At 51.7% G+C, this 113428-nt stretch carries 118 protein-coding genes, 1 pseudogene and 2 riboswitches (2 of these 121 only partly in view); of the genes and pseudogenes, 60 read left to right on the forward strand and 59 right to left on the reverse strand.

From position 1 onward, the window contains the following. The 8 genes from aprA to QJT81_03325 form a co-directional block, all read left to right on the forward strand. Positions 1-1602: the 3' portion of an adenylyl-sulfate reductase subunit alpha gene (gene aprA / locus QJT81_03290; GenBank protein ID WGZ95024.1), read on the forward strand. It extends 426 nt beyond the left edge of the window; the window shows 1602 of its 2028 coding nt (coding positions 427-2028); its start codon lies beyond the left edge, outside the window; its stop codon occupies positions 1600-1602. Between the two features lie 117 nt (positions 1603-1719). Further along, complete coding sequence (gene adk / locus QJT81_03295; GenBank protein WGZ95025.1) at positions 1720-2373, forward strand: adenylate kinase; 654 nt, start codon at positions 1720-1722, stop codon at positions 2371-2373. A 95-nt stretch (positions 2374-2468) separates the two neighbouring features. Beyond that, positions 2469-2981 carry a hypothetical protein gene (locus tag QJT81_03300; GenBank protein ID WGZ95026.1) on the forward strand — a complete coding sequence of 171 codons (513 nt, stop codon included), beginning with the start codon at positions 2469-2471 and terminating at the stop codon, positions 2979-2981. Between the two features lie 18 nt (positions 2982-2999). After that, the gene (locus QJT81_03305; GenBank protein ID WGZ95027.1) at positions 3000-3353 is read left to right on the forward strand and encodes a hypothetical protein; all 354 of its coding nucleotides are present in this window, start codon (positions 3000-3002) and stop codon (positions 3351-3353) included. Between the two features lie 46 nt (positions 3354-3399). Further along, the gene (locus QJT81_03310; GenBank protein WGZ95028.1) at positions 3400-4659 is read left to right on the forward strand and encodes a 6-phosphofructokinase; all 1260 of its coding nucleotides are present in this window, start codon (positions 3400-3402) and stop codon (positions 4657-4659) included. A gap of 99 nt (positions 4660-4758) precedes the next feature. Beyond that, positions 4759-5676, forward strand: coding sequence for a YkgJ family cysteine cluster protein (locus tag QJT81_03315; GenBank protein ID WGZ95029.1), 918 nt, complete (start codon positions 4759-4761; stop codon positions 5674-5676). Positions 5677-5855: 179 nt separating this feature from the next. After that, positions 5856-6182 carry an RNA-binding protein gene (locus QJT81_03320; GenBank protein WGZ95030.1) on the forward strand — a complete coding sequence of 109 codons (327 nt, stop codon included), beginning with the start codon at positions 5856-5858 and terminating at the stop codon, positions 6180-6182. A 101-nt stretch (positions 6183-6283) separates the two neighbouring features. After that, positions 6284-6775, forward strand: coding sequence for a metallophosphoesterase family protein (locus tag QJT81_03325; GenBank protein WGZ95031.1), 492 nt, complete (start codon positions 6284-6286; stop codon positions 6773-6775). On the opposite strand, the gene QJT81_03330 is transcribed toward QJT81_03325, so the two are convergent. From QJT81_03330 to QJT81_03350, 5 genes are all read right to left on the reverse strand, one after another. Then, on the reverse strand, positions 6772-7248 hold the full coding sequence (locus QJT81_03330; GenBank protein ID WGZ95032.1) for an FKBP-type peptidyl-prolyl cis-trans isomerase: 477 nt from the start codon (positions 7246-7248) through the stop codon (positions 6772-6774). The two genes, QJT81_03325 and QJT81_03330, sit on opposite strands and share 4 nt — an antisense overlap. 79 nt (positions 7249-7327) lie before the next feature. After that, entirely contained in the window at positions 7328-8227 is a 900-nt protein-coding gene (locus tag QJT81_03335; GenBank protein ID WGZ95033.1) for a CoB--CoM heterodisulfide reductase iron-sulfur subunit B family protein, read from the reverse strand. 16 nt (positions 8228-8243) lie between these two features. Next, positions 8244-8879: a 4Fe-4S dicluster domain-containing protein gene (locus QJT81_03340; GenBank protein ID WGZ95034.1), complete on the reverse strand. Its 636-nt coding sequence runs from the start codon at positions 8877-8879 to the stop codon at positions 8244-8246. Positions 8880-8892: 13 nt separating this feature from the next. Further along, positions 8893-11109, reverse strand: a complete 2217-nt coding sequence (locus tag QJT81_03345) for a hydrogenase iron-sulfur subunit (protein ID WGZ95035.1) — start codon at positions 11107-11109, stop codon at positions 8893-8895. 1 nt (position 11110) lies between these two features. After that, the gene (locus tag QJT81_03350) at positions 11111-12391 is read right to left on the reverse strand and encodes an FAD-dependent oxidoreductase (protein ID WGZ95036.1); all 1281 of its coding nucleotides are present in this window, start codon (positions 12389-12391) and stop codon (positions 11111-11113) included. 633 nt (positions 12392-13024) lie between these two features. Here QJT81_03350 and QJT81_03355 point away from each other — a divergent pair. Together QJT81_03355 and QJT81_03360 are read left to right on the forward strand one after the other, a co-directional pair. Continuing rightward, the gene (locus QJT81_03355; GenBank protein WGZ95037.1) at positions 13025-14746 is read left to right on the forward strand and encodes a hypothetical protein; all 1722 of its coding nucleotides are present in this window, start codon (positions 13025-13027) and stop codon (positions 14744-14746) included. A gap of 302 nt (positions 14747-15048) precedes the next feature. Further along, on the forward strand, positions 15049-16299 hold the full coding sequence (locus QJT81_03360) for a trypsin-like serine protease (GenBank protein ID WGZ95038.1): 1251 nt from the start codon (positions 15049-15051) through the stop codon (positions 16297-16299). Positions 16300-16302: 3 nt separating this feature from the next. On the opposite strand, the gene QJT81_03365 is transcribed toward QJT81_03360, so the two are convergent. Then, positions 16303-17232 (reverse strand): histone deacetylase family protein, encoded by a 930-nt coding sequence (locus tag QJT81_03365; protein WGZ95039.1) that lies wholly within the window; start codon positions 17230-17232, stop codon positions 16303-16305. Positions 17233-17326: 94 nt separating this feature from the next. Between QJT81_03365 and QJT81_03370 the strand changes: the two genes are divergently transcribed. Together QJT81_03370 and QJT81_03375 are read left to right on the forward strand one after the other, a co-directional pair. After that, positions 17327-20038: a bifunctional acetate--CoA ligase family protein/GNAT family N-acetyltransferase gene (locus QJT81_03370; GenBank protein WGZ95040.1), complete on the forward strand. Its 2712-nt coding sequence runs from the start codon at positions 17327-17329 to the stop codon at positions 20036-20038. Further along, entirely contained in the window at positions 20032-20838 is an 807-nt protein-coding gene (locus tag QJT81_03375) for a hydroxymethylpyrimidine/phosphomethylpyrimidine kinase (GenBank protein WGZ95041.1), read from the forward strand. Before QJT81_03370 ends, QJT81_03375 begins: the two co-directional genes overlap by 7 nt. Here QJT81_03375 and QJT81_03380 read toward each other — a convergent pair. Continuing rightward, the gene (locus QJT81_03380) at positions 20835-21353 is read right to left on the reverse strand and encodes a DUF4143 domain-containing protein (GenBank protein ID WGZ95042.1); all 519 of its coding nucleotides are present in this window, start codon (positions 21351-21353) and stop codon (positions 20835-20837) included. The genes QJT81_03375 and QJT81_03380 overlap by 4 nt on opposite strands. A 194-nt stretch (positions 21354-21547) precedes the next feature. Between QJT81_03380 and QJT81_03385 the strand changes: the two genes are divergently transcribed. Genes QJT81_03385 through thiE form a run of 3 tightly spaced genes read left to right on the forward strand, consistent with a single transcriptional unit; the run spans position 21548 to position 22756 of the window. Then, complete coding sequence (locus QJT81_03385; protein WGZ95043.1) at positions 21548-21796, forward strand: type II toxin-antitoxin system ParD family antitoxin; 249 nt, start codon at positions 21548-21550, stop codon at positions 21794-21796. Then, on the forward strand, positions 21796-22098 hold the full coding sequence (locus tag QJT81_03390; protein ID WGZ95044.1) for a type II toxin-antitoxin system RelE/ParE family toxin: 303 nt from the start codon (positions 21796-21798) through the stop codon (positions 22096-22098). The genes QJT81_03385 and QJT81_03390 overlap by 1 nt, the downstream gene beginning before the upstream one ends. Positions 22099-22126: 28 nt before the next feature. Beyond that, entirely contained in the window at positions 22127-22756 is a 630-nt protein-coding gene (gene thiE, locus QJT81_03395; protein ID WGZ95045.1) for a thiamine phosphate synthase, read from the forward strand. Here the strand turns inward: thiE and QJT81_03400 are convergent. Then, positions 22677-24176 (reverse strand): hypothetical protein, encoded by a 1500-nt coding sequence (locus QJT81_03400; GenBank protein ID WGZ95046.1) that lies wholly within the window; start codon positions 24174-24176, stop codon positions 22677-22679. The genes thiE and QJT81_03400 overlap by 80 nt on opposite strands. 67 nt (positions 24177-24243) lie before the next feature. Here QJT81_03400 and hemL point away from each other — a divergent pair, with 67 nt between their 5' ends. The 3 genes from hemL to QJT81_03415 are packed head-to-tail and all read left to right on the forward strand — an operon-like array spanning position 24244 to position 27755. After that, a complete protein-coding gene (gene hemL / locus QJT81_03405) occupies positions 24244-25524 on the forward strand; it encodes a glutamate-1-semialdehyde 2,1-aminomutase (protein ID WGZ95047.1) in 1281 nt (426 codons plus the stop codon). 18 nt (positions 25525-25542) lie between these two features. Continuing rightward, on the forward strand, positions 25543-26808 hold the full coding sequence (locus QJT81_03410) for a serine protease (protein WGZ95048.1): 1266 nt from the start codon (positions 25543-25545) through the stop codon (positions 26806-26808). Then, complete coding sequence (locus tag QJT81_03415; GenBank protein ID WGZ95049.1) at positions 26796-27755, forward strand: FHA domain-containing protein; 960 nt, start codon at positions 26796-26798, stop codon at positions 27753-27755. The genes QJT81_03410 and QJT81_03415 overlap by 13 nt, the downstream gene beginning before the upstream one ends. Position 27756: 1 nt before the next feature. On the opposite strand, the gene QJT81_03420 is transcribed toward QJT81_03415, so the two are convergent. The 5 genes from QJT81_03420 to metK form a co-directional block, all read right to left on the reverse strand. Then, positions 27757-28488 carry a 16S rRNA (uracil(1498)-N(3))-methyltransferase gene (locus QJT81_03420; GenBank protein WGZ95050.1) on the reverse strand — a complete coding sequence of 244 codons (732 nt, stop codon included), beginning with the start codon at positions 28486-28488 and terminating at the stop codon, positions 27757-27759. Continuing rightward, the gene (gene metF, locus QJT81_03425; GenBank protein ID WGZ95051.1) at positions 28488-29360 is read right to left on the reverse strand and encodes a methylenetetrahydrofolate reductase [NAD(P)H]; all 873 of its coding nucleotides are present in this window, start codon (positions 29358-29360) and stop codon (positions 28488-28490) included. Before metF ends, QJT81_03420 begins: the two co-directional genes overlap by 1 nt. After that, positions 29353-30783, reverse strand: coding sequence for a class I SAM-dependent methyltransferase (locus tag QJT81_03430; protein WGZ95052.1), 1431 nt, complete (start codon positions 30781-30783; stop codon positions 29353-29355). The genes metF and QJT81_03430 overlap by 8 nt, the downstream gene beginning before the upstream one ends. 66 nt (positions 30784-30849) lie before the next feature. After that, complete coding sequence (gene ahcY, locus QJT81_03435) at positions 30850-32256, reverse strand: adenosylhomocysteinase (GenBank protein WGZ95053.1); 1407 nt, start codon at positions 32254-32256, stop codon at positions 30850-30852. Between the two features lie 20 nt (positions 32257-32276). After that, positions 32277-33440: a methionine adenosyltransferase gene (gene metK / locus QJT81_03440; protein ID WGZ95054.1), complete on the reverse strand. Its 1164-nt coding sequence runs from the start codon at positions 33438-33440 to the stop codon at positions 32277-32279. Between the two features lie 26 nt (positions 33441-33466). Further along, a riboswitch (S-adenosyl-L-homocysteine riboswitch) is annotated at positions 33467-33550 on the reverse strand. A 361-nt stretch (positions 33551-33911) separates the two neighbouring features. On the opposite strand from metK, the gene tkt reads away from it, so the two are divergent. The 7 genes from tkt to QJT81_03475 all read left to right on the forward strand — a co-directional run bounded on the left by tkt (position 33912) and on the right by QJT81_03475 (position 42802). Continuing rightward, on the forward strand, positions 33912-35906 hold the full coding sequence (gene tkt, locus QJT81_03445) for a transketolase (GenBank protein ID WGZ95055.1): 1995 nt from the start codon (positions 33912-33914) through the stop codon (positions 35904-35906). Between the two features lie 78 nt (positions 35907-35984). Beyond that, positions 35985-36989 carry a type I glyceraldehyde-3-phosphate dehydrogenase gene (gene gap / locus QJT81_03450; GenBank protein ID WGZ95056.1) on the forward strand — a complete coding sequence of 335 codons (1005 nt, stop codon included), beginning with the start codon at positions 35985-35987 and terminating at the stop codon, positions 36987-36989. A 188-nt stretch (positions 36990-37177) separates the two neighbouring features. Further along, positions 37178-38359, forward strand: coding sequence for a phosphoglycerate kinase (locus QJT81_03455; GenBank protein ID WGZ95057.1), 1182 nt, complete (start codon positions 37178-37180; stop codon positions 38357-38359). A gap of 108 nt (positions 38360-38467) precedes the next feature. Beyond that, complete coding sequence (gene pyk / locus QJT81_03460; GenBank protein WGZ95058.1) at positions 38468-39910, forward strand: pyruvate kinase; 1443 nt, start codon at positions 38468-38470, stop codon at positions 39908-39910. Positions 39911-39955: 45 nt separating this feature from the next. After that, positions 39956-41020, forward strand: a complete 1065-nt coding sequence (fba, locus tag QJT81_03465; protein ID WGZ95059.1) for a fructose-bisphosphate aldolase class II — start codon at positions 39956-39958, stop codon at positions 41018-41020. A gap of 217 nt (positions 41021-41237) precedes the next feature. Then, the gene (locus QJT81_03470) at positions 41238-41552 is read left to right on the forward strand and encodes a hypothetical protein (GenBank protein ID WGZ95060.1); all 315 of its coding nucleotides are present in this window, start codon (positions 41238-41240) and stop codon (positions 41550-41552) included. Beyond that, positions 41549-42802 (forward strand): type II toxin-antitoxin system HipA family toxin, encoded by a 1254-nt coding sequence (locus tag QJT81_03475; GenBank protein ID WGZ95061.1) that lies wholly within the window; start codon positions 41549-41551, stop codon positions 42800-42802. Before QJT81_03470 ends, QJT81_03475 begins: the two co-directional genes overlap by 4 nt. 30 nt (positions 42803-42832) lie before the next feature. Here QJT81_03475 and QJT81_03480 read toward each other — a convergent pair whose 3' ends face one another. The 3 genes from QJT81_03480 to QJT81_03490 are packed head-to-tail and all read right to left on the reverse strand — an operon-like array spanning position 42833 to position 43571. Next, entirely contained in the window at positions 42833-43075 is a 243-nt protein-coding gene (locus tag QJT81_03480) for a hypothetical protein (GenBank protein WGZ95062.1), read from the reverse strand. 2 nt (positions 43076-43077) lie between these two features. Continuing rightward, entirely contained in the window at positions 43078-43287 is a 210-nt protein-coding gene (locus QJT81_03485) for a DUF2281 domain-containing protein (GenBank protein WGZ95063.1), read from the reverse strand. 44 nt (positions 43288-43331) lie between these two features. Beyond that, positions 43332-43571 (reverse strand): BrnA antitoxin family protein, encoded by a 240-nt coding sequence (locus QJT81_03490; GenBank protein ID WGZ95064.1) that lies wholly within the window; start codon positions 43569-43571, stop codon positions 43332-43334. A gap of 334 nt (positions 43572-43905) precedes the next feature. On the opposite strand from QJT81_03490, the gene QJT81_03495 reads away from it, so the two are divergent. The 7 genes from QJT81_03495 (at position 43906) to cobS (ending at position 49705) form a co-directional block, all read left to right on the forward strand. Continuing rightward, positions 43906-44724 (forward strand): GTPase domain-containing protein, encoded by an 819-nt coding sequence (locus QJT81_03495; protein WGZ95065.1) that lies wholly within the window; start codon positions 43906-43908, stop codon positions 44722-44724. Positions 44725-45001: 277 nt separating this feature from the next. Then, on the forward strand, positions 45002-45583 hold the full coding sequence (locus QJT81_03500) for an NUDIX domain-containing protein (protein WGZ95066.1): 582 nt from the start codon (positions 45002-45004) through the stop codon (positions 45581-45583). A 66-nt stretch (positions 45584-45649) separates the two neighbouring features. Further along, on the forward strand, positions 45650-46852 hold the full coding sequence (locus QJT81_03505) for an ATP-binding protein (GenBank protein ID WGZ95067.1): 1203 nt from the start codon (positions 45650-45652) through the stop codon (positions 46850-46852). Beyond that, entirely contained in the window at positions 46849-47385 is a 537-nt protein-coding gene (locus QJT81_03510) for a gamma carbonic anhydrase family protein (GenBank protein ID WGZ95068.1), read from the forward strand. The genes QJT81_03505 and QJT81_03510 overlap by 4 nt, the downstream gene beginning before the upstream one ends. A gap of 7 nt (positions 47386-47392) precedes the next feature. Then, positions 47393-47926, forward strand: coding sequence for a bifunctional adenosylcobinamide kinase/adenosylcobinamide-phosphate guanylyltransferase (cobU, locus tag QJT81_03515; GenBank protein WGZ95069.1), 534 nt, complete (start codon positions 47393-47395; stop codon positions 47924-47926). After that, positions 47910-48965 (forward strand): nicotinate-nucleotide--dimethylbenzimidazole phosphoribosyltransferase, encoded by a 1056-nt coding sequence (cobT, locus tag QJT81_03520; protein WGZ95070.1) that lies wholly within the window; start codon positions 47910-47912, stop codon positions 48963-48965. The genes cobU and cobT overlap by 17 nt, the downstream gene beginning before the upstream one ends. Further along, on the forward strand, positions 48965-49705 hold the full coding sequence (gene cobS / locus QJT81_03525) for an adenosylcobinamide-GDP ribazoletransferase (GenBank protein ID WGZ95071.1): 741 nt from the start codon (positions 48965-48967) through the stop codon (positions 49703-49705). The genes cobT and cobS overlap by 1 nt, the downstream gene beginning before the upstream one ends. A gap of 7 nt (positions 49706-49712) precedes the next feature. Here cobS and QJT81_03530 read toward each other — a convergent pair whose 3' ends face one another. From QJT81_03530 to QJT81_03560, 7 genes are all read right to left on the reverse strand, one after another. Beyond that, positions 49713-51194, reverse strand: coding sequence for a cobyric acid synthase (locus tag QJT81_03530; GenBank protein WGZ95072.1), 1482 nt, complete (start codon positions 51192-51194; stop codon positions 49713-49715). After that, positions 51182-52189 carry a threonine-phosphate decarboxylase CobD gene (gene cobD, locus QJT81_03535; protein WGZ95073.1) on the reverse strand — a complete coding sequence of 336 codons (1008 nt, stop codon included), beginning with the start codon at positions 52187-52189 and terminating at the stop codon, positions 51182-51184. The genes QJT81_03530 and cobD overlap by 13 nt, the downstream gene beginning before the upstream one ends. Beyond that, positions 52173-53081, reverse strand: coding sequence for an adenosylcobinamide-phosphate synthase CbiB (gene cbiB / locus QJT81_03540; GenBank protein WGZ95074.1), 909 nt, complete (start codon positions 53079-53081; stop codon positions 52173-52175). Before cbiB ends, cobD begins: the two co-directional genes overlap by 17 nt. Next, positions 53078-53728, reverse strand: a complete 651-nt coding sequence (locus QJT81_03545) for a diphthine--ammonia ligase (GenBank protein WGZ95075.1) — start codon at positions 53726-53728, stop codon at positions 53078-53080. The genes cbiB and QJT81_03545 overlap by 4 nt, the downstream gene beginning before the upstream one ends. 1 nt (position 53729) lies before the next feature. Continuing rightward, entirely contained in the window at positions 53730-54293 is a 564-nt protein-coding gene (locus QJT81_03550) for a hypothetical protein (GenBank protein WGZ95076.1), read from the reverse strand. Between the two features lie 18 nt (positions 54294-54311). Then, positions 54312-56138, reverse strand: coding sequence for a TonB-dependent vitamin B12 receptor (btuB, locus tag QJT81_03555; protein ID WGZ95077.1), 1827 nt, complete (start codon positions 56136-56138; stop codon positions 54312-54314). Between the two features lie 57 nt (positions 56139-56195). Next, positions 56196-56341: riboswitch (cobalamin riboswitch) on the reverse strand. 35 nt (positions 56342-56376) lie between these two features. After that, a complete protein-coding gene (locus tag QJT81_03560) occupies positions 56377-58350 on the reverse strand; it encodes a beta-propeller domain-containing protein (GenBank protein ID WGZ95078.1) in 1974 nt (657 codons plus the stop codon). Positions 58351-58430: 80 nt separating this feature from the next. Here QJT81_03560 and QJT81_03565 point away from each other — a divergent pair, with 80 nt between their 5' ends. After that, positions 58431-59267, forward strand: coding sequence for a methyltransferase domain-containing protein (locus QJT81_03565; protein WGZ95079.1), 837 nt, complete (start codon positions 58431-58433; stop codon positions 59265-59267). Positions 59268-59280: 13 nt separating this feature from the next. Next, positions 59281-60618, forward strand: coding sequence for an NADP-specific glutamate dehydrogenase (gene gdhA, locus QJT81_03570; GenBank protein ID WGZ95080.1), 1338 nt, complete (start codon positions 59281-59283; stop codon positions 60616-60618). On the opposite strand, the gene QJT81_03575 is transcribed toward gdhA, so the two are convergent. From QJT81_03575 to QJT81_03585, 3 genes are read right to left on the reverse strand one after another with little or no spacing between them, the layout of a single operon-like run. Next, positions 60611-60988 carry a diacylglycerol kinase gene (locus QJT81_03575; GenBank protein ID WGZ95081.1) on the reverse strand — a complete coding sequence of 126 codons (378 nt, stop codon included), beginning with the start codon at positions 60986-60988 and terminating at the stop codon, positions 60611-60613. The genes gdhA and QJT81_03575 overlap by 8 nt on opposite strands. Then, positions 60985-61524: a phosphatase PAP2 family protein gene (locus tag QJT81_03580; protein WGZ95082.1), complete on the reverse strand. Its 540-nt coding sequence runs from the start codon at positions 61522-61524 to the stop codon at positions 60985-60987. The genes QJT81_03575 and QJT81_03580 overlap by 4 nt, the downstream gene beginning before the upstream one ends. 1 nt (position 61525) lies before the next feature. Continuing rightward, entirely contained in the window at positions 61526-62341 is an 816-nt protein-coding gene (locus QJT81_03585; GenBank protein WGZ95083.1) for a DUF2189 domain-containing protein, read from the reverse strand. Between the two features lie 121 nt (positions 62342-62462). Here QJT81_03585 and QJT81_03590 point away from each other — a divergent pair, with 121 nt between their 5' ends. After that, entirely contained in the window at positions 62463-63269 is an 807-nt protein-coding gene (locus QJT81_03590) for a TatD family hydrolase (protein ID WGZ95084.1), read from the forward strand. Here QJT81_03590 and QJT81_03595 read toward each other — a convergent pair. Together QJT81_03595 and QJT81_03600 are read right to left on the reverse strand one after the other, a co-directional pair. Further along, positions 63266-63424 carry a hypothetical protein gene (locus QJT81_03595; protein ID WGZ95085.1) on the reverse strand — a complete coding sequence of 53 codons (159 nt, stop codon included), beginning with the start codon at positions 63422-63424 and terminating at the stop codon, positions 63266-63268. The genes QJT81_03590 and QJT81_03595 overlap by 4 nt on opposite strands. A gap of 95 nt (positions 63425-63519) precedes the next feature. Further along, positions 63520-64992 (reverse strand): trypsin-like peptidase domain-containing protein, encoded by a 1473-nt coding sequence (locus QJT81_03600; protein ID WGZ95086.1) that lies wholly within the window; start codon positions 64990-64992, stop codon positions 63520-63522. A gap of 178 nt (positions 64993-65170) precedes the next feature. Here QJT81_03600 and QJT81_03605 point away from each other — a divergent pair, with 178 nt between their 5' ends. Continuing rightward, positions 65171-65566 carry an SseB family protein gene (locus QJT81_03605; GenBank protein WGZ95087.1) on the forward strand — a complete coding sequence of 132 codons (396 nt, stop codon included), beginning with the start codon at positions 65171-65173 and terminating at the stop codon, positions 65564-65566. Here the strand turns inward: QJT81_03605 and cysQ are convergent. Then, complete coding sequence (gene cysQ, locus QJT81_03610; protein WGZ95088.1) at positions 65558-66391, reverse strand: 3'(2'),5'-bisphosphate nucleotidase CysQ; 834 nt, start codon at positions 66389-66391, stop codon at positions 65558-65560. The two genes, QJT81_03605 and cysQ, sit on opposite strands and share 9 nt — an antisense overlap. A gap of 79 nt (positions 66392-66470) precedes the next feature. On the opposite strand from cysQ, the pseudogene dcm reads away from it, so the two are divergent. Further along, positions 66471-67420 (forward strand): annotated as a pseudogene (dcm, locus tag QJT81_03615) (DNA (cytosine-5-)-methyltransferase). Here the strand turns inward: dcm and nudE are convergent. Further along, positions 67350-67904: an ADP compounds hydrolase NudE gene (nudE, locus tag QJT81_03620; protein ID WGZ95089.1), complete on the reverse strand. Its 555-nt coding sequence runs from the start codon at positions 67902-67904 to the stop codon at positions 67350-67352. The pseudogene dcm and the gene nudE overlap by 71 nt on opposite strands. Positions 67905-67918: 14 nt before the next feature. Then, positions 67919-69934 carry a beta-propeller domain-containing protein gene (locus QJT81_03625; GenBank protein ID WGZ95090.1) on the reverse strand — a complete coding sequence of 672 codons (2016 nt, stop codon included), beginning with the start codon at positions 69932-69934 and terminating at the stop codon, positions 67919-67921. A gap of 50 nt (positions 69935-69984) precedes the next feature. Here QJT81_03625 and yrfG point away from each other — a divergent pair, with 50 nt between their 5' ends. Next, positions 69985-70662 (forward strand): GMP/IMP nucleotidase, encoded by a 678-nt coding sequence (yrfG, locus tag QJT81_03630; GenBank protein WGZ95091.1) that lies wholly within the window; start codon positions 69985-69987, stop codon positions 70660-70662. Here yrfG and QJT81_03635 read toward each other — a convergent pair. The 4 genes from QJT81_03635 to QJT81_03650 all read right to left on the reverse strand — a co-directional run bounded on the left by QJT81_03635 (position 70648) and on the right by QJT81_03650 (position 74920). Beyond that, positions 70648-71775, reverse strand: a complete 1128-nt coding sequence (locus tag QJT81_03635) for an aminotransferase class V-fold PLP-dependent enzyme (GenBank protein WGZ95092.1) — start codon at positions 71773-71775, stop codon at positions 70648-70650. The two genes, yrfG and QJT81_03635, sit on opposite strands and share 15 nt — an antisense overlap. 7 nt (positions 71776-71782) lie before the next feature. Further along, entirely contained in the window at positions 71783-72754 is a 972-nt protein-coding gene (gene egtD, locus QJT81_03640) for an L-histidine N(alpha)-methyltransferase (GenBank protein ID WGZ95093.1), read from the reverse strand. Beyond that, on the reverse strand, positions 72751-73977 hold the full coding sequence (egtB, locus tag QJT81_03645) for an ergothioneine biosynthesis protein EgtB (protein ID WGZ95094.1): 1227 nt from the start codon (positions 73975-73977) through the stop codon (positions 72751-72753). Before egtB ends, egtD begins: the two co-directional genes overlap by 4 nt. 94 nt (positions 73978-74071) lie before the next feature. Then, positions 74072-74920 (reverse strand): hypothetical protein, encoded by an 849-nt coding sequence (locus tag QJT81_03650; protein WGZ95095.1) that lies wholly within the window; start codon positions 74918-74920, stop codon positions 74072-74074. A 146-nt stretch (positions 74921-75066) separates the two neighbouring features. Here QJT81_03650 and crcB point away from each other — a divergent pair, with 146 nt between their 5' ends. Then, positions 75067-75447 (forward strand): fluoride efflux transporter CrcB, encoded by a 381-nt coding sequence (gene crcB, locus QJT81_03655; protein ID WGZ95096.1) that lies wholly within the window; start codon positions 75067-75069, stop codon positions 75445-75447. A gap of 17 nt (positions 75448-75464) precedes the next feature. Continuing rightward, a complete protein-coding gene (gene recQ / locus QJT81_03660; protein ID WGZ95097.1) occupies positions 75465-77360 on the forward strand; it encodes a DNA helicase RecQ in 1896 nt (631 codons plus the stop codon). Here recQ and QJT81_03665 read toward each other — a convergent pair. Genes QJT81_03665 through QJT81_03675 form a run of 3 tightly spaced genes read right to left on the reverse strand, consistent with a single transcriptional unit; the run spans position 77299 to position 79386 of the window. Then, positions 77299-77577, reverse strand: a complete 279-nt coding sequence (locus tag QJT81_03665) for a helix-turn-helix domain-containing protein (GenBank protein ID WGZ95098.1) — start codon at positions 77575-77577, stop codon at positions 77299-77301. The two genes, recQ and QJT81_03665, sit on opposite strands and share 62 nt — an antisense overlap. Beyond that, positions 77577-78869 carry a HipA domain-containing protein gene (locus tag QJT81_03670; protein WGZ95099.1) on the reverse strand — a complete coding sequence of 431 codons (1293 nt, stop codon included), beginning with the start codon at positions 78867-78869 and terminating at the stop codon, positions 77577-77579. Before QJT81_03670 ends, QJT81_03665 begins: the two co-directional genes overlap by 1 nt. A gap of 31 nt (positions 78870-78900) precedes the next feature. Continuing rightward, positions 78901-79386 carry a hypothetical protein gene (locus QJT81_03675; protein WGZ95100.1) on the reverse strand — a complete coding sequence of 162 codons (486 nt, stop codon included), beginning with the start codon at positions 79384-79386 and terminating at the stop codon, positions 78901-78903. A gap of 459 nt (positions 79387-79845) precedes the next feature. Between QJT81_03675 and speA the strand changes: the two genes are divergently transcribed. From speA to QJT81_03700, 5 genes are all read left to right on the forward strand, one after another. Continuing rightward, entirely contained in the window at positions 79846-81747 is a 1902-nt protein-coding gene (speA, locus tag QJT81_03680; GenBank protein WGZ95101.1) for a biosynthetic arginine decarboxylase, read from the forward strand. A gap of 21 nt (positions 81748-81768) precedes the next feature. Further along, the gene (locus QJT81_03685; GenBank protein WGZ95102.1) at positions 81769-82488 is read left to right on the forward strand and encodes a hypothetical protein; all 720 of its coding nucleotides are present in this window, start codon (positions 81769-81771) and stop codon (positions 82486-82488) included. Between the two features lie 4 nt (positions 82489-82492). After that, on the forward strand, positions 82493-82741 hold the full coding sequence (locus tag QJT81_03690; GenBank protein ID WGZ95103.1) for a YcgL domain-containing protein: 249 nt from the start codon (positions 82493-82495) through the stop codon (positions 82739-82741). A 63-nt stretch (positions 82742-82804) separates the two neighbouring features. Further along, entirely contained in the window at positions 82805-84223 is a 1419-nt protein-coding gene (locus QJT81_03695; protein ID WGZ95104.1) for a glutamate--cysteine ligase, read from the forward strand. A 12-nt stretch (positions 84224-84235) separates the two neighbouring features. Continuing rightward, positions 84236-85243 (forward strand): M14 family metallopeptidase, encoded by a 1008-nt coding sequence (locus QJT81_03700; GenBank protein ID WGZ95105.1) that lies wholly within the window; start codon positions 84236-84238, stop codon positions 85241-85243. Positions 85244-85248: 5 nt separating this feature from the next. Here QJT81_03700 and purU read toward each other — a convergent pair whose 3' ends face one another. From purU to thiS, 5 genes are all read right to left on the reverse strand, one after another. Then, on the reverse strand, positions 85249-86142 hold the full coding sequence (purU, locus tag QJT81_03705; GenBank protein ID WGZ95106.1) for a formyltetrahydrofolate deformylase: 894 nt from the start codon (positions 86140-86142) through the stop codon (positions 85249-85251). Between the two features lie 95 nt (positions 86143-86237). Next, the gene (locus QJT81_03710; GenBank protein ID WGZ95107.1) at positions 86238-86969 is read right to left on the reverse strand and encodes a hypothetical protein; all 732 of its coding nucleotides are present in this window, start codon (positions 86967-86969) and stop codon (positions 86238-86240) included. 123 nt (positions 86970-87092) lie between these two features. Beyond that, positions 87093-87797, reverse strand: a complete 705-nt coding sequence (gene trmB / locus QJT81_03715) for a tRNA (guanosine(46)-N7)-methyltransferase TrmB (protein WGZ95108.1) — start codon at positions 87795-87797, stop codon at positions 87093-87095. A 14-nt stretch (positions 87798-87811) separates the two neighbouring features. Beyond that, positions 87812-88609 (reverse strand): thiazole synthase, encoded by a 798-nt coding sequence (locus QJT81_03720; protein ID WGZ95109.1) that lies wholly within the window; start codon positions 88607-88609, stop codon positions 87812-87814. Positions 88610-88625: 16 nt separating this feature from the next. After that, the gene (gene thiS, locus QJT81_03725) at positions 88626-88826 is read right to left on the reverse strand and encodes a sulfur carrier protein ThiS (protein WGZ95110.1); all 201 of its coding nucleotides are present in this window, start codon (positions 88824-88826) and stop codon (positions 88626-88628) included. A 21-nt stretch (positions 88827-88847) separates the two neighbouring features. On the opposite strand from thiS, the gene QJT81_03730 reads away from it, so the two are divergent. After that, the gene (locus tag QJT81_03730; protein ID WGZ95111.1) at positions 88848-89072 is read left to right on the forward strand and encodes a hypothetical protein; all 225 of its coding nucleotides are present in this window, start codon (positions 88848-88850) and stop codon (positions 89070-89072) included. A gap of 117 nt (positions 89073-89189) precedes the next feature. Here the strand turns inward: QJT81_03730 and QJT81_03735 are convergent, their stop codons facing one another. Continuing rightward, entirely contained in the window at positions 89190-90245 is a 1056-nt protein-coding gene (locus QJT81_03735; protein WGZ95112.1) for a transposase, read from the reverse strand. 135 nt (positions 90246-90380) lie between these two features. Between QJT81_03735 and QJT81_03740 the strand changes: the two genes are divergently transcribed. The 3 genes from QJT81_03740 (at position 90381) to QJT81_03750 (ending at position 92840) form a co-directional block, all read left to right on the forward strand. Next, positions 90381-91040, forward strand: coding sequence for a hypothetical protein (locus QJT81_03740; protein WGZ95113.1), 660 nt, complete (start codon positions 90381-90383; stop codon positions 91038-91040). Continuing rightward, a complete protein-coding gene (locus QJT81_03745) occupies positions 90985-92040 on the forward strand; it encodes a transposase (GenBank protein ID WGZ95114.1) in 1056 nt (351 codons plus the stop codon). Before QJT81_03740 ends, QJT81_03745 begins: the two co-directional genes overlap by 56 nt. Before the next feature lie 194 nt (positions 92041-92234). Further along, positions 92235-92840 carry a hypothetical protein gene (locus QJT81_03750; GenBank protein WGZ95115.1) on the forward strand — a complete coding sequence of 202 codons (606 nt, stop codon included), beginning with the start codon at positions 92235-92237 and terminating at the stop codon, positions 92838-92840. Here QJT81_03750 and QJT81_03755 read toward each other — a convergent pair. Further along, positions 92795-94204, reverse strand: coding sequence for an IS66 family transposase (locus tag QJT81_03755; GenBank protein ID WGZ95116.1), 1410 nt, complete (start codon positions 94202-94204; stop codon positions 92795-92797). The genes QJT81_03750 and QJT81_03755 overlap by 46 nt on opposite strands. Positions 94205-94294: 90 nt before the next feature. Between QJT81_03755 and QJT81_03760 the strand changes: the two genes are divergently transcribed. Next, positions 94295-94576 carry a hypothetical protein gene (locus tag QJT81_03760; GenBank protein WGZ95117.1) on the forward strand — a complete coding sequence of 94 codons (282 nt, stop codon included), beginning with the start codon at positions 94295-94297 and terminating at the stop codon, positions 94574-94576. Between the two features lie 56 nt (positions 94577-94632). Here QJT81_03760 and gpmI read toward each other — a convergent pair whose 3' ends face one another. From gpmI to hisF, 7 genes are all read right to left on the reverse strand, one after another. Next, positions 94633-96180 (reverse strand): 2,3-bisphosphoglycerate-independent phosphoglycerate mutase, encoded by a 1548-nt coding sequence (gpmI, locus tag QJT81_03765; protein ID WGZ95118.1) that lies wholly within the window; start codon positions 96178-96180, stop codon positions 94633-94635. Between the two features lie 221 nt (positions 96181-96401). Then, positions 96402-97439 carry a twin-arginine translocase subunit TatC gene (gene tatC / locus QJT81_03770; protein WGZ95119.1) on the reverse strand — a complete coding sequence of 346 codons (1038 nt, stop codon included), beginning with the start codon at positions 97437-97439 and terminating at the stop codon, positions 96402-96404. Continuing rightward, positions 97423-97722, reverse strand: a complete 300-nt coding sequence (tatB, locus tag QJT81_03775; protein ID WGZ95120.1) for a Sec-independent protein translocase protein TatB — start codon at positions 97720-97722, stop codon at positions 97423-97425. Before tatB ends, tatC begins: the two co-directional genes overlap by 17 nt. A 27-nt stretch (positions 97723-97749) precedes the next feature. Next, on the reverse strand, positions 97750-97992 hold the full coding sequence (gene tatA, locus QJT81_03780; GenBank protein WGZ95121.1) for a twin-arginine translocase TatA/TatE family subunit: 243 nt from the start codon (positions 97990-97992) through the stop codon (positions 97750-97752). Positions 97993-98008: 16 nt separating this feature from the next. Then, positions 98009-98329 (reverse strand): phosphoribosyl-ATP diphosphatase, encoded by a 321-nt coding sequence (locus QJT81_03785; GenBank protein ID WGZ96445.1) that lies wholly within the window; start codon positions 98327-98329, stop codon positions 98009-98011. Between the two features lie 18 nt (positions 98330-98347). Beyond that, complete coding sequence (locus QJT81_03790) at positions 98348-98872, reverse strand: hypothetical protein (protein ID WGZ95122.1); 525 nt, start codon at positions 98870-98872, stop codon at positions 98348-98350. A gap of 5 nt (positions 98873-98877) precedes the next feature. Further along, a complete protein-coding gene (gene hisF, locus QJT81_03795; protein WGZ95123.1) occupies positions 98878-99651 on the reverse strand; it encodes an imidazole glycerol phosphate synthase subunit HisF in 774 nt (257 codons plus the stop codon). Between the two features lie 196 nt (positions 99652-99847). Here hisF and QJT81_03800 point away from each other — a divergent pair, with 196 nt between their 5' ends. Beyond that, a complete protein-coding gene (locus QJT81_03800; protein ID WGZ95124.1) occupies positions 99848-100237 on the forward strand; it encodes a hypothetical protein in 390 nt (129 codons plus the stop codon). Between the two features lie 62 nt (positions 100238-100299). Beyond that, the gene (locus QJT81_03805; protein WGZ95125.1) at positions 100300-101448 is read left to right on the forward strand and encodes an aminoglycoside phosphotransferase family protein; all 1149 of its coding nucleotides are present in this window, start codon (positions 100300-100302) and stop codon (positions 101446-101448) included. A gap of 84 nt (positions 101449-101532) precedes the next feature. On the opposite strand, the gene hisA is transcribed toward QJT81_03805, so the two are convergent. Further along, complete coding sequence (gene hisA, locus QJT81_03810; GenBank protein WGZ95126.1) at positions 101533-102267, reverse strand: 1-(5-phosphoribosyl)-5-[(5-phosphoribosylamino)methylideneamino]imidazole-4-carboxamide isomerase; 735 nt, start codon at positions 102265-102267, stop codon at positions 101533-101535. 86 nt (positions 102268-102353) lie between these two features. Here hisA and msrA point away from each other — a divergent pair, with 86 nt between their 5' ends. The 7 genes from msrA to QJT81_03845 all read left to right on the forward strand — a co-directional run bounded on the left by msrA (position 102354) and on the right by QJT81_03845 (position 107057). Continuing rightward, positions 102354-102854: a peptide-methionine (S)-S-oxide reductase MsrA gene (gene msrA / locus QJT81_03815; GenBank protein WGZ95127.1), complete on the forward strand. Its 501-nt coding sequence runs from the start codon at positions 102354-102356 to the stop codon at positions 102852-102854. Continuing rightward, complete coding sequence (gene queG / locus QJT81_03820; GenBank protein WGZ95128.1) at positions 102855-103901, forward strand: tRNA epoxyqueuosine(34) reductase QueG; 1047 nt, start codon at positions 102855-102857, stop codon at positions 103899-103901. A gap of 205 nt (positions 103902-104106) precedes the next feature. Further along, positions 104107-104307 (forward strand): hypothetical protein, encoded by a 201-nt coding sequence (locus tag QJT81_03825; protein ID WGZ95129.1) that lies wholly within the window; start codon positions 104107-104109, stop codon positions 104305-104307. Positions 104308-104487: 180 nt separating this feature from the next. Beyond that, positions 104488-105123, forward strand: coding sequence for a pyridoxamine 5'-phosphate oxidase (gene pdxH / locus QJT81_03830; GenBank protein ID WGZ95130.1), 636 nt, complete (start codon positions 104488-104490; stop codon positions 105121-105123). Then, on the forward strand, positions 105120-105584 hold the full coding sequence (locus QJT81_03835) for an isoprenylcysteine carboxylmethyltransferase family protein (GenBank protein WGZ95131.1): 465 nt from the start codon (positions 105120-105122) through the stop codon (positions 105582-105584). Before pdxH ends, QJT81_03835 begins: the two co-directional genes overlap by 4 nt. 10 nt (positions 105585-105594) lie before the next feature. Then, a complete protein-coding gene (locus QJT81_03840; protein ID WGZ95132.1) occupies positions 105595-106422 on the forward strand; it encodes a DUF3298 domain-containing protein in 828 nt (275 codons plus the stop codon). Further along, on the forward strand, positions 106422-107057 hold the full coding sequence (locus QJT81_03845; protein WGZ95133.1) for a precorrin-8X methylmutase: 636 nt from the start codon (positions 106422-106424) through the stop codon (positions 107055-107057). Before QJT81_03840 ends, QJT81_03845 begins: the two co-directional genes overlap by 1 nt. Before the next feature lie 14 nt (positions 107058-107071). Here QJT81_03845 and uvrD read toward each other — a convergent pair whose 3' ends face one another. The 5 genes from uvrD to QJT81_03870 are packed head-to-tail and all read right to left on the reverse strand — an operon-like array spanning position 107072 to position 112848. Continuing rightward, positions 107072-109282: a DNA helicase II gene (uvrD, locus tag QJT81_03850; GenBank protein ID WGZ95134.1), complete on the reverse strand. Its 2211-nt coding sequence runs from the start codon at positions 109280-109282 to the stop codon at positions 107072-107074. Next, positions 109279-110235: an AvaI/BsoBI family type II restriction endonuclease gene (locus QJT81_03855; protein WGZ95135.1), complete on the reverse strand. Its 957-nt coding sequence runs from the start codon at positions 110233-110235 to the stop codon at positions 109279-109281. Before QJT81_03855 ends, uvrD begins: the two co-directional genes overlap by 4 nt. Then, complete coding sequence (locus QJT81_03860) at positions 110228-110632, reverse strand: DNA cytosine methyltransferase (GenBank protein ID WGZ95136.1); 405 nt, start codon at positions 110630-110632, stop codon at positions 110228-110230. The genes QJT81_03855 and QJT81_03860 overlap by 8 nt, the downstream gene beginning before the upstream one ends. After that, positions 110622-111365 carry a DNA cytosine methyltransferase gene (locus QJT81_03865; GenBank protein WGZ95137.1) on the reverse strand — a complete coding sequence of 248 codons (744 nt, stop codon included), beginning with the start codon at positions 111363-111365 and terminating at the stop codon, positions 110622-110624. The genes QJT81_03860 and QJT81_03865 overlap by 11 nt, the downstream gene beginning before the upstream one ends. Positions 111366-111411: 46 nt before the next feature. Next, positions 111412-112848: an ATP-binding protein gene (locus QJT81_03870; GenBank protein ID WGZ95138.1), complete on the reverse strand. Its 1437-nt coding sequence runs from the start codon at positions 112846-112848 to the stop codon at positions 111412-111414. Between the two features lie 104 nt (positions 112849-112952). On the opposite strand from QJT81_03870, the gene QJT81_03875 reads away from it, so the two are divergent. Then, complete coding sequence (locus QJT81_03875; protein ID WGZ95139.1) at positions 112953-113411, forward strand: YaiI/YqxD family protein; 459 nt, start codon at positions 112953-112955, stop codon at positions 113409-113411. On the opposite strand, the gene purT is transcribed toward QJT81_03875, so the two are convergent. Continuing rightward, positions 113408-113428: the final stretch of a formate-dependent phosphoribosylglycinamide formyltransferase gene (gene purT / locus QJT81_03880; GenBank protein ID WGZ95140.1), read on the reverse strand. Its footprint extends 1176 nt past the window's final position; the window shows 21 of its 1197 coding nt (coding positions 1177-1197); its start codon lies off the right edge, out of view; the stop codon is at positions 113408-113410. The genes QJT81_03875 and purT overlap by 4 nt on opposite strands.

Raw genomic sequence — 113428 nt, forward strand, 5'->3', positions numbered from 1 at the left:
TTGAAAGACGGCGGCGAGCCAGTCCGTTCCGGTAAATGGCAGATCATGATCAACGGCGAATCCTACAAGTGGATCGTTGCTGAAGCGGCGAAAAAAGCACTGGGTTCTGACAACATTCAGGAACGTGTTTTCATCGTTAAGCTAGTCAATGATGCTAACGACAAAAACCGCGTTGCCGGTGCTGTTGGCTTCTCTACTCGTGAAGACAAAGTATACGTTTACAAATTCAAGGCTTGCCTGCTGGTAGCCGGTGGTTGCGTAAACATCTTCCGTCCACGTTCCGTTGGTGAAGGCCAAGGCCGTGCATGGTATCCAGTATGGAACGCAGGTTCTACCTACACCATGGCTGCTGAAGCCGGTGCAGAACTGACCATGATGGAAAACCGTTTCGTTCCAGCACGTTTCAAAGACGGCTACGGTCCGGTTGGCGCATGGTTCTTGCTGTTCAAAGCCCAAGCTACCAACGCTTACGGCGAAGTGTATATGCAGAAGAACAAAGAACTGTTGAATGACTATCCTCCGTATGGTCAGGCAGCGGTTCCAGCATCTTGCTTGCGTAACCACTTGATGCTCAAGGAAATGAAAGAAGGTCGCGGCCCTATCTACATGGATACCGTTACCGCTTTGGGCAAACTGCGCGAAACCCTGTCTCCACGTGAAGTAAAGCACTTGGAAGCAGAAGCGTGGGAAGACTTCCTCGACATGTGTATCGGTCAGTGCGGTATCTGGGTTGGTGAAAACATCGAACCAGAAAAGAAAAACTCCGAACTGATGCCTACCGAACCGTACCTGCTGGGTTCACACTCAGGTTGCTGCGGTATTTGGGCTTCTGGTCCTGAAGACGTTGGTGCTCCGACCACTGAAGAACATCCTGACAAGGACAAGATCCCTGCTCATCTGCCACAAGGTTGGAACTGGGGCTATCGTGGTATGACCACAGTACGCGGCCTGTTCACTGCGGGTGACGGCGTTGGTGCTTCTGGTCACAAGTTCTCTTCCGGTTCACACACTGAAGGCCGTATGGCTGCACAGTCTATGGTTAAGTTCGTTATGGACAACAAAGACTGGACACCAACACTGGATACCCCGGTTGAAGCATTGGTTGAAGAAATCTACCGTCCAGTCCGTACTTTCCTGGAACACAAAGACTACACCACTGCGATTGATGTAAACCCACACTACATCACGCCACGTATGTTGCAGTTCCGTCTCCAGAAAATCATGGACGAGTACGTTGCAGGTGTTGCGACTTACTACACTACCAACGGTCACATGTTGGCAGTAGCGGAAGAAAAACTGGGTATGTTGAAAGAAGATGCGATGAAAATGCGTGCAAAAGACCTGCACGAATTGCTCCGCGCATGGGAAAACTATCACCGTATCCTGACGGCGGAAGCGCACATGAAGCACATCCAGTTCCGTCAAGAAAGCCGTTACCCTGGTTTCTACTACCGTATGGATCACAACTATGTGGACGAAGAAAACTGGCATTGCTTCGTAAACTCTGTTTACGACAAAGAAACTAAGCAGTGGACTGTGTTCAAACGCGCTCACAAAGACTTGGTTGATAAGTCCAAGCTGTTCAAGCCTGCTGCCCACTAATCGGGTTGCCTGACGACAGCACTAAGCCTTAGTTAACTAGGGTTTAGACCAACATCAGGGCATCTCAGGATGCCCTGGTTGTTATCTACGGTAGTAAATTCTGGAGGAGTTCACCGCATGAAAATTATCTTATTAGGCGGCCCCGGTGCTGGCAAAGGCACACAAGCCAATTTCATCAAAGAAAAATACAATATCCCTCAAATTTCCACGGGCGACATGCTGCGTGCTGCGGTTAAAGCAGGCACGGAAATGGGCATTGCTGCCAAAAAAGTCATGGACGCAGGCGGTCTGGTTTCTGACGAAATCATCCTCGGTCTGGTCAAAGAGCGCACGGCTGAAGCCGATTGTGCCAATGGTTTCTTATTCGACGGTTTCCCACGCACGTTGGCGCAAGCCGAATCGCTGAAAACCCAAGGTGTTGATATTGATGCGGTCGTTGAAATCGCGGTTGACGATGCCGAAATCGTGCGCCGCATGAGTGGTCGTCGCGTTCACGTGGCATCCGGTCGCACTTATCACGTCGTATTCAATCCACCAAAAGTGGAAGGCAAAGACGACGAAACCGGCGAAGACTTGATCCAACGTGCTGATGATGCGGAAGAAACCGTATTGAAGCGTCTGGAAGTGTATCACGCGCAAACTGCGCCACTGATCGGCTACTATTCCGCGTGGGCAGCCTCTGGTGAAGCCAATGCCCCGCGTTACATCCGTATCGAAGGTGTAGGTTCGGTTGACTCGATTCGCGACAATATTTTTGCGGCATTGGGTTAAGCGGCTGTAGGGACAGACCTGCGTGTCTGTCCTTTTCATCAGCAAAAGAGGGCGCACACGTAGGTGGGCCCCTACGAATAATATCAGGAGCAACAATGACTGCATCTCCCGAAAAAGTGGCTGCTGGCAAGGTAGTCCAGTTCACTTACCGCATCGCTGACCGTCATGGCGAGATTATGGAGCAAGTGGATTTGCCCTTGAGCATGGTATTCATGCGCCATAACCGCTTGTATGACGTGGTGGAAAAAGCCTTGGTGGGTTGCCGCGTGGGTGATGAAATATCCGTTGATGTTCCGGCGGTTGATGGCGCATGGGGCGAAGCCGATGCTGACCTGATTTTGGTGCAGGACATTGAGCATGTGCCGCCGCCTTACCGCAAAATCGGTGCGGAAGCGCAGTTCCAAGCCGAAAATGGCGAAATCAAAACCTTCCGCGTGACCGGTGTCACTGAAGAATCCGTGACTTTGGATGGCAATCACCCGTTTGCTGGGCAAACCATGACCTTCCACGTCAAAGTGATTGCGATCCGTGATGCCAGCAAGGATGAGTTATTGCACGGCATTGAATCCGGCGCACCGACCGATTTTGGCAGCACAACCATTCACTAACAACAGAGGCAGCATGTTATGGCAGTTCCTGATCTGACCGACCTCGAAAAATCCATTACCCAGCAAAGCATTAATGAACGTTGGCGCAACGGCGGCATCGTGGCAGAGGAAGTCGAAGTCGAACTGCGGCTTTCTAAAGCAGATCGTGACGTCACCGCTTGTCCCGCCATGTATTGGGAACATAACGGTTGCACTTTCCTCGTCGCCAAAACCGGCGAGAGCCGCTACCGTTCACAATTTTTCTATTCTGCCAAAGAACAATTCAACACCGGTATAGAGGAATACACCGATTTAGGCGACTGCGTTCTCTTCCTGCTGCGTTTGCAGGCAGACCACGAGAGCGAGCGCAATAAGAATTTTCCCACAGCTTGAAGAATCCACACGTTAGTTTGAGAGATCGCATAGAGGAGTTTGTGTTATGACCGTTAAGAATGCTTTTTACGCACAGTCCGGTGGTGTTACCGCCGTCATCAACGCTTCAGCCTGCGGCGTGATTGAAACCGCCCGCCAGCACAGTGACAAGATCGGCACGGTATACGCGGGGCAAAACGGCATTATCGGCGCATTGCTGGAAAACCTGATTGATACCAGCAAGATTTCCGATGCAGATGTCGCAGCCTTGCGCCACACCCCATCCGGCGCATTCGGCTCTTGCCGCTACAAGATGAAAAGTCTGGAAAAGAACAAGCGTGAATACGATCGTCTGATCGAAGTGTTCAAAGCGCATAACATCGGTTACTTCTTCTACAACGGCGGCGGTGACTCTGCGGATACCTGTTTGAAAGTTTCCCAATTGGCGGATGCTATGGGCTTCCCGATCCAAGCAATCCATGTCCCCAAAACAGTGGATAACGATTTACCTGTTACTGACAACTGCCCTGGTTTTGGTTCGGTTGCTAAGTACATCGCGGTGTCTACCCGTGAAGCGAGCTACGATGTGGCTTCCATGTGTGCCACTTCCACCAAGATTTTCGTGCTGGAAGTCATGGGGCGTCACGCGGGCTGGATTGCAGCGGCAGGCGGTTTGGCAGCCGATGCTAACAACGATATTCCGGTTGTTATCCTGTTCCCTGAAGTTGAGTTCAATCAGGAAAAATTCCTGGCGACCGTTGACGCGAAAGTGAAACAGTACGGCTATTGCAGCATCGTGGTCTCCGAAGGTTGCCATTATCCAGACGGCAAATTCTTGGCGGAGCAGGGCACTCGCGACTCGTTCGGTCATGCGCAATTGGGCGGTGCGGCTCCTGTCGTTGCGAATATGATCAAAGATGCGCTGGGGTATAAATTCCACTGGGCGGTTGCGGATTACCTGCAACGTGCGGCGCGTCACTTGTCGTCCAAGTCTGACGTGGAACAAGCTTACGCACTGGGCAAGGCTGCGGTTGAACTGGCACTGGAAGGCAAAAACTCGGTCATGCCAGCGGTTATCCGTGACTCCAATAATCCGTACACTTGGCACATTGGTTCAGGCGAGTTGAAAGACATTGCCAACGTCGAAAAAATGATGCCGCTGGAATACATCAGTGCAGATGGCTACGGCATTACCGACGCTTGCCGCGAATACCTGCAACCGTTGATCGAAGGCGAAGACTATCCGCCATACGAAAACGGGATGCCGAAATACGTGACGTTGAAGCATGTATTGCTGGATAAAAAGCTGCCAGCGTTCGAGCTGTAAACCTTAACTTCCCCACAAGTAACGCCCCTGTTTGCACAACAGGGGCGTTCTTTTTATACTGATCGTTTCATACAGTACATACCCCGGTAACTAAAGATCATGGCTGAAAAACTCGACATTCCTGAGGAATTCCAAAGCTCCCTCATTCCTGAACTGCTGACGGATGACACCACTATCCAGTTTAACTGCCACCCTGGTGTTTCCTGTTTCAATATTTGCTGTAAGGCTGCGGATGTAACCCTCGCACCGTATGACATCCTGCGCCTGAAAAAACGCTTGGGCATGACTTCCAGCGAATTCCTCGACAAGCATACCGTGCCGTTTGAGACGGATGGTCACGGCACTCCCGGCATCAAATTGCGTACTGACGACAACAAAACCTGTTTGTTCGTGCGTGAAGAAGGTTGCAGCGTATATGAAGATCGCCCTGCCGCTTGCCGTTATTACGGGCTGGGGCTGTTATCACACCGTGCGGCAGATACTTACCAAGACGTGCAATATTATTTTCGTAATAAGGAAGAGCATTGCCAAGGTTGGAATACTGACAAGGTGATGACCGTCCGCGATTACCGTGCAGCACAGGGCGTGCCAGAATACGACGAAATCAACCGCGAGTGGATGCAGTTGATGCTGAAGAAGAAATCAGCAGGCCCTGCGATTGGCAAGCCCGATCCGCTGAGTTTCCAGTTGTATTTCATGGCGAGCTTCGATATTGACCGCTTCCGTCGCTTTGTGGAAAGCCCCGCGTTTGCTAAGGCTTACATGATCAGTGATGAAGACCGTGCGTCTTTCCAAGATGACGTGATCTTGCAAAAGTTTGCCTTCCGCTTGCTGCGCCAAGTGTTGTTTGATGAGCAAACCATTCCGACGCACGAAAATGTTCTTGAAAAACGTTGGGAAGAGCGTAAGGATATTATTGAATTGCGCCACAAAGCTGCTGTTGAATTGCATTTGAAACGTGCCGAAGAAGAACGCCAAGCAGCTTTGAACAGTGGCTTAGAACCCGGTGCGGTTTAGTGAGCACAAAGCTGCTCGTATAAATTTCTGGGTTATTTCGGTTTTATCCGACTGGCGGGCTATCTACCCGCCGGAAAACCTGTATACTTAGCACTTCATTTTACATCGTTTCTTTCGAGTCTGCGGGCATCCTGTCTACATCCTCTTGAACGGTTTACGAAAACCTTAAGGAGGTTCTCATGGCTACTAAACTTTACGTTGGCAATTTGCCTTATTCCGTCACTCAACAAGGTTTGCAAGAAAAGTTCTCTGCATACGGCGAAGTGACATCTGTTAGCGTTATCACTGACCGTGATACCGGGCAAAACAAAGGCTTTGCATTCGTAGAAATGTCCAGCAGCAGCGAAGCTCAAAAAGCTATCGATGGCCTGAATGGTGCTGATATGGGCGGTCGCGGTATGAAAGTTAACGAAGCGAAACCACAAGCACCACGCGATAACAATCGCAGTGGTGGCGGTGGTTTTGGCGGTGGTCGTAGCGGTGGCGGCGGCGGCGGTCGCTGGTAATAAGCCCTCGGCTTAACCAAGCATTCCAAAAACCCGGCCTTGTGCCGGGTTTTTGCTTTTGCGACAATGACAACCAAATTAAGAGTTTTAGGGTAAAAATAATGACTGTTTCTGTCGCTATTATTTCCGATACGCACGGACATCTTGACCCGCGCATTATCGAAATCATCCGTGAGTGTGATTACGCCATTCATGCAGGGGATATTTGCGGGGAAAATGTACTCGCAGCGATGCAACCCAAAAGTGCAATGGTGATTGCGGTAGCGGGCAACAATGAACCACGTTGCATGATTGATTTTCCGCTGCCATCCATTAGTGAATTGGAATTGCCGGGCGGTAAGATTTGCATTGAGCATGGGCATGAACACGGGCATCACACCCCTTGCCACGATTCTTTACGTGCGCAACACCCTGATGCTCGCGTGATTGTTTACGGACATACCCATAAGATGGTGCAAGATAAAAGCGCGTTGCCGTGGGTGGTGAATCCCGGTGCGGCAGGGCTGACCCGCAATCATGGCGGGCCATCCTGTTTGGTGTTGAGTGCGAATGACCAGACTTGGGATATTCGCGAAATCCGTTTTGCGGATTAATTTACGCCGAGCAATTCAACGTCAAATACCAGCGTGGCGTTTGGTGGAATCACGCCGCCCGCGCCACGCGCACCGTAGCCCATTTCCGCAGGGATAATCAGGGTGCGTTGCCCGCCGATTTTCATGCCTTGTACGCCTTCATCCCAGCCTTTGATCACTTGCCCACCAGCCAGTGGGAATTGGAAAGGCTGTCCGCGATCACGGGAGCTGTCAAACTTCTTGCCGTGTTTGTCAGCAGCGGCTTCGTCATACAACCAGCCTGTGTAATGCACAGAAACCATCTTGCCAGCGGTAGCTTCTGCGCCGTCGCCTACTTTTACATCCGTTTTAACTAAATCGACCATTTTAATATCCGTTGCTTGTGGGGAAGAAGTGCCAGTGGTACTCGTTGTGGCGGTTTTATCCGAACACGCGCTCATAAAAACGCTGCCGGAGAGTGCCACTGCCAGTGCTAATAATGTGGTTGTTTTCATGTTTATCAATTCCTTGGCAAGAAAAAAGGGGCATTATGCCCCCTTTTCCCTAAACGTGCGATAAACGGTTAGTTATCGTTTATTTGTCAGCAATTTCACGCAATTTTTTGGATTGGATAATGTTGCCATTCAACGCTGCATCCAATGCGGAACGCCCAAATGCCACATCCATCAACTGGCTGTAGTACATGACCGGCATGTCGAAATTGGTCTTGTAACGCGCATTGATGTCATCTTGGTAGATTTCAACGTTGGCTTGGCACAGTGGGCATGGGGTGACGATCATGTTCGCGCCGCTGTCGTAAGCGGATTCGATGATGTCCTTGACCAATGCCTGACCTTTTTCCGGTTCAGAGAACATCAGCGCACCGCTACAGCAAGCAACTTTTTTGTCGTACTTGGTGAGGGCTTCCGCACCGAGGGTTTCGACCATCTTATCCAGATACATCGGGTTCTCGAACGATTCACCGGCAATTCCGAATGGGCGGTTGGTTTGGCAACCGACGTAACCGGCGATTTTCAGCCCTTCCAACGGCTTTTTAACCTTGGAACCCAACACGTCGTAGCCGATGTCTTCGATCAACACTTCCACCATGTGGCGGACTTTTTTGTTGCCCTTGTATTCCAGCTTCACCGATTGCAGCGCAATATTGGTTTCGGCTTTCAGGGTCGGGTTGTGGTTCAAGCGTTCCTGCACTTCGCGGGTGTTGAGCCAGCAAGCGGCGCAAGTGGCTACCACGTCCTGATCCGGGTGATGCTTTTCGGACAACGCCAAATTACGTGCGGAAAGCGTCATGCGCGGCAGTTCGCCACCGCCCGCATAACCGATGGAAGCACCGCAGCAGTTCCAATCCGGGATTGGATTCAGCTTGATGTCCAGCTCTTCGCACAGGGTTTCCACCGACTTTTCCAAGTTGGAAGACGATGCTCCCTTCTGGGAAGAACAGCCGGGGTAGTAAGAATATTCATGCTTTGCCATTGTTACCTCATCCTCCTCATTTCGCGTCAGTGTTGGTGCCGACACGTGCTGCTTCCAGCTCTTCGGCTTTTTTCAGCATGGCGTGGAAGCCAGAAAGATCGCTAACGCCATGCCCACCGAGCATTTCCATCGGTGACATACGCTTGGCTTTCATCATGTTTAACCCTAGCTTTTGTTTGCCCATCGACACTTTCACGCCTTCGGCGAAACCGTCTTTGAAGTACAAGCCCAGACCCAGTTTCAGCTCGTTGACACGACCTTTCTTGATCAGGTTATCCCAGAACATTTGCCCGAACTTTTCCGTTGGTTGGTTCTTGGGTTTCATGCCCATGCGCTTACCGTAGTGCGCCAAGCCGTGCATGATGTGCGTAATCGGCAGACCACGCGGGCAACGCGCCACGCAGTTGTAGCACGAGGTACACATCCACATCGAGGTGGATGACAGCACTTCGTCACGCTTGTTGGCGCGGATCATCATGAATAATTCTTGCGGCGGGTGATCCCAGTGCGGCCCCAGCGGGCACGAACCGGAACACACGCCACATTGCATACACATTTTGACCCAGTTGCCTTCCTCGACGTTATCCGTCACTTCTTTGAGGAAGTTGCCTTTGTATTTTTCAACCATCGCTTGATTGACAGCAGTAGTCATTCCAGCATCCTCCTTAGAACTTGAACGGGCTGAGGCCGACACGGTTAATCACTTCAACCATCTCATCCAGCAGTTTGGGTGCGCGGTCGATGTCGGTAATGGCGACTTCATGCACCGCGACGCGATCGGATTCGAGGTTCATGGTCGACAGGGTGTCACCGATTTTCGCCATCCTAACATGCGCCATTTCCGAGCCTTTGACAAAATGGCACTGATAATCTGCGCCTTTTTTGCAGCCCATCATCACCACGCCGTCATAGCCGCTACCCAATGCATCCTTAATCCAGATGGTGTTGGTCGAGCCGAGGCAACGCACTGGAATCACGCGGATAAACGCGCTGGATTCGTTGCGTTTCATGGCTGCCATGTCGAGGGCAGGGTAGGCATCGTTTTCGCACGCTAGTACCAGAATACGCGGCTTTTCCTGGAACTCATCCGGCACATCGACGGCTTTCAATTGCGCCCCGATGGTTTCGATGGAGTAGTTCTTGAAGGAAATAACCTGTACCGGGCAAGCACCCATGCACGTCCCGCAACGGCGGCAACGCGCTTCGTTGTATTGCGGGTAGCCTTTTTCATCTTCGTCAATCGCACCGAACGGGCATTCCACGGTGCAGCGTTTGCACTGGGTGCAACCTTCCTTACGGAATGACGGGAAGCTCAAGTCGCCGGAACGGGGGTGTGCTGCGCGACCAATCGCGGAGTTTTCAATCGCCTGAATCGCTTTCATCACCGCGCCCATTGCGTCGGTTTGCGCTTGCGCGGCATCCATTGGGCGGCGTACCGGGCCTGCACTGTAGATACCCGTGCGGCGGGTTTCATACGGGAAGCAGATGAAATGCGAATCGGTGAAACCATTCACCAATTGCGGCATATCCGGGCCTTGGCGGTAGTTCAGGTTGAGGATGGATTCGACGGAGACTTTCACTTCGCCGCTTTCGTCCTTGTCCTTCATGGTGTCGATGTCAGTACCGGAGTTGGGTAACATGCCCGTCGCCAATACCACCAGATCAGCACCCATCTGCGCGTCTTCGTCAAGGATCAAATCCTTGAAATTGACTTGCAAATCATTGCCTTTAACGTCAACTGTGGAGACTTTGCCTTTACGGAAAGTCACAAATTTGTCTTGCGCACTGCGGTAGAAGTTTTCGCCGCCAGCACCCGGTGTACGGATGTCGTCAAACAATACGGTGGTTTCAATGTCAGGGTTACTGTCTTTGAAATACATCGCTTGCTTGATGCTGGTAGCGCAGCAATGACCGGAACAGTAGGACAAATGCCCTTCCTTGGTACTGCGTTGACCCGCGCATTGCACGAATACCACGTTTTCGACCACTTTGCCGTCAGCACGTTTGATTGGGCCATCGCCTGCGGCGCGAGCCAGTGCTTCCAGTTCCAGTTGAGTCACAACGTTCGGTGATTTGCCGTAGCTGAATTCTGGCAGGTTATTGGCATCGTAAGGGGTGAAGCCAGTGGCTTGCACAATTGCGCCGAATTCAGCGTGCGTGCCTGCGCCTACGGTAGAGGCAATATCCACCTCGAAACGCCCTGGCGCACCCGCAGTTTTCGCAATGCTGGAATTCAGGTAAACCGTGATTTTGTCATCGGCTTCCACCGCTGCGATCAGGGCTGCAACGCCGGTATCTTGCGGGTTTTGGAACGGGGAATGTTCCGGCTGGCGTTGCTTGAGTTGCCCCATCACGCCGCCCAAACGGTCGGACTTTTCGATAATGCTGGCGTAGTAACCGGCTTTGGAGGCTTCGAGTGCCGCCGTCATGCCGGTAATGCCGCCGCCGACCACCATAATGTGGTTGTTTTTGCCTTGCTCACCGCTGGCATCGGCTTGTTGCATCGCTTTGACTTCGGCGCAACCCATGCGGATGTAGTCGGCTGCCATTTCCTGCGTGGTTTCGTCGTGTTCGCTGCCTTCAGGACGAATCCAGATGACACCTTCACGCAAGTTGACGCGCGCGGTTGGCACTGCCCCGAAGTTGAAACTTTCGGTTTTGGCACGGCGCGAACACGCCATAATGACCGCTTTGGTTACTTTGTCGTCGCCTTCCGCTGCCATGTCGGCTTTGATCATGTCCACGCCTGCCTGACTGCACAGGAAGTCGTGGGTCTTGCAGAAGCCAATCCGACCTTCGCGCACGGCTACTGATTCGAGGGATTTAGTGTCAAGACGGTCGCCAATGCCGCAACCCGTACACAGATAACCACCAATTTTCATCTTATGCTCCTGCTACCTGATTGACGACTTGCACCGCACGCAAGGCCGCAGCCGTGGCGTGTTGCACTGCGCGGTTTACGTCCAGCGCGTCGGAGGCAACCCCAGCCGCAAAAATGCCGCCGTTGCTGTCGTCATGTTCGATGAAGCCTTCATCGTTGACCAGAATCTTGATCGGGAAACCTTTGAAATCCACGCTGGGTTCCATGCCCGTTGCCAATACCACGAGATCGTGTTGGTTGGCGTAACGGTGGTAGCCTTCGGTGTTCACGCCGTGCAGGACAGGGTTGCCGGTCGCTTTGTCTTCCTCAATCTTGGCGACTTTGGACTTGATGAAGCTGACGTTCGGGTTGGCTTGCACGTTTTGGTAGAAATCGTCAAAACGGTCAATCGCCCGCATGTCGATGTAGTAAATCGTGGATTTGCCGTCGTCACCAAACTTTTCCTGCACGTAGTTGGTTTGCTTGAGGGAAGCCATGCAACAAATGCGTGAACAATGCGCTAGATGGTTTTTATCCCGCGAACCCGCGCACTGAATGAAGGCGATGTTTTTCGCTTCTTTACCGTCGGAAGGGCGCAGCAATTTGCCGTTGGTGGGGCCATGCGGATCCATCAAGCGTTCAAATTCGACGTTGGTAATGACGTTGGCAAAACGGCCGTAGCCGTAAGGCTGAATCTTGTTCGCGTCGTAAGGCTTCCAACCTGTGGCAAACACCACCGCACCGGCTTTCAGGTCGAGGGTTTCGACTTGCTGATCCAGCTCGATTGCGCCGTATTTGCAGGCCGCTTTGGCAGCGTCGGCTTCGACGGTGCCAATGATGCGCTGGTCAATCACGTATTGCTGGGGGAATGCCATTGCGTTGGGCAGGTAAACGCTCTTGCGCTTGCCGAGGTTGTAGTTGAATTCATCGTCAAATTCAGTCGTGGCAGCCTTGGCGCAGTCGCCGCAAGCGGTGCAATTGCTGTTGACGTAACGCGGGGTAATGGTCACGGAAACCGTGTAATCGCCCTTTTCTCCGCTGATGTTGGAAACTTCCGCCTGCGTAATCACCGTGAGATTTTTGTTCATCTTAATGCGGCGTTGATTGATTTCTTGACCGCAGGTCGGGTGACACATTTTAGGGAAGTATTTGTAAAGCTGGGAAACACGTCCCCCTAAGTAAGGGCGTTTTTCTAGCAAAATGACCTGCTTACCCGTTTCGGCTGCTTCGAGTGCAGTGGTCATGCCACTGATACCGCCGCCGACGACGATAATGGTCTGGTTGGTTGCAACGACATCCGTCATTGAGGCTCCTCCGTCAAAGACATTTTGGAATCCTATGAGATGCACCGTTGTTTAGCCCAATGTGTACGAATTGGACGGTGGTGCACTCCTGAAGTGGCAAGCAGCATACTATATTTTATGCGCCTGATTCCAGCGTGTACCCTGATAGGGATACGCGCTTTTATTGATTTGCAAATCAAATAAATTTATGAGTTAACGAAAGTGTGATAAATATCAATTATTCGTTATATTCTAATGTATGAATACTGCAAATGACCAAAAAATAACCAAAACAAGAAATATCAAGGTGTGCATAATTATTTTTTATTTGCCATAAAAATAAACTAACTAAAATTTACAAAGATGCCGATAAGAAATATTGAATAAAATGAAACTATGCTGAATAATATAAACATAAACTATAGTATCTGGATATTGATCTATGAAGCTGTAATCATGCTAAAAGCTCAGAATGGTTCGCTGCTTGTCCGTAGGTGCGAGTTCTAGGCTTTTAAATTATTAACGTATTATCGGTAAGTACTTATGCAAAAGTTTTTCGGAAAAACCACCCCTTGCAAATCAATAGGTTACGATTGCAAGGTTCCGAGTAACTTATGCCTAAGTACTTACAATAAAGCTGATGCATCTATCTATATGAGTACGAACAGTGGGGCGACGTGGATAAAGCAAGCAAGTGGATTATCAAAAATCAGAATTCAAAAGTTAGTTGTGCACCCGACTAAAGCTAATGAACTTTATGCTATATCAGCACCTGATCGTTTTGTACCTAAAAGTGCAGCTAACCAGAAGATTTATAAGAGCACAAACTCAGGGAAAACATGGCAGGAGTTTGCACCTACAATCAAAAAAACAGTTTTTGATTTTGGGCTGATTAAAGCTAATCCTAATGAGATGTATCTGTCCACTGATGTGGGCGTTCTGTACTCTACTAATGCAGGTGTTAGCTGGAGTAATACAGGATTGCCACCTGAATATGATTATTTTGGTAAAAATATCGGTTATTCTTTATGGTTACCAACGACTGCAAGTGGTCAAGTAAAAGTTATTAGTAATGCATTGACCGTATGGGGTACAAAAAACGGTGTGTGGCTGGCGAATAAATCTGGTGCTCAATTTACATGGACGTCAGCCACCCCTGTTACCAATAGCATTGGTGCTAAATCCACGTGGGAAATACCAGATTATTGGCACTATGCAGAACGCGGGGACGCTGATTTATTGACAAGTTTTTATCATAACGGTGAAAGTTTACGAACAATTGCTACTGACCCACGTAATGCTAACCGAATAGTTATGGTGAATGATCAATGGGCATTGCAAAGTAATGATAATGGTAAAAGCTTTAATAACCTATTCACCAAAGCCGTTGGAACAGCCTGGGCATCACGCGGTTTAGAGAATATCAATGTTTATACTGTGGCGGCTAGTCGTTGGACTGCTAACAATATTCTATTTGCGGGGTATGCCGATATTGGTTGTTGGCGGAGTTTGAATAGTGGCACTAGCTGGGAAAGCTGCCAAGCACCCGGAAAGGGCTGGGATGGCGATTACGGCGGTAATACCTCGACCATCATCACTGACCCATCCCGTCAAGGCGTGGTGTGGGCTGCGATGGGGAAAGCGGTGGAGGGGGTTATGAGCTTAATGCGTAGCAATCAATCCGGCAAATTTGATTCATGGAGCACCAGTATGAATGGGATACCGAATGCTGATGCTACCTTAATGTTTGGCTTGTCTGTTGACCGCAATAGCCCCGTTAACCAGAGAACGCTATTTGTCACAGCTAACGGTAATGTGTATCGCAGTCAAGACGATGGCAAAAATTGGAAAAAGGTATTGGATTGCCGTAGCCGCACTCAACAACAGAATGGGGTACAGGCGTATTGTACTTCAACAGCCGTTGATTATTTTAATCGTAACCTAGTGTATGCGGCAGGTAGTGCCGGTGTATTTACCTCACAAGATGGTGGGAATACGTGGAGTTTAACGAATACAGAGCGAATGACAGCCGCCGTGTCGCTTGCAGATTTGTTTGTGCCTCATGGTGCTGGGCGCTATTTTGTATCCGATATCGTTGCTGACCCTCTTACCCCGAATCAGGTTTATATTGCAGTATTTGACCAGAAAAACTCTACTAATTTAGGTGGTATTTGGATGGGAACCAAGGGTAGTAGTTGGTCTAGGCTTTATAAAAACCCTTATCTACGCAGTGTTGCCGCGTCGCCATATAAGAAAGGTGAGTTATTGGCACTTTCATCTTATGCGTATAAGTACTTATGCAAAAGTTTTTCGGAAAAACCACCCCTTACAAATCAATCGGTTACGATTGCAAAGTTCCGAGTAACTTATGCCTAAGTACTTACTGATGGTGGTTATTCATCACAATCAGCCGGTGTATTGCAATTTAATCCTACTAATAAAACTTGGGATATTTTAAATCAAGGTTTGGCTTTCAATAATTTATCATCCATTGCCTATACAGCTAATATTGGGCGTGTAATTGTTGGAACAATGGGGCAAGGGCTTATGAAAAACTGGTAGCAGTTATCTGCATGGCGGAGGTGGTTTTTAAATAGTTGGAAATTTTTAAAACTAGGTATAACCTATTTTTTAAATAAATACATTGCTGATAATTTATCAATGGAGAGTATTTTATTATGAACATGAAAATAACTAAATTGTTAACACTTTCATTAATGCCTGTTTTGGCAATTGCTAATGCTTCATTTGCGGCAGGGCAAGCAGTTACTGATCGAGATATGGCGATTGAAAACATCTATGATGATAAAGCTACTGTATCTAAAGCAGGAGGGGCAGTTACACAGGCAAAACCTTATGTTAATCCTTTGATCAAACCAGACACATCTTCAGTATCGCCACTGTTTGGCAATAATGCGGCTGGAGTAGCAGGTGTTATGGGTGATAACCAAGTAACGGCGAAGAGTGGCGATATTACTGGGCGGGCATTTGGGTCTTTTGGGGTTCCGTATACTTCGGCTAGGGTGTCTCACAAACCTACAACAGTTGTAGCACACTCAACTGCTAATTATTTAAGTGCAACTTATCCTTATAGTGCGATTGGTAAATTAACATTTACCAATCCTTCTTCTGGGCTGATGCATCAATGTTCTGCCAGCCTTATTCGTAGCGGTGTTATTGTTACGGCTGCTCATTGTATTCAAAACTTTGGTTCAGGTAATAATACCTTCACCAATTTCCGTTTTACACCAGCAACGTACAATGGTTCTGTGCCTTATGGTACATGGGATATAGGTAGTTATGTTCGACCAGCTAGTTGGGCAAATGGTACGGATGTAGGTACTGGTGCTGCGCGTGATAATGATCTGGCTGTGTTGATTGTTAAGAAAAATACATCGAATCAGTTTATTAAAGATGTCGTGGGCGGGGCATTAGCGTATGGCTGGAATAATTATTCATTTGTCAGTAGCTCAAGAACGGGTAATCTCAGTACCGCAGCGATTTCTACGTTAGGATACCCCGCTTTGTTAGACTCAGGCAGAATAATGCAACGTACTGATGGCCCTGCCTATTTAACAACGCTATCGGGTGCGGGACAAATTTACTCCGGTAGTGATTTGACCGGTGGTTCCAGTGGTGGGCCGTGGATTGCTAACTTTGGTTATCAAGATCCTGCAAGAGGCACGGGAGCCGTGGCAGGTACAGCAGCCCTCAGAAATGTTGTCGTTGGTGTTACCTCATGGGGATCCGCTGACCCTAATACTCCAAAGGATAACTATGCGTCACAATTCCGCCAAAACACACGTTACCCCAACCTTACCTACGGGACATATGGAGCAGGCAACATCGGCTCGTTATTGCAAACGTTATGTACCGCCAAACCATCCGGTAGTACTAAAACTTATGCACAATTGGGTTATTGCAGTTAATAGTTAGTGAAATTCTGCCAATTCTTTGATATGCGCTGTCACCGCCCGACCCAGCGGTGATAGCTCATACCCTCCCTCCAAACACGACACCACTCTTCCCTCGGCAAATTCCTTGGCAATCTGGCACAGTTCTTTGGTGATCCAAATATAATCGCGTTCCACCAGATTAAAGCCACCCATATCGTCTTCCAAATGCGAATCAAATCCGGCAGAAATCATCACCAATTCCGGTTTAAATTCACGTAGGGCAGGTAGCCAACTGGCTTCCACCGCTTCACGCCACGCCGCCCCACCGGTTCCGGCAGGCAGTGGTAAGTTGCGAATATTGGGAACATCAGTATCCGCCCCGCTAAACGGGTAAAACGGATGCTGGAAAGATGAACAGAACATTACCTTGTTATTGCCGCTGAAAATCTCTTCTGTGCCATCACCGTGGTGTACGTCGAAGTCAATAATCGCCACCCGTTCAATGCCATACACCTCAATGGCATGAGCCGCTCCAACCGCCACATTGTTGAAAATGCAAAAACCCGCCGCACGGTTGCGCCCGGCATGATGACCGGGCGGGCGAATCGCGCAAAACGTGTGTTTGTGTGAACCTGCCATTACCAAATCGACTGCCATTACCACCGCACCAGCGGCGTGTAAAGCCGCATCCAACGAATGCGGATTCATGCCGGTATCACCGTCCAGCATGGTGTGACCTTCGGTAGGCGCGGTGGCATACACCCGTTCCACGTACTCTGCATCATGCACCCGCAACAGGTGTTCGCGCTCGGCACAATGCGAATCGTAATGGCGTGAAATCCAGTCCACACCCGACATAATCATGCGGTTATTAATGGCATCCAGACGTTCCGCACATTCGGGATGGTGAGGTGAGCCATTATCGTGCAAATGGCAATGGGAATGGGTAATTACAGCGACGGTCATATTCTTTTCACACAAATCAGAGTAAGATATGTTGCAATGCAACAAAAGCCGATTTCCGCGCTTTTGCAACTGTTTATCATAGAGGTTTTTGGCCATGAGCCACCATTACTTAAATCAATTATTTGCCCCGCAAAGCGTCGCGGTATTCGGTGCGAGTGAGCGGGAAAAAGCCGTGGGAACCGTGGTGTTCCAGAATTTATTGTCCGCAGGGTTTAAAGGGGCGTTATACCCCATCAATCCCAAACACACGGAGATTCAAGGTCAAGCAGCTTATCCGACTTTGATGGCGTTGAACAAGCCGGTTGACCTAGCAGTGGTAGCAACGCCTGCTGCGACTGTCCCTAGTATTATTCGCCAATGTGGTGAACACGGGGCCAAGGGTGTGGTGGTGCTGTCCGCTGGGTTTGCCGAAGCGGGTAATCGTGGGCAGCGTTTGCAAAAAGACATTACCGATATTGCCCGCCAATACGCGATGCACATCATTGGCCCGAATTGTTTGGGGATTATGCGCCCCTCGGTCGGTTTGAATGCCACGTTTAGCCGTAATCAAGCGCAAGCCGGTAATCTGGCGCTGGTGTCACAATCCGGTGCGATGTGTACCGCGATTTTGGACTGGGCAGCCACGCAAGGTATCGGTTTTTCGACCGTGATTACCTTGGGCGATACGGCGGATGTGGATTTCGGCGATACGCTCGATTACCTAGCGCTTGACCCCAAAACCGATAGCATTTTGCTGTATGTGGAAGGGATTCACGATGCACGCGGCTTCATGAGCGGTTTGCGCACCGCTTCGCGCATGAAGCCGGTGATTGTGTTGAAAGCAGGGCGTTACGAAGAAGGTTCGCGCGCGGTAATGTCGCACACGGGCGCAATTGTAGGCGGCGATGATGCCTTTGATGCCGCGCTGGAACGTGCCGGTGTGGTACGTGCTAATACCATTGCGCAACTGTTTTCGGCGGCACAAATCCTTTCATCCGGCATTCGGGTGCAGCAAGACCGCTTGCTGATTATCACCAACGGCGGCGGCCCCGGCGTGATGGCAACGGATCGGGCGGTGGAAATGGGCTTGCGCATGGCAGAGATTTCCCCGACTACGTTGGCAGAGTTGAATAAAGTATTGCCATTCACTTGGTCGCACGGCAATCCGGTGGATATTCTCGGTGATGCTGACCCGGAACGTTACGCGGCGGCGCTGAAAATTTGTATGCAGGATGACAACCTCGACGGCATTCTGGTGATGTTGACCCCGCAGGCGATGACCGATCCCGCTGGTGTGGCTACTACGGTGATCGGCACATGCGATGCCAGCAAAAAAGCCAAGCATTGCAAGCCGATTCTCACGTGTTGGATGGGCGAACAACAAGTAGCTGCCGGACGCCAACTATTGACCGAAGCCGGTGTGCCGCATTTTCGCACCCCCGAAGCAGCGGTCGAAGCGTTTGCTTACCTCACCCAATACCGCAGTAATCAGAAATTGCTGATGCAAGTCCCGCCGTCGGTGCAGGAGCAAAAAACCGAGCCGGATGTGGACGGGGCGCGGTTAATCATTGAAAGCGTGCTGGCAGAAGGGCGGCGGGCGCTGTCTACTACCGAATCGCGGGCAATTTTGTCGGCGTTTCGCATTCCCGCATTGCCGACTATTTTGGTGCGCAGTCCAGCGGAAGCGTTGGTGGCGGCGGAATCCCTGGGGTATCCGGTGGTGCTGAAAATCAGTTCCCCCGATATTCACCACAAGTCGGACGTGGATGGGGTGCGCCTCAACGTTGCCAGCGCCCATGCGGTGCGCAGTGTTTACCAAGAATTGTTGGAAACTACACGCCGTAATTTGCCGGAAGCGCGGATTGATGGCGTGACCGTGGAGTGCATGTACCACAGCAATTCATCGCGTGAACTGATGATCGGTGTGGTACGCGACCCGGTATTCGGTCCGGTGATCAGCTTTGGTATGGGCGGCACCTCGGTGGAAATCCACCGTGACCGTGCCGTGGCATTGCCGCCGTTGAACGATTACATGATCAAGAAAACTGTGTGCCGTACCCGTGTGGCGCGTTTGCTGGGTAAATTCCGCAATATGCCGCCGATCCATTTCGATTCCTTGTGGAAAGTGATGCAGCGCGTCTCCGAAATGGTGTGTGAATTGCCCGAAATAGTGGAAATGGACATCAATCCACTGATGGCGGATGCTAATGGGGTAATGGCAGTGGATGCGCGTTTCATTATCAACTACCCGCCGACCACGGCGCGGCGTTATGATCACATGGCGATTCACCCCTACCCGAATGATTTGGTTAAACGCCAGCAATTGCCGGATGGCACGGACATTGTGATTCGCCCGATTCGCCCCGAAGACGCGGAAATGGAGCAAGAATTCGTGCGTAACCTGTCGAAAGAATCGCGATACATGCGTTTCATGCAGGCATTGCGCGAACTCACGCCCGACATGCTGGTGCGGCTTACGCAAATTGATTATGACCGTGAAATGGCGTTTCTGGCACTGACCCGCCAAGACGGGCAGGAAGTGGAAATGGGGGTGGCGCGGTATGCGATTAACCCCGATAAAATGAGTTGCGAATTTGCGCTGGTGATTGCCGATGAATGGCAGAACCGGGGTTTGGGTGGCTTAATGATGCAAACCTTGATTGAGGCGGCGCGAGCAAAAGGCTTGCGTACCATTGAGGGCGAAGTGTTGCCGCATAATCACGGGATGCTGAAATTGATGCAGCGCTTGGGGTTCACCCGTCATCAGGATGGGATGGACGATGGTGTCGTGATGGTAAGTAAACGTTTAGGAGATTCCTGTTGCTAACAGAGCATAGCGTTGCATCGGCAGTGCCGGTGGTAATGACCTTGGCGGGGCATGACCCCACGGGTGGGGCAGGCATTCAGGCGGATAGTGAGGCGATTGCGAGTCAAGGCTGTCATGCGGTGAGTGTGATTACCTGTTTGACGGTGCAAGATACCCGCAATGTGCAACGCATTGAGCCGCTGGCAGATTATTTGATTGAGCAGCAAGCAGAAGCGTTATTGGCGGATATGCCGATTGCGACGTTCAAAATCGGCTTGCTGGGTAGTGTGGAGGTGGTGCGCGCGGTGCATCGCATTCTGTTGCAAGCGCCGGATGTGCCGGTGATTCTCGACCCGGTGCTGGCGGCTGGGGGGGGCAAAGGCTTTGCCAGTGATGAATTGTTGGGTGCTATCCGCGAATACCTGTTGCCCCTGACAACCTTGCTGACCCCGAATGTGCCGGAAGCCGCGCAACTGGCAGTACGTGGTGAGACGCTGGATGAACAGGCATTTTCCTTGCTGGATCAGGGCTGTGAATACGTGTTGTTGACTGGCACTCATGCCGAAACCGAGCGCGTGGAAAATGCGCTGTATGGCGATGGCAAGCGCTTGCGTACTTGGTTGTGGGAACGGCTGCCGGAAACTTACCACGGTTCGGGGTGTACGTTGGCGTCGGCGTGCGCGGCGAATCTGGCGAAGGGGATGGAGATGAGCAAAGCGGTGGCAGCGGCGCAGGCGTATACGTGGGGCAGTTTGCAGGCGGGGCGGAAGATCGGGCGCGGGCAGTGGATGCCGGATCGGTTTTATTGGCGGCAAGCTTAATACGGCGCATCCGCAAAATACGCAAACGGATTCGTGACCCTGATACCGTGTGCATCATAGGGTTTATCCAAGGTGGCAACCAATTGGGTTGCCCGTTTGGGTTTCAAGCGTTCGGTGTAATAACGTAGCGCAGGCGCTACCCCGTCATCACTGTACTTGACCTCAATCAACTCCTCCAATTCGCCGTCTTTGAGGATGACAAAATCCACTTCGCGCCCTTCTTTATCGCGGATATAACGCAGTTCGCAGCGGTAGCCCTCGTGGTCTTCCAGATAATGCAAACGTTTGAGTAAGGTGCTGGCAATCAGGTTTTCAAACCGTGCACCTTTCTCATCCACCACATCCGCGTTATCGAAAAAATAGGCTTTTGGCGGCTTAATGATGGCGCGGGCAATGGATTGGGTGTACGGCATAACCGTGAATAAAACGTACATCCGTTCCAACGACTCCAGCCAAGATTTGGCGGTTTGTGGGGCAATCTGAATGTCTTGCGCGAGATTGGAGAGCACTACCATGCCGCCAACACGTGTCCGCAATAAGTCCAAAAATAGCCGTAAGCCCTGAATATTTTTGATGTATCGAATTCGACTATTGTAGAGTTTACTTTAAAATAGCCATATTTATCTGAAAATAAGCGTTCTGATAGTTAATAGACAAAATACCAATTTTTGGTAAAATCAAAACAGTCGACAACCTTGAGGATTGCGTTATGTCTCGAAATACGTCTATATCGCTCAGTGCGCACTTTGAAACGTTCGTTGATCGTTTGGTGAGTACCGGGAATTATCATTCCGTTAGTGAAGTTGTCCGTGCTGGTTTGCGCTTGTTGGAAGAACAAGAATTGCGAGTGCAACGCTTGCGAGAAGCACTGATAGCGGGTGAAAACAGTGGGCAACCCCAACCCTTTGATCGTGAAGCGTTTAAGCGCAACATGCGTGCAGAGTTGGGGAGCAAGTAATGCCTCAATATTCCTTGTCACCGTTGGCGCTGGAAGATATTAAAGACATCTGGCGCTATGGTGCTGCGACGTGGGGGCTGGTGAAAACCGAGCAGTACGGTGAGAAACTGCTGGATGCGTTTGACTTTTTGGCGGAAAATCCGAATGCGGGACAACCCATTGACCACATTCGCGTTGGTTATAAGCGACATTCTGTCGGTTCGCATCTGATCTTTTACCGGTTGGGCATGTTTGCGTGTGTTGAAGTTATCCGTATTCTGCACCAAAGTATGGATAGCGAACGGCATTTGCAAGACAGATAGCGATTATGTCTGAACTAGGATTTTTAGGATGCAAGGACTCTACGTCATCACCGACGGCTCAACCGGCGACGCGCTATTGAGTAAAGTCGAACAAGCCCTGCGCGGCGGTGCCGCTATCGTGCAATACCGCGACAAAACCACCGATCAAGTGTGGCGTGAACAAGAAGCGACTGCCTTACGCTCCTTGTGCCGTGATCACCACGCGCTCTTTATCATCAACGACGACGTGGCATTAGCAAAATCCGTGCAAGCGGATGGTGTGCATGTGGGGCGTGACGATTCCGCCTTGAGTGCTGCACGGGAGGTTTTAGGTAACACCGCCATCATCGGTGTGTCTTGCTATAATCAGCTACAACTGGCACTGAATGCAGCAGAGCAGGGCGCGGATTACATCGCCTTCGGCAGCTTTTTCCCCTCGCCCACCAAACCGAATGCACCCCGCGCTACACTGGAATTGTTACACCAAGCGCGTCAGCAACTCACGCTACCCATTTGCGCGATCGGTGGTATTACGTTGGACAATGCCCCCGATTTGCTGGCAAATGGCGCAGACATGCTGGCGGTCATTACCGATGTATTCAGTAGCCCGGCGATTGCAGAACAGGCGAGTCGCTATCAGGCACTGGTTCGGAAACATAGTCTGGTTCAGTCGGCATAGGCGATTCCGGCGTGATCATGCTGAGGGCGTCCTGTAATGCTGAGCGTGCATCCGCGCTTAAATTGGGTTGTTGCAATTGAGCGGTGAGGCGTTGGCGCAATGCCGCATTGTTTTGCAGTTTATCCATGACTGGAACGCCTGCCATTTGTGCGCCCAAAATCAAGCCCACTTGTTCGGCTAAGGTTTTGCTGTCGACAATGCGTTGGTAGTACACCGCGTCGGCTTGTTCACGGTATTTGAGCAATTCCATGGTATAGCGCTGCGTCCCGTATTCGGAGAGTGAGTAGCGGTCTTGCAAGGTGGGTTGCGCTAAGGCATTGTCGAGGTATTGCAGCAGTAGTTGCCGGTGTTGTTCGGGTATCACTTTGTTGACGTTGGCTTCCGCCGCATTGGGGGAGAGTTCCATGAAAATGCTATTGCTGAACAGGGTTATTATGCTGCGCCGCTCTTCTGGGGGCATGGCGGTGCTGTTAATGTCGCGCAATAAGGCGGCGACATCGGTGTTCGGGTCAGTCAATTTCTGTTGCTGTAAGCGGAAGTTAAAATAGTAGTCGGGGTTGAGATGAACCCGTAAATTTTCCAGTTGTTGGGCGAATTGTTCGGCGGAAACCAAGCCGTGCGAATCTTGTGACATGGTGCGGTAAATTTCTAAATAGGCGCGGAGTACTTCGGGGTCGGTTTCGCGGGGGAATTGCATTTCCAGAAAATCTTTGATGTATTGCTGGCGGGGTGTGGCGCGTTGCACGGTGGCGGCGTTCACATTGCCATCGTAGTAACGGGTTTCCGGTGGTAGCAAGATGCTGAAGGCTAAGCTGGCACGCGCCAGCCCAGAATGTTCACCGGCGGCGGCTAATACGCTGAGCATGTCTTTAAATAACGCATCATCCAGTGTGTTACTCATGATGCTCAATGCTTGTGAACTCGCGGGGTCGTCTAGCCCCAGATTGAGCACTTGCTCCCACACTGCCCGTTGCGCCAGCGGAATGGAAATATTTTTAGCTTGCAGAAAGAGTGTGTCGAGGCGTTCGGATAACGCATCAAGCCGAGGTTGGTAAGCTTCGCGCATTGCTTCATCAGCTTGTTGATAAGGGTCGTAAGGGTTGTAGAGTAGTTGTTGTAAGCTGGAAATTTCCAGCAAAATGGTGTGGATTTCACTGAGTAAGGGGTCAAGTTTGGCGAGCAATCCGGTGATTGCTGTTGACGTTGGCGGGGCAATGCCTTGGGTAGCCTTCTGCGCAGTTGCTGTTAACGGTATACTTGCTGCAAAAGGTAAGCGTGCGGCTGTATTCGGGGTGTCAAGGTGTGCTACTGTGGCGACAGATTGCGAGGGTGTAGCCGGTGTATCGGGCTTGCCGTACCAGTAAGCTAAGGTGATAGCAATGGCTACCAATAAGCTGAAACCCAGTTTGTAACTGTTCAAGTGTAAACCTCTCGCGTAAGATTGTAAGCCTTTCCTGTTATCGTCAATTCTGCCAAGGATGCCAGCCGTGACCCGTTCTGAAACGTTATTTGAGCAAGCCAAACATTCCATTCCCGGCGGGGTTAATTCCCCGGTACGAGCCTTTCGCAGTGTCGGTGGTTCTCCCCGTTTTATTGCCCGTGCTCAAGGGGCGTATATGTGGGATGCAGACGGCAACCGTTTGATTGATTACGTGGGTTCGTGGGGGCCAATGGTCGCCGGTCACGCGCACCCCGAAGTCGTCGCTGCGGTGCAAGCCGCTGCGGTGGATGGCTTGAGCTACGGTGCGCCCACCGAATTGGAAATCACCATGGCAGAGCGCATTTGCGCCATTATGCCGTCGATCGACATGGTGCGCATGACCAGTTCGGGTACAGAAGCCACGATGTCGGCGATTCGCTTGGCACGAGGCTTTACCGGGCGTAACTTCTTGGTCAAATTTGAAGGGGGCTATCATGGTCATGGTGACTCGCTGCTGGTGAAAGCCGGTTCGGGTGCGTTGACGTTTGGACAACCGAGTTCCCCCGGTGTTCCCGCAGCATTGGCGCAATACACCCTGACGCTTGACTATAACAATAGCACACAGGTGCGCGAAGTGTTCGCGGCGCGGGGGCATGAAATTGCTTGCATTATCGTCGAACCCGTTTCCGGCAATATGAATTGCATCCCGCCTGTCGATGGTTTCCTCGAAACCTTGCGCGAGGTGTGTGATCAGTCGGGTGCGGTACTGATTTTCGATGAGGTCATGACGGGCTTTCGGGTGGCATTGGGCGGGGCGCAGCAGGTGTATGGCGTGAAGCCTGACATTACCACGCTGGGTAAAATCATTGGGGGCGGAATGCCGGTCGGCGCGTTCGGCGGCAGGCGTGACATTATGGAACAGTTGTCGCCGTTGGGCGCGGTGTATCAGGCTGGCACGTTATCCGGCAACCCGATTGCGATGACGGCGGGGTTGAAAATGCTGGAAATCATTTCCCGCGATGATTTTTACCCAGAACTGACCAGCAAAACCACGTACTTGCTCGAAGGTTTGCAGCAAGTCGCCGACGCTGCCGGTGTGCCGTTTATCACTCAGCAAGTGGGTGGGATGTTCGGTTTGTTCTTCACCACCGAACCACGCATCGACACTTACGCGCAAGTGACTCAATGCAATATTCCACAATTCAACCGCTTTTTCCACGGCATGTTAGACCGGGGTGTGTATCTCGCGCCGTCGGCGTATGAGGCGGGATTTGTATCCAACGCCCATACCCAAGCCGATTTGGATGAAACCATCGCCATTGCCAAAGATGTATTTGCCAGCTTATAAGCGGTAAGGAATGCCCTAGTGTCGTTAAGACTTTTGCTTTTGTGGGCGACCCTGTGGTTAGGGGTCGCCTCGCCGTCGTGGGCGGAAAACAGTTCTTCCTCTATTTATTCCGATGTGGAAGCGTCGGTGTATCAAGTGCGGGTTATTAATCAGCAAACCGGTAAAAAAACCGCAATTGGCTCGGCGTTTGTAGTGATGCGCCCGGATATTATTGCGACCAATTACCACGTGGTCAGCACCTACATCAATAACCCGGAAGGTGATTTTGCACTGGATTATTTATCGACTTCCGGCAATACCGGGCGCTTAGAATTGCTGGCAGTGGATGTGTTGCATGACCTTGCAGTATTGAAAGCCGACATGCCTTTAGGTAAGCCCTTGCAGATTGCGAAGATTCCACCCAAGGGAGCGCGGTTATATTCCCTAGGAAATCCGATGGATAAAGGCTTCTCTATTGTGGAAGGCACGAATAACGGGGTCATGAAATCCAGCGATGATAACAATATTCTGTTTTCCGGCAGCCTGAATGCCGGGATGAGCGGTGGCCCTACGTTGGATGAGAACAAAAACGTAGTGGGGGTCAATGTGGCGACGTCGGGCAATGGCTTGAGTTACCTCGTGCCTGCGGACTATTTAGCGATTATTTTGGAACGTCTGAAATTGACCGGATTTCAGGCGGATGCGGATATTGGGCAGCGCATTACCGAGCAATTGAAAAACCATGCGGATAAGTACGTGCAAAATTTGCAGAAGCGGGAATGGACGCTTCAGCAACTAGGGCGTTTCAAAGTGCCGATGGATGTTACCGGCGTGGTGCGTTGCTGGGATAACAGCGATAAACCCAAATCGGATACGTTAATGCGTTCGTATTTCACCCAGTGCAGCAATGAGAGCAGCATTTATCTGGATGATGAGCTGGAAGTGGGTACTTTGGACTACGAGTATGTGTGGTTTGATGCGGGGGAAACGATTCCGGCACGCTTTTACCGTTATTACGAGATTATGAATGCCAGCGTGTCAGCGAGTGGGGCGGGCAAGCAAGATGTGACCAATTTTGAGTGTTTCACCGATTTTACGCTGATTGCGGGGCAAGAATTCAAAATGACAGTGTGTCGGCGCGATTACCTCAATTATACCGGGCTGAGTGATTTGCTGGTGACGGCGGCGTTGGTGGGGCATAAGCGTCAGGGAATGCTGTTTAATTTGGACATGACCGGCACAACGTTTGAGAGTGGCATGGCGTTGTTGCAGCGCATGTTGGGGGATTTCAAATGGCAACCATGATTTTGGAAATTCAAACACGCGGTTTGAATCAATACCACCGTTTGGAGCAGTTCCCGGTAACGATTGGGCGGGCGCTGGATAATGATGTGATTCTCTCCGATAACTCGGTGTCACCCTACCATTTGCGTTTGGAGCAAGACGCTAAGGGGCAGGTATTCGTTCACAATTTGTCGAGTGAAAACGGTACGCGCCTGAATAAGCATCAGCTTGGTTTACAGCCCGTGCAAGCGCCGATTCCGAGTCAACTATTGTTGGGTAATCGCCGTTTGCGTTTAGCGTCGACTGCGATGCCGGTGGAAATCACTCACGTTAGCCGTTGCGGGGGCTTGTTTACACCTTTTTGTAAGCCGTTGTGGGCAGTGTTGTTGCTGTTGTTGACCGTGGTATCGCTGTTGCTGAACGATTATTTGAATGTGACAACGGCTAAAGATCCGCTGTTTTACATCAGTGGGGTGTTGCCGACCTTGGTGTGGATGCTGTTTGCGACTTTGGTGATCAGTGGCATTACGCGACTGTTCACGCACCGTTGGGAGTTTGCTCCGGCGTTGAGTGTGGTGTCATTGTTTAATCTAGTGCCGATGGTATTGGAAGAAATAAGCGGCTGGCTGAGTTATTTTCTGACCTCGGATGCGCCGTTTACCTGGCTCATGACCGGCGTCAGTGGTTTCGTGCTGATACCCGCGTTGTTGTATGCTTATCTGCATTGGGTATTGAGTCAGAAACGTTTGCTTGCTTTGGGCATTGCTTTGGTATTGAGTGCGCTGCCGTTGGGGTTGCGAGCGATTAGCGTGTTGGATCAAGTGACACTGGCGAATGAGTTTTCCAGCGAGCCGTATTACCATCAGGAATTGAGTTCGTTGAATATTCATGCGAATCCGCCACTGCCATTGGAAACGTATTTGCAACGCGCCGCAGATGCCTTGCCTTCGCAATTAGCCGACGAGTAAGTTAAAGATCCCCAAAGCGGTGCTGGAGCAAGGCCAGTGCCGCGCTACTCGCTGTTTCTGCCCGCAATATTCGTGGCCCCAACGAGACGGGCATTACCCCAGCTTGCACACAAGTTTCCACTTCTGCATCGGTAAACCCGCCTTCGGGGCCAATCAAGAGCGCAATCGGTGTGGGTAACTCTGACGACAAGGCGTGAATGCGCGGGAAATCACCGGGCGCGAGAATTATCCGCGTACCCACACAAGGTGTTTCCAGCCAGCGTTCCAGCGTCAACGGTGCTTGTACGGTAGGCATTCGAGTACGCCCTGATTGTTCGCACGCTGCCACGACAATACCCTCCCAGTGCTGCAATTTTTTATCCACTTGCTCTTTGCCAACCCGTACTACGCTGCGGTGCGTGATCAGTGGCTGGATGGTATTTGCACCGAGTTCTACGGCTTTTTGCAGGGCAAAATCCATTTTGTCAGGCTTGATAACCGCTTGCACGAGGGTGAGGTGGACGGGAGATTCGGTGTCAATCGCGGAAAAGCTGTCGATCAGCACCGATGCAGTACGTTTGCTGATATGGCTCATGTGTGCGACATATTCGCCACCTTCACCGTTAAACAGGATGAGTGGTTCGCCCACGCCTAAGCGCAACACTTGGATGGCGTGGCGAAACGTCGTGTCGGGCAAGACGCATTCCTGCCCGACAGAGAAAGGTTGCGACACATAAAAACGCGGGACGCGCATCAGTCTGCCAACCCGATGTTTTTCCAAATACTCATGGTCGGTTCAACCCGATTCATGGTGTAGAAATGCAAGCCGGGTGCACCTGTTTCAAGCAAGTTTTCACACAGTAAACTGATAAATTCCTCACCGAATTTGGCGATGGATTCCACATCATCCGCATAGGTTTCCAGTTGCTTGCGCAACCAGCGCGGAATTTCCGCCCCGCACATATCCGAAAAGCGTGCCAGTTGTGAATAATTGGTGATCGGCATAATGCCGGGGACGATGGGGATTTCCACGCCCTTTTTCACGCATTCATCCACAAAGTGCCAATACGCATCCGCATTGAAGAAGTATTGCGTAATCGCACTGTTCGCGCCTGCATTCACCTTGCGCACAAAGTTGTCGATGTCGACTTTGAGGTTGGGGGCTTGCGGGTGCATTTCGGGGTAAGCAGCCACTTCGATATTGAAATGGTCGCCGGTTTCCTTGCGGATAAATTCCACCAGTTCGTTGGCGTAGCGGAATTGCCCCAGATCGCGTGAACCGGACGGCAAATCACCGCGCAAGGCGACAATGTGCTTGATGCCGTTATTGCGGTAGGTGTCCAATGTTTCGCGGATTTGTTCGGCACTCGAACCCACGCACGACAAGTGTGGTGCGGCTTCAATGCCGGAATCACGTTGGATTTCTAGCACGGTGTTCAAGGTATTCGCTTGCGTTGAGCCGCCTGCGCCGTAAGTGACCGAAAAGAAACGCGGGTTTAATGCCGCTAATTCGTTGCGTACTGCGCGTAGATTTTCTGCACCCTTGTCGGTTTTGGGTGGGAAAAACTCGAAGCTGAAAATTAGATCATCGTGATTTACGTGATCGTGTTGATGGTCGTCAGTCATAATTTAGTCTCAAAAAACGTGAGCCAGCCTGTAATAGTTTGGCTTTTGTGCGCTGCAACCAATGCGTTGGTGTTGCAACAGCAGGAAGCTGCAATTCCGGTATTTTCACAATAAGCTGGGCAGTCATTTCATGCAAGCGTGAAGCAATGCTACCCGGAGCACGCAGTGCGTCAGTCATTTCCTCACTGATTTGATCGAATAAACGATGGTAAACAAATAAGCTAAGGAAGTCTGTTGCCAACCCTTTGGTCGCTAACAGTTGTGCCAACTCAAGATAGTGTTTAGCTTCTCCGGTTGCACGCAGGTCACGTGCCAGCCAATAAAGGTAAAAGGGTAAAGCGTAAGGCATGAATTTACCATACGTGACTAAATGGTTGGCTTCAAGCACATTGCCTAACCACGCATCTGGCTCATCAATGTCAATGCCGAATTGTTCCGTCAAGCCTGAGCGGATCAATACCATGACATCATTAGCAACAACGTGATTAATACTCCGGCTGCTGATGTAATGGTTTAACAAATGCCCCAAATGCGTTCTTGCGTCCTCAACTGGGGTGGCACACCTATGCTGATAATAATTCTGAAGTCGCTGGCTGACTAGCACGCTATTACTGAAATCAATAGGTTTGTCAGCTAAAACTGCCACATTGGTCATGCCAAATGGCTCAATATGCGACCAAGCAAAACCCGCTTGAGTCGCCAAATCGGCCAGTTTTTCAGGCGACAGCAAGAAGTAATGTGCTCCGGCTGATAAGGCCGCGTATAACTCCCCTGGCGGGGTTTCGGGTGTTAACGAACCTGAACGTGGCGTTGTCAGCAATACAATACCGTCAGGTGCGAGGTAACTTTTCAGCTCTTGCAAAAAACCTAGCGGTTCTGGAACATGTTCCAGCACTTCAGTGGCAAAAATGAAATCAAAGGTCTTGCCTTGAATTTCTTCTGCCTCATGCATGTAGCGGTGCAAAATTGGCGTTTCTAACAAACGTGCGCCCATTACGCCGTAAGCGGAAGGTTCTAAACCTACAACGTCCGCCCCCCATGCTGTCCGGCAATAATCCAGCGCAACCCCAGCATTACAACCCACTTCCAATACTGAGCGGAAACGGCTAAATGGCAAGCGTTCCAGTAAACCAATTTTCCAATCTAATCCACCAACAATTTCGAGATAATGGTAAATCAGATAAATGAAATTTGGGTCTTGTAGCACTATCTCAGTGGAAGGATAAGGGACGTTATGTTGTTGTGCATCTGGAAACCAAGCACTACCGCATTGCTTACAATGGGCGGTATTCAGATAACCGTAATCGGCGTGCCAATGGGCAGCCTGTAACACAATTTCGTTGCCGAGGGTGTTACCGCACAAGATGCAGGGAGCATCGGTTGGTTGTGGTGGGTTTAGCCAAATAACCCGTTCAGTTTGCATTGGAATCGCAGCCCAGTTATAGGCTGGGAGAGAAAAGTCCCTCCCGCCCTTTTATTTACTTATTTATTAATAACGGTAATGGTCAGCCTTGTAAGGCCCTTCTACCGCTACGTTAATGTACTGCGCTTGCTTTTCGGTCAAGGTGCTGAGTTGCGCGTTGAGGGTTTTCAACTGCAACCGTGCAACTTTCTCGTCCAAATGCTTCGGCAGGGTGTAAACGCCAATCGGGTATTTGCCGGAATCGCGTTCAGTCCACAACTCGATTTGCGCAATCGTCTGGTTCGCAAACGAAGAAGACATGACATAAGACGGATGCCCAGTCGCACAGCCCAGGTTCACCAAACGGCCTTTTGCCAGCAGTGTGATGCGCTTGCCGTCAGGGAAGATCACGTGGTCAACTTGTGGCTTGATTTCGTCCCACTCGTACTGTTCCAGTGAGGCTACGTCGATTTCGTTATCGAAGTGACCGATATTGCAGACGATGGCTTCGTTTTTCATCGCCTTCATGTGGTCATGGGTGATGACGTGGAAGTTGCCGGTTGCAGTCACGAAAATGTCAGCTTTATCCGCCGCGTATTCCATCGTTACCACGCGGTAGCCTTCCATTGCCGCTTGCAAGGCGCAAATCGGGTCGATTTCTGTAACCCAGACTTGTGCAGACAAAGCACGCAAGGCTTGCGCAGAGCCTTTGCCTACGTCGCCGTAACCGCAGACCAGTGCGACTTTGCCCGCAATCATCACGTCGGTAGCACGCTTGATGCTGTCAACCAGTGATTCGCGGCAGCCGTACAGGTTGTCGAATTTGGATTTGGTGACGGAATCGTTGACGTTAATGCCGGGGAATTTCAGCTCGCCACGCGCGTGCATCTGATACAGGCGGTGAACCCCGGTAGTGGTTTCTTCAGTAACACCACGGACTTCTGCCAAACGGCTGCTGTACCAGTTCGGGGAGGTTTCCAGACGCTTGCGGATGGCGGCGTACAGATAGGTTTCTTCTTCAGACTCAGGCTTGGCAACCAAGCTAGGGTCAACTTCAGCACGTGCGCCCAAATGCAGCAGCAGTGTTGCGTCGCCGCCGTCATCCAGAATCATGTTCGCTTGTTCGCCATTCGGCCACTCGAAGATTTTGTGGGTGTAATCCCAGTATTCTTCCAGCGATTCACCTTTGTACGCGAAGACCGGAACGCCTGCTTGCGCAATGGCGGCTGCGGCGTGGTCTTGCGTGGAGAAAATGTTGCAAGAAGCCCAGCGCACGTCTGCGCCCAGTGCGGTCAGGGTTTCGATCAACACGCCAGTTTGGATGGTCATGTGCAGTGAACCCGCGATACGCGCACCCGCCAACGGCTTGGATTCCGCAAATTCGCGGCGAATCGCCATCAAACCGGGCATTTCGTGTTCAGCAACGTTGAGTTCTTTACGACCCCAAGCAGCCAAGCCCATATCGGCGACGATATAGTCGTTAAAAGTAGTCATGTTGAAATCTCCTAATATTTTTACAGGCCAGCAGCAGCGCGTAACGCGTCAGCGCGGTCAGTGCGTTCCCAAGGCAGGTCAAGGTCATCACGACCGAAGTGACCATAAGCCGCCGTACCGCGATAAATCGGGCGCAGCAGATCCAGCATTTTGGTGATGCCATAAGGACGCAGGTCGAAGTGTTCGCGTACCAGATTTTCGATCAGGATTTCATCGACCTTGTTGGTGCCGAAGGTTTCAACCGTGATGGAAGTCGGTTGTGCGACACCGATAGCGTAGGAGACTTGAATTTCGCAACGATCCGCCAAGCCCGCCGCGACGATGTTTTTCGCCACGTAACGGCCTGCATACGCCGCAGAACGGTCAACTTTGGATGGGTCTTTGCCGGAGAATGCGCCGCCGCCGTGACGTGCCATACCGCCGTAAGTGTCAACGATGATTTTACGCCCGGTCAATCCGCAGTCGCCCACAGGGCCACCGATTACGAAGTTGCCAGTGGGGTTAATGTGGTATTTAGTGCCAGCGTGCAGCCATTCTTGTGGCAGTACCGGCTTAATGACGTGTTCCATCACACCAGCACGCAGGTCATCCAAGCTGATGTTGGGGCTGTGTTGGGTGGAAAGTACTACTGCGTCGATAGCGACGATTTTGCCGCCTTCGTAACGCACGGTGACTTGGGATTTAGCATCCGGGCGCAGCCAAGGCAGTGTGCCGTTTTTACGCATATCCGCCTGTTGTTTCACCAAACGGTGGGCGTAAGTCAGTGCGGCTGGCATTAATACGTCGGTTTCATTGCTGGCGTAACCGAACATCAAGCCTTGGTCGCCCGCGCCTTGATCTTCTGGCTTGGCACGGTCAACGCCCATCGCGATGTCGGGGGATTGCTTGCCGAGTGCATTGATGACCGCGCACGTGTGGCCGTCGAAACCGATTTCGGAATTGTTGTAGCCGATGTCATTGACCACGCCACGCACGATACCTTCGTAGTCGATTTCCGCAGTGGTGGTGATTTCGCCTGCCAGTACGACCATGCCGGTCTTGGTCAGGGTTTCGCACGCTACCCGTGCATACGGGTCTTTGGCAATGATTGCATCCAAAATGGCATCGGAAACTTGATCCGCCATTTTGTCCGGGTGGCCTTCAGAAACAGATTCGGACGTGAAGAGGTAACTTCTCTCAGTCATTAATGTTCTCCTAAAACTAAAAATTAAATGACTGAGCGCCGTTGTATGTTCAACACAATCCGAGCCTGGCAAAGTATCAAAACCCCTTTGTCGCAACGCTCCTCGGATGAGTGTGCGCAATAATAGCGTAAAAAAATCTGTCATGCAGCATTGTTGAGAGGTGGATTCGCTGTAATTTTCCGATCAACAAGGTTTTATCTATCCAACTAGGGGGAGTTGCCCCTGCTTGAGAAGTTAGCCACAATAGATGTGCTTTAATTTGCCTGAATAATAAATACACATAAGGCGCTGCTGTTTCGTTTTGGTCGCGCTAACGAAGTGGCAGTCAATATCAGGGCAATGCAGGAACCCCATATTGGACTGCATCCTTCGGTGGTAACAGTCAGTATCGGCATCTTGCATTCGCCATTTTTTAGCTACGCCGCTTGCGTGGCTGATCACGATATTTGAAAACTACAGGAGACCCGTCTAATGACTACACGCCGCGAGCTGGCTAACGCAATCCGCTTCTTGACTATGGATGCCGTACAAAAAGCAAATTCCGGGCATCCGGGCGCACCGATGGGAATGGCAGACATTGCCGAAGTCCTTTACAACGACTACATGTCCCACAACCCACAAAATCCAAAGTGGGTCAACCGTGACCGTTTCGTCATGTCCAACGGTCATGCGTCCATGCTGCCGTACTCCGTGCTGCACCTGACCGGCTATGACCTGTCAATGGACGACCTGAAAGCGTTCCGCCAACTGCATTCCAAAACACCAGGTCACCCTGAATACGGCTATGCACCTGGCATTGAAACGACTACCGGCCCGCTGGGTCAAGGTATCACCAATGCTGTGGGTATGGCATTGGCGGAAAAAATCCTTGCTGCACAGTTCAACAAGCCGGGTCATGACATTGTTGATCATTACACCTACGTGTTCCTAGGCGATGGCTGCTTGATGGAAGGTATCTCCCATGAAGCTTGCTCTTTCGCAGGCACAATGGGTCTGGGCAAACTGATTTGCTTCTACGACGACAACAATATTTCCATCGACGGCGAAGTGGACGGCTGGTTCACTGACAATACGCCAATGCGCTTTGAAGCCTACGGCTGGCATGTTATCAGTATTGACGGTCACGATGCTGACGCGATCAAAGCAGCAGTAGAAGCTGCACGTGCTGAAACCAGCAAGCCGTCCATGATTTGCTGCAAAACCACTATCGGCTTCGGTTCCCCGAACAAAGCCGGTTCACATGACTGCCACGGTGCTGCACTGGGTGATGCAGAAATCGCTCTGTGCCGTACTGAACTGGGCTGGTCACACGAACCGTTTGTTGTCCCTGCCAACGTTTACGCGGGTTGGGATGCAAAAGCCAAAGGTGCAGCGGCTGAAGAAGCGTGGAACGGCACGTTTGCGGCTTATGCGGCGGCTTATCCAGCAGAAGCGGCTGAATTCAAGCGTCGTATGGCGGGCGAATTGCCTGCGAACTGGGCTGAAGCGTCTGCTGCTGCTATTGCGGCGATTGATGCCAAAGCTGAATCACCTGCAACGCGCGTGGCTTCCAAAAATGCGCTGGATGCGTTCGCACCGTTGCTGCCTGAATTCCTTGGCGGCTCGGCTGACCTGACACCTTCCAACAATACCTTCAACAAGTCCAGCAAGCACATCAGTGCAGGCCACGGCAAAGCGCAAGATTTCAGCGGCAACTACCTGTCATACGGTGTGCGTGAATTCGGCATGAGCGCGATCATGAACGGTATGGCTTTGCACGGCGGTTTACTGCCTTACGGTGCGACTTTCCTGATGTTCTCTGAATACGCCCGTAACGCGCTGCGTATGGCGGCGTTGATGAAAATTCAAAGCATCTTCGTTTACACCCACGACTCCATCGGCCTGGGCGAAGACGGCCCTACCCATCAGCCAGTTGAGCAAATCCCAACGCTGCGCATGATTCCGCGTATGTCCGTCTGGCGTGCATGTGACGCAGTAGAAACTGCCGTTTCTTGGAAACATGCGATTGAATACAAAGGCCCAAGCTGCCTGATCTTCTCGCGCCAAAACTTGAAGCATCAAGTGCGTACTGCTGAACAGATTGCCAACATCGCTAAAGGCGGCTACGTGTTGAAAGACACTGACGGCACACCTGACGTGATCGTGATTGCCACGGGTTCTGAAGTGGAACTGGCTATGCAAGCAGCAGCGAAATCTGACAAGAAAGTGCGCGTGGTTTCCATGCCTTCTTGTGATGTGTTCGATGCACAAGATGCGGCGTATAAAGAATCTGTATTGCCAGCAGCCGTCACTGCCCGTGTTGCTGTTGAAGCAGCGGTTGGTGATGCATGGTACAAGTACGTTGGCCTGAACGGCAAAGTCATTTGCATGACCACTTTTGGTGAATCTGCCCCGGCTGACCTATTGTTCAAGCAATTCGGCTTCACCGCTGACAATGTTCTGAACGCTATCAATAGCGTCGCGTAAGCATTACAACACCCGGCGGCTTTTCTGAGGAGGGGAGCCGCCAACTATTTTATCTGGTTAATTTTTGAGGAGTTCTCCATGACAATTAAAGTTGGTATCAATGGTTTTGGCCGTATCGGTCGTATGGCTTTCCGCGCTATTGCAAAAGATTTTCCCGGTATCGAAGTGGTCGGTATCAATGACCTGCTGGCACCTGATTACCTCGCGTACATGTTGAAATACGACTCCGTACACGGTCGTTTCAATGGTGACGTTGCGGTTGACGGCAGCAACCTGGTCGTAAACGGCAAAACTGTACGTCTGACTGCTGAACGCGACCCAGCTAACCTGAAGTGGAGCGACATCGGCGTAGACATCGTGCTGGAATGCACTGGCTTCTTCCTTGACGACGCTGGCTGCCAAAAGCACATCGAAGCGGGCGCGAAGAAAGTCGTTATGTCTGCTCCTTCCAAAGACAGCACCCCAATGTTCGTTTACGGCGTAAACCACACCACTTACGCAGGTCAGGCGATCATTTCTGCGGCATCTTGCACCACTAACTGCCTCGCACCTGTTGCGAAAGTATTGAACGACAAGTGGGGCATCAAGCGTGGTTTGATGACTACCGTTCATGCTGCAACTGCTACCCAGAAAACTGTTGACGGCCCTTCCATGAAAGACTGGCGCGGTGGTCGTGGTATTTTGGAAAACATCATTCCATCATCCACTGGTGCGGCTAAAGCAGTTGGCGTGGTACTGCCAGAGTTGAAAGGCAAACTGACCGGTATGGCGTTCCGCGTGCCGACTTCTGACGTTTCTGTGGTTGACCTGACGGTTGAGCTGAACAATGCAGCGACTTACGCTGAAATCTGTGCAGCGATGAAAGAAGCGTCTACCACTGGCGACATGAGCAAGACGCTGGGCTACACCGACGAGAAAGTGGTTTCCACTGACTTCCGTGGCGTTGGCTTCTCTTCCATTTTCGATGCTGAAGCTGGTATCGCGCTGGATGGCACTTTCGTGAAAGTCGTGGCTTGGTACGACAACGAATACGGCTACACCGCGAACATGCTGCGCTTTGTTGAGCACGTAGCAGCGAACTAAGAGAAGAACCCCCATCCCCAACCCTTCCCCCGCAAGGGGTGAAGGGAGCAAGAGGGGATTGTGGGAGTGCATCTTTTCCCTCCCCCCTTGCGGGGGAGGGTTAGGGTGGGGGGTAATCTTCAGATCCGTCACATAAATCATCCCGCGCTTTATTTGACTGATTTGATTTCTGCAAGGAGTTCCACCACATGGCTTTCATCAAAATGACCGATCTGGATCTGAAGGGCAAACGTGTTCTGATCCGTTCCGACCTGAACGTTCCTGTCAAAGACGGCAAAGTCACTTCCGACGCACGCATTACCGCATCAATGGCGACCATCAAGTTCGCGATGGATGCGGGTGCAAAAGTAATGGTGACTTCTCACTTGGGTCGTCCGACCGAAGGCGAGTGGTCTGAAGCGGTTTCCCTGAAACCCGTTGCTGACAATATTGCCGCGCGTTTGGGTTCAGATGTGCGCTTGATCAAGGATTGGGTTGACGGTGGTTTTGACGTGGCTGACGGCGAGTTGGTCGTGTTGGAAAACTGCCGCGTTAACAAAGGCGAAAAGAAAAACGTTGAAGAAATCGCCAAGAAATACGCTGCCCTGTGTGATGTATTCGTGATGGATGCGTTTGGTACTGCGCACCGTGCTGAGGCTTCAACTTACGGCGTAGGTATGTTTGCCCCAGTCGCAGCGGCGGGTATGTTGCTGACTGAAGAATTGGTTGCACTGGATAAAGCACTGGCAAACCCGGCTCGCCCAATGGTGGCTATCGTTGGTGGCTCTAAAGTTTCCACCAAACTGACCGTTTTGGAAGCCTTGTCTGAGAAGTGCGAACAGTTGGTTGTCGGCGGTGGTATTGCTAACACCTTCCTGAAAGCCACAGGTCACAACGTCGGTAAATCTTTATGCGAAGATGATCTGGTTGACACCGCCAATGCGCTGATTACCAAAATGACCGCTCGCGGCGCAATCATCCCCATCGCGGTTGACGTGGTGTGCGGTAAGAAATTCGATCCAGCCGAACCAGCCGTATTGAAAGACGCCAAAGACGTGGCTGACGACGACATGATTTTCGACATTGGCCCTAAATCGGCGCAAGAACTGGTCGATATTATCATGAACGCTGGCACGGTCGTCTGGAACGGCCCAGTCGGTGTATTCGAGTTTGACCAATTCGGCGAAGGCACGAAAGCGATTTCAATGGCAATGGCGGAAACCAAAGCCTTCACCCTGGCAGGCGGCGGCGACACCATCGCGGCGATCCAGAAGTACGATATTTACGACAAGATTTCCTACATCTCCACTGCGGGCGGTGCTTTCCTCGAATACCTCGAAGGTAAAGTCCTCCCAGCGGTTGCCATGTTGGAAGAACGCGCTAAGGGCTAACAAGCCCTCCGTAGGGGTAATTCATGAATTGCCCCTATAATCCCACACAAATGACATAAAACAAGCATAAACTACGCACTTTACAGCACACAGTTAATAGGTAATCCATTGAGAAGGACAAAAATTGTAGCGACCATGGGGCCTGCTACCGATACGCCGGAAGCAATCGAAGCGATTATCCGGGCGGGTGTGGACGTGGTGCGGATGAATTTCTCACACGGTACACACGAGGAACACGCGGCGCGTGCGGCTTTAGTGCGTGAGTTAGCGCATAAAGCAGGGCGCATCGTCGGTATTCTCGGCGACCTGCAAGGGCCAAAATTACGCATTGCGCGTTTTAAAGACGGCAAAATTATCCTGAAAGCGGGTGATGCTTTCATTTTGGATGCGGATCTTGCCAGCGATGCCGGAACGCAAGAGCGCGTTGGCCTCGGTTACAAAGAACTGGTCAACGACGTGAGTGCCGGAGACGAACTCTGGTTGGATGACGGGCGTATTGTGTTGGAAATCGTCGAGGTGAAGGGACAGGAAATCCATACCCGCGCCATCAACGGCGGTATTTTATCCAACAACAAGGGCTTGAATCGGCGCGGTGGTGGCTTGAGTGCCGAAGCCTTGACCGACAAAGACCGGGAAGACATTGCCGCTGCTGCCAGCATTGGCGTGGATTTTCTGGCAGTGTCATTCCCGCGTTCGGCAGATGACATCCATGAGGCACGGCGTTTGGCTCTGGAAGCGGGTTGCAAAGCTGCTATCGTTGCCAAAATGGAACGCGCTGAAACCATGCAAGAGGCGATTCGAGACGAAATCATCCTCGCCTCTGACGTGATTATGATTGCTCGCGGCGATTTAGGGGTGGAAATTGGCGATGCCAAGCTGCCACAGGCGCAAAAGTGCTTAATCAGTCGGGCGCGTACCCTCAATCGTGTGGTAATTACCGCCACGCAAATGATGGAAACCATGACCGAAAATCCGATCCCGACGCGGGCGGAAGTCTTCGACGTGGCAAACGCGGTCATGGATGGTACGGATGCGGTGATGTTATCGGGCGAAACCGCGACCGGCAAACATCCGGCGCTCGTGGTTAAAACGATGGCAGCGATTTGCAAGGAAGCGGAAAATTCCAACGAAACCCGCCGTTCCGGGCATCGCATGGAAGACCGTTTCGAGCGCATTGACGAAGGTATTGCGATGGCAACCATGTACACAGCCAATCACATGGGAGTACGCGCGATTGCGGCATTGACCGAGTCGGGCGCAACCCCGTTGTGGATGTCGCGGATTCGTTCCGGTATTCCGATTTACGCGCTGACCTCCAGCGATGAAGCAGCGCGGCGGGTCAGCATGTATCGGGGTGTTTACCCAGTGAAATTGCATGAACCGATGAAAGACCCGAAAATAGCCAACCGTCAAGCGGTCGAATTAATGATTGAGGAAGGCATCGTGGAAAACGGTGATCTGGTCATTATCACCAAAGGCGACCTGATGGGCACGAAAGGCGGCACCAATCAGCTCAAGATTCTGCGCGTCGGTGAACACCAGAACGGCTAAGGCACAATACGTTAACAGTTTAAACAACATTTTGAGGAGAACAACATGGCTTTGATTTCTTTGCGTCAATTACTGGATCACGCGGCTGAAAACGGCTACGGGATGCCAGCGTTCAACGTTAACAACATGGAGCAAATCCACGCCATCATGCAAGCGGCTGATGCGTGCAACTCCCCGGTTATCCTGCAAGGTTCTGCGGGTGCGCGTTCTTACGCAGGCGAACCGTTCCTGCGTCACTTGGTACAAGCGGCTATCGAAATGTACCCGCACATCCCGGTGGTTATGCACCAAGACCACGGTGCTGAACCAGCGGTTTGCTTCCGTTCTATCCAGTCCGGCTTCTCATCTGTCATGATGGATGGCTCGTTGATGGCGGATGCAAAAACCCCGTCCAGCTACGAATACAACGTTGAAACCACCCGTAAAGTGGTTGAGTTGGCACACGCTTGTGGCGTTTCCGTTGAAGGCGAATTGGGTTGCTTGGGTTCACTTGAAACCGGCATGATGGGTGAAGAAGACGGTCACGGTGCAGAAGGTGTGCTGGATCATTCCCAACTGCTGACTGACCCGGAAGAAGCGGCGGATTTCGTGCGCAAGACCGGTGTTGACGCGCTGGCGATTGCGATTGGTACTTCACACGGTGCATACAAGTTCACCAAGAAGCCTACCGGCAACGTGTTGCGTATCGACCGTGTGAAAGAAATCCACGCTCGCATTCCGACTGTTCACTTGGTAATGCACGGCTCTTCTTCTGTGCCAGAAGATTGGCTCGAAATCATCAACAACTACGGCGGCGATATGGGTCAAACCTACGGCGTACCGGTTTCTGAAATCGTGGAAGGCATCAAGCACGGTGTGCGTAAAGTCAACATCGACACTGACCTGCGTATGGCTTCGACTGGTGCAATCCGTAAGCACTTGTTTGACAACAAGTCCAACTTCGACCCGCGTAAATTCCTGAAAGAAGCGACCAAAGCGATGTCAGGCATCTGTAAAGACCGCTTTGAAGCGTTTGGTTGTGCCGGTCAAGCTAGCAAGATCAAACCGGTTTCACTGGAAGTCATGTTCGGTGAATACAAAGCTGGCAAGCTCGACCCGAAAGTGTCTTAATCGGGTTGCTGTGGGTGATCGCTTGCACGGCAAGCGGCTACATGGTGTGTAGAAAAAGGGAGCTTTGGCTCCCTTTTTCTGTCTAAATGACCAAGAACTTTATGATGAATAGCCTAAATGCTTTTTTCGGCTTGCATTAGAGGCACTGTGGAAAATGGTGTGCACGTTTAGCTAAATAAAAATCTACAAATAGCCAATTTTGTCTATACTTATGTTCATGAGTAAAGCAGCCAACACCGCATCAGCCAGCCCTAAACAAGTTCACCTTGCCCTTGAAACGTTGGGGGCAGATTTGCGTATTGCCCGTCTGCGGCGGGGCGAGTCGTTGCGTTCGTGGGCGGCTCGGGTGGGTGTTTCTGTGCCTACGTTGCAGCGTATGGAGGCGGGTGATCCGTCGGTTGGGGTGTCGGTGTATGTGATGGCGCTTTGGTTGGTCGGGAAGATTCAGCATGTTGCGAATTTGGCAGACCCGGCAAGCGATGAGCAGGCGCTGGCTATCGAATTGGCGAAGCTGCCGAAGGGGCGTTCATGAGTACGCAGAAAATCTTACCGGGTAATGAATTGGCGGTTTGGAATTTGACTGACCCGCAGACTCCCGTGCGGGTGGGGACGGCATCGCTGGCATTGGGCGGGCGAGGCGTGGCGTTTGTCTACGAGCGTAGTTGGTTGGCAAACGGCTACTCGTTATCGGGCGATATGCCGTTGCAACGCGCTGTACTGACACCCACGGTACGTGATCGGTTGTTTGGCGCGTTGGATGATGCCATGCCTGACCGTTGGGGCGAGCGGGCAATTCGTTTCATTGATAATCCGCCACGGGCAACAGCTTTGGACTTTCTGTATTACGCGGGGGATCACCGTTTCGGGGCGTTGGGGTTTTCTGTTGAGCAATCCCGCTATGTGCCGCATCGGGGTGAGCCATTGCCGAGTGCGGATTCGATTCACGCTTTACAGGCATTGATTGAGCGGATTGATGCGAATGAACCCCTGACCGAGCAGGAAAAGCTGATTGCGGGAACGACCAAAACGATGGGCGGGGCGCACCCCAAAGCTTTGGTGACGATGGAAGGCACGGACTGGATTGCCAAATTCCCACGCGGGGCAAACATTGACCTTGGGTTGATTGAACATGCTTCGCTGAGATTGGCGGCGCAAGCGGGTATTACTGTGGCGCATTCGGTGGCATTGCCCGGACTTTTTGGGCATGTGGTGGCGGTTGAACGCTTTGACCGACGGGCAAACCAGCGTTTGCGTACCCTTTCTGCCAAAACGGTGTTGTTGGCGGGGGTGGGGTTTGGTGCGCCGCTGGATGAGTTGAGCTATGGGGCAATGGCAGCGTTTGTGTTGCAAGCGGGGGCGGCGGATGTGCAAACGCAGCAACGGGCGGAGTTGTTTCGGCGGATGGCGTTCAATATCCTGATTGAAAATTCTGACGATCACGAAAAGAATCATGCGTTTGTGTTTGATGCGGGGTTTTGGTCGCTTGCGCCTGCCTTCGATGTGTTGCCGAATACGTCAAACGCGGGTTATCAGCAGATGGGGGTTGGTCAGCAGGGGGCGCTGGGGACATTGGATAACGCGCTGTCGGAATGTGGTTTGTTTGGGTTGAGCCGTGAGCAGGCGATTGAAGAGTGGTTCAAGGTGGCGGCGGTGGTGGCGGAATGGGATCAGGTTTTCGCGAGTTTTGGCGTGTCGGGTAAAGATATTGGGTATTTGCGGACATTCATTGATCAGCCGGAGCGTAAAGCGATGCGGTTACGCTCGGCGTTGGATGGTTTGTGATTTTTCGGTATTGAATAAAGGGTCACAATTTTAAGCGCATTTTTTTATTGTGACAGCTTTGCGTGGGGAGAAGGATACTTGTTTGCGCTTTGATTTTTCTTGTCTCTTTTTAATATCTTCAAATATCGCATCTAAATCGTGGTTAAACTGCGCTGCATACTGATTGCGCAACTCGCGTGTCTCTTTAATGATTGGGTCTTGCCACATAATTAACCCTCCATGAGTTCTACTTTGAGGCGCATCACGGCATTGGCTATGTGTGCGCAGTTCCATGTTCAGAAGAAGTCCGGCAATGGGGCATCAAAATCGTCTGCCATCACCGCACTGCCCGAATGTAAACCAGCTTGTCGTTTGCCCACGGATGGTGCTTGCGCAGAGACTTTGTTGTATTTGTTGAAAAGGAACTCAACAAAATTCAGGATTTCACGCTGGACACTTTCCGGTAGGCGGCGTGTGTGTTCTGTAATCAGATCTACTGTTGCCATGATTGTTTTGCTCCGCAGTTGCTATGGTTGCACTATACGTATTTTCACGCCCACGATATATCCAATTGTTTGCGTGTGTTTGCACAGTCACGCAGGTACAAATTGATAAGGCTCTGATAAGGAATGCCTTTGTCGTCAGCCATCGCTTTAAAGTAATCCACGGTATCTTGGTCTATACGGATGGTGATTTGTTGCTTCATCCGTTTAGCGTAGGGATTTTTGATAGCGTTTGAAAAATCATAAGTTTCACGCATGGTGACCACCTTCATATTGCCGTCGTTCAAATTTGTCTGCTTTTCGTGCGGAAATGATTCGGATCGTGTCGTGATCACGTTTTCTGGTTTAGGATATTTTTGCGTTCATCCCACTCAAATTTCAGGCTGCTCATGGCATTATTATAATTACATTGTAGTGTGACACAAGAGCAAAATTTGGATACCAGTGCCTTGGTTGACGGGGCGACGAGAGTAAGCTGGACAAAGATGCAGGCTGTCACCGCGTTCGTTGTCGATGTGCTTATTAGCCTTTCGTCAAGATTTTATTGACTTAATCTGGTAATTGTAAAATATAATGGAAAAGTAAACACCCAAAAATCCACAACAAAATAAGGCTATTTATATGTCAGAAATAAGAGCATTAGTTTTTGGTTCCACTGGAACAGGAAAAACAAGTTTATGTAATGCCGTATCAGGTATCGACTATCCGGCTGAAAGTAATGCGCGAGGTGTAACTTTTCAATCAAACACCTATCCTTCTTTTTCTTATGAAGAAAAAGAAATAATTATAACTGATACAATAGGTCTTGATGAATCAAGTTCAGGAACAGTTCTGCCTCATGAAGCAATTCAGCAAATTGTTAAATTATTAAAAGCATCAAAGCATGGCTACAGCTTATTAATTCATGTAATGAAAGCACCTAGAATAACTCAAAGCCATGTGAAAAACTATGATTTTTTTGTTGACAAGCTAACGGGAAAGAAAATACCAGTTATTTTAGTTGTAACGGGTTGTGAAAATGAAGATCCTATGAATAGCTGGGTAGATAAAAATGGAGGAGAGTTTATAAAAGATAATATGGAGTATACTCAGATACACGCTACTTGCTTTGCAAAAGGGGGAAGGCTTGAAAGTGCATATAAAGAACTTCGGGATGAATCTAAAGACCTTATTTTAAAATCTATTTTAAAAAATTCACTATCAACGCCTTATTTGCTTTATGAAAATCGAGGTGATGCTGAAAAACTAATTATAAAGTTATGGAACTCTGTTTGCGGTTTTTTTGGTTTAGATAAACACCGAGCGGAGCTTGGAGATGGAATATATGATATTCTTCTTAGAATTGGGGTGGGTCAAAATATTGCAGAGTCTTTAGCTAAAGTCGATATTTTTGATATTGCCAAAGGGATAATTATGAAAAAAATTCTAACACCAGCATAAAAGCTCAAATATTTTAGTAGTATACCATCGGCAATTGAGTTCTCGGTTTCAGTGTTTTTCATCAATCATTAACAATCAATAAGTTACGAATTTTTGAGAAACCGAATTTTCACTTACCGATGGTATAGTGGAGATGGTTATTATCTCTCCACTATCACTCTGCAAAAGAAAAATTAAATAGTCAACTAATCATCATGCTGCTCCTAAGCCGCCGCAAATTGCAATTCTATCCCTCACGTTGCACACTGCTGCTTCCATAACCTGCCATCAAGACCCCATGAAATTCGACATCCTCTCCCAACAAAATCTGTACCAAGGCTTTTTCCGCGTGGATGCCTACGAATTCCGCCACGAGCTGTTTGCAGGCGGTTGGTCGGGGACGGTCAGGCGGGAAATTTTCGAGCGCCGCAATGCCGTTGCCGTGTTATTGCACGATCCCGTCGCGGATACGCTCTTAGTGATCGAGCAATTCCGTCCCGGTGCTGCCTTGCGGGATGCCCAAGGTGCGTGGATGGTCGAAATCGTCGCAGGCATCGTCGAAGATGGCGAAAGCAATGCAGACGTAGCACGCCGCGAAGCCCAAGAAGAAGCCGGTTGCACCCTCGACACGCTGGAACACATTATCGACTTTTACCCGAGCGCAGGCGGCTCGACCGAAATCGTCAGCTTGTATTACGCCCCCGTCGATTTATCCGCCGTACCCACCGGCATCCACGGCTTGCCCGAAGAACACGAAGACATTCGCGTATCGGTCATCCCGCGCCACACCGCGCTGGCATGGCTCAAAGCCGGTAAAATCCAAGCATCCCTAGCAATCATTGCCCTACAATGGCTGGCGTTAGAAAAACCACCCCGTTAATGCGCTTGTTGGCGCGATTGATTCTATGCAAAAATGAAGTACTACTTCAGATTTGCAGGGTGCGTCATGATTCAACGCCACATACTTCCCATTTTATTGGCGCGTGCTGCCCAATGGCCCGTCGTGACGGTCACGGGGCCACGGCAATCCGGCAAAACCACATTGTGTCGGGAAGCCTTTCCCAACAAGCCTTACACCAATCTGGAACGCCCTGATACCCGCGATTTTGCCCGCACTGATCCACGCGGTTTTTTGAGCCAATTCCCCGATGGGGCGGTGATTGATGAAATTCAGCGCGTCCCCGACTTGCTGTCATGGATTCAGGTATTGGTGGATGAAAAGAATACAGCAGGGCAATTCATCCTCACGGGTAGCCACCAGTTTGAACTCAGCCGCCACATCTCGCAGTCATTGGCGGGGCGTACTGCCTTACTGAAATTGTTGCCGCTGTCGATTGCCGAATTGTTACCGATGGTGGAAACGCCAAGGCTGGATGATTTCTTGTACCAAGGCGGTTATCCGCGCATTCATGCCCAACAACTAGACCCCGCCGTGGCGTTGGGTGATTACTTTGAAACCTATGTGCAGCGCGATTTGCGTGAATTGGTGCAGTTACGCAACCTCCATCTGTTTGAAAAATTTGTGCGCTTGGTAGCGGGGCGCGTCGGGCAATTGGTGAATATGCAAAGTCTCGCAGCGGATGTCGGCGTATCAGGCAACACCGTGCAAGAATGGCTCACCTTATTGGAAGCCTCCTATATCGTGTTTCGCCTGCCGCCTTGGTTCAGCAATGGCAGCAAACGCCTGATCAAATCGCCCAAGCTCTATTTTTACGACGTGGGGCTTGCCGCATGGCTAATAGGGATCACCCAGCCCGCGTATCTACCCACACACCCGCTGCGGGGCAATTTGTTTGAAAACCTCGTGGTGTTGGAAGTGCTGAAAACCCTGCATAACGCAGGCGCAAAACCCAACCTGTCTTTCTACCGCGATGCCAACCACAACGAAGCCGATTTGCTGCTGGAAACCGGTGATAAATTGCAACTGCTCGAAATCAAGTCCGCGCAAACGGTTGCCAGCGATGCCATGCAAGCCGCCACACGGGTAAAAACTGCCTTGGGTGAACGGATTGCCGGTATGACATTGGTGTATGGCGGAGCGGAAGCACAACGGCGCAGTGCGTTTACGGTATTACCGTATACGCAGGTGCAGGCATGGCTGCTACAATGGCTCGCATTAGAAAAACCACCCCTAGGATGCCATTCATGACCGTTAAAGCCTTTGAAAACCACACCCCAACGCTGCACCCGACCGCCTATGTCGACCCGATGGCGTATGTCAGCGGGCAAACCACCCTAGGCGAAGGTTCATCGGTGTGGCCGATGGCGGTAGTGCGCGGTGACATCAACCACATTCGCATTGGCAACTTGACCAATGTGCAAGACGGCGCGGTGCTGCATGTCACGCACGGCGGCCCGTATTCCTCGCCCGACGGTCGCCCGCTGCTGATTGGCGATGAAGTCACGATCGGTCACAAAGCCGTGTTACACGCTTGTACCATTGGCAACCGCTGCTTGGTCGGCATGGGCGCTATCGTGCTGGATGGCGCAGTGGTCGAAGACGAGGTAATGATCGGCGCAGGCAGTCTGGTTCCGCCGGGCAAGCGCTTGGAAAGCGGCTATTTGTACGTCGGCAACCCCGTCAAACAGTCGCGGGCGCTGACCGAAAAAGAGCGGGCATATTTCAGCTATTCAGCCAATTACTATGCAAAGTTGGCGCTAAGAACGGCTGCCTCGGAGTGAAAACAGTATGCAAGCTTTAATTCTCGGCGGCGCACGTTCCGGTAAAAGCCATTATGCCGAAACGTTAGCGCAACAGTCCGGTCACGAGGTTACTTATATCGCGACTGCGCAAGCGCATGACGCTGAAATGCAAGAACGCATTACCCATCACCGCGCTACTCGCCCTGCATATTGGCTGACAGTAGAAGAGCCACTAACACTTGCCGCCACCCTGCAACATCATGCTGCTTCACACCGCTTGTTGCTGGTGGATTGCCTAACACTGTGGTTGACCAATTTGCTGTGTTTGGAAGACGAGCAACGTTTGCAAACAGAAACCACCGCATTGTTAGAGACGCTCCCGCATTTGCCGGGGCATACCTTGTTGGTCAGTAACGAAGTCGGGTTGGGCGTCGTGCCATTGGGCGAATTGACGCGCCGTTACGTTGACAGCGCAGGGCGCTTGCATCAGCAATTAGCCGCACAACTGGAAACGGTGGTGTTCATGGTGGCAGGTTTGCCACAAGTATTAAAAGGAAATTTCAATGGATTGGCTGAATAAACCCTGCGCAAGCGCGACAGAACATTACCGAGAATTGGCTTTACAACGTCAGCAACAACTCACCAAGCCTAGCGGCGCGTTAGGCAGGTTGGAAACGTTGGCAGTGACACTGGCAGCCCTGCAAGGCCGTGAAGACCCCCGTGCCGATAAGGTTTACATCAGTATTTTTGCCGCCGACCATGGGGTGGCGGAAGAGGGCGTATCCGCTTTCCCGCAAGCGGTGACTGGGCAAATGGTGCACAATTTTCTCAACGGTGGTGCCGCCATCAGCGTACTGGCACGAGAGCTGGGTGCAACGCTGGAAATCATCGACGTCGGTGTCAAAGACCCGCTAAACCATGCCGGGCTGATCAGTCAACGTGCCGGTGCGGGTACGGCAAACAGTGCGCAAGCGCCCGCCATGACCTTGGACCAGCTCAAACTTGCGTTACAAGCTGGCTATGCTGCTGCCGAACGCGCTTACGCCCAGCAAGCGGATCTGTTTATTGGTGGTGAAATGGGCATCGGCAATACCACCGCCGCGACCGCGTTGTATTGTGCCTTGCTGGATGTTGCACCAAGTGTTGCCACCGGCGCAGGCACGGGGCTTGATGCTGCCGGTATTGCGCATAAAGTGACTGTTATTCAACGCATTCTTGATGTGCATCGCCATCACCTGAATGCGCCGTTGGAGGCATTGCGTTGCGTCGGTGGGTTTGAAATTGCCGCATTGGTCGGGGCGTATTGCCGAGCGGCTCAACGGGGCATTCCCATTGTGGTGGATGGTTTTATCAGCACCGCCGCCGCTCTGGTGGCAGTGCAACAGCAGCCGAATGTGCGGCAATGGTTATTGCTCAGTCATGCGTCTGCCGAACCGGGGCATGTGTTGGCAACCGATTTTCTAGGTTTGCAGCCGTTGTTGGATTTGCAAATGCGGTTGGGGGAGGGCAGTGGCGCGGCGCTGGTTGTGCCGTTGTTACGCATGGCGTGCGCTTTACATAACCGCATGGCAACGTTTGCTGAAGCAGCGGTGGCGGGTGAAGCGGCAGCGCGATTGTGATGCATAATATACCCCGCTATTTTTTCCTTGCGCTGTCATTTCTGACCCGTATTCCAGTGTCGGATTTGGGGAAGCTGGAAGCAGTGGATTTTGGGCGGGCAGCTTTATTTTATCCATTGGTGGGCTTGTTGATTGGTGCTTTGTTGTGCCTCCCGCTGGTATTGTTTCCACACGCACCGGCGGTATTGCTGGCAGCAATAGTGACCGTGTTATGGGCGGCTATTACTGGCGGGCTGCATCTGGATGGGTTGGCAGACAGTGCCGATGCGTGGCTTGGCGGTTTTGGCGATGTGGAAAAGACGCACCGTATTCTCAAAGACCCGTTGATCGGTGCGGCGGGTGCAATCGCGCTGGTCGGGTTGTTATTGCTGAAATTCGCCGCGTTGGTGGTGGTGTTGGAACACGGGGCGTGGTGGGTGATCTTGCTGGCTCCGGTATTGGGGCGGGTGTTGGTATTGTTACTGTTTTTGACCACACCTTATGTGCGGGCTGGCGGTTTAGCCAGTGCCGTTACCGAACAGTTGCCACGCACTTTGGCTTGGTGGCTTACGTTGGTAACGTTGGTAGCGGTGGCGCTGGTTTCTTTGCAAGGTTTGTTGGCGGTGCTGCTTGGGTTTTGGTTATTGCGCCGGATGATGGTGCAGCGTTTGCGAGGCTGTACTGGCGATACGGCAGGTGCAGCGGTGGAAAGTGGTGAGATGTTGTGGCTGGTTGGGGTGGCGTTGGGGATGCCTGTTTGATGCCAGTTTAATCCAGCAAGTCGAATACGGCTTGTATGGCAAGGTGTGATTCCAACGTATCGGCAAGGCGCTCCAGTTGCTGTTCACGCACGGCATTGATGTCAAACGTTTGTGTTACGGGTAGCCCTGCCCATTCCAGCAAGCTTTGTAGGGTATCAGGTGAATCAAACAGACCGTGTAAGTAAGTCGCGATGATCTGTCCATCTATCGACATTGCCCCATCCGGCTGCCCATCCAAATACACAGCGGGATGCTCCAACGCCCTGCCGGTGCTAATGCCGCAGTGAATTTCGTAGCCTTGCAGAAACCCCTGCTGATCTCCCTTTGTCAGGGGAGGGGCAAGTGTGCCACGTCGGTTGGTTAATTGCTTTTCAGGCTGCAAGGTCGTTTCAAAGTCGAGTAAACCCAACCCCGTGTGGCTACAAGGTTGACCTTCGATACCGTGCGGGTCGTGAATTGCTTGCCCTAGCATTTGCAAGCCACCGCAAATACCAATCACCTTCCCGCCATAACGTAAATGCCGCTGAATCGCGCTTTCCCAGCCTTGCGAGCGCAACCAGGCCAAGTCAAATCCAACATTCTTGCTACCCGGTAAAATGATCAAATCCGCTGCCGGAATGCTTTCCAGATGCCCCACGTACTGAAAATCCACCTGCGGATGCAAGCGCAACGGCTCAAAATCCGTATGATTACTAATATGCGGCAAGCGTGGCACAACGACTCTTAGCTCCCTGCCCCCCTTGCGGGGGAAGGGCTGGGGATGGGGGGTATTCTCCGGCACGGCATCCTCCGCATCCAAATGCAGCCCATGCAAATACGGCAATACGCCCAGCACCGGTTTGCCCGTATACGCTTCCAACCAATCCAACCCGCCTTGCAATAACGCAATATCGCCGCGAAACCGATTGATCACAAAGCCTTTGACCCGCGCCTGTTCCGTTTCAGACAATAGCGCCAACGTACCTACCAAATGCGCAAATACGCCACCTTTGTCGATGTCCGCAATCAAAATCACCGGGCAATCCGCCTGTTCCGCAAAGCCCATATTGGCAATATCGCCCTCACGTAAATTGATTTCCGCCGGGCTACCCGCGCCTTCCACCAACACATAATCGTATTCCGCACACAGCCGCGCATAGGAATCAAACACCGCCGCCGCTGCCTTGGGTTTGTAACTGTGGTAATCGAGGGCTTCAAGATTGCCGATAGAATGCCCTTGCAAGATAACTTGCGCCCCCGTGTCGGTATTCGGCTTAAGCAGCACGGGATTCAGGTGGACACTGGGGATAACGCCCGCTGCTTGTGCTTGCAAGGCTTGCGCCCGCCCGATTTCGCCGCCATCGGGGGTCACCGCACTGTTTAACGCCATGTTCTGCGGCTTGAACGGTACGACGGATAAACCACGCCGTTTGAAGACGCGGCATAGCCCCGCCACCAGCGTGCTTTTACCCGCATCCGACGTACAGCCCTGCACCATTAATGTGGGCATGATTGAATTCCTTGTTTGAGCCGCCGCCATTGGCTTTCGGAAGCCGGTAAGCCAAACCGCAGGGCAGGTGGGTGTTGAAACAAACGCACCAGTATCCCCAACTGCGCCAAACGGACAAATTCCTGTTGCGCCGCTGGCAAGGGTACGTAAGCGAATAGCTGGGTGCTACTGACCGCTACGCCATAATGCTTTGCCAGCAGCCGTTGCAAGCGGGCAGAAGCCTTGACCAGTCGTATGGTTTGCTGCTGTTGCCAAGCCGCATCTGCCAACGCCTGCTTGCCCGCCCAACGTGCAGGGTGGCTAACTGACCAGTCATCCTGCAACGCTGCCAGTTGTTGTAACCATTCAGGCTTTGCCCACACGAAACCAAGGCGCACACCTGCCAGCCCGAAAAACTTGCCAAGGGAACGCAATACCACCAACTGTTGTGGCGGCGTTTTCCAGAAACGGATCAGGCTGTCATCCCAAGCGTCCATGAAGGCTTCATCAACCACCAACCAGCCGTCATGTCGGCGCAAAGCCAGCAGCCAGTTCCAGAGGATGTCAGCATCGTAATACCGTGCAGTCGGGTTGGTGGGGTTGACAACAACCAGCACATCCAGTTGCGGCAAATGCGCCTCCACCGTATCGGGGGCAATTTCCTGCACCTGATGCCCAGCCGCTTGCCACGCCTGATAATGGCTGCGGTAAGCGGGGCTGAGGATGCCGACCCGTTTGTTCCCCCCCAGCACGGTGGGCAGCAGGCGGATAGCTTGCTGCGTACCAGCGACCGGCAACAGGTTTTCTGGCGCTGTGTGGTCGTAATAGCGGGCGGCAATGCTTTCCAGCCCATCATCCGTTTCCGGTAAACGCTGCCAACATTCAGGCGGAACGGGCGATAAAGGGTAAGGCCAAGGGCTGATACCCGTGGATAAATCCAGCCAGTTTTTTAGTGGGATGCCAAAAGTGCGGCTGGCAGCACGCAATTGCCCACCGTGTTCATGTGAAGAAAACAAGCATTCCTCCTGTGATTAATGACAGCACCGCCCACAGATACACGCCGCGATCCAGCAAGCCGATAGCGCGGGTAATCGCGGATGCGTCCGGTATTGCACCCGCACCGAGTGATGGGCGGGCTTTGGTTTGCCCCGCATACACCGCATCGCCGCCAAGTTGTACCTGCAATGCACCCGCTCCCGCTGCCATCACCACCCCCGCGTTGGGGCTGTACCAACGGCTGCCTTGGGTACGCCACGCTTGCAGCGCAGTGGCAACATTCCCGCATAGCGCATAGGTTAACGCGGTCAAGCGTGCCGGAATCCAGTTCAACACATCGTCCACCCGCGCTGCCCACTTGCCGAAACGCTCAAAACGTTCATTGCGATAACCCCACATCGCATCCAGCGTATTACTCAGGCGGTACAACATGACTGCTGGCGCACCGCCGATCATTAGCCAAAACAAGGGGGCAAACACCGCGTCGCTGCCATTTTCCAGCACCGATTCGATGCAGGCACGGCTGATCTGGGGGCTATCGAGTTGGGAGGTGTCGCGGCTGACCAGCCAACCGACTTTTTGCCGTGCTTGCGGTAAATCATCCGCCAGCAGTGCTTGTTGCACCCACTGGGCGTGTTGGCGCAGGCTTTGCCAGCCAATCGCCAACCAACCGCACAGCACACTAAGCCAAAGTCCACCGATGAGCGTATCCAGCCACCAAACGGCAACGCTGAAAGGCAACACAGCCAAACACCACGCCAGTATGCCGTAGTGAATGCTGCGGTTATTGAAGTGGGATTCCAGCCAATCCGCCAGCTTGCCGAAGCCGACCAGCGGGTGAAAACGCGGGGGTTCGCCTAACAGCCGATCGAGCAATACAGCAGGGGCAAGCAAGCAAAGAGACAGGCTCATGCCAGCGTGAAATCAAGGAAGGTGTAGTTGTATTCGCCGGTGAAATTACCCAATGCCTGTATTTTCAGTGGGTATGAAAACAACGGCCCATCGGTCACAAAAGTATGAAATTCGCCGCTTTCGCCGCAAACATCCACACCGATAGCATCCAGTTCCTGCATAGCGGCAGTATCCAGCTTACGCCCTAACCAGCTTTCATCCAACACGCCTTGCTTGACAGCAATGATGTGCGTGGTGAAACCAACAGCATGAAATTCCGCCAGTAGTGCCGAGTGTGCGTCTTCCCACAACGGAAATAGCACAGCTAGACCCACCTCTTCGCCCACCTGTTCCAGCCATTCGCGGTGTGCCTGAAGGTCAATATCCCCCGAAATCAGAGCTTCAGCCCCTTGCTGTTTGGCTTCGCTCAAGGCTTGGACGTACACCGGGCGATACCCTTCCCACGTCACCGACGGCGTGATCAAGGGCAAGCCCATTGCCGCCGCCTGTTGCTGCAATACTTCTGGACGTAGGGCATGGGCGCGGGTGCGTGAACCGTCCGCTTCCAGCATCGTTAGCAATGCTTGCGGCTGATGCCCTGCCTGCATCGCGCGATACAAGGCGAGGCAAGCATCCTTGCCCCCGCTCCATGAACTGATCAGTTTCATGTTACTTGCCGTGCGCCAATGAGCGGTTCACCATCGACACCGCAACGTGTACGAATGTGCCAACCGTGACATACAGGCCAGTCACATACAAACCATGTGGCGCGTATTTCAGCAAGCGGCTGCCAAATTCTGCGACGCTCAACTCAGCAAACTTGCCGGAGAGGGAGTAAAAACTACCACTGGAAATGAGTTCCGACACTGCAAAGCCAACCACGACAGCCAACACCAGTTTGCCCAAGGTTGCCAGCGTTTCACCTTGATAATGCCCAGCCAACCAACGCCCTGCTATAAACAGCGCCCCATACGCGGGAACAAGTGCCACATACGCCTGTGATACACAGAAATCGCTGACACCAAACTTGGTAATACCCACGTAATCAATGGCGACTGCGGTTGCCATGAACACCCCGAATGCCAGTACATTGCGCAGGTAAAATCCAGCAAGGAAAAACACCGCCCACGACGCATCCAGCAAGTGATCCGTGATATGAGCGCGGGTAACAAGCATTGCCAGCAGCAGAATGCTACCAACCAGCCATTGATTTTTAGTAGAAAGTGTAAACATTATCGTATCTCCTTAACGTTACTTCGGTGCGTATTTAACCGTCACCAGACCATTAACACCGTCTTGATTATAGCCGTTGTTGGTTTGGTAATCTTTGTCCAATACGTTGCTGAGTTTTGCCCCGACCGTCCAGCTTTTCGCAACTTGGTAATCGGCGCGTAAGTCCAACGTGCCATAACCCGAAAGCTTTTTGCTCTCGGTATTGGCGGTATCGGTATAACGCTGGCTTTCGCCACGTACTGTTGCACCCACGCGGAATTTGCCAAGGTCACGGTCAATATCCATGCTGGCAAGCCGTTCGGGGCGGAGTATCAGGTTATTACCCGCATCCACACCGCTGCGGTTTTCTGGTTTCTGGAGGGTAAGATTGGTGTTCACCTCCCAGCCTGCCAATTGCGTTCCGGCACTCAGTTCCACGCCTTGAATCCGTGCCTTGTCGGTTTGGCTGACCTTGTAGGTCGGCGGTGGGTAGCTAATCAAATTGTCGATGGTGTTACTGAAGGCATTGGCTGACCAACGCACTTTGTCACTGGCGGCTTTGCCAGAAACGCCTACTTCCACATTTTGGGATTCCTCCGGCTGCAAGCTGGCATCACCACTGAACGGGAAGTACAAATTATTGAAGGTAGGGGCTTTGAATGCCGTGCCATAAGCTGCTGTCACGCGCATTCCATTGTTGAAATCACGCCCGACCGCCACGCTGCCAGTGGTATGCTTGCCAAATTGTTCATTGTCATCATGACGCGCCGAAACATCGAATTGAGTTGTGCCGATTGAGTGCTGATAACTGCTAAATACCCCCGTATTGTCGCGGCTAGTCACATCGTAGGTCGTGTTGCTGTCCACCTTGTCGTTTTGCTGGTCAATGCCGACTGTCAAAGAACTGTTGCTGGTGATTTGTACATCAGCTTGCACGGTTGCTGTCGTGCGGGTGGTGTTAAAACGGCTTTTGAAATCACCGTCCTTGAAGTTGTCACTTTCGTCCTTTGACTGCCCAAGTTGCGCGGTCAGCACGGCTTGATCGCCCAGTGTGTGGCGCAACTTGCCACTGACTGCTTGCTGCACAAACTCGCCTTGGTTGCCGAAAGCGCCGTCGTAATCATTGTTGCCTTGCGCTTGCAACAGGGAAACGTCTACATCCGTGCCATTGGCAAAGCGGTGTCCGGCACGCAAAGCAACGCTGTCGCGTTCGTAACCATCGGCATCTGGCTCTTTATTATTGGCGGTGGCGTTGAAACCGTCGGTTTGTTCCGTGCCTGCATTGAGGTTGTACCAGGTTGTCGTATTACCGCCCGCCAGATTGACGTTGGCTTTTTGAGTATTGTTACTGCCTGCACTGATGCTGATTTCCGGCTGGAAACCCTTGCCGCCTTTGCGGGTGAAAATTTGGATGACACCACCAATCGCTTCCGACCCGTACAAGCTGGAACGCGGGCCACGCACGACTTCGATACGTTCTACCTGATCCAGTGGCAAGTCTTCAAATGCCACCGTACCCGTGGTTGCTGAACCCATTTTAATGCCGTCAACCAGCACCAAGACGTGGCTGGAATTCGTGCCCCGGATAAATACCGAGGTCGCTTTGCCTACGCCACCGCTGTTGCTCAGGGTAATACCGGGTAAACGCCGCAATACTTCCGGCACACTCGTCGCCTGATAGTGCTCAATGTCTTTACGGGTAATAATGCTGACGGGGGCTAAGGTTTCGTCAACGGTACGGGCTTTGCGGTCAGCCGTGACAACGATTTCATCGAGGGTGGTGGCATCTTCTGCCAATACCAGCGGGGATGCCAACAGGCAAAGGGTAACAGTGCCGAACTGCGCGGCAAGAGGGGATAATTTCATGGGGTATGGATTTCCGTAACGATGCGCCCATCGCGCACGTGTGTGAAGACGACTCGCTAGAGTCGCGCCTTGTCAGGCCGGTATCGGACTTATCAGGTTGATTGAACCTGCTTACCGTTGCGAGGGCAGTGTGGGGCTTGCACCCACTTCCCGTTTAACGCTTCCCGAAAACGATGAAGCGCACCTGAACAGGAGAGGCAAACTACGGGATTATTCCAGCAGAGTCAAACCTTTCGCATTACCAGCGTTGCGACCAGAAATTCCCATTGTGGAAGTAATGCACGTAATCGCCAATCATCACGCTGCGGTCATTCTGCGGGTAGCTCCAATATTCTTCGCGCCCACGCTCAGTAATCAGCGGGGGCAACTGACGGATCTTCTTGGCAGCTTTATCCACTTCAAACCGGTACAGCCCGGTTTGGGTGTGACCGTAATAATCGGACGGTTGCCCCTGCATTCCTGCTTGCGGGGTATCGTGTAACTTAATCGGCAACGCTACCCGCAAATCCGTACCCACGGGCAACACGCTAACCGCATGGTGATCGTGCAGCGCGGCGGAATCGGTGCCGCGTTTGCCGAGAATCAGCTTATCGACTTCTTTCATCTCACCCGGTTTGCTGGTGTCGAACAGGGAAAGTTTCATGCCTTGATACCATGCGCCCCGGAACTCACCCTGTGGGTCGGGCAGCGCATCTTTGCCAATGCCCAGCAGCAAGTGTTTGCCGACGGGGTGCAAGTAGTCAGAGAAGCCGGGGATTTCCAACTCGCCTGCGATGTACGGATCTTGCGGGTTGGTCAAATCCAGCACATACAGCGGGTCAGTGCTGCGGAAGGTGATTAAATACGCCTGATCACCGACAAAGCGCGAAGCGTAAAGCTGTTCTTCGGGTTTGCCGATGTGTTGCGGGCGCTTGCGGTTGGGCAATTGTGAGACCAGTTGCAAACCGTCTTTGCCGCCTTCTTTGAGGATGCTGAGAATGCCGGGCGATTTGCCGTAAGGGGCGGTAATCGCCATTGATGGGTCACTGAATTGGTCATTTTGGGTAATGACGCGCAAATAGCCATCCTGTTCGCTGAAACGGAAGGAGGCTTCCTGCCCGCTCAAATGCCCCGGCACGAAGCCGCTACCACGGTAAGCAATGTCAGTGCCGGTGAACGCAAACTTATGAATGCCGGTATTGCTGCGAGCGCCTTGCGCTTGGTTGTATTGGTAGTCGGTGGTGGCAAGGTAGAGCGCTTGCGGTGAGGCGTACAAGGTGTCGGTATTGCCCACGTAGCAACGGCTTTTGAAGCGGAAGTCGGCGGCGTTCAAGTCAACGGCGACCACGCTGATAATATTGTTGCTGTAATAGCCGGAATCCGCATCAGCCGTCTTGGGCGGGCGGTTGACGTAGCAATCATCCGCCGTGACCAATGAGCCTGTTTTACCATCAGCGGTGCGATAGGTAGGCAGAAAGTCTTGTGCGGTGAGTTTATCCAGCCCGCTATTCATGTTGATTTGTGGGTAACTTTGCAATACCAGATACAGCGTATCACCCACGCGGCGACTGGCGTTGAGATTGCCATCCAATTGCACTTGCAGGGTGGACGCGGCTTTTTCAGGCTGGCGCACGTCTATGTAGTTCAATTCTGTTTGTTGTGGACGCGGCATCATGTAAGGTGGTGGCATCATACGCGCTGTTCCGGCGGGCATCGGCATGGGAACAGGCATGGCTTGATACGCATTGCCTAGTGTCACCAGACGGCGTTGTTTACCGGCGAGGTAAAGATTTTGCAGGCTGCTGCCTTCGGGCAGGGTCAGGCGTTTGACTTCTTGTAGGTTTTTGCCGCCGTCGTTGATCTGCATAATCCGCAGGGTGTTGTCTTGGTAATGCTGGTTATTGGGTGCGCCGATGGCGTAGACATGGCGACCGTCGGTTTTAATGAGGTCAGCTTCATCGACCCCGCGCTCTTGCAGATTGGTGGTGGAAAAAGCAGGCGCTCTGGCGGCAACAGATGCGGCAGCAGGCGCAGGCGCTGCGACAGGCGCTCCCAGTGACGGGGAATAGCGAGGTTGCTGATAGGATTTCAGCAAGTAATCGCGTAATTCTGCGGCGTTGGTTTTCTGTAATCCCCCGTTGTCGTTATCAATCGGTGCGTCTAACGAGGCGCAGGAAATTAACCAAGGTACATAGAGTACAGGTAAAAAGCGGGCGAATGTTGTTGTTTTCATGGCGACTCCCTTGTTTGCATTTTATCTCGCTTATGATCATATTCTAGTCCAACAGTTCCATTGTGAAGGTGATATACCGCATGAATCCCGTGTTTTGGCGTTGTCCGTTATGTAATGAATCGCTGACTTTGGTCGAGCGTACTTGGGTGTGTGCCAACCGCCACAGTTTCGACCGTGCGAAAGAAGGTTACGTGAACCTGCTGTTGGTTAACCGCAAGCATTCGGCTGACCCCGGTGACAACAAAGCGATGTTGGATAGCCGTCGCTATTTCCTGCAACAGGGATTTTACGCGCCGTTGGCAATGGCATTGGTGGCGGCGATTCGTGAGCATTTCCCTGACACGGAGCAAGCGCTGACAGTGTTGGATGCAGGCTGTGGCGAAGGCTATTACCTCAACCAACTCGTGCAATCCCTCGGTGCTAACGTGCAAGGCTACGGCACGGATATTTCGCGGGCAGCGATGCGGCTGGCGGCGAAACAGTACCCAGCGTTGTCATTCGCGGTGGCTTCTAGCTTTGCTGTGCCGTTGGCGGATGCATCGGTGGATGTGTTGGTGCGCGTGTTTGCGCCTGCCTCTGAAGCGGAGATTGTGCGCGTGTTGAAACCGGGCGGGCTGTATTTGTGGGCATACCCTGCCGCCCAACATTTGTTCGAGTTGCGCCAGTTGATTTACGACACGCCGCAACCGCATACGGTGGAGGAATTGCCGCCGCTGGATGGGATGCAGGAATGCCCGCCATTGTCGGTGAATTACCCTGTCACCTTGCCGGATCAGGCAAGTATTGCGGCATTGTTGCACATGACCCCGTATTACTGGTCAGCGAGTGCCGCAAAACAAGCCGATTGCCACCACTTAGCGTCATTGAATTTGACGGTGGATTTTGCCGTGCGGATGATGCGCAAAGTGATTAACTGAGCGGATGTAGCCAATGACTGTGATTCAAGACGTGATCGAAACGGTAAAACGCCGCAATCCCCATGAGCCAGAATTTCACCAAGCGGTACATGAAGTGCTGGCATCGTTAGCGCCAGTGCTCGACAGGCGCCCGGATTTGCGCGATGCGGGCATTTTGCAGCGTATGGTCGAGCCGGAGCGCCAAATTCTATTCCGCGTGCCTTGGGTGGATGATGCGGGGCAGGTGCAGGTGAATCGTGGGTTTCGCATTCAATTCAATAGCGCGATTGGCCCTTACAAAGGCGGCTTGCGGTTTCACCCTAGCGTGAATGCCAGCATTTTGAAGTTTTTGGGCTTTGAGCAAGTGTTTAAAAATGCGTTAACCACTTTGCCAATGGGCGGGGGCAAGGGCGGCGCGGATTTTGACCCCAAAGGCAAATCGGATGCGGAAGTGATGCGTTTTTGCCAGTCGTTCATGACCGAATTGCAGCGGCACATTGGCGCGGAAACGGATGTGCCCGCCGGTGATATTGGCGTGGGGGCGCGTGAAATCGGCTTTTTGTTTGGTCAATACCGCCGCATTCGCAATGAATTTACCGGCGTACTAACCGGCAAAGGGGTGAACTGGGGTGGCTCGCTGATTCGCCCAGAAGCCACGGGTTACGGGGTGGTGTATTTTGCCCAAGCCATGCTGCATACCCGACATACGACATTAGAAGGCAAGGTGTGTACCGTTTCCGGTTCCGGCAATGTGGCGCAACACGCGGTCGCTAAGTTGCATGAACAAGGCGCGAAGGTGATCAGCTTGTCGGATTCGGATGGCACGATTTACGACCCAACGGGCATTGACGTGGAAAAACTGGCGTGGGTAATGGAACTCAAGAATGTGCGGCGCGGGCGTATTAGCGAATACGCTGAGCAGTTTCCTGCGCAGTATTTGCCCGGTAAGCGCCCGTGGGGATTGCCGTGTGATTGCGCGTTTCCGTGCGCGACCCAGAATGAAATGACCGCAGACGATGCCGATACCTTGCTGGCAAATGGCTGCACGCTGGTGTGCGAAGGCGCGAATATGCCGAGCACCTTGGAGGCGATAGCACGCTTTCAAGCGGCGCGGATTTTGTTTGCGCCGAGTAAGGCGGCGAATGCGGGAGGGGTAGCAACGTCGGGGTTGGAGATGAGCCAAAATGCGCTGCGCATGAGTTGGACACGCGGTGAAGTAGATAGCAAATTGCATTCGATTATGGTGAATATCCACCAGCAATGCGTGGAGACCGCAGCGGCTTACGGGCAGGCGGGCAATTACCTGGCAGGGGCAAATATTGCGGGTTTTGTGAAAGTAGCCGATGCGATGTTGGCGCAAGGCGTTATTTGATCATGCTCCAGAGTTCCATCCCGATCACGATGACCCACAACAGAATAGACACGCCGACCGCAGCGGCGGCGATGTCTTTGATCACTTTGATTTTTTCATTGTGACGCTCTTCCACAAAGTCACAGAGTGCTTCAATCGCGCTGTTGAACAGTTCCGCCATGAGTACTAAGGTGGTGGCTACCAATACCATGAGAAAATCCACCCAGCCTCTGAAGGCGAAGGCCACGATCAATACGATCACTGACAGCACGAGTTTGTAGGTGACACTAAAATCGTATTTGACTGCGTAACTCAGGCCGGATAACACGGTGCGAAATTTCCGCAAGGGGTGATAACCCGCATCTCCGGTGCCGAGAAATTTATTCTTCATGCGTAAACCTTTGGCAAAAATACCACACGTAATATCACTGCACAGGCAATTCCCAGCAGTGCACCGACCAGCACATCACTCGGCCAATGCACTTGCAAATATAGCCTAGACATCATCACCGCGATCACAACACCCGCGAAGACAATGCCCCCGCCGACCCGCAGCGTAGGTGGTAACAAAAACCACAGTGCCACAAAAAACGCGGCGGCTTGTGCCGAATGCGCACTGGGAAATGCCGAATCTACCGGCATCGCGGTCAATGTCTCAAACAACGCTGGGCGTGGACGTTCAAACCACGCCTTGAGCGCAAAAGCCAACGCACTTGCCAGCAGTAACACCGCAGGCAAATACGTGCTGTGTAACGATAGCACGGGGGCATATCCCAAACGCCATACCACCACAATACCTAACGCACTCAGGGGTACTAACAACCACAGCGACCCTAACCAGGTAACAGATGCAAAAAAATGATCCAGATACGGGGAGCGCAAACCGTGGAAAATGCCCAAGATCTGGCTATCCAAGACGTTTAGCATGTCATTTTTCCTGCACCATGTCGCGGTAAGCGTGCCAACTCGCATGGGCAATCAAGGGCATCGCAATAATCAAACCGAGATCAAAGGTTGCAATCCCTAGGCCAATAACGACGGTGATGGTGAGTGCCCACAGCAGCATGGTCAACGGGCTTTTGAAAACGGCACGCACACTGGTGGTCGCTGCTGTCACAATATCCACCTTACGTTCCAACAACATCTGGGCTGTCACCACACCCGTCATAAACGCAAACAACGCAAACAATAGCCCTACACCAAAGAAGGCCAGAATAAACATCCAGCCCTGTTCCATGGTGATTAAAGCATTCCATAGCCCTGCGTAACCCGCCATATCGACCGACATTTGGTTAAAGAAAATACCGGTGATGACGGCTGATAAGCGCACCCAAAATACCATCATCATTCCCAATACCACGGCATATAGCCCAAGGCTAATAGCATTTTCCCGAATACCACGGAGAGATGACCAGAAGCGCGGAGCTTGCCCCTGTTCAATTTGATGACTCAAGCCATACAAGCCTAAGGCAAGGAAAGGGCCTACCAGTAAAAAGCCGGTGCTGGCTGCCACAAAAAACGCCGGGTTAGCAGCTGAGACGATGCTCATTAGAATACCGACTATGGCGAACATAATTCCGTAAGCTAAACTGGCTGAAGGGTTGGCTTTCATATCCGCCCAGCCTTGCCGCAGCCAACGCATAATCGCGGCAGGTTCAACGTGTTGGACGGGGTAACTTTTGAATAATTGTTCGGCGTGAGGAGCACTGGAAACCCCAGCCGATTTACTTGCAATCTGTGCCATGGTAAACCTCCTGTGAGAACACTTTGTTGGTTAATACCCTAACGTTTTACTAGGGATTGGAATCAATGTAGTGTGAAAAATTCTCAACGACAACAAACCCTTATGGAAATACGGAAAATTTATGTCTAAAAAACGTGCTATTCCTGTCTTCGAGCACTCGATTATCGAAACCCACTGCCATCTGGATTATTTGGAAGGTGACGCGCTGGACGCTGCTTTGCAAGCCGCCCGCGAGGTGAATGTTGAACGTATTATTACCATTGCGGTTTCGCCAGATAATCTGGAAAAAGTCATGGCGTTGGTGCAGCACTACCCGCAAGTCTGGGGAACACAGGGCATTCACCCCCACGATGCCAACGATTACAGCGACGCGGTGGATGCGCAAATTCGCACCAATGCGTTGCACGAGAAGATACTAGCGATTGGCGAAATCGGGTTGGATTACCATTACGACTATTCGGATCGAGCCAAACAGCGCGATGCCTTCGAGCGCCAGTTGCAGATAGCGATTGATCTGAGCTTGCCGATTGTGGTGCATACCCGCGAGGCAGATGAGGATACGCAAGCCATTTTGCGTCAGTTCGTGGGACAAATGCCGAAGCGAGGGGTGATTCACAGCTTCACGTCGGGGAAGGGGTTGGCGGAATATTGCCTTGGGGAAGGCTTTTGTCTGGGCTTTAACGGTATTAGCACGTTTAAAGCGGCGGACAATGTGCGTGAAATTATTAGTATCACGCCCATCGGGCAAATTCTGTTTGAAACTGATGCGCCGTATTTGACACCGATTCCTTACCGTGGGCATAAGAATGAGCCGAAGTATTTGCCGTTTATTGCCGAGCAGGTGGCTGCGGTGAAAGGTGTGCCGTTAGAAACATTGTTGCCGCAGGTGTGGAAGAATAGCGTGGAGCTGTTCTTCTACGGTAATTAGCTTTTCATAATAAAATACGTGCCTGCGGCAGCGACGCCCATCCATAAAATGACCGCGCCGATGCCGAGCATTTCTGACAGTGTGCCCATGAAAACCAGTATCAATAAGGCTAAGGCCAGCAAGCCGTTACCCAGCCAAAAATTGGTGTTTTTCATAATAGTATCTATCCAATTCAGTAAAGTGAAATAGTGTAGTGGAGGATAGCAGTGTTGTGCCGGTTCCATCACAAAATTTTCCCATCAATATTGGCTTACTGTTGGGCAAGTTCTTTATCCCAAGCAGCGACGTCTTTGGAGCGATCTTTGTGAATGCTGTATTGCTCCATGATGTCGTCGTGCTCACTGTCAGCGAGTTTGCGGTCAATCGCGACTTCGTAGCCGGAATAGTCTTCTAAAATGATGAAGGGGGTCGTACTACTGCGTAAACGTTTGTAGAACTCTTCAAAGGTGTTGAAACGTTCACCATTGAGTTTTTTGATACTCAATGATGAGAGGTCGTGAAATCCTAAGTTGCCGGAGGCTGCCAGTACTTGGGTGATACTAATATCATCTTTTTTGTCTTTATCTTTACGCTCATCATAGTCTTCACGGGTTTGGCAGCCTTCGTAGACGTCGCTAGCCACGAAGACAAAACCACCATAAATGACGTAGCGCGGTTCTTTGTCGTAGGTGTAATCGCTTTCATCAGCCTTATCTAACAGCAGTTTGACCTGTTGCGGTTTGCCATTACGCACGATGTCCAAGGTTAGCGTGTCCCCTACTTGATGCAAGTCGAGATAATGTTGAAAGTTAATGGTTTTGCGCTGGGTTAGCAGTGCTGTGCCGTCATCGTCAATGTTTTTGCCGTCAATATGGGTAATGACATCATTTTCTTGTAGCACTTTTTCAGCGGAAGTGTTCGCACAGACTTTGCTAATGAGGACGCCACTTTGTTCCTCATTTAATTGGTATTTTTGTTTTAGGGTTGGGCTAAGCAGATTTTGTATTTCCACTGAAAATGAGGGGAAGCCGTCGTATTTGCCATCCGCTATGTCGGTGAGGAAGCGGTTGATCATGACGGTGGGGATGATGTAACCGATATTTTCGGCACTTTCATCAGATTTTTGCATCACCATGCCTGCCACTTTGCCATTGATAATCGCAGGGCCACCACTGTTGCCGGGATTAATCGCTGCGTCTATCTGGATGGCTTGGTAAGACAGACCGCTGTGAACATAAGGCATGTATTCAATACGTGACACAATCCCACGTGTGGTACTGAGGGTGTCACCACCAATGGGGAAGCCATGCACCATGATTTCTTGGTGAATATCAGGGAGTTCGCCCAAGGTGAGGGGGTTGCCTTTGGCAAAGAACGTTTCGTCTTTAATTTTGAGGACGGCAATATCCATTTCATGCGATACATACTCGACGGTTGCTTGGTAGCGTTTGGGCGTGCCATCGCGTTGGATTTCGACAAAAATATGATCGGCAACTACGTGTGCATTGGTGAGGATACGCTTGCCTTCAATGATAAAGCCGGAGCCGCTGGAAGCGATGCTATCCGCATTCCAGGGGGAATAACTGGTTTGGGCTTTGCTAGTGACATAAATTTTGACGATGGAGTTTTCCAGTATGTCTTGCGTTGGCGGTTCATCCGCCATAGTGGGGAAGGTGATGAATAATAATACTGCGGTTAGCAGGTATCGGCTGCTGTGATAGAGGGCGCGAAACAGGGTAGGCATAAGTGTGGCTCAAGTAGGCAAATAATGAAGGCATATTGTAGCGTAGAATCAACAGGAATGATTATTTTCCCGCCTTAAAAACAGGCTTTCAGGTTTGTCATTATACTTCTTGCGGGTCATTGTGCACGGTGAGGGGATTGATTACCCTCTAGGGCATTACTCATACTAGGATACTACGATGACTCCACAAACGATGAACGAAGCCGAAGAGCTGCTAGTGAAAGCCTTAGCGGGCGAATTGGAGGGCGATACTTTTATTCAACAATTGTTGGAAGTGACGCTATTCATGCCGATTTATGAAAAGCACCAGATTGGCGGTTTGCAGCCGACCACCAGTGATCAGGCAGTGCCACTGACCTTGGATGATGACGCAGGCAATAAAATCCTGATTTTATTCACCAGCCCGGATCGTGCCAAGGCGTTTGTACGCGATTTCCCAGGCTACGGCGGCGGTTTATTGGCGGAGTTTAAGTGGATTATTGAGAAAGTCGGTGTGGGTTATAGCATTTCGATCAACCCCGACCATGAGTTGGGGATTGATCTGGAAGTGGGAATGTTGCAAAACCTACACTAAATACTGCGACCAGTCGTGGTAGTCCTTGCCGAATACAAAGAAATGCGGGTTGAGCATGGAGTCTTTGGTGTTGTAGCGCATGGGTTGCATGTCGGTGCGGGTGAAATACCCACCGGCTTCTTCCACAATGATTTGTGCGGCGGCAGTATCCCATTCAGAGGTTAAACCGAGGCGTGGGTAAATGTCCGCCGAACCTTCAGCAACGCGACAGGCTTTGAGTATGCTGCCCATCACTGCGTACTCGTGTTCGCCAATGCGTTCCAAAAACTGCGGCATGATTGGGTCACGGTGCGATTTGCTGCCCATGACTTTGAGCGGCTTGCTGGTGGTGCGGGTGCTGATTGGGAGGGTTTCCCCGTTCATTTGCTTGAATGCGCCGCCGCCTTGGTGCGCAAACCAGGTTTCGTTTAATGCGGGGGCGTGAACAACACCGAGAATGGCTTGATTGTTATGTACTAATGCAATCAGGGTGCTGAATTCACCGTTGCGTTTGACGAATTCGCGGGTTCCGTCCAGCGGGTCAACCAGCCAGTAGGTTTGCCATTGGCTGCGTTCGCTAAAGGGTAACTGTGCGGATTCTTCTGAAAGTATAGGATAGTCGGGCGTTAATGCCTTCAGTGCATCGACAATATGATGGTGTGAGGCCATATCCGCAGCCGTGAGGGGTGAATCGTCATGTTTATGCTCCACCGCGAAGTCGACCGTGTTGTATACAGCCATGATTTTATCGCCTGCTTCTTGAGCAATACGGACGGTGGCGTGGAGGAGGTTAGGCAAGTCCATGTGGTTTCCCTGTTGATGTGTTTCGCGTTGGGAGGCTATCATGCTCAGATAGTCTTAAGCAAAAGTTGTTATGTTAAAAGTTGCGTCATTTTTCGCTGGCATCGGTGGTTTTGATTTGGGTATGGAACGTGCAGGAATGCAGGTGGTGGTTCAGTGTGAAATTAGTACCTTCGCCAGCAAGTGTTAAAAAAGCATTGGCCGGATGTGCCACTATTTGGCGATATTAATCAGATGACGGTTGACGATATTCCGGCTGATACCGAGGTGTGGTGCGGCGGTTTCCCTTGTCAGGATTTATCGCTGGCCAATCAAGGCAAACGTAAAGGATTAGCAGGTGAACGCAGTGGATTGTTCTTTCAATATGCAGCACTCATTGCCGCTCGAAAACCCCGTTGGGTCATTATCGAAAATGTCCCCGGTCTGCTTAACAGCCATGAAGGCAAAGATTTCCGGGTTCTCCTCGAAAAGCTGGATGAACTCGGGTACGGCGTTTCGTGGCGAGTATTCGATGCAAAATATTTTGGAACACCCCAACGCCGTCGCCGTGTCTACCTTGTCGCAAGTTTTGGAAACCTCCGCTCCGCTGAAGTACTTTTTGAACGAGGGCCACTTGCAATCGCTGCTCGTGCGGGCATCGGTCAGAAAGAAGCCATTGCCGGAGAATTTGGAGGCAGCGATCAGGAAGCAGATTGCTACGCTATCCAGCACGCGGGTATTGGCAGAAAACCCAGTGCAGGCCCCCAAGCCAAAGGCTACCGCAACGACGGCGAATCTTACACCCTCGACAGCCGGGGAAGTGCCGATGCTGTCTGTCAGACGCTTGATGCCTTCCGAGTGCGAGATACTTCAGGGATTTCCAGCGGGGTGGACAGCAATAGATACCGCGCCGTAGGCAACGCGGTGTGTGTGCATGTGGTGGAATGGATTGGGCGGCGAGTATTAGCAGTGGATGCCGAATGGCAAGCCTCACTCCAAGGTGATGTAGGACGGTGGTATTTTCCTACTCAATGGTATGAGTGCGTAGCCAATCTTGTGCCAGATACAGCGCCAGCAAACTGCGCCCTTCGGTGAAATCATCCTGCAACAGTAAGTTGGCAGCGTCAGACAATTTCCAAGGCACGACCTCTAGCGGTTCGGGTTCATCACCGTCAACGCGATGAGGGTAAAGATCGCGGGCAAGAATCAAGTGGGTGTGATGTTGCATATAGCCGGGAGAAAGGCTGACCCGCCGCAACACGTGCAAGTCACGCGATGCGTAACCGACTTCTTCCATGATTTCGCGGTTGGCAGCGTCGAGGACATCTTCGCCGCGTTCGACTTTGCCTTTGGGGAAGCCGAGTTCGTAGCGCCCGGTTCCTGCCGAATATTCGCGAATGAGCAGTAGTGTGTCGTCATTCAGCAGCGGCACGATCAACACTGCGCCATTGCCACGGTTGGCAAGGCGCTCGTAAATGCGGCGTTCACCGTTGCTGAATTCCAAGTGGATTTCCTCCACGTGAAATAAGCGGCTGCTAGTGACCGAGTGTATGGCATGAATCTTGGGTGGTTTTTGCATACCCAGATTCTAACCTACCAGGCTTGACTAATCACCTTGTCACCGTGCAGGTAATGTACATAAGTGTCGATCATCACCGAACGGTCATAAGGCCATTGGTAGGAATAGCCGTAAATGTCGGCGCTATTTTTAACAGTGCCGACGATGGGGGGCAGTGCCTGCATAGTACCCGTGACGGTGTTGATGTTGAGTCGGTAGAGTTCGTCTTGTGTCCAGCTATAGTGGGTACTTGGCCCAGATGGTGCGTAACTGGGGGCAGATTCATGCAAGCTAACGGGTAAGGCTAATTGCAGGTTATTACCTTGCTGCAAAGTGGTTAACGCGTGATGACTTTGGGAAACACCGGTTTCTGTACCGCGTTTGCCAATAATGATCTTTTCTTTCTCATACGGGGCGGCTGGGTTGCTGATGTCGATGAGGGAAAGTTTCACACCTTGATACCATGCGCCACGTCCCTCATCACCTCCGGCAACGGCTACTGCGTCTTTACCAATCCCCAATAAATAGTGGTTGCCAACCGGATGCAGGTAGTCGGAATAGCCATCAATTTGCAGTTCGCTGGCGATGAATGGGTCACGCGGATTAGACAAGTCCAGCAAATACAACGGGTCAGTGGTTTGGAACGTCACTAAATAGCCTTTGTCACCAAGAAACCGTGTCGCATAAATTTGTTCACCCGGTTTGCCGAGCGGTGCGGGGCGCGTGTCATTGGGCAGTTTCGCGAGAATATCCAGTGATTGGGTCGCTGTATTTTCTTGCAGCGTATACAAACTGGCGGGGGAAGCAGTGCGATTTGACCAGCTACCGGTGTAAGTGATCAAGCGCAATACACCGTTGTGCTCACTCATGCGGAAGGGCTTTAGGTCTTGTTGCCAGCCTAAGTGCCCATTGACGCGCCCTGAGCCTTGGTAGGTAATGCCGTTGGCGAGGGAGAATTTATGCAAGTCGGTGGTAATCGCGGTGTCATAGTTGGTAACAGTATTGCTGACGGTTGCGTCAGCGACTTGTGCAGTGGTGTAGTTGTAATGCGTAGTCGCTAAATAAATAGCCTCACTGGAGGCGTACAAGGTCTCAGTATCACCGGCGAAACATTTGCCTTGAGGGATGGGGTTGCTGCTAGTCAAGTCGAGGGTCAAGAGGCTGATGATGCTGGTTTGATAGTCATCTTTGCCATTGTATTGCGTCATAAAGCAATCATCGGCAGCAAACAGCTCTTGCCCTGTGCCGTCATTGACGCGGTAATCGGGTAAAAAGTCGCTGAGTGTCGCTTGGTTGATCAAGTCACGGTTGGCGGCAGCTTCGGTGTCCGTTGTCGGGTACTCGATTAAACCTTTGAGGGTGGGTGTATGGCGGGTGGCGAGGTAGAGGGTCGAACCGATGCGTCGGCTGCTGATCATCTGTCCTTCTAGGGTTAGCTTACTGGTCTGGGCCGGGGCAGCAGGATCAGCAACATTGAGTAAGTGCACCTGACTTTGTTGGTTGCGCCAATAGCTGGGCGTAAACCAACCGTCCCAAATGCCCACTTGTTGTTGGTCTTCAGCGAGAGCTGCCAAGTGTGAGCCATCCAGATAAAGCCCGGTCAGCACGGTGTTGGTGTCGTTGCTCAAGGGCAGTTCGGCTACTGCTTGTGTCGTCGCCTGATTTGCTTTGAAAATGCGCACAATGGGTTTGTCGAGGGCGGCGGTGTAGAGATAATTACCATTGGTTTTCAGGCGGTCGGCTTCATCGACTGAGGTTTCTTGGGTATTGGTGCTGGAAAAACTTTGAGTCGAACCTGCGGCACTGTCGGGAGCCGAGTTGCTGCTGCCTGTCGTGTAGGCAACGGGGTAAACTTCTGGGCGCGTTGTGCCGTAGATTGCCAACATTTGCTTTTTAATTAAGGCTTCTAGCTCGGCATTAGAGGTCGCTTGTTTTAACGCGGGTTTGCTGACGGTATTCGAGGGATTATTTCCGCTGACACCGCCGCCGCCACAGCCAGCGAGTAACACGGCGATGGAAAGGCTTAGTCCCAGCAAATGCAGATTTTTCATATTATCCTCCGGTATGATGCGATTTTTAGTGGTATGTGGAAGCCCATAAAATGAATTATAACGCAATAGATTTAAATTGGCATGAGATAAACACCGTGTTTCTGGACATGGATGGCACGTTGTTGGATTTGCATTTCGACAACCATTTTTGGCTAGAACATTTGCCCGTGCGCCTTGCCGCGCAGCGCGGCGCAACGCCGGATGAAGTTCGTACCTATTTGCATCAACGTTACACCGAAATGGAGGGTACGCTGGAGTGGTATTGCCTTGATTATTGGCAAAATCATTTGGGAACGGACTTGGTGGCACTCAAACACGAGGTAGCGGATCGTATCCAGATTCGGGCACATGTCGAACGCTTTTTAGAATCCCTGCATAAACGCGGCAAGCGGGTGGTGTTACTCACGAATGCACACCAAAAAAGCGTGGGGATGAAATTCGGCTATGTGGCCTTAGAGCAGTATTTTGATCACATTATCACCTCGCATTCCCTTGGCTTACCCAAAGAGCACCCTGATTTTTGGCAGAAGTTAAGCGAAGTGGAGGTCTATGATCCTGCTCATTCCTTATTCATTGATGACAATCTGCATGTGCTGCGGGCGGCGCAAGCGCATGGCGTGAAGTATCTGTTGGCGATTCACCAGCCTGACTCGCAGCAACCACCCAAAGACACGCAGGAATTCACGGCAGTGGAATGTTACACACAACTTATGTCAGGCATTGAGTAAGTGAAGTACCTGTTCTAGCTGGCTGAACGGCGTATAAAAATGCGGTGAAAAGCGAATCCCGCCACCGCGTTGCGCACAAAATACGCCATTATTTTGCAGGTGCTGGAACAGTTCGGCATTGGTGCGCGTGCGCGAACGGAAGGTAACAATACCCGAAAGCCGTTCCGCCCGCGTATCACTGAGAATTTCCATATCCGGCAAGGCTTGCAAACCGTCCAGCAAATACTGTACCCGCGCACTTAGCTGTTCCCACACCGTTTCCATGCCTGTTTCTAGCAATACCCCAAGGCTGGCGTGCAGCGCATGAATCCCCAGCATATTCGGGCTGCCGCATTCAAATCGCCGTGCATCCAGCGCAGGCTGGTAGTCTTCCATCGTGTAATCGGTTAAACCTTCTGCCATGTGCCAGCCGTATTGGGTTAAGCGCAAAGATTCCAACACCTCATGGCGCACGTAAAACAGTGCCAAGCCTTCCGCCCCTAACATCCATTTGTGTCCATCTGCCACTACAAAGTCAGCTTGCACTTGCTGCACATCAAACGGGATTGCACCGATTTGTTGAATCGCATCCACACAAAACAGAATGCCCTTGGCGCGGCAAAATGCCCCGATCTTTGCCAAATCCATGCGCAAGCCGTTGGCGTATTGCACGGCACTAATGCTGAGCAAACGGGTACGGGCGTCGCACAATGCCAGTAACGCCGTTTCGGGATCATCGGGATGGTCGTTCAAATCCAATTGGCGAAACTCCACGCATTGGCTTGCCAGCGATTGCCACACATAGCGGTTGGAAGGAAATTCCTGACGAATCCCCACCACGTTATCGCCTTCACGCCAGTCCAATCCGTAGGCGACAAATGACAAACCTTCCGAGGTGTTTTTTACCAGCGCAATATCGCCTGCTGCGGGGGCATTCAGCAATTCACGTGCTTGTTCGCGCAAGGCTTGTTCCACCGTCAGCCAGTGCGGGTAATTGAGCGTGCCTTGGCGGGCGTTTTCGGCGGCAAAGGCTTGCACAGCATCGGCGGTGACTTGCGGCCAGGGGGCTACCGCCGCGTGATTCAAATACAAACAGTTTTGCAGGGCAGGGAAGCGGCTTTCAGGTGTTGGCATGACAGGCTCACACGGTGCAGTAATAGATGCCGAAGAGGTTAGCAGCATCTGTCCAATGTTGCTCACATTTGAAGCCTGCCGCTGTTGCCAATGCGATGAACTCTTCCGGGTGGTATTTGTAGGAGTTTTCGGTATGAATCCGTTCGCCTTGTGCAAAGTGGAAAGTTTTGCCCGATACCTGTACTTGTTGGTCTTGCTGGCTGGTCAGGTGCATCTCAATCCGCCCCATCGCCTCGTTGTAGCACGCATAATGTGCAAACTGGTCGAGGTCGAACGTACCTTCCAACTCGTTATTAATACGCACCAACAAATTCAGATTAAACGCCGCCGTCACACCTGCCGCATCGTTATACGCAGTTTCCAGCACCGTTTTATCTTTCTTGCGATCTACCCCAATTAACAAGCCGCCGCCTTTGCCAACCAATTGCGCAATATTGAACAGAAAATGCTGTGCTTCCGGTAAATCGAAATTGCCCAAGCTAGAGCCGGGGATAAACACCACGCGCCGCCCAGCGGGTACGTTTTGTGGCAAGTGCAATTCGCGGGTGAAATCCAAACACGCCGCATGAACGTGCAACCACGGGAACGCTGCCCCCAAGGTCGCTGCCGATTGGCGCAGAAAATCGCCGGAAATATCCATCGGCACATACGCCGCAGGGCGCAACGCATCCAGCAACAACTGCACCTTCTCGCAACTGCCGCTACCCGGTTCGATCAGCACGGAGTCTGCACCGATCAACGCCGCCATGTCCGCCGCATAATCGCGGTACAACTGCTTTTCGACGTTTGGAATGTAATATTCCGGCTGTTCCAAAATCGCTTCAAACAATTGCGAGCCGCGTTCATCGTAGAAGAATTTCGGCGGAATCTGTTTGTGTTCGTGCGCCAGCCCGTGCAGCACGGTTTGCCGGAAATTGTCCAACTCTGGCTGGTAATCGTGGAAGCTGACCTTGGTGGCTTTGGGGCAAATAGCGTTCATACGTCCTCCGCGAGACGAATACCGCTGAACTGCCAGCGGTCGTGGGGGTAAAAAAAGTTTCGGTAGGTGGGGCGAATGTGGTCGGGTGGCGTGATACACGCCCCGCCGCGCAAGACCCACTGGTTGCACATGAATTTGCCATTATATTCGCCCATGCTGCCTTCCAGCGGTTGGAAACGCGGGTAGGCGGTGTAGGGCGAAGCTGTCCATTCCCACAGCGAGCCGTAGTGTTGCCCCGTGCCTGCTTGCGGGTGGAAGGTATTGCTGTCGGTAAAGTGTCCGGTGATAGGCAATTCGCGCAATTGGTGTTCGAGTTCGGCTTCCAGTGGCAAGCGTTTGCCTGACCAGCGAGCGAAAGCATCGGCTTCGTAATAGCTGGTGTGAGCAACGGGTGCGGCAAGGTTGAGCGGCTCGAAACCGTGCAGGGTGAATTCGTACCATTGACCATCCCGCTGTTCCCAATACAAGGGCGCTTGCCAGCCGTGTTGCTGGCGGTAATACCAGCCATCCGCCAGCCACAGTTCGGCGCGTTGATAGCCGCCATCTTCGATGAAGGCGAGGTATTCGGCATTGGTGGTCAAACGCGAGGCGAGGCGGTGGGGTTCAAGCCAGACCTTGTGCTGCGGGCGTTCGTTGTCGTAGGCGAAATTGTCGCCATCGAAACCGCTTGCAATCAAGCCACCGTCGCGCATTTCCCATTCAAGCGGGGCGGCTTCCTGCACGGGCAAGGTTTTGGGGAGGTAAATCGGGCGGAGTGGATTGCGCCAGAAATTGTGCTTAATGTCCATGTACAGCAGTTCTTGATGTTGCTGTTCGTGGTGCAAGCCGAGCGTGACCCGTGCGGCGATGGCTTGCGCTTGACTGGGGGCAGCGTCGCTTAGCAATGCCATCATGCGCTCATCAATCGCAGCACGGTAGGCGTAGACTTCTTCCACCGTTGGGCGTGACATTAAACCGCGTTCGGCGCGGGGTTGCATCGAGCCAACGGTTTGGTAATACGAGTTGAACAGGTAATTGTATTCAGCGCGAAACGGTTGGTAATTTTTCACAAACGCTTGCAGCAGAAAGGTTTCAAAAAACCAGGTCACATGCCCCAAATGCCATTTCGGCGGGCTGGTTTCGACAATGCTTTGCAACTGGTAATCGTCGCGGGCAAGCGGGGCGCAAATCGCCGCGCTGAGGTGGCGAATGCGTTGGTATTCGGAAGCTAGGGCAGCAGTCATCTGACATTCCTTGATTGTTTGGTGCTTTGTAATACGTTTTGCGTCGGATAGCAGGTGGTCGCCATGATTGTGGGGTTTTTATTTGACGGAAAAATTACACACCACACAAGCGCATGGCGACCTGTTCTGCCGCAGCGAGCGTATCCGCATACACAATAGCAATCCGATCCCGCGTTGCCGTATCCGGCACAACCGTTACCCCATGCACCGCCGCAATCTCGGCATAATCCGCAGGCAATTCCCCCTCACCAAACAGCGAATAAACATAGCCTTCGCGCACGGATTCCAGCCCATGCCAGACGCGTTTATCCACCAATTCCACCCAAGCGGGTACAAAATGTGCGCCGTAAAAATCGAAGAAGCCGTTGGAGCCGCGCAAGTGCATTTCGATAACCTTGCCACCAATCATTTCTACATTGCACAGTCCGGTGTAACCGGGAAGTTGGGCTTGGATCAAATCGCGAAGCAGCGGCTCTATCGCAGGTAAACGTACCCCGATATGCCAATAAATCGGGCGTTGCTTGTCTTTCTGAGCCGCGCCTTGCGTGTGCGCGAACCACAGCACTTTGCCCGCGAGTACCAAACAATCGGTGCTGGTGTGGTCGCCGACCAAGTATTCACTCCAAAAACAGCCGGGGGCGCACGGCGTATGCCCACTCGCCAAAGCGCCTGCGGTAGTGGCTTGCGCATCCAGCGACATGCCTAACAAATTGGTAATCGGTTTGACGAATAGTGGTGTTGTCGCGTCGATACCGGCACTCAGCGGGTCAATGCCACACGGCGCAGCTTGCAAGCTTTGCGCAAGTGCCAGTGCTAATTTGTCGTAAACATGACGATGCTCAGGATTAAGCTGCCAAGCGTAAGTATCGTTCACGCCAATGTTTTGCACGGGTTGCGGCTGGAACAGGTGTTGGCGATGGGGTAAGACACCGTGGAATGGCATGGGCAACTCCCAATGAAAAATGCTCAGTATGCGTGTGAGTTGTGGGAGTGCAAAAAACCTTACCATTACCGTCGAATCATGCTTTGACACACTCTTGTGGAGCTAGCAGAATCGAATACGGATTAAAAATTCAGGGAATAACGTTCATGTGGAAAACCTTCCTCGCCATCGCCATTGGTGCAGCACTTGGTGCATGGTTACGCTGGTTGTTAGGTTTGAAGCTCAACACGCTGTTGCCGCATCTGGCGGTGGGTACGCTCACCGCTAATTTGCTGGGTGCTTACACCATCGGCTTGGCGATTGCATTTTTCTCCAGCACCAACCTGTCTCCCGAATGGAAGCTGCTGATCATCACCGGCTTTTGCGGCAGTTTGACGACGTTTTCGACGTTTTCGGCGGAAGTCATGTTGTTGTTCCAAAACGGGCGTATGGCATGGGCAGCGGGGGTTATTAGCGTGCATGTGGTCGGTTCGTTACTCATGACACTGACAGGTATGGCAACATGGCAGTGGTTACGAACCCCTTAAGGTGAAACAATAGCGCTATGCAACGTGCCTACCACATTCTCAACAACACCTACGGCTACGCCGATTTTCGCCTGAACCAGCGCGATATTATCGGCTCATTGCTGCAAGATCGTGATGTCCTTGCGCTGATGCCGACGGGCGGCGGCAAATCGCTGTGCTACCAGATTCCAGCATTGGTGCGCGATGGCGTGGGGATTATCGTGTCGCCGCTGATTGCCTTGATGCAGGATCAGGTCGATGCCTTGCTGCAATTGGGTATTCGTGCCGCTTACCTCAATTCCACGCTCAACTACGGCGCGGTGCAGCGGGTAGAGCGTGAATTGCTGGCGGGCGACATCGACCTGCTCTATGTCGCGCCGGAACGTTTGCTCAGCGAAAAAATGCTGCCCTTGCTGGAACGCTTGCACACCACCATCGGTATCAGCTTGTTCGCGATCGACGAAGCGCATTGTGTGTCGCAATGGGGGCATGATTTCCGCCCTGAATACCAGCAGTTGTCGATGCTGGCGGAACGTTTCCCCGGTGTGCCGCGCATTGCGCTGACGGCGACGGCGGATCAGCGTACCCGCCAGGAAATCATCGAGCAATTGCGCCTGCAACGCGCTGATATTTACGTCAACAGTTTTGACCGCCCGAATATTCACTACACCATCCAGCAAGGGCAGCAGGCGCGGCAACAATTGTGGCAGTTTATCGACGCGAACCATTCGCAAGATGCCGGAATTGTGTACTGCCTGTCGCGCAAAAAGGTCGAAGATACCGCCGCATGGCTGGCGCAACAGGGGCGCACCGCGTTGCCGTATCATGCGGGAATGGATGCGGACACGCGCCGCCATCACCAGCAACGTTTCCTGCGCGAAGAGGGTGTGATCATCGTTGCCACCATTGCGTTCGGGATGGGGATTGACAAGCCGGATGTGCGTTTCGTGGCGCATTTGAGCCTGCCGAAAAGCATCGAAGCCTATTATCAGGAAACCGGGCGGGCGGGGCGTGACGGTTTGCCTGCGAATGCGTGGATGGCGTATGGCTTGCAAGATGTCATCACCTTGCGGCAGATGATGCAGGAATCCACCGCCAGCGAGCAGCAAAAGCGCATCGAACACCACAAGCTGCAAGCCATGTTGGGCTTGTGCGAGATGACCACCTGCCGCCGCCAAGCCTTGTTGAGCTACTTTGGTGAACCGACACCGCAACCGTGCGGGAATTGCGATAATTGCCGGAATCCGCCGGAAGTGTGGGAGGCAGCGGTGGCGGCGCAAAAAGCTTTGTCGTGCGTGTACCGCACTGGGCAGCGTTTCGGGGTCAACTACATTATTGAGGTGTTGCTGGGCAATGATGATGAACGCATCCGCCAGTTTCGCCACGAGCAGCTTTCCACGTTTGGGATTGGTAAGGAACATTCAGATGCAGAATGGCGCAATATTTTCCGCCAACTGATTGCGCTGGGGTATTTGACGGTGGATGTGGACGGGCATGGCGGCTTGCGTTTGACCGATAATGCCCGCCCGTTATTGCGTGGGGAAATCGAGTTGCATTTGCGCAAGGAGCAGAAGCGCGAAAGGGTGCGGCGTGACCGTGTGCGAGGTGATCCTGTCGCCAAACCTCGGTTTAACCGCGATACCATGCCCATTGAGGTGGAAGCCTTGTGGGAAGCCTTGCGTGCGCTGCGACTGCGCTTGGCACAGGAACAGGGTGTGCCGCCTTACGTTATTTTCCACGATTCCACCTTGCTGCAAATGGCGGATGAACGCCCGCAAACGCTGGAGGCGATGCGGGGTATTACGGGGATTGGGGAGCGTAAACTGACGCAGTATGGGCAGGCGTTTTTGGAGGTGGTGTCGGGGGGTAAACCTACAGCGTTACTACGCCCAGCTTTAGTCCGAACGGCTGTAACAACTGGTTGGCGGTATTGAGCGAAGGGTTGGCGTTGCCCGCTTCAACGGCATGGATGGTGCGCGGCGCAACCCCTGCCAAGCGTGCGTATTCTGGCACGGTCAGGCGCAAACCGGTGCGCAGTTGGCGCACAACCTGATCCAGTGACATTCCCGGCTGTTGCCGGATGCTTTCCAGCAAGGCAATCCGTTGTTGCAACTGTTCGCTGGGTGAAAGCGGGTGGTAACGTTTGTCCATTAGCAGCAATCCTCCAGTTGTTTGGCTGCGTTCAGGCAGGCCGAGGTAAACCGTTCCACCGTTGCTGGTGCAATACCCAAATGATGCATGAAATCCGGTAACGTGGTCAGTGGCGGTATCATGACCGCGACAGCTTGCTGTAACGTTTCCTCCGGCAAGTGTGCCGCTGCGGCAGCCTGACGGATGGCAGAACGCCAGTCGGGTGAGCCGTAGTCATCCGCTTCCCAGCGCATATTGCGGGCAAGCCCATCCGGGTGCAGCACCATCGGGGCGAAATCAAACAGCGGCGTTAGCCCCACCCAGCCATCCTCCCGGCGCTGGATGGCGGTATTGCGCCCGTGGTTGTCCTTGTTGCCCAACACTACATTGGCGATGTCACGTTTCAGGTATTCGGCAATTTCGCTAACGGGGTCGGTGGCGGCGGCAGCCAATGCGACGCAGGCGGCGTTATGGCTCAGGCGTGCGCCAAAGCCGCTGCACTGGCAGAGCGCGTACAGGCTTTCCTGGGCATGACGTTGCCAGCCTTGCGGTGTCCGTTGCCGGTCAAAACGGGGGATGAACAGGGCGCGTTCCTGCAATAATAATGCGCCATGCACGCGCAGCCCCAGAAAACGCGCCAGTTCCATCCACACCGCTTCGAGATGCAGGATCGTGTTCAGGTGCGGGTCTTGCCCGCGTGCGAACTTGACCAGCCAGTGTTGCTTGGCTTCTGCATCAGGGAGGGTGTGATCAAGAAAAAACTGCCCGGCGTGGTTTTCTGTCAGTAACAGTTTGGGCCATTCGCCTTGCACGCCGGATGAACCTGCCACAAACAGGCCATGGTTGGCCAAATGTTCGGCGAACTGTTCCCCGCGCTGCGCCACTTCTTGCAGGCTGAAACCTTGTGGCGGGGCGGTGTTGCGGGATTGTAGCCAGTCGTATGCTTCACGTACCCGGCAATTGCCCGCCGGATTGCCAGTGCCTGCGAGTAATAACGCCCAGTCTGCACTGGTTTCGGCGCGTTCGGGCAAGGCCAGTTGACGCAGCAATTCCTGCCGCCCGTAGCCTTGGGGCAACAAGTCCATGATGAAACCGGGCCAATGGGGGCTGTGCAGGGGCGTCAGGTTGACCGGAAATGTCCATGAGAGGGCGGTGGCATCACGTTGTCCGGCGTACTGGATGGCATGGTCAACGGCATAACCGAGGTAAGCAGCGCCTTGCCAGCCTTTGTCCGCCGCTTCCAGCAAGGCCATGCTGCCAACGCTGCGCCATGCGCCGTTGAGGAAAAGCTCAAATGTGCAATCTGTTTTCATTTCTGCATTATAGTGCGGAATCATTGGCTTTTCAGCTATCAAATCTGCAATATATTGCGTTATCTATGTCAATGACTGGGGATGGGGGGAATTTGTCAAGTCCCGATAGATCGTCCACTTCCTGCGGCGTATTGCCCTGATCATCATGGCGCAGGTGCAAGCCTTCGTTGTTCATCACCTGCATCACCAACGCCTTGGCATCCGTCACGCTCAACGCCCCCAACACAATCTCGCGGGCTGTGTGGTGGAACGGCGCGGGAAGGGGTTCGCGGGTGGTGAAGAGGAGAAATCCTCCCCCAGCCCCTCCTTTACCTCTTCCATCCCCCCCCTTTGCAAAAGGGGGTTTGTTTTCGATGGTTTGTTCAGTGGGCAAATCGTCAGGCAGGCGTTCGCTGAGAGCGGCGAGGATGCGGGGCATGGCTTCGTTGAGTTTGCCGGGATCGAGTCCAATTTTGACCCCGACCGGTTCCTCATCAAACCACATCACCAAAGCGGAAGGCTCAATACCCGGTAGCATCAGCGGAATAACGTTATGTCCGTTGTTTTCGGCGAAGATGATTTCTTTGCGTACCCATGCGGAATTGATGGTTTGCGGACTGAGGATAGCCAGTCTCTGTCACCTCTGTCACTCTCTGCCGCCACCCTGTCGTTTTCTGACAGCATTGCCAAGCCAATGCCTAGCACTCTTTCCCGTCAAAAACAGTTCCAATCAACCTTATCAATAACTTAATCAGAGTCGCCAACGTTGGCACACCCATTGCAATGTGTTTCTCAGTCAGAACAGCGAAACAACATAAAAAATTTATCAGCAAGCCCCAAGAGGCAGAGAGCAGGCTTAAACATCAATAACAATAAATTGCCTGACCATGCTTCGACTCCTCTAACCCCCGGCTCCATAGCGGGGGTATTTATTTTGGCGACTTTTCTAGTATCCTGCACACCTTGAAACCGTGCCACCCACGCCAGCAGGAATACCATGTACACCCACAACACTTGGAACATTGAAGCCGCCCGTCGCCTATACAGCATCCAGCATTGGGGTGATGGCTATTTCGATATTAACGCAGCGGGCAATGTCGCTATGTGCGTCCCCGGCAACCCGGCGCAACAAGTCGATTTACACGCCCTCGCCATGCGCGTTCATAACGAAGATGGAATGCGCTTTCCGCTGTTAGTACGCTTCGTCAATGTGCTGCACGACCGGGTGCAACGCTTGCAGGGGGCATTCAACCAAGCGATTGCCGATTGCGGGCAAAGCAGCCAATACACCGCGATTTACCCCATCAAGGTGAACCAGCAACGCAGCGTCGTTCAAGAAATCCTCAAAGGCGGCGGCACACAAGTCGGTTTGGAAGCAGGCAGCAAACCCGAACTCATGGCGGTACTCGGTTCAGCCCCCACCGGCAGCACCATTATCTGCAATGGCTACAAAGACCGCGAATACTTACGCCTTGCCTTGATCGGGCGGCAAATGGGGCATCGCATTTTCATCGTGGTGGAAAAACCCTCAGAACTCGCCGAAACGCTGGAAGAAGCTGCCAAACTGGGCATTGAGCCATTACTCGGCATTCGCACCCGTTTGTACACCCTCGGCAAAGGCAAATGGCAAAACACCGGCGGTGAGAAATCCAAATTCGGACTCTCTGCCGCACAAGCCTTGTATATGATTGAGCAGTTGCAAGCCGCCGGGAAACTCGATTGCCTGCAATTGCTGCACTTTCACATGGGGTCGCAGATTGCCAATATTCAGGATATTCAACGCGGAATGCGCGAAGCCAGCCGTTATTTCGCGGAATTGCATCGCTTGGGCGCCAACATTCGCGTGGTCGATGTCGGCGGCGGGTTGGGCGTGGATTACGATGGCTCCCGTTCGCGCAATGAATGCTCAATCAACTACAGCTTGCAGGAATACGCCAATACCGTCGTGCGCAGCGTGCAGGACGTGTGCGAAGAATACGAACTGCCGTTTCCCGATTTCATCTCCGAATCCGGGCGCGGTTTGAGCGCCCATCACGCGGTCTTAATCACTAACGTCATCGACACTGACCCCGAACAGCCCGAAGTGCAGCCGATGCTGAGTGAGCCGGACGATGATGACCCGATGATCTTGCACAATCTGTTCCGCCTGTATCACAACCGTAAGCGCTTACCGCCTTCAGAAATCTACCACGACGCGGCGTATTGGTTGGACGAGGCGCACGGCATGTACGCGCACGGTTCGATCGACCTCAACCAGCGGGCTAGGGCGGAAGAATTCCATCGTGCGATTTGCCGCAAATTGCTCAGCCAGCCGGAACTGTTTGAAGCCTTAGAGCCGGAAATTCAAACCAGCTTGCAGGAAAAGTTAGCGGATAAGTATTTCTGCAATTTCTCGCTGTTCCAGTCGATGCCGGATGCCTGGGCGATTGAGCAGATTTTCCCGATTATGCCGCTGCACCGCTTGCAGGAAAACCCAGATCGGCGTGTCACCTTGCAAGATTTGACCTGTGATTCGGACGGTACGGTGTCGCATTACGTCGAAAGCGGGCGGCTGGCAAGTACGCTGGCGCTGCATTCGCTGCAAAAAGATCAGCCGTATTTGCTGGGGATTTTTATGGTGGGCGCGTATCAGGAAATCCTCGGTGATTTGCATAACCTGTTTGGCGACACCGATTCCATCAATGTGGAATTGTTGCCGGATGGCAGTTATAAGTTATCCGAGCCGGAACGCGGTGACACCATTGATGAGCTGTTGCGCTATGTGCATTTCGAGCCGAAAGATTTGCTGGCGCAATGCCGCCGTAAACTGGCCGCTGCCGTGGACGATTCTGAGCGCCAAAAAATGCTATTGCGTGAAATAGAAGCGGGTTTAATCGGTTATACTTACCTCGAAGATTAATTCGGGGCAAATAGGAAAATCATGGAATACGTATTGTTAGGCGTACTGCTGTTAGGCGCGGTGTTGTTTTTGCTGGGTTGGTTGGTCATGGCGGGCTTGTGTTTCCAGCGGCATCCGGTTACTGGCTTGGTGGCATTGATTCCGGGCGTTAATGTGTTGACTTTGCCTGCGATGTGGCATCGGGTATCTGGTTGGGTGCTAACCAGCTTTATCGGTATATTGCTGGCGGCGGTGGCATGGTTTGCGGGTGCGAACCAGCATGTGTACCGTCATGCGCAAGCAATGGGGATGAATGTGTCTGCGCCGGTGAGTGCTGCACCGCAGGCGGAGGAAACCCCAGCAGAAGCCGCACCAGTCACGCATACCATTGACATTCCTCCCAATGCCCGTGCTGAGCAGCCAGCGGTTGCCATAGCAGCCTCAGTTCCTGCACCTGCTCCTGCGCCTGCTCCTGCGCCCAAACCGGCGGATGTGTTGGCGGGGGCGAAAAGCTTACCTTCTAGTGCTTTATACCACGTGGTGTTCAAGCCGATTGAACTGGGTAAATTGTCGGACAATATCGGGCAATACGTGCGCATTACGCAGAAAGACGGGCGCAAGCGTGAAGGCAAGCTGGTGGCTGCCTCTGCCAATGAGATTGGTTTGGAGGAGCGCTTGAACGGTGGCACGGTGACGCGCACTCTGAAAACTGCTGACATCCGCGAGGCGGCGCTGATGACACACGAACAAGGCAAGGAGTAACGTCATGCAATGCTACGTTTACCGCAGTCGGCGCAAACAAGGGTCTTTCCTGTTCCTGCCGGAAAAGGATAATTTTGCGCGAGTCCCTGAGGTTTTATTGAAGATTTTTGGTGTGCCTGAGTTTTCGTTTGAGTTTTTTCTGGACGATGAACGCCAGTTGCAATTCAAGGTTGCAGCCAGCGAAGTACGGCGGGTGATGCAGGAGAATGGCTTTTTCTTGCAACTTCCTCCCAATGAAGAACTGCCTTGCTGACGAGTATCAATCACTAAGCCGGTAAACGTGGCATAATCAAACCATGCTGACGGGAGGTGACAGATGGGGCAGGAAATTGCACATGACCATTTTAGTCCTGAAGACTGGCGAGAATACGCGCGGCGTTTGGATGTTGAAACCCGCTTGCTGCGCGAGCAGCTAACGGCAGGGAGGTTTTCCAAGCAACCCTCCATGGGTGGCTTTGAGTTGGAAGGCTGGCTCACGGATGTACACTTACGCCCCTTGTCCTGCAATACCGTTTTTTTACACGCCTTAAACAGCTCGTTGGCGACCACGGAACTGGCAAAATTTAATATTGAGCTGAATACACCCCCGCGTCCGCTGACGGCGTTGGCGCTGTCTGAATTTGAAACTTCCCTGCGCGAATTGCTGGAACGTGCCAATACGGCAGCGCAAACCCTCGATGCAAACTTAGTGCTGATCGGCATTTTACCCAGTGCCGCGCAAAGTGATTTTGGTTTGGCAACCATGACCGATTCCAACCGCTACCATGTGTTGAATGCTGAAATCCTCAAAGCGCGGCAGGGGCGACCGTTACGCATGGCAATTGACGGGCGCGAATCGCTGCATATTCACCACGATAGCGTGATGCTGGAGGCGGTGACGACTTCGTTTCAGGTGCATTGGCAAGTGTCGGCAGACGTTGCCCATCATTTCTATAACGCGGCGCTGATTACCTCGGCACCGATTATGGCGGTGGCGGGGAATTCGCCGTTTCTGTTCGGGCGTGCCTTGTGGCAGGAAACGCGGATTCCGGTGTTTGAGCAAGCGGTGGATGCCGGGCGTGAGAGTCCGGCACGGGTGAGTTTCGGTTCGGGGTTTGCAGACAGCAGTATTGCGGAATGTTTTGAGGAAAACCGCGACATTTACCCCGTGTTATTGCCGGAGTTGTTGGATGAACCCGCCGAACGCTTTGCCCACTTACGCTTGCATAATGGGGTGGTCTGGCGCTGGAATCGCCCGCTGGTGGGGTTTGATCCTGACGGTACGCCGCATATTCGTCTCGAACACCGCATTTTGCCCGCAGGCCCTAGCGTGCCGGATATGCTGGCGAATGCGGCGTTATTTTACGGGTTGACCCAGTATATCGCGGCGCAATTGTGTGCTGGCGAACCTTTGCCAATGGCATTTGCCACTGCGCGTGAAAATTTCTATAACGCGGCACGGGTGGGCTTGGATGCCACATTGCGTTGGCAGCGTCAGGAATGGCAGGTTCCGCCATTGATGTTGGATGAGCTGTTGCCGCAAGCAGCAGAAGGTTTGGCACAATTGGGAATTGCGGAGGTGGATATTCGCCATTATCTGAGTGTTATTGCAGCACGGATTGAAACTGGGCAAACCGGGGCAGTGTGGCAACAGCGTCATCTGGCGCGGACTCAGGGCAGTTTTTACCGGCTATTGCTGGATTATGTGCGCTTGCAGCGTACTCACACACCTGTTCACACTTGGGCTATGGATTGAGAATAACCACACATGCTGACATTGACTGAATTGGATACCTTACCAGCGGGCTTTTTTGCGTTGCGCAGTCCGCGTGACTTGCACACTTTGATGCCGAACCCAACGCTGCTGCATTTGCAGGGCAAGCGTGAGCCGCGTGTGTTTATTTCGGTGCTATTGCACGGCAATGAAGACACAGGTTTTTTCGCCATTCAGCAACTGTTACAGAAGTACCAGACGCAAGCGTTACCGCGTTCACTTTCGGTATTTTTCGGCAATATCGAAGCGGCGACGTTCGGGAAACGCCGTTTGCAAGGTCAGCCCGATTATAACCGGGTGTGGCCGGGCAGCGCGTTAGGGGATTGCGATGAAACCCGCTTAATGGTGCAAGTGACCGACATTATGCTGGGCAAAGGTTTGTTTGCCAGCATCGACGTTCACAATAATACCGGTAAAAATCCGCATTACGGCTGCGTCAATGTGCTGGATAATCGTGCGCTGCAATTGGCGCGGTTGTTCGCCAATATTGCGGTGTATTTTGAAACGCCGCGTGGGGTGCAGTCGATGGCGTTTGCGCCGCATTGCCCGGCAGTGACGGTGGAGTGTGGCAAACCCGGTGTGGCGCACGGGGTTGAGCATGTGCTGGAATTTTTGGATGCGGTATTGCATTTGCAGGAATTGCCCGATCACCCGCTACCGCCGCACGACATGCAGATTTACCAAACGGTGGCACGGGTGACATTGCCGGAACAATACAGTTTCAGTTTTATTGATCCGATGGTGGATATTCAACTGTTACCGGCACTCGACCATTACAATTTCTCGGAATTACCAGCGGGGACGGCGTTTGCTACCACTGCCCATCCGCACGCTCGCTTACACGCTTGGGATGATGAAGGTGTCGAAGTCGGGGAGCATTTCTTCACCCGTCAGCAAGGGCGCATCCAACTCAAGCAGCCGCTAATGCCTGCGATGCTGACGCTGGATGAAACTGTTATCCGGCAAGATTGCCTGTGCTATTTGATGAAACGTTTAGGTTGAACGGCTTATTTGAATACCACGGTTTTATTGCCATCCATAAACACGCGCCGCTCAATGTGTAGCCGCACGGCTTTGGCGAGGGCACTGTTTTCGAGGTCACGCCCCAAGGCAGCGAGGGCTTCGGGTTGGTAGGTGTGGTCAACGCGCTCTACCGATTGCTCAATAATCGGGCCTTCATCCAGATCTGAAGTGACGTAATGCGCGGTAGCCCCAATCAGTTTCACCCCACGGTCGTAGGCTTGGTGGTAAGGGCGTGCGCCTTTGAATCCGGGCAGGAATGAGTGGTGGATATTGATGCACATGCCCGCCAATTTCCGGCAGGCGTCGTCGGAAAGAATTTGCATGTAACGCGCTAACACCACCAATTCGGCTTGGGTGTCAGCGACAATTTCCAACATTCGCGCTTCTTGTTCGGCTTTATTGGTTTTGTCGACGGGTAAGCATACAAAGCGGATGCCTTCACGTTCCACCAACGAACGTAACTCCATGTGATTGGAAACCACGCAGACGACGTTCATATTCAAATCGCCTTTGTTCTTGCGGTACAGCAAATCCACCAAACAATGATCCGCCTTGGAGACCATTAGCACCACGCGGGTGGCGCGGGTGGCATTGGTGATGCCCCACTGCATCGCAAAATTTCCGGCAATCACCGCAAATTGTTGGCGCAGTGTTTCAATCGTGGGGGATAACTGGCTATCGCGGCGGAACATAATCCGGCAGAAAAATTTCTGGGTCATCTCGTCATCGTATTGCGCCATTTCGGTAATGTAGCATTGGGATTCTGCTAAAAAGCTGGTGACAGCAGCGACAATACCCGTTTTGGCGGGGCAGGTGACGGTGAGGATGTAGGCATTTGCGTGCATGATGACCTTGTGCTGGTAGCTAGTGTTTTTCACAAAGGCCGTATTTTACCCTAGTAGGCGGGAAATTAAATGCTTTACCGTACCCGTTCACCGCCGGACTGCTACTGTCCGGCGGTTTGCTGCTAGATTCATTGGCATACCAAGCTGTCACGCAAGCGTTGGATTTGACCCAACAGCATTTTTTTGGTGTTAGGGTTGGTAACGGTTTGTAAACGTTGTTCCAATGCTGCGATGGTATCCAGCGTGGCTTGGTCTTGGCTGGCATCACACGCTGGCGTAGGCGCATCACAGGTCACAGCACCACCGTAATTGCCGGTATACGCATTGCTCATTTGCCAGCCGAGGTTTAAGAAGTCGTTGCCAGGGTTAGTGCCAGCCGAGTTAGGCAGTTGGCTAAAGGCATCTTGGTTGTCGATCAGTTTGACCCCGGCTACGCAGCCTTGATTGCTGGTAAAGCTCAGGATTTTCTTTTCTTGACCTGCTACCCAACCAAAGTTCGGAACACCGGAACCGCTGAAGTAATAGCCTAATGATACATAGTCGGCTTGAGTGTTTTCACTGGGTGCATCCACCCGTGAATGATCCATCCAATTCACGCCGTTAATATGGCTGGTAATATTATCCACGGAAAAGGCGTTATTGCTTGAGTGTGGTACGACGAGTGTGACTTGTGCAGATAACAGCATATCCGGGTTAGGCGTGGAGTCGGGGGTCATGTAAACCGTATAATTGTTGCTGGCAGCGTCAAAACCAATGCGGTATTGAACGGCAGCACTGGCTTCCATACTGAACAGTGTTAAAGCAGAGAAGGCAACGGTAGCCGTCATGGTACGGACTAATGTGTGGCGAATGGCTTTCATAAAAGTGCTCCTTGTTATAAGATATTGAAACTAAACGTTTTTGTGTTTGTCTTCGTGTGTGTTTAGTTTCCGTCAGAGCACTCATGAACGCAATTCGGATTCTGATAAAAGGCTTGGATTTGCCTATAAATGGGTTGGATGTACGGTTGTGTAGAGTAAATCCCACACGCCATGACCTAAACGTAAGCCGCGTTGCTCAAATTTTGTGAGTGGGCGGCTATCCGGGCGTGGCGAATAAGGGGTGTTTTGGGCTAAATTTAGCCAATTAGAGTTGTTTTCCAGCACTTCCGCCATGTGTTCGGCGTAAGGCTGCCAATCCGTCGCTAAATGGAACACGCCGCCCATCTGTAGGCGTGTTGCAATCAGGTTGACAAACGGTGCTTGCACGATGCGGCGTTTGTGGTGCTTTTTCTTGTGCCAAGGGTCAGGAAAAAACAGTTGCACCCGATCCAGCGAATGGACGGGGATGCGTTGTTGCAGGATTTCGACCGCATCGGTATTCATCACCCGCACATTTTGCAAACCCTGATCGCCGATCAGTTTGAGCAAATGCCCCACACCGGGGGTATGCACTTCAATGCCGATGAAATCACGTTCCGGCGCGGCGGCTGCCATTTGTGCGAGGGAATCACCATTGCCAAAGCCGATTTCCAGCGTTACCGGGGCAACGCGCCCGAATAGGGTGGGGAAGTCGAGCGGCGTGTCACTGGGTTCGATGCCGAAAATCGGCCATAGATTCGTTAATGCTTCTTCCTGCGCCTTGGTGACGCGACCTTGCCGCAAGACGAAACTCTTAATGGCGCGATGCGGTGCTGCTGTTGTATCCATGACTCTGCCAGTGTTTAGAAGAACGTGCCTTCCAGCGGTGAGGAAGCGGAGGCATAACGTTTACGTGGCATCCGCCCGGCAAGAAAGGCTTCGCGCCCAGCTTCAATGGCTTTTTTCATGGCGGAAGCCATCAGCACGGGGTTTTTCGCGCCTGCAATGGCGGTGTTCATCAGCACACCATCGCAGCCCATTTCCATCGCAATCGCTGCATCTGAAGCCGTGCCAACACCGGCATCCACGATAATCGGAACCTTAGCGTTTTCAATGATTTCAAGGATGTTATATGGGTTGCGAATGCCTAAACCTGAGCCAATCGGTGCTGCCAGCGGCATGACAGCCACACAGCCGATTTCTTCCAATTGACGCGCAATCAGCGGGTCATCGCTGGTGTATACCATGACATCAAAGCCATCTTTTACCAGAATTTCAGCCGCTTTCAGGGTTTGAATCGTGTCAGGGTAAAGGGTTTTGGCATCGCCCAGCACTTCCAGTTTGACCAGCTTGTGACCATCCAGTAATTCACGTGCTAAGCGGCAAGTGCGCACGGCATCCTCGACGTTGTAACAGCCTGCGGTATTGGGCAGTAGGGTATATTTATCTAGGGAAATCACATCCAATAGGTTGGGTTCGTCTTTATTCTGACCGATGTTGGTGCGGCGAATCGCGACGGTAATAATTTGCGCACCGCTGGCTTCGGTGGCGGCTTGGGTTTCTGCTAAGTCTTTGTATTTGCCGGTGCCAACCAACAGGCGGGATGAATATTCCTTGCCTGCAATGGTGAGGGTGTCCTGAGAAGTAGGTGTGTACTGCATTGCTAGTTCCTTATGGTTAACCGCCACCGATGGCGTGGACGATTTCAACCGTATCATGGGGTTGTAGTACGAAGGTGTCAAATTGACTGCGTACCAACAGTTCCTGATTGATTTCGACCGCTAGTCGTTTGTCTTGCAACGTTAGAATGTTAAGCAATTGTGTCATTGTCGTAGCTACCGGCACTATGTGTGAAGCGCCATTGACGAGTATTTCCATCAGATTGTCCGGGAGAGTTTTATGGAGTCGCTATTACATCACAAGCAGGCAGAACTGTATAACACTTCTTCAGGCCGCATTGTGTCCAATTTAATGGTTGGTCGAGAAGTTGAGTTTAATCAGTTAGATGAAGTTTATAAAACTTCAGATACTAATGAGCGACTTGCAAAATCCGACAAACTGAGTTGCTCAATTTTCAGCATTGACCGAACGCCGCATATTCAGCCGATTTTTTACTCAATTTGACCAACGAAACCTGAGCTTTTTCAGTTTTACCGTAACTTTTGCTAAATTTCACCCATACCGATGCGACTGCTCCTGTTTTTCAGTCAGTCTTCCCGTGTTTTTTCAAACCCAGTCGCTTTATAACAAGACACGCATCAGTTGATCAGCACTCAACACCAAAATCCCAAACATCAAGTGGCTGTAAACTTTTTGCGCACCTTGCACCCACACATTCCGACCACCAAATTCATCCTTCAGGCGGGCATTGGTTCGTTCTACGGTGCTGCGAATTTTGTAACGCTCGGCATCAGCAGGTTCAAACGCTTCTTTCTGTCCGCCGCGAGGATTGTGATCAATCAGAGGGACATGCCCCAGATGACGGCTGTATTCGTGCAAATCAGCACTGCAATAGGCCGCATCCATCAGGTCGTAGAGACTGGTGACACGTTGGGCACTGATTTGAGAGAGTGGGATGGCTGCCCCGCTGTCGTGAAAGGAGGCGGAAGACAGAATGGCTGCTATCGGGACACCACAATCGGCGGTATCGATATGCAGTTTGTAGCCGTTCCAACTGTGCTTGTAGCCTTGGGCATTCTTCTTCGTCCCCCGGTTACACTGAACCGGTATCTCATCGAGTGCTTGCTGAAGTGACTGTTCCCGTTGGCGCTGAATCCGTGTTTGCCCTTGTTTTTTCTTTGGCTTTTCCTCGGCAACAGGCCGTTCACGTGCCTCAATGGCTGTTGAATCCCGACACAGGTGGCCGATCAGCGCATCGCCCAAATACGTTTTCACCAACGTTTCATGCACACGTTCCGCTAAACGCTGTTCAGCAAATTCAGCGAAGGCACGTGAAAAGGTGGATTCGGAAGGCAGTTTCTTGGTCAGGGGAAACCCGCAGATGCGTCGCAGGGAGCGATCGTTTTGCAGCCGGTCAATGAGTGCTCGCGTATTGACAATATTGAGCACGCTTTTGGCGACAAAAGCATTGGCAAACCAAGATCGCTCCGTCGCTGGCCGTCCAGACCCATCACGAAAAGAGCGCACAAAATCTTCAATGCGCGTCAGCTCCAGTACGTGAATGAGCTTTTCAAGCTTGGGGGTCAATGTGCCAAAGGCATCATTGAAGCAAGGCAGTATTTCAATTTGCAGCAAACTCCAGCGTTGTGCAATCAGGGCGCGTTCGGTAGAATTCATAGCGTGGGCTTAATGGTTGTTTTGACGCTTCTATTATCGCCGAAAACGGCAGCCCACACTTCTTTTTTCCTTCAGATGAAGGAAGGTTCACGCTGAAAATGTAATTTTGCAAGTGGCTCTAATATTGTTTGGGTGATGGGTTCAAGTGGTGTAGGTAAAACACTACTGATTCAACATTGGTTACAATATGGTGCGCCAAACAATGATAATGTGCCAATTTATCATTGGAGATTTTCTCATGAGGTTGAAAAATTTCCCTTTCATGGGGTGTTCGCTGTTTTTATTGACCATATGCTTGAATGGTTGGAAGAGCCTGATTTCAGTCATCATGATTGTTTGACTAAGGTAAATTTACTGATCAAACGCTTGCAGCATACAAAAGTTTTACTGATTCTTGATAATATACCTGAGAGTATGTTGGATAATGCTTCTACTATCAATGATGGTGATTCCTATATTTGTTTTGATATGTTTTTAAAACAGCTCGCTTCGGTAAATGCAGGATTGTGTCTCTTAATAACTCGGTCATTTGCCAATATGCAAGAATGGAAGCATTCTGCGGTTTATCACCTGACACTTAATAATTTCTCATTCAAAAATGGAGCTGCACTGTTACACAAGAGCCACTTGCAAAATTACATTTTCAGCGTGAACCTTCCTTCATCTGAAGGAAAAAAGAAGTGTGGGCTGCCGTTTTCGGCGATAATAGAAGCGTCAAAACAACCATTAAGCCCACGCTATGAATTCTACCGAACGCGCCCTGATTGCACAACGCTGGAGTTTGCTGCAAATTGAAATACTACCTTGCTTCAATGATGCCTTTGGCACATTGACCCCCAAGCTTGAAAAACTCATTCACGTACTGGAGCTGACGCGCATTGAAGATTTTGTGCGCTCTTTTCGTGATGGGTCTGGACGGCCAGCGACGGAGCGATCTTGGTTTGCCAATGCTTTTGTCGCCAAAAGCGTGCTCAATATTGTCAATACGCGAGCACTCATTGACCGGCTGCAAAACGATCGCTCCCTGCGACGCATCTGCGGGTTTCCCCTGACCAAGAAACTGCCTTCCGAATCCACCTTTTCACGTGCCTTCGCTGAATTTGCTGAACAGCGTTTAGCGGAACGTGTGCATGAAACGTTGGTGAAAACGTATTTGGGCGATGCGCTGATCGGCCACCTGTGTCGGGATTCAACAGCCATTGAGGCACGTGAACGGCCTGTTGCCGAGGAAAAGCCAAAGAAAAAACAAGGGCAAACACGGATTCAGCGCCAACGGGAACAGTCACTTCAGCAAGCACTCGATGAGATACCGGTTCAGTGTAACCGGGGGACGAAGAAGAATGCCCAAGGCTACAAGCACAGTTGGAACGGCTACAAACTGCATATCGATACCGCCGATTGTGGTGTCCCGATAGCAGCCATTCTGTCTTCCGCCTCCTTTCACGACAGCGGGGCAGCCATCCCACTCTCTCAAATCAGTGCCCAACGTGTCACCAGTCTCTACGACCTGATGGATGCAGCCTATTGCAGTGCTGATTTGCACGAATACAGCCGTCATCTGGGGCATGTCCCTCTGATTGATCACAATCCTCGCGGCGGACAGAAAGAAGCGTTTGAACCTGCTGATGCCGAGCGTTACAAAATTCGCAGCACCGTAGAACGAACCAATGCCCGCCTGAAGGATGAATTTGGTGGTCGGAATGTGTGGGTGCAAGGCGCACAAAAAGTTTACAGCCACCTGATGTTTGGGATTTTGGTGTTGAGTGCTGATCAACTGATGCGTGTCTTGTTATAAGGCGACTGGTTTTGAAAAAACACGGGAAGACTGACTGAAAAACAGGAGCAGTCGCATCGGTATGGGTGAAATTTAGCAAAAGTTACGGTAAAACTGAAAAAGCTCAGGTTTCGTTGGTCAAATTGAGTAAAAAATCGGCTGAATATGCGGCGTTCGGTCAATGCTGAAAATTGAGCAACTCAGTTTGTCGGATTTTGCAAGTCGCTCACAAGAAAGGTGTTAAAGGGCTACCCGATGATTTGATCAAAGTATCGGCCTTATTTGAACATCATCCACTAACACTGGCTCTATTGGGCAATTATTTAAGTAAAAAATGTGCCAATGATTTATCAAAACTTGATACCATTCCTGTTTGGCTTGACAAGAAAGAGGATGGTCGTGTTACACGCCGTATACTCGCTGCTTATGAAAAATGGCTTAGTAGAACACCTGAACTTGCATTAGCTTATCTACTGAGTATGGCTGATTCCTATCATCTGTCTACAGAAGTGATAGAGGACTTATTAAAACGTATTGCTTTGTCTTATAAAGGTTCTGGATTGACTCGCCCATTTCCTAAGGTTTTCTTGCCACTACGTAATATTAAATCATCAAGAATTAACCAATTGAAACAGAATTTAGGGCACTTAGATTTGTTGACTGTCAGTGCACAAGGGGAGTTTCTTGAAATGCCTGTCTCGGTGCGCGAGTATTTTGTCCAAAACTTTAAGCGTAAGTTTTATGAAGATTGGCAAAAAATTCGTAACTACTCAGTCTATCCAAAAACCGCTCTGAGAGACTCAAACGGATTTCGCCCCTGAATCTTGTCGGTTTCCCACACGGAACGGATAACACAAAAAGCCTCCGCACCGCCCATTGCGCGGAATCCACCCGCCACCTTGAGTTTAACTTTGACGGGTCGAACGGCTCGTTCAGCCAAATTGTTGTCAAACGGTACATCAAACCGCTGAATGAACTGCAACACCGAATCCTTGAAGTCACGTAGACGGCATAACAAGTTTCTGGCGGGGTCTTGTTTGGCTTTGCCTTGTTTAGGGTTGATTTTAGGTTGTTCAGGGAAAATCAACAGTCCGTGATTCACCCATTGGTCATAACGTTGCTTGAGTTCAGTCATTTGCTCCAGCGACAATGCCGTTTGTTGCGCGTCTTTTGCTTCAGCCACTGCGGTCTTAGCATCAATCAAGACCTGTTTGAGTTGTGCAGGCCATTGATGTTTGAGGGTTTCATCAAAGTAGTTCAACTCCCGCAGCAGATGCGCCCCACAAAGGCTGTGTACCACCTGATCAAAGCGGAAATACGGTTTCCAATGGTCATGAACCGCAACGCCTTGGAATACCGGCAGGATTCCCGCCGCTGTCATGGCCTCGTATCCGCGCCGTGCATGGGCAGTGTAGTAAACGGCTTCGGGTGTTGCGGCTACATGCAACCATTGGGTTTTGCCTTGCGCCCGCATTCCGCTTTCATCAAAGTGAGCCACGTCGCTGCTACTAATGGTGTTCTGAATAGCTGTATAAGTGGCCGTCAGGTTTTCACTCGCCTGACCGATCCAGTGCTGCACACTGCCATCGGAAGGCTTAACACCGTATTGGTCGAATACAATCTCGCTTGCCCGTGACAGCGAAATGAAATGACCTTGTACCAAACCCACCGTATAGGCCTTTAAACGTGCGCCGTAACTGATGTAAGGGGCGAGTGTTGCCGGGAATTCGCCTTTATGAACCTTGCCACAACCACACGTGCAAATCAGTTGGCGGTGTTCCGTGACCACGATTTGGGGTTCGGGAATGTCCCACTGTTGCCGACATTCACCTGTCTCAATCAGGGCTTCGGTTAGCGGCAAACCACAGTCGCAATGCCCGGCAACACCGTAATATTCCACGTGATCGGGTGATGGGTGCATCACGAGGCTATGCCCTTTATGACCTGGCTGGCCACCTTTTGGGCGTTGTCCAAGCTGACGCGGCTGTGCGGGTTGGCGTTTCAGTCCATCCGATGACGGGGGCTTGTGTGAATTTTTACTGTTTTTGTTGAGCTGTGCTTCCAGCTCATTCACGCGGGCGGTCAACTGATCAATACGGTCAAAAAGCGTCAACACTAACTCCACCAATTCGGCGTGGCTTAACTGCTGGAGACTTTCTCGTGTTGGGCGGGGTAGCTGGTTCATATCGATAGTGTAGCTGATTTTTTAGGAGACTGAGTAGTTACAAAAATTCAAGAGTTGATCCGTGTCCAACAGTCCGGGTGTAGTACATTTATGCTTAAATCTGGTATAGATATTGTGCTTGATACCTCAGCTAATTCTGATGATGAGGCTTTCACAGCCCAGCAGAATCTTGATATAGAAGTGGAGGGTAAAAATTGGGTAACTGCTAGTGAATTAGCTTCGCATTTACATCAGAAAATGTTAGTCAGAGGGGATATACAAGCCGCAATCAATTATGCTCGCCAAAGTACAGCTTACGCGCACTTGAGTGGTAATACCTGCTATTTGCAGCGTAATTTGAAGGTGTTGAATGGTTTATTGCAGCAGGCGTAATTGATGTTTGGATAGTGCCTCCTATGAAAACATAAGAGGCATTTTAGCAGTGAGTGTTAACGTGGTAATTCTTCCAGCAATAACGATTTGCCTTTCATCCCATCCGGTTTGGGCAGCCCCATTAAGTGCAATACCGTCGGCGCAAGATTGCTCAAGCCGCCTTCAGTCGATAGCCGCCAGTTGGATTTATCCATAATGAGGCATGGCACGGGGTAAACGGTGTGCTGGGTATTGGGTTCGCCAGTCAACGGGTCGATGTATTCGTCGCAGTTACCGTGGTCAGCGGTCAAAATCACCGAGTAATTGTGAGCAACTGCGCTATCCAATAAGCGCCCGACTTCACGATCCAGTGCTTCTACGGCTTTAATCACTGCACCGGGGACAGCGGTGTGACCTACCATGTCACCGTTGGCGAAATTCACCACGATGAAGCAATATTTGTCCTGCTCAATCGCACTGATAATGGTGTCAGCGACTTCTTTCGCGCTCATTTCCGGCTGATCGTCGTAAGTTTCCACCTTGGGTGAGGGGATGACAATACGCTCTTCGCCCGCATACGTGCGTTCGCGCCCGCCATTGAAGAAGAAGGTAACGTGGGCGTATTTTTCGGTTTCTGCACAATGCAGTTGCTTCAAGCCCGCTAAACTGATGGTTTGCGCCAAGTTGGTTGCTGGGCGTTCGGGTGAGAAAATGACGGGGGCAAGCAGGCGTTTGTCGTATTCCGTCATGGTGGTGAGCGAAACCGGCTCAAATTCACCCCGGTCAAAATCGGCAAAGTCCGGGTCAGCTAAGGCTTTCGCCATCTGGCGCGGACGGTCATTGCGGAAGTTGAAAAACAGCACGGTGTCATTGCTTTGGATGCGTTCAGCACCCGGCATAATGCGCGGTTTGATGAATTCGTCGGTTTCCCCAGCGGCATACGCATCATCCACCGCTTGCAAGGCGCTGCTGGCGGGTGTGCCGATGCCTTGCACCATCGCGTCCCACGCGAGTTTGGTGCGTTCCCAGCGGTTATCCCGATCCATTGCGTAAAAGCGACCGGTGACGGTGGCAATTTCACCGCCGGTCATTTCCATCACCCGCTGGATTTGCTGGATAAATTGCTTGGCAATTTTAGGTGCGGTGTCACGCCCGTCGGTAATGACATGCAACACCGGCTTTACATTGTGTTCCATGCAGGCTTTCAGTAGGGCGATAATGTGTGTCATGTGGCTGTGTACGCCGCCGTCCGACACTAAACCGAGTAAATGCAGTGGGCGTTTGTCGGCTTTGGCACTTTCCAGCGCATTCAGCAGGGAATGGTTTTTGTAGAAACTGCCATCCTCAATCGCATCTTCAATACGCACCAAATCCTGACGTAAAATTGTGCCACAGCCAATGGTCATGTGCCCGACTTCGGAATTGCCCATTTGCCCATCCGGTAGCCCCACAGCACGCCCTGATGCTTGCAGCGTGGTATGGGGGTAACTGCCGAAATAGCGGTCAAAATTGGGCGTGTCGGCTTCGTGTACCGCATTAAAGCGTTTGCTGGGGTTAACGCCGAAACCATCCAGAATCACCAGAATGGTTTTACGGCGAGGTACGTTTGGGTGTCTTGGTTTCACTGTTTGCTCTCATCATACAGTCTGTCGTGAAGTCATGCATTGTAACAGGTAATCAGTTAATTTGGCTTGTGGAATGGACTTGTAAAAAACGTTACTCTCGTCAATGAACTGTCACGTAATAGGTGTTGATTCCGGTAGTCACGGGAGCCAGCTATGCCAGCTTCCGCGACGTGTTTGACCCGGTTGAGCCAAGTGACGAAGACAATATGTTGAATGCCCACTCAGCTTGATTTGCCGTCTTCTTCCTGCTGACGGAAGTTTTCTTCCATGCGTTTGAATTCGGCATCCATGCGTTCTAATTCAGCTTCCATTTCTTCATCAGTCAAGGGGCGGAAAGCTTCATCATCGGTAGATTGGACTGGAGCAGTTTCCTCGAAAATGTACTGATCATTTTCCCAGGCAGTTGTCACTGCTGCACCTGTTGCCGCTGCTGTAGTCGTGGGTGCTGCTGGTGGTTTGATTTCACGTTGGTATTCGAGTTTCTCGCGGTCTTCTTTTTCCGCGTTCGCTTCGGCAATGCGTTGATCAAACAGGCGGCTGGCAAGCAAACCCACTTCAAACAGTAACCACATGGGCACAGCTAACATCACCTGTGATAGCACATCGGGTGGCGTTAAAAACATGCCGACGATAAAAGCGACGACTATTACATACGGTCTTGATTGTTTAAGGGTTTCTCGACTAGTGATGCCAGTGGTGATTAATAAAATGGTCGCTACCGGCATTTCAAAGCCAATGCCGAATGCCATGAACATCATCATGACGAAATCGAGGTATTCGGCAATATCCGGGGTAACATCGACATTAGAGGGAGCGAAGCCTGGAAGGATGCTAAACATCATCGGCAGTACTAAGAAATAGGCAAATGCCATGCCGGTATAAAATAGTGCCACGCTGGAGAGTAATAGCGGTGTGACAATTTTCTTTTCGTGCTGATACAGTCCGGGGGCAATAAATCCCCACACTTGATACAGCACGTAAGGCAATGCCAACACAAACGCCACCATCAATGCGAGTTTGTAAGGGATAAAGAAGGGTGAGGCTACACCGACAGCAATCAGTTTTTGTCCTTCTGGTAAATGCCGAACCAGCGGATCCGATAACAGGTTGTATAAATCTTGAGCAAATGGCATCAGAATCAAAAACACAATGCCAATTGCTAGCACCATGCGCAATAAACGGTCACGTAATTCCAGCAGGTGTTGCAGGAAACCGAGTTCCTCGCCTTCGGAGTGAGGCGTGTTAGGATTTTTCGTCATGTGGCTTGGTGGCGTCTTCAATACTGTGGCGAACGTCGGTGGTGTTTTGTTGCATCAGATCACGCAAAGAACGAATTTCTTCTTCCTGTTTGCTCAACATGCTGCGCATTTCTTCAGTGCGTAACTCGCGCTCAATATCGGTGCGGGTAGTGGCAATAAAGGCACGTGCTTTGCCAAGCAAACGCCCAGCTTTGCGAGCAAGACCGGGCAAACGTTCGGGGCCAATCACCAATAAGGCAATGACCCCGACAACAAGCATTTCAAAGAAGCTGGCTTCAAACATGGTATGACCCTAGCATGAGTATCGGGGTTACACCTTGTCTTTTTCTTTTGCTTCCGCATCGATTACACGTCCACCGGGGATATTGTTCGGTGGTTGTTGTGGGACTTGTTCTGAGGTTTCTTCCTGCCCGTCCTTCATGGACTTTTTGAAGTTTTTGAAGGTTTCACCAAGGTCACTCCCCATATTGCGTAAGCGTTTAGTGCCAAACAATAGAAGGATAATGACCAGAATCAGTAATAATGACCAAGGACTGATGCCACCTAAACCCATTTCGTTTCTCCTTAAGTTAATGTGTGCGGCTGGCTTTTTCGACCAGACCGGAGACGCCAAAGCGTCGGGCTAATTCTTCCAGTACCGCATCGGGGTGTAAGCCCTGCTGTGCCAGTAATACCAATGTATGAAACCACAAATCTGCAACTTCATACACAATTTTGTCTTTTTCGCCGTCTTTGGCTGCCATCACGGTTTCGGTGGCTTCTTCGCCGATCTTTTTCAGGATCGCATCCAGCCCTTTGGCGTAGAGTTTGGCAACATAAGAACTGTCTGGCTCCGCTTGTTTGCGGCTTTCCAGCACCTCGGCAAGTTGTGCAAGTACGTTATCATTCATCATGGGGCTGGAGTATACCTAATTCAATTGGTGTGCGGCGACTGATGAAGCGGTTTCGGTAATGTTTGGTAACAAAGCCGTCATTTTCCAGTCGGATTGTTGTGCCGCATCGTCCAATAACTTGCACAGCAAGTGCAATAGCTCGTTGCTCAAGTTGAGATCGACACCTTTATCATGGTTGTCTTTGAAAGCAATTTGCAACGCGCCGTTCTCTTTGTGACGAAAGCCCGCTTTCACCACCAGCAACGGGTCTTTGCCCAACGGCAGGTTGTCGGTTTCACGGAAGGGGTTATTAAACGCGGCTTTGCTTTGCGCCCGTTCGTGTTCAAACGCGACAATCGCTTGGCGGGAGCTGTAATCGCTGTGCTGTTTGACCGCAGGGGATGACATCAGCGACTCCTGCAAAACTGGCCAGAGGCGAACCAGAAATCGCCGCGTTAGCCAGAAACGAAATTCTTCATTAGCCACAGTATTCATGCGCATCAGGATGCGGTCTTCTTCCTGAATATAGCGAATTTGGATTTGCGCGGGTGCTGCTGCCATCAGATTCACAGCCTCATCTCAATGCCTTGGGCTGCCATGTAGCGTTTAGCATCACTCACGGTGTATTCACCAAAGTGGAAAATACTCGCAGCAAGCACCGCATCCGCTCCGCCTTTGAGTACGCCATCGGCTAAATGTTGCAAATTGCCAACCCCGCCGGAAGCGATCAGCGGAATGCCTACGCGATCCGTAATCGCACGGGTTAAACCGAGGTCGAAACCGACTTTCGTGCCATCGCGATCCATGCTCGTGACCAGCAATTCACCCGCGCCGTATTGCGCCATTTTTTCTGCCCATGCCACGGCATCAATGCCGGTACGGTTGCGCCCGCCGTGGGTGAAGACTTCCCAGCGATCCGGTTCGCCCGGTTCATTGACGCGCTTGGCATCAATCGCCACCACGATGCATTGCGAACCGAAATAGTCAGTGCATTCGCGTACCAAATCGGGGTTGGTAATCGCAGCGGTGTTAATGCCGACTTTATCCGCACCCGCATTCAACATGCGGCGCACGTCTTCGGGCTTGCGAATGCCGCCGCCAACGGTGAGCGGAATAAACACTTGCGAGGCAACCGCTTCGACCATGTGTACGATGGTATCGCGGTTGTCGGAACTGGCGGTAATGTCGAGGAAGGTGATTTCGTCCGCGCCTTCACGGTTGTAACGCGCGGCGATTTCCACCGGGTCGCCCGCGTCACGGATGTCGACGAAGTTCACGCCTTTGACAACACGACCGTTGTTCACATCAAGGCAGGGGATAATGCGTTTGGCTAAGCCCATGAGATTGGCCTGTCGTTAAGAATTCAAGCCCGTATCCTATGCTGATTGACCGTTGGTAGGCAATGCTTTGGCGTTTATCCTGCTTTGATTGGTTGAGCATGACGTTTCTGTGACATCTTTTGAGCCAATGGATGTGGCTAAGAAATCAAGCCTATCCAGAGGTTGATTTTTGGAACTCTGTAAAAGGACTTATATCATGACTTTTAATGTTACAAGCACAGGCTGCAACACTACAGCACCCGTTACTTCCAACCCTTCCCAAGGTTCATGCGGCAACAACACTGGCTCTATGCCAAGTTGTGGCTCTAACCCGCACGGTTCACCCTCTGCGTGGGGCAATATTGCTGAACAGCAATGTGGTAATATTGGTGGCAGCAAAGGCGGTTCTGGTAAGAAAGCTGGTTCTGGCAAGAAAGGCGGTTCTGGCAAGAAAGCTGGTTCTGGCAAAGACAACTATGGTAGCTGTGGTAACAGCGGCAATGCTGGTTCTGGCAAGAAAGCTGGCTCTGGCAAGAAAGCTGGCTCTGGCAAGAAAGCTGGCTCTGGCAAGAAAGCTGGCTCTGGCAAGAAAGCTGGCTGCAAGTAATTACTAGCTTTTCCTCTTGAGATGGGAGGGCTTCTCCTCCTCTCTCCCAAGGTTATTGATGTATGAGCGATTTCCCCACTCATTTCGGCATGTATATCGCCGGTCATGATGAAACCCCCGTACAGTATTGGTCTGATGCCACTATTCCCCTTAATGGCCGCCCCCCCACCAACCAACCCTCTTCATCCCCTGCGCGTGTCAGGTCTTGGCAGTCCCGCCCTTACTTTTGTGACACGCTGGCAAGATTATGCGAAGACAATCTCGGTGGCGTGGTCGTACAGATTGAGTTTCTCGGTGGTGAAGAGCGCAGCGCGTGCCGAGTCATCTGGGAAAGTGGGCGGGTAGCCATTGCCAGTTTCCGTACCGAGCATGGGTGTGCGCGTCTGGAAGCGCAGGTACTGCACCATTTGCACCCACAAGCTGCCCCCGTGCCGGAGTTGTTTTACTTTAACGGCATTGTGTTGGTGCAGGAGTCACTGCAAGGTGACAGCCTGTCGCACCGCTTGGCAACCGCTGACCGCCCAACCTGTGAAACCTTATTATCCGCCGCCTTAAGTAGTTTGGTGGCTATTCATCAGGCTGCCGAACGTGCTGGGTTGGATCAAGCCGTGCCATTGTTGGGGGCTGAACAATACTGGATTCAGCGCCATATCCGCCAAGTCCACAAAATGGGCGAAGCACTAAAAATCCCCGCGCCTCCCTTGTCCACGCAGGACATTCACGACATTTTACTGCCCCTCAAACCCCGTTTCGTCAAATGGGATGCCCGCCCCGGTAACGCGATGGTCAATACCGCAGGTCAAGTGTATTGGTTTGACTGGGAAAATTGTGGGGCGCGTAACCGTTTGGATGATCTGGTCTGGCTATTGTGCGATGAAAGTGTGCCGTTTTGTGCGGAGACGGAGCAGGCGTTGTTGGCGGAATACCTGCCACAGTTTGCGGATGGGGCTTCTTTGGAGGCAGCGTACCGCTATGCCTGCATTGCGGGGGTGTTGCATTGTGCTGCCCGTTTGGGTTTGATCCTCTATAAAAAAGAGGGGGATGAGTGGTGGGATATGCAGGAAATTTTAGCGCATGACTACATCGGTGTAACCCTGCCGCAAGCCCAGCGTTTGTGCTACCGAGCAGCGGATTGGGCGCAGCGTGAATCCTTGGTGGCGGCACTGACCCCGTGGTTTATGCAGGTTGCAAAACACTTGGAAACGTTATAGGCAGCGCACAACGGTAATTTTTGAAACTGCTTGACTTGAAACAGAGAGATGTTCGCACATCCCTCTGTGTTGTTTCTGGATAAATTAGGACAATTCGTTAACGTAGCGTTGGGCTTCTGCCAAATCAATCGTCCCTTCGTAGATCGACCGCCCTAAGATTGCCCCCATGATTCCCTGATCTTCTACCGCACACAACGCCTTAATATCATCCATATTGGTGACACCGCCCGAAGCGACAACAGGAATACTAATGCTAGACGCGAGTTTGGCGGTTTCATCCACGTTCACCCCCGTCATCATGCCATCGCGGGCAATGTCGGTGTAAACAATCGCGCTGACACCGGCTTGCTCAAATTGCTTGGCAAGTTCAATCGCCGAAACCGAGGACACTTCTGCCCAACCGTCGGTTGCCACCATGCCGTTTTTGGCGTCAATGCCAACAATAATGTGACCGGGGAATTGCTGGCACAAGTCGATGACGAACTGCGGCTCTTGCACCGCTTTTGTGCCGATAATGCAATAGTGCACGCCCGCTTCCAGATACGCCGCTACGGTGGCTGCATCGCGGATACCGCCGCCGATTTGTACCGGCACATTCGGGAAACGCGCTGCAATCGCACGAACCACGTCGCCATTCACCGGCTTGCCTGCAAATGCACCGTTTAAATCGACTAGGTGCAGACGGCGTGCGCCCGCATCGACCCAGCGTTGGGCGACATCGACGGGGTTGCTGGCAAACACGGTGGTGTCATCCATCCGACCTTGGCGCAGGCGCACGCATTGGCCGTCTTTCAAATCAATTGCGGGAATCAGTAGCATAGTCACATCCTTGGTTGGGTTGCTGTATCCTACCGTAAAACGGGTGTACAAGTCACAGCCTTGAAACAGGAGAAAAGGAGCGTGTTATGCAACAAGCGATGTTTGGCTTAGGGTGCTTTTGGGGCGCAGAACGCAAGTTTTGGCAAACACCGGGTGTCATCCGTACCGCTGTGGGTTATGCAGCAGGGCATACCGAAAACCCTACGTATCGCCAAGTATGCAGCGGTACGACGGGACATAATGAAGTGGTGTGGGTGGAGTTCGATCCAGAACAGATCAGTTACGACGCGCTACTGAAAGTGTTTTGGGAGGCACACAACCCCACCCAAGGGATGCGTCAAGGCAATGACGTGGGTGAACAATACCGTTCCGGCATTTACACCTATTCCCCTGAGCAACAAGCGGCGGCAGAAGCGAGTCGGGCGCGTTATCAGGTGGCATTAACGGCGGCGGGATTGGGTAAAATTACTACTGAAATTCTGGCTGCACCAACGTTTTACCCCGCTGAGGAATACCACCAGCGCTATTTGGAGAAAAATCCACGCGGCTATTGCGGCTTGGGGGGTACTGGGGTGACGTGCGGCTAAATGAAAATTGCGCAGATTCAAGCCATTGGTCAGGCACTCGGTTTCAACGCCGTCGGTGTCAGCAATATCGACTTGTCGTTTGCCGAGCAGCGTCTGCTGGATTGGTTGGCGCAAGGCTATCACGGCGACATGGCGTGGATGGCGCACCATGGCACAAAACGCAGCCGCCCCGCCGAATTAGTTTCCGGCACGTTGAGCGTGATCAGTGTGCGCATGGATTATTTACCGCCGGATAGCATGGATGCAGTATCGATCCTCAATCACCCCGAACGCGCTTATATTTCCCGCTATGCTTTAGGGCGTGATTACCACAAAGTGATCCGGCAGCGGCTGGAAAAATTTGCGCAACAATTGCAAACCGAAATCGGTGCATTCGGCTACCGCGCGTTCACCGATAGCGCTCCGGTACTGGAAAAGCCCCTTGCCGTGAAAGCAGGGCTGGGGTGGATGGGTAAGCACACCAATGTTCTCAGCCGTGACGCGGGTTCGTGGTTTTTCCTCGGTGAGATTTACACCGATTTGCCCTTGGATGAAACGGGCAGCGTGTCTGAGCATTGTGGGCAATGCACCGCGTGTATCGACGTTTGCCCCACACAAGCCATTCTCGCGCCGTATGTATTGGATGCGCGACGCTGCATTTCCTACCTCACGATTGAATACCAAGGCAGTATTCCGTTGGAATTGCGCCCGCTCATGGGCAATCGTATTTATGGCTGCGACGACTGCCAGCTTATTTGCCCGTGGAATCGCTTTGCGCAAACCTCGCCGGAAGCGGATTTTGCAGTGCGCAATGGCTTGGACAGTGCGCGATTAAGCGAGTTGTTCCAATGGAGTGAAAGCGAGTTTATGCGCAAGCTGGAAGGTTCGCCGATTCGGCGGATTGGTTACGAGCGTTGGTTGCGCAATATCGCTGTAGCATTGGGAAATGCGCCTGTGAGTGTCTCGGTCATGGCATTATTACAGCATCGCAAAATGGCGATTAGCAGTGAGTTGGTGCGGGAACATATCGACTGGGCACTTGAGCAACAAAAACAATCGGATAGCTAAGATCGTTAACACTTCATCGATTTTTTTTATCCATATGTCAATAAGTGATATGAATGCTCTCAAGTTTTTGTCATCATAAGCACATCACAAACCCGAACCCAAAAACAACGTTATGAAAATAAGAAGAAACAGTGTGTTGTGGGCACTAGTGGCTATGGTTTTATTACCGGGCTGTACAACAATGCAGGAAAACTCACTTTACAGTATGTGGCAAGAACGTGCGTATGGCGCTTATGGGATGCCAGTACCGACGGCTTCTACAAGCCCCTTTATGAGTGCTGCTATGCCTTACCGCCCTGTATTGAGTAACCCGTTGGATACAGTTTCTGGTGCGTTACTCAATGTGTCACGCACTGTTTCGGAGCAAGAAACACAATTTATCTCGCAATATTACTCACTGCAATAAAATTATATGCTATAAACCCTATTTGTTAGCCCCTGGAGTCCACCGTGGACTCCGCTTTGACGCAAAGGTCTTAGCCCTTCCTTTGTGTCTTTTTGGCCAGACCTGCTATTTTTGGGTCTGGCTTTTTTATTTTCAGGTAATATCCGCGCCAACCACACAACAATTATTGGGAGTGAGAGCATGGATCTTTCATCATTGCGCCAAGAATACACCAAAGCAGGCTTGAACCGTGAAACACTAGACCCTGACCCTTACCAACAGTTCAGTCTGTGGTTAAAGCAGGCGATAGACAGTGAGGTGGTAGAACCTACGGCGATGCAAATTGCGACGGTATCTGCGACGGGTAAACCGACCCTACGCACTGTGTTGTTGAAATCGTTTGATGCGAATGGCTTTGTGTTTTTCACCAATTACCACAGCCAAAAAGCCCAACAAATCGCAGAAAACCCGCAAGTGGCGCTCTTGTTGTTTTGGAAAGAGCTGGAACGTCAGGTGGAAATTACCGGGCGCGCTGAAAAAATTCCAACGTTGGAATCCTTACGTTATTTTGCAACCCGTCCGCGAGGTAGCCAGTTGGGGGCATGGGTATCCGCGCAGAGTTCTGTCATTACTTCGCGCACGTTGCTAGAAATCAAGCTGGATGAAATGAAGCGTAAATTCAGTGCGGGCGAAATTCCGCTGCCGGATTTTTGGGGTGGCTACCGCATCGTGCCGGATACCATCGAATTCTGGCAAGGTCGCCCCAGCCGTTTGCATGACCGTTTTGAATACCGCCGTCAGGTTGAAGGGTGGGAGATCGCGAGGTTAGCGCCATGAATACCTTGCAGTTGAAAATTCCCCCGCCGGTTTACTTGTTGACGTTTATGGGGGTGATGTGGTTCGTTAATGCGTGGTTGCCGCTGTTTCATTGGATTGCTGCGCCTTGGAACCGATTGGGGTTGTTGTTGATTGTGGTGGCGGTAGTGGTTGACTTTTGGTCGCTTGGCTTGTTTTTCCGGGCGCATACCACTTTTAACCCGATTCACCCCGAACGCACTAAAGCGTTAGTAACGACCGGCCCTTACCGTTATACCCGCAACCCAATGTATGTGGGGATGCTGGTGATTCTAACCGGTTGGGGGATTTGGCTGGGGGGGCTTAGCCCGTTTCTCGTGCTACCGTTGTTTGTGTGGGTACTGACGGTGGAGCAAATTATTCCTGAGGAAAAAATTCTGGAACAAACCTTTGGCGGCGCGTATCGTGATTATAAAGCGCATGTACGCCGTTGGTTGTGGTAAGGATTCATCAATGTTAGCAAAAGCAATGCTGTTGGCAGCAAGTCTGCTGCTGGTAACTGGCTGTAAATTGGAGCTGCCAAGTCTTGGTGGTAATAGTATCAGCGGGCCATTAAAGCTGGAAACACTCACGTTTGAGCGGGCTGGGGGGCCACAATGCCCGGATGTCGAGGGTACAACACCAGAGAATATCAGGTGCGCTAGTTTACGCCTGACGTATCCCAATATCGTGGCAGCCGGTAATCCAGCCGCAGCCACTGCCATCAATCAGTATATTCAGACACAACTGCTGGAATACAGCGACCCCGAAGGCAAGCCGCCTGCTACGTTGGAGGAGCTTGCCAGTATGTTCATCGCAGATTACAACAGCGTGCCAGAAGCGATGGGGCTGTGGGAAATGGAGCGCGATGTGGAAGTCAGTTTCGCCTCCAAACATTTAGTGACCTTAACATTCCGCGAATCGGGTTATACCGGGGGGGCGCATCCCTTCAGCGGTCAGCGCTATGTAGTGTTTGATGTGAATACTGGCAAACAATTGACGCTGAATGATTTGCTGATAGCAGGCTATGCGGAGCGTTTGAATGCAGCAGGTGAGCAAGCTTTCCGTCAGGCGCGTGGTCTTACGGCTAAAGCAAGCTTGGAAGAGGCGGGATTTTGGTTTGCTAATGATACCTTTAAGATCAACACCAATGTTGGTGTGCTGAGCAATGGTTTGGTTTTTAATTTCAACCCTTACGAAATTGCACCTTACGCCATGGGGCCGACGGAGTTTACCGTGTCGTATGACGCTATTAATGATCTGATTCCTGATACCAGTTTGTTGGCAGCGCTGGCACGCTGATGGAATACTTACGTGACCCGGAGCGTATTCGCGAACAAAACTACGCTAATTTACGTACACAAGTTGATTTGACCGCATTCTCAGCGGATCAGCAGCAAGTGGTTATTCAGATGGTGTTGGCTTATGGTGATCCTGAGCTTGCCAAGTATATTCGCTTTAGTGAGAATGCACTTGGCGTTGCCCGTAAAGCCATCAAGCAGCGCAATAACTTGTTATACGATGTGGAACTGGTCAAGTACGCGCTGAATGAGGCGCTTTTGTATCAAGAACCGCTCGGTTTTCTGGGGCGGGCATCAGTCATTTCTCAAGCTAAGAGCGTCAAACATACACGTGCGATGACGGCAGTGGATTGCTGGAAGCCGTATATGTCCGGCGGGATTGTGTTGATTGGGCAGTCCGCCACCGCATTATTACGTTTGTTAGAAATTCTCCAAGAAGGTGTGCGTCCTCCTGCCTTGGTGATTGCCGCACCCCGTGGGTTTGTGAATGCCTCACACGCGAAGCAGTTACTCTGGAAACTGCATCAGGAATTAGGCGTGGAGTGCATTGTGGTGGATGGTACACGTGGCGGTGGGGTACTTGCAGCGGCGGCATTGAATGCCCTGCTGATGATGCAACAGGGCACTTATGTGTAATGCGTTAAACGTCCTCAAATTTTTTCCAAATTGGCGTAACCCAATACCAGCCATTTGACACCGACCGCTTTGAAATTCACCTGTACCCGCGAATGTGCGCCCGCGCCTTCGGAATCGGTGATTACGCCATCGCCAAATTTGGCATGACGTACCCGTTGCCCGACACGGTAGCCGGTTTCATTGAAGTTGGTGGTGCGCGTTACGGGTTTGGGGGCATTGGCTGGGGAGCGGAATTGGTTACTGCCGCCGAAGCCGGTGGAATAGGTTTTCACTTTCGGGCGGACTTCTTCCACCAATTCCGGCGGTAATTCGCGCAGGAAACGTGACGGCGGGTTGAATTGGGTGCGCCCGTGCAACATGCGCTGTTCGGCGTAACTCATCACCAGTTCTTTTTCCGCGCGGGTAATGCCGACGTAGCAGAGGCGGCGTTCTTCTTCCAAGCGTGCTGGGTCATCGGCGGACATTTGGTGCGGGAACAAGCCTTCTTCCAAGCCGCACAAAAACACCAGCGGGAATTCCAGCCCTTTGGCGGAGTGCAGCGTCATCATTTGCACGCAATCTTCACCGGCTTCGCCCTGACCTTCGCCCGCCTCCAACGCCGCGTGCGAGAGGAAGGCGGAAAGTTCGCTCATGTCCGGGGTTTCTTCGGATTGCACGTAGGTGTAACCCTGTGCGGCGGTGACTAATTCGTTGAGGTTGTCGACGCGCCCTTGCCCTGCTTCGCCTTTTTCTTTGGCGAGAAAATGCGGCTTGAGTCCGGCAAGGTCGATGACGATTTCGACTTGTTCGCGCAAGGGCAGGCTGTGAATGTCGCTTGCCATGCGTTTGATCAGTTGCACGAAACCGAGTACGCCATTGCTGGCACGGGGGGTGAAATCGCCGATGTCAGCGGCTTGCGCGGCAGCTTCCCACAAAGACAGGTTGGTGGCGCGGGCGTGGCTGCGCAGGATGTCGACGGTACGTTCGCCAATGCCGCGTGGCGGGTGGTTGACGATGCGTTCAAACGAGGCATCGTCTTGGTGGTTAACGGTGAGGCGCAAATACGCCAGCGCGTCCTTGATTTCGGCACGTTCAAAGAAGCGTAAGCCGCCGTAGACGCGGTAAGGAATGCGGTTTTCGTTAAACGTGCTTTCAAATACCCGCGATTGCGCGTTGGAACGGTACAAAATGGCAACGTCGCGGCGCATTCCGCCCTGATCTACCCATTTTTGGATGCGCCCGGCGACAAACCGCGCTTCGTCAATTTCGTTGAAGGCAGCGTAGAGGTGCAGGCGTTCGCCATCCTTACCATCCGTCCACAAGTTTTTACCCAAACGCCCTTTATTGTTACTGATCAAAGTGTTGGCGGCGTTGAGGATATTCGCAGTAGAACGGTAGTTTTGTTCCAGCCGCACCGTTTCGCAATCGGGGAAATGTTTGGTGAAATTGCGGATGTTTTCGATCTTTGCGCCGCGCCAACCGTAAATCGACTGGTCATCATCGCCCACCGCAAACACCGGATTTCTATCCCCCGCCAGCAAGCGCAACCATGCGTATTGCAGCGCATTGGTGTCTTGGAATTCGTCCACCAAAATGTGGCGGAAACGGTTGCGGTAATGTTGTTGCAAATCGGGGTTATCACGCAGCAATTCCAGCGAGCGCAGCAGCAATTCGGCGAAATCGACCACGCCATTACGCTGGCAGGTTTGTTCGTACACGCTGTAAATTTGCACCATTTGGCGTTGGTTGAAATCGCCTTTGTCTTCAATGTGGTGCGGGCGCGAACCTTCGTCCTTACGCGCATTGATGAAACCGGCGACCTGACGCGGCGGGAAGCGGGTTTCGTCGAGTTCCAAGGATTTGAGGATGCGCTTGACCATGCGGATCTGGTCTTCGGAATCGAGAATTTGGAAGGTTTGCGGCAATTTGGCTTGCTGCCAATGCAGGCGTAACAAACGGTGCGAAATTCCGTGGAAGGTGCCAACCCACATGCCGCCGCTGGGCAGTTGCAACAGGTCTTGGATACGCCCGCGCATTTCTGCCGCCGCTTTATTGGTGAAAGTCACGGCGAGGATGCTTAATGGCGAGACGTTTTCGACTTCGATCAGCCAGGCAATGCGATGCACCAGCACGCGGGTTTTGCCGCTGCCTGCGCCTGCGAGGACGAGGACGGATTTGGGCGGCGCGGCAACGGCGAGTTGTTGCTGCGGGTTTAGGGGGGCGAGGATGGGGGATTGGGTATTCATAGTCTCACCAACCACTCGCATAAGGCAGCTAATTGATCATCGCTAGTCAAATTGGCGCAATTCGCCAACTCGCCTGCCTGGTATTGTGAAAAAATTTCTCCCGCCATTGCTTGTTCAATAGCAGCCCCCACAAACAATAAGGGCAGTTTTCCGGCAAATGCGGTTCTGGCTCGACCTAACGCACTATTGGCTGTTTTCCAGTGTTCGTCTGCCCCTGCTGGGTCAATACCACCTTTTAGTTCGCCAATAGCCAAGTAATGTACGGTGGTTTCCAATAATTTTTTTAAGTCCTGAATTTTGGGTGCATCGGTTACGATGGCATCATTGAGCAATACAATATCAATATTCTTTTTAACAGGAGGCACATTGGTATCAAAGATTAAGATTCGCTGCTGGTTATTTTTATTAGACCAACGAATAGCTTTGATAGTATCAATATCCTCAACACCAAGCTGTTCTCCGGGTGTAGATCGGAGCTTTTTGTCTAAGTAGGAAAATTGAGTATCAGCTATTTGCAATTGAGAGATGATAAAGCGTGTTAATTTTTCTTTGGCGATAGAGCCAACAATATTACGCATTTTGCCGCCTAAAGCATCACCAGAAGTCAGAAGATAGCGATAAACGACTTCATCAATATAAGCTTTGCCACTAGGCAATAAGATTTTTTCAATAAAATCATTGAGAAGTCCCAGTTTATCGGATTCAGTCAAGTGCGCTTTTGCCTTGACGGAAATGCCAGAGGCTTCTAATAAACTCTCCCTAATATTGATGAGTGTTAATAAATCATTAGGTGACTGCGTATGGACTTCCAATACCGCTTTGAGGGCTTTAGCTCGGTCAATAAAAGGAATCGACTCCTTATTTCGACGTAACGCATATTCCAAAAAACCACTGCGGCGGGCGGCGGGCGTTGTCACTAAATCAGTGGAGGCAGTGATATGAATATTATTCACCTAAGTTTTCCTCAAAAATTTGTGTCTTGATCGCAAGACCAATCGCCTTGGCAAGCACGGGGGGAACTGCGTTACCAACCTGACCGAATTGCGTCATCGTGACAATGCGTTTGCTGCTGTATGAATCTAAACGTGTACCGATGAATTCCCAATGGAGAGGAAACGTTTGTAAGCAAGCCAACTCACGTACCGTCAGCATTCGATCTTCATACGGATGGATGAAATCACGATAACCGCTACGGGTTACAGTTGGTGAAGGTTTCGCGGGATCAAGCCTCCTATAAGTGGAGCCAAACGTTTGTTTGATCTGGCTGAGCTTGCCACCAATAGGGACAATTTTAATCTTTTCCAACGTCGTTGGCGCGTGTGCCGTTTTTTGGTGATTTTTAATAACCATGTCGGGCAATCCTTCCTTTTATTGTTCCCGCTACTTTCATCGCCGTGTCGGAGGGTTCGTCGGCGTTTGGTAACGAACCAATGCCATCCCAAACCGATTGCCATGTTTGATGGTGCTTAGTAAATAGATCTGCTTGGTGATTGGCAGGGGCTGTGTGCGTTGGTTTAGGAAACGTAAAGCTTTTTCCTATGCGATTACCGATAATAAAAATACGTTCCCTGAATTGGGGTGCACCAAAATCAACAGCATCCAATACTTGATAGGATACTTGGTATTGATAGATTTGATTTTGATACGTAATAGGTTGGGAGGCTTCATCTAAAATAGCTTTTAGTGCTTTCCCGCCTTCCCAATTCATCATGCCCTTAACATTTTCCATCACAAAGGCAACGGGTAATGCTTCGCGTACCACGCGCAGAAATTCTAAAACCAAACGACCTCTAGGGTCATCTAAGCCCATGCGTTTACCCGCTAAGCTAAAACTTTGGCAAGGGGGACCACCAACTACTAAAGCAGGCTCCAAGGGTTGTAAACCTGCTTTAGCCAAAATCGCATGGGTGGGTAGCGTTGTAATATCGCCTTCGATAATTGGAGTATCCGACATATTTTTGCGTAACGTAGCGCAACAGGAACTGTCTTGTTCGACGGCTACAGCAGTGACGAACCCGGCTTGGTGGAAACCTATGTCCATGCCACCTGCTCCCGAAAAAAGGCTTATAATCTTGTTCGACATGTTGTCTCCGATGCGTATTTGGAGTGAGATTGTAAGCGTCTAAGGATCATTCCACCACCCCATGCAATTCTGCTTCACCCATCCAGTAGCATAATAACGGTGCAGGCAGGCGCATAATGTTGATCCCTTCTGGCGTTCCCGCCAGTAACCCAAAATCATCCAAGGCTTTAGTGATGACGTAACCGCGACTGATATTTTTTTGCTGGCACAATTCCATCAAGCCCTTGAGTTCGCGCACGCCGGTGTGTTGGGTGCGGTATTTCACTTCAAATGGCACAATTTGCCCGCCGACTTCAGCGACAACATCGACTTCGCGCTCCTGTTTGCCGCGCCAATAGGTGAAACGTACTTGTTGGGCATAATAACGGGCGAATAGGTGACGGAAAACGGCTGTTTCGGTCGCCACGCCCAGTGCGGTGGGGTCATCGAGGATGTTTTTGCCTTTCAATAAGACAGCGGAGGAAATCGCTGCGTCTGCCAGATACACTTTGTAACGCGCCCGCAACACATCTTTGCCATAGCCGAATGGCGGTAAACGATAAATCAGGTGGGTGGCTTCCAGCAGTTCGATAAAATGTTGTGCCGTAGGGCGTTTAACTTGCAGGTTGCTGCACAAGTCGGTCATATCCAGTAGCCCGCCATCGTGCATACACAGGTACAAAAAGGTGTGTTCCAAATCTAAAATACGCCGCACCCCAAACAAAGCGGTCATATCGCGTTTCAGCACTTTGTCGATAATGTCTTCGCGTAGCAGACGTTGGGCTTGTACCACGCTCTCAATTTGTGCCGTTTGCGGAAACCCACCACGCACCAAATATTCATGGAAATGCCCGGTATACGGTGCGGCTAACTCGGTTACACGGTAAAAATCGGGTGCTGTCCAATCAAACAGGTGGCGCAAGGAACGCAGTGGCGGTAATTCAGGCAATGCGAGTTGTTTGATGTGCAGGTATTCATAAAACGACAAGGTGGTAATACGGATAGCGTGCCAACGCCCAACCCCGGATTCCTGATCCGCTTCCAACAAGGGCGTGGCTGAACCCGTAAACACAATACGGCGATCTTTAACAAAATCAATCTGATGTTTGACCCACGTTCCCCAATCGCGAATAAATTGCGCTTCATCCAAAAACAAGTATTCGATGCCTTCAGCACGCGGTTCACGTTCACGCCACGCAGCTAACACCGCATCAATACCGCCTAATTTGAGCATGGGATGATCAAAAGTGACGTACAAAATATTGGCGGCTGGCACACCTTGTTGCAGCAAGTCTTCAATACACTGTAGCAACAAGGTGGTTTTGCCGACCTGCCGCGCTCCCGATAGCAACACTGCACGGTGAACCGGCGGCTGCGTGACCCATTGATTGAGTTCATGCCAAGCGGCACGTTTCCAAGCAGGCAAACCGGCTATATGCCCACCACGCCACCAGGGGTTAAACTGTGCGAGTACGCTGATGAGTTCAGATGGTGATATTTTCATGGAAATAGTACTAAATGACTTATTTAGTTAAAGTATAGTTTAACTATTTTGAAAATTTTAGCTAATTTTAGACTTTTCAAATCACTGTGATTGAGGAAACCACCATGCAAATCTGGGTCGATGCCGATGCCTGCCCCAATGTGATCAAGGAAATCCTGTTTCGCGCGGCGGAACGCTTGCAAATTCGCACCACCTTGGTGGCGAATCAGCCCTTACGCATTCCGCCGTCGCTCTACATTAAAACCATTCAAGTGCAGGCGGGGTTTGATGTGGCGGATAATCGCATTGTGCAGGATTTGGCAGCGGGCGATTTGGTGATTACCGCTGATATTCCACTGGCGGCAGAGGTCATCGAGAAGAAGGGACACGCGCTGAACCCGCGTGGGCAGTTTTACACCCCGGAAAATATCCGGGAACGCTTGCGGGTGCGTAATGCGATGGAAGAAATGCGCAACAGCGGGGTGATGACGGGTGGGCCTGCGACCCTGAGTTTGAGTGATCGGCAGGCGTTTGCGAATCAGTTAGACCGTTTCCTCACCCGTCATTGCCGCAGCAAACCTTAGCCAGCAACGGGCTTCAC

Source organism: Candidatus Thiothrix putei (genome assembly GCA_029972225.1).
In the GTDB taxonomy this organism is placed as follows: Bacteria; Pseudomonadota; Gammaproteobacteria; order Thiotrichales; family Thiotrichaceae; genus Thiothrix; species Thiothrix putei.

Coding starts and splice junctions, on each gene's coding strand:
- adk (WGZ95025.1), top strand. CDS start 1,720: ATGAAAATTATCTTATTAGGCGGCCCCGGTGCTGGCAAAGGCACACAA.
- QJT81_03300 (WGZ95026.1), top strand. CDS start 2,469: ATGACTGCATCTCCCGAAAAAGTGGCTGCTGGCAAGGTAGTCCAGTTC.
- QJT81_03305 (WGZ95027.1), top strand. CDS start 3,000: ATGGCAGTTCCTGATCTGACCGACCTCGAAAAATCCATTACCCAGCAA.
- QJT81_03310 (WGZ95028.1), top strand. CDS start 3,400: ATGACCGTTAAGAATGCTTTTTACGCACAGTCCGGTGGTGTTACCGCC.
- QJT81_03315 (WGZ95029.1), top strand. CDS start 4,759: ATGGCTGAAAAACTCGACATTCCTGAGGAATTCCAAAGCTCCCTCATT.
- QJT81_03320 (WGZ95030.1), top strand. CDS start 5,856: ATGGCTACTAAACTTTACGTTGGCAATTTGCCTTATTCCGTCACTCAA.
- QJT81_03325 (WGZ95031.1), top strand. CDS start 6,284: ATGACTGTTTCTGTCGCTATTATTTCCGATACGCACGGACATCTTGAC.
- QJT81_03330 (WGZ95032.1), bottom strand. CDS start 7,248: ATGAAAACAACCACATTATTAGCACTGGCAGTGGCACTCTCCGGCAGC.
- QJT81_03335 (WGZ95033.1), bottom strand. CDS start 8,227: ATGGCAAAGCATGAATATTCTTACTACCCCGGCTGTTCTTCCCAGAAG.
- QJT81_03340 (WGZ95034.1), bottom strand. CDS start 8,879: ATGACTACTGCTGTCAATCAAGCGATGGTTGAAAAATACAAAGGCAAC.
- QJT81_03345 (WGZ95035.1), bottom strand. CDS start 11,109: ATGAAAATTGGTGGTTATCTGTGTACGGGTTGCGGCATTGGCGACCGT.
- QJT81_03350 (WGZ95036.1), bottom strand. CDS start 12,391: ATGACGGATGTCGTTGCAACCAACCAGACCATTATCGTCGTCGGCGGC.
- QJT81_03355 (WGZ95037.1), top strand. CDS start 13,025: ATGAGTACGAACAGTGGGGCGACGTGGATAAAGCAAGCAAGTGGATTA.
- QJT81_03360 (WGZ95038.1), top strand. CDS start 15,049: ATGAACATGAAAATAACTAAATTGTTAACACTTTCATTAATGCCTGTT.
- QJT81_03365 (WGZ95039.1), bottom strand. CDS start 17,232: ATGACCGTCGCTGTAATTACCCATTCCCATTGCCATTTGCACGATAAT.
- QJT81_03370 (WGZ95040.1), top strand. CDS start 17,327: ATGAGCCACCATTACTTAAATCAATTATTTGCCCCGCAAAGCGTCGCG.
- QJT81_03380 (WGZ95042.1), bottom strand. CDS start 21,353: ATGGTAGTGCTCTCCAATCTCGCGCAAGACATTCAGATTGCCCCACAA.
- QJT81_03385 (WGZ95043.1), top strand. CDS start 21,548: ATGTCTCGAAATACGTCTATATCGCTCAGTGCGCACTTTGAAACGTTC.
- QJT81_03390 (WGZ95044.1), top strand. CDS start 21,796: ATGCCTCAATATTCCTTGTCACCGTTGGCGCTGGAAGATATTAAAGAC.
- thiE (WGZ95045.1), top strand. CDS start 22,127: ATGCAAGGACTCTACGTCATCACCGACGGCTCAACCGGCGACGCGCTA.
- QJT81_03415 (WGZ95049.1), top strand. CDS start 26,796: ATGGCAACCATGATTTTGGAAATTCAAACACGCGGTTTGAATCAATAC.
- QJT81_03420 (WGZ95050.1), bottom strand. CDS start 28,488: ATGCGCGTCCCGCGTTTTTATGTGTCGCAACCTTTCTCTGTCGGGCAG.
- metF (WGZ95051.1), bottom strand. CDS start 29,360: ATGACTGACGACCATCAACACGATCACGTAAATCACGATGATCTAATT.
- QJT81_03430 (WGZ95052.1), bottom strand. CDS start 30,783: ATGCAAACTGAACGGGTTATTTGGCTAAACCCACCACAACCAACCGAT.
- ahcY (WGZ95053.1), bottom strand. CDS start 32,256: ATGACTACTTTTAACGACTATATCGTCGCCGATATGGGCTTGGCTGCT.
- metK (WGZ95054.1), bottom strand. CDS start 33,440: ATGACTGAGAGAAGTTACCTCTTCACGTCCGAATCTGTTTCTGAAGGC.
- tkt (WGZ95055.1), top strand. CDS start 33,912: ATGACTACACGCCGCGAGCTGGCTAACGCAATCCGCTTCTTGACTATG.
- gap (WGZ95056.1), top strand. CDS start 35,985: ATGACAATTAAAGTTGGTATCAATGGTTTTGGCCGTATCGGTCGTATG.
- QJT81_03455 (WGZ95057.1), top strand. CDS start 37,178: ATGGCTTTCATCAAAATGACCGATCTGGATCTGAAGGGCAAACGTGTT.
- fba (WGZ95059.1), top strand. CDS start 39,956: ATGGCTTTGATTTCTTTGCGTCAATTACTGGATCACGCGGCTGAAAAC.
- QJT81_03470 (WGZ95060.1), top strand. CDS start 41,238: ATGAGTAAAGCAGCCAACACCGCATCAGCCAGCCCTAAACAAGTTCAC.
- QJT81_03475 (WGZ95061.1), top strand. CDS start 41,549: ATGAGTACGCAGAAAATCTTACCGGGTAATGAATTGGCGGTTTGGAAT.
- QJT81_03480 (WGZ95062.1), bottom strand. CDS start 43,075: ATGGAACTGCGCACACATAGCCAATGCCGTGATGCGCCTCAAAGTAGA.
- QJT81_03485 (WGZ95063.1), bottom strand. CDS start 43,287: ATGGCAACAGTAGATCTGATTACAGAACACACACGCCGCCTACCGGAA.
- QJT81_03495 (WGZ95065.1), top strand. CDS start 43,906: ATGTCAGAAATAAGAGCATTAGTTTTTGGTTCCACTGGAACAGGAAAA.
- QJT81_03500 (WGZ95066.1), top strand. CDS start 45,002: ATGAAATTCGACATCCTCTCCCAACAAAATCTGTACCAAGGCTTTTTC.
- QJT81_03505 (WGZ95067.1), top strand. CDS start 45,650: ATGATTCAACGCCACATACTTCCCATTTTATTGGCGCGTGCTGCCCAA.
- QJT81_03510 (WGZ95068.1), top strand. CDS start 46,849: ATGACCGTTAAAGCCTTTGAAAACCACACCCCAACGCTGCACCCGACC.
- cobU (WGZ95069.1), top strand. CDS start 47,393: ATGCAAGCTTTAATTCTCGGCGGCGCACGTTCCGGTAAAAGCCATTAT.
- cobT (WGZ95070.1), top strand. CDS start 47,910: ATGGATTGGCTGAATAAACCCTGCGCAAGCGCGACAGAACATTACCGA.
- cobS (WGZ95071.1), top strand. CDS start 48,965: ATGCATAATATACCCCGCTATTTTTTCCTTGCGCTGTCATTTCTGACC.
- QJT81_03530 (WGZ95072.1), bottom strand. CDS start 51,194: ATGCCCACATTAATGGTGCAGGGCTGTACGTCGGATGCGGGTAAAAGC.
- cbiB (WGZ95074.1), bottom strand. CDS start 53,081: ATGAGCCTGTCTCTTTGCTTGCTTGCCCCTGCTGTATTGCTCGATCGG.
- QJT81_03545 (WGZ95075.1), bottom strand. CDS start 53,728: ATGAAACTGATCAGTTCATGGAGCGGGGGCAAGGATGCTTGCCTCGCC.
- QJT81_03550 (WGZ95076.1), bottom strand. CDS start 54,293: ATGTTTACACTTTCTACTAAAAATCAATGGCTGGTTGGTAGCATTCTG.
- btuB (WGZ95077.1), bottom strand. CDS start 56,138: ATGAAATTATCCCCTCTTGCCGCGCAGTTCGGCACTGTTACCCTTTGC.
- QJT81_03560 (WGZ95078.1), bottom strand. CDS start 58,350: ATGAAAACAACAACATTCGCCCGCTTTTTACCTGTACTCTATGTACCT.
- QJT81_03565 (WGZ95079.1), top strand. CDS start 58,431: ATGAATCCCGTGTTTTGGCGTTGTCCGTTATGTAATGAATCGCTGACT.
- gdhA (WGZ95080.1), top strand. CDS start 59,281: ATGACTGTGATTCAAGACGTGATCGAAACGGTAAAACGCCGCAATCCC.
- QJT81_03575 (WGZ95081.1), bottom strand. CDS start 60,988: ATGAAGAATAAATTTCTCGGCACCGGAGATGCGGGTTATCACCCCTTG.
- QJT81_03580 (WGZ95082.1), bottom strand. CDS start 61,524: ATGCTAAACGTCTTGGATAGCCAGATCTTGGGCATTTTCCACGGTTTG.
- QJT81_03585 (WGZ95083.1), bottom strand. CDS start 62,341: ATGGCACAGATTGCAAGTAAATCGGCTGGGGTTTCCAGTGCTCCTCAC.
- QJT81_03590 (WGZ95084.1), top strand. CDS start 62,463: ATGTCTAAAAAACGTGCTATTCCTGTCTTCGAGCACTCGATTATCGAA.
- QJT81_03595 (WGZ95085.1), bottom strand. CDS start 63,424: ATGAAAAACACCAATTTTTGGCTGGGTAACGGCTTGCTGGCCTTAGCC.
- QJT81_03600 (WGZ95086.1), bottom strand. CDS start 64,992: ATGCCTACCCTGTTTCGCGCCCTCTATCACAGCAGCCGATACCTGCTA.
- QJT81_03605 (WGZ95087.1), top strand. CDS start 65,171: ATGACTCCACAAACGATGAACGAAGCCGAAGAGCTGCTAGTGAAAGCC.
- cysQ (WGZ95088.1), bottom strand. CDS start 66,391: ATGATAGCCTCCCAACGCGAAACACATCAACAGGGAAACCACATGGAC.
- nudE (WGZ95089.1), bottom strand. CDS start 67,904: ATGCAAAAACCACCCAAGATTCATGCCATACACTCGGTCACTAGCAGC.
- QJT81_03625 (WGZ95090.1), bottom strand. CDS start 69,934: ATGAAAAATCTGCATTTGCTGGGACTAAGCCTTTCCATCGCCGTGTTA.
- yrfG (WGZ95091.1), top strand. CDS start 69,985: ATGAATTATAACGCAATAGATTTAAATTGGCATGAGATAAACACCGTG.
- QJT81_03635 (WGZ95092.1), bottom strand. CDS start 71,775: ATGCCAACACCTGAAAGCCGCTTCCCTGCCCTGCAAAACTGTTTGTAT.
- egtD (WGZ95093.1), bottom strand. CDS start 72,754: ATGAACGCTATTTGCCCCAAAGCCACCAAGGTCAGCTTCCACGATTAC.
- egtB (WGZ95094.1), bottom strand. CDS start 73,977: ATGACTGCTGCCCTAGCTTCCGAATACCAACGCATTCGCCACCTCAGC.
- QJT81_03650 (WGZ95095.1), bottom strand. CDS start 74,920: ATGCCATTCCACGGTGTCTTACCCCATCGCCAACACCTGTTCCAGCCG.
- crcB (WGZ95096.1), top strand. CDS start 75,067: ATGTGGAAAACCTTCCTCGCCATCGCCATTGGTGCAGCACTTGGTGCA.
- recQ (WGZ95097.1), top strand. CDS start 75,465: ATGCAACGTGCCTACCACATTCTCAACAACACCTACGGCTACGCCGAT.
- QJT81_03665 (WGZ95098.1), bottom strand. CDS start 77,577: ATGGACAAACGTTACCACCCGCTTTCACCCAGCGAACAGTTGCAACAA.
- QJT81_03670 (WGZ95099.1), bottom strand. CDS start 78,869: ATGAAAACAGATTGCACATTTGAGCTTTTCCTCAACGGCGCATGGCGC.
- QJT81_03675 (WGZ95100.1), bottom strand. CDS start 79,386: ATGCTACCGGGTATTGAGCCTTCCGCTTTGGTGATGTGGTTTGATGAG.
- speA (WGZ95101.1), top strand. CDS start 79,846: ATGTACACCCACAACACTTGGAACATTGAAGCCGCCCGTCGCCTATAC.
- QJT81_03685 (WGZ95102.1), top strand. CDS start 81,769: ATGGAATACGTATTGTTAGGCGTACTGCTGTTAGGCGCGGTGTTGTTT.
- QJT81_03690 (WGZ95103.1), top strand. CDS start 82,493: ATGCAATGCTACGTTTACCGCAGTCGGCGCAAACAAGGGTCTTTCCTG.
- QJT81_03695 (WGZ95104.1), top strand. CDS start 82,805: ATGGGGCAGGAAATTGCACATGACCATTTTAGTCCTGAAGACTGGCGA.
- QJT81_03700 (WGZ95105.1), top strand. CDS start 84,236: ATGCTGACATTGACTGAATTGGATACCTTACCAGCGGGCTTTTTTGCG.
- QJT81_03710 (WGZ95107.1), bottom strand. CDS start 86,969: ATGAAAGCCATTCGCCACACATTAGTCCGTACCATGACGGCTACCGTT.
- trmB (WGZ95108.1), bottom strand. CDS start 87,797: ATGGATACAACAGCAGCACCGCATCGCGCCATTAAGAGTTTCGTCTTG.
- QJT81_03720 (WGZ95109.1), bottom strand. CDS start 88,609: ATGCAGTACACACCTACTTCTCAGGACACCCTCACCATTGCAGGCAAG.
- thiS (WGZ95110.1), bottom strand. CDS start 88,826: ATGGAAATACTCGTCAATGGCGCTTCACACATAGTGCCGGTAGCTACG.
- QJT81_03730 (WGZ95111.1), top strand. CDS start 88,848: ATGGAGTCGCTATTACATCACAAGCAGGCAGAACTGTATAACACTTCT.
- QJT81_03735 (WGZ95112.1), bottom strand. CDS start 90,245: ATGAATTCTACCGAACGCGCCCTGATTGCACAACGCTGGAGTTTGCTG.
- QJT81_03740 (WGZ95113.1), top strand. CDS start 90,381: ATGGGTTCAAGTGGTGTAGGTAAAACACTACTGATTCAACATTGGTTA.
- QJT81_03745 (WGZ95114.1), top strand. CDS start 90,985: ATGAATTCTACCGAACGCGCCCTGATTGCACAACGCTGGAGTTTGCTG.
- QJT81_03755 (WGZ95116.1), bottom strand. CDS start 94,204: ATGAACCAGCTACCCCGCCCAACACGAGAAAGTCTCCAGCAGTTAAGC.
- QJT81_03760 (WGZ95117.1), top strand. CDS start 94,295: ATGCTTAAATCTGGTATAGATATTGTGCTTGATACCTCAGCTAATTCT.
- tatC (WGZ95119.1), bottom strand. CDS start 97,439: ATGACGAAAAATCCTAACACGCCTCACTCCGAAGGCGAGGAACTCGGT.
- tatB (WGZ95120.1), bottom strand. CDS start 97,722: ATGTTTGAAGCCAGCTTCTTTGAAATGCTTGTTGTCGGGGTCATTGCC.
- tatA (WGZ95121.1), bottom strand. CDS start 97,992: ATGGGTTTAGGTGGCATCAGTCCTTGGTCATTATTACTGATTCTGGTC.
- QJT81_03785 (WGZ96445.1), bottom strand. CDS start 98,329: ATGAATGATAACGTACTTGCACAACTTGCCGAGGTGCTGGAAAGCCGC.
- QJT81_03790 (WGZ95122.1), bottom strand. CDS start 98,872: ATGGCAGCAGCACCCGCGCAAATCCAAATTCGCTATATTCAGGAAGAA.
- hisF (WGZ95123.1), bottom strand. CDS start 99,651: ATGGGCTTAGCCAAACGCATTATCCCCTGCCTTGATGTGAACAACGGT.
- QJT81_03800 (WGZ95124.1), top strand. CDS start 99,848: ATGACTTTTAATGTTACAAGCACAGGCTGCAACACTACAGCACCCGTT.
- QJT81_03805 (WGZ95125.1), top strand. CDS start 100,300: ATGAGCGATTTCCCCACTCATTTCGGCATGTATATCGCCGGTCATGAT.
- hisA (WGZ95126.1), bottom strand. CDS start 102,267: ATGCTACTGATTCCCGCAATTGATTTGAAAGACGGCCAATGCGTGCGC.
- msrA (WGZ95127.1), top strand. CDS start 102,354: ATGCAACAAGCGATGTTTGGCTTAGGGTGCTTTTGGGGCGCAGAACGC.
- queG (WGZ95128.1), top strand. CDS start 102,855: ATGAAAATTGCGCAGATTCAAGCCATTGGTCAGGCACTCGGTTTCAAC.
- QJT81_03825 (WGZ95129.1), top strand. CDS start 104,107: ATGTGGCAAGAACGTGCGTATGGCGCTTATGGGATGCCAGTACCGACG.
- pdxH (WGZ95130.1), top strand. CDS start 104,488: ATGGATCTTTCATCATTGCGCCAAGAATACACCAAAGCAGGCTTGAAC.
- QJT81_03835 (WGZ95131.1), top strand. CDS start 105,120: ATGAATACCTTGCAGTTGAAAATTCCCCCGCCGGTTTACTTGTTGACG.
- QJT81_03840 (WGZ95132.1), top strand. CDS start 105,595: ATGTTAGCAAAAGCAATGCTGTTGGCAGCAAGTCTGCTGCTGGTAACT.
- QJT81_03845 (WGZ95133.1), top strand. CDS start 106,422: ATGGAATACTTACGTGACCCGGAGCGTATTCGCGAACAAAACTACGCT.
- uvrD (WGZ95134.1), bottom strand. CDS start 109,282: ATGAATACCCAATCCCCCATCCTCGCCCCCCTAAACCCGCAGCAACAA.
- QJT81_03860 (WGZ95136.1), bottom strand. CDS start 110,632: ATGGTTATTAAAAATCACCAAAAAACGGCACACGCGCCAACGACGTTG.
- QJT81_03865 (WGZ95137.1), bottom strand. CDS start 111,365: ATGTCGAACAAGATTATAAGCCTTTTTTCGGGAGCAGGTGGCATGGAC.
- QJT81_03870 (WGZ95138.1), bottom strand. CDS start 112,848: ATGAAAATATCACCATCTGAACTCATCAGCGTACTCGCACAGTTTAAC.
- QJT81_03875 (WGZ95139.1), top strand. CDS start 112,953: ATGCAAATCTGGGTCGATGCCGATGCCTGCCCCAATGTGATCAAGGAA.